108 protein-coding genes, 1 tRNA gene and 1 other RNA gene (1 of these 110 running past the window's edge) are annotated in these 115,343 nt (G+C 40.1%); 50 read left to right on the forward strand and 60 right to left on the reverse strand.

What is annotated here, in order from left to right; all coding sequences use genetic code 11:
• From I6758_RS14940 to I6758_RS10655, 6 genes are all read left to right on the forward strand, one after another.
• On the forward strand, positions 1-187 hold a 187-nt coding region (locus tag I6758_RS14940), incomplete at its 5' end, for a hypothetical protein (RefSeq protein WP_231038647.1).
• Entirely contained in the window at positions 184-2,313 is a 2,130-nt protein-coding gene (locus I6758_RS10635) for a TonB-dependent receptor (RefSeq protein ID WP_196605251.1), read from the forward strand. The genes I6758_RS14940 and I6758_RS10635, both read left to right, overlap by 4 nt.
• 21 nt (positions 2,314-2,334) lie before the next feature.
• The gene (locus I6758_RS10640) at positions 2,335-3,357 is read left to right on the forward strand and encodes a FecCD family ABC transporter permease (protein ID WP_196605252.1); all 1,023 of its coding nucleotides are present in this window, start codon (positions 2,335-2,337) and stop codon (positions 3,355-3,357) included.
• Positions 3,358-3,413: 56 nt separating this feature from the next.
• Positions 3,414-4,139: an ABC transporter ATP-binding protein gene (locus I6758_RS10645; RefSeq protein ID WP_330998058.1), complete on the forward strand. Its 726-nt coding sequence runs from the start codon at positions 3,414-3,416 to the stop codon at positions 4,137-4,139.
• A 3-nt stretch (positions 4,140-4,142) separates the two neighbouring features.
• A complete protein-coding gene (locus I6758_RS10650) occupies positions 4,143-5,201 on the forward strand; it encodes an ABC transporter substrate-binding protein (protein WP_196605254.1) in 1,059 nt (352 codons plus the stop codon).
• Between the two features lie 34 nt (positions 5,202-5,235).
• On the forward strand, positions 5,236-6,018 hold the full coding sequence (locus tag I6758_RS10655; RefSeq protein WP_196605255.1) for an energy transducer TonB: 783 nt from the start codon (positions 5,236-5,238) through the stop codon (positions 6,016-6,018).
• A 214-nt stretch (positions 6,019-6,232) separates the two neighbouring features.
• Here the strand turns inward: I6758_RS10655 and manZ are convergent, their stop codons facing one another.
• The 22 genes from manZ to I6758_RS10765 all read right to left on the reverse strand — a co-directional run bounded on the left by manZ (position 6,233) and on the right by I6758_RS10765 (position 26,337).
• Entirely contained in the window at positions 6,233-7,051 is an 819-nt protein-coding gene (gene manZ, locus I6758_RS10660; protein ID WP_330998049.1) for a PTS mannose transporter subunit IID, read from the reverse strand.
• A gap of 16 nt (positions 7,052-7,067) precedes the next feature.
• Complete coding sequence (locus I6758_RS10665; RefSeq protein WP_196605257.1) at positions 7,068-7,874, reverse strand: PTS mannose/fructose/sorbose transporter subunit IIC; 807 nt, start codon at positions 7,872-7,874, stop codon at positions 7,068-7,070.
• A 90-nt stretch (positions 7,875-7,964) separates the two neighbouring features.
• Positions 7,965-8,444 (reverse strand): mannose/fructose/sorbose PTS transporter subunit IIB, encoded by a 480-nt coding sequence (locus tag I6758_RS10670; RefSeq protein WP_196605258.1) that lies wholly within the window; start codon positions 8,442-8,444, stop codon positions 7,965-7,967.
• Positions 8,444-8,887, reverse strand: coding sequence for a PTS sugar transporter subunit IIA (locus I6758_RS10675; protein ID WP_196605259.1), 444 nt, complete (start codon positions 8,885-8,887; stop codon positions 8,444-8,446). Before I6758_RS10675 ends, I6758_RS10670 begins: the two co-directional genes overlap by 1 nt.
• Positions 8,888-9,186: 299 nt before the next feature.
• Entirely contained in the window at positions 9,187-9,738 is a 552-nt protein-coding gene (locus tag I6758_RS10680; RefSeq protein WP_196605260.1) for a class I SAM-dependent methyltransferase, read from the reverse strand.
• A gap of 34 nt (positions 9,739-9,772) precedes the next feature.
• On the reverse strand, positions 9,773-10,336 hold the full coding sequence (locus I6758_RS10685; RefSeq protein ID WP_196605261.1) for a phosphatase PAP2 family protein: 564 nt from the start codon (positions 10,334-10,336) through the stop codon (positions 9,773-9,775).
• A gap of 123 nt (positions 10,337-10,459) precedes the next feature.
• The gene (locus I6758_RS10690; RefSeq protein WP_196605262.1) at positions 10,460-11,152 is read right to left on the reverse strand and encodes a response regulator transcription factor; all 693 of its coding nucleotides are present in this window, start codon (positions 11,150-11,152) and stop codon (positions 10,460-10,462) included.
• Complete coding sequence (locus I6758_RS10695; protein ID WP_196605263.1) at positions 11,124-12,632, reverse strand: ATP-binding protein; 1,509 nt, start codon at positions 12,630-12,632, stop codon at positions 11,124-11,126. Before I6758_RS10695 ends, I6758_RS10690 begins: the two co-directional genes overlap by 29 nt.
• A 229-nt stretch (positions 12,633-12,861) precedes the next feature.
• On the reverse strand, positions 12,862-13,680 hold the full coding sequence (locus tag I6758_RS10700) for an urease accessory protein UreD (protein WP_196605264.1): 819 nt from the start codon (positions 13,678-13,680) through the stop codon (positions 12,862-12,864).
• A complete protein-coding gene (gene ureG, locus I6758_RS10705) occupies positions 13,673-14,281 on the reverse strand; it encodes an urease accessory protein UreG (RefSeq protein WP_196605265.1) in 609 nt (202 codons plus the stop codon). The genes I6758_RS10700 and ureG overlap by 8 nt, the downstream gene beginning before the upstream one ends.
• Positions 14,282-14,298: 17 nt before the next feature.
• Positions 14,299-14,988 carry an urease accessory protein UreF gene (locus I6758_RS10710; protein WP_196605266.1) on the reverse strand — a complete coding sequence of 230 codons (690 nt, stop codon included), beginning with the start codon at positions 14,986-14,988 and terminating at the stop codon, positions 14,299-14,301.
• On the reverse strand, positions 14,981-15,496 hold the full coding sequence (locus I6758_RS10715) for an urease accessory protein UreE (protein WP_196605267.1): 516 nt from the start codon (positions 15,494-15,496) through the stop codon (positions 14,981-14,983). The genes I6758_RS10710 and I6758_RS10715 overlap by 8 nt, the downstream gene beginning before the upstream one ends.
• Before the next feature lie 20 nt (positions 15,497-15,516).
• On the reverse strand, positions 15,517-17,235 hold the full coding sequence (gene ureB, locus I6758_RS10720; RefSeq protein ID WP_196605268.1) for an urease subunit beta: 1,719 nt from the start codon (positions 17,233-17,235) through the stop codon (positions 15,517-15,519).
• Positions 17,232-17,612, reverse strand: coding sequence for an urease subunit beta (ureB, locus tag I6758_RS10725; RefSeq protein WP_196605269.1), 381 nt, complete (start codon positions 17,610-17,612; stop codon positions 17,232-17,234). The genes ureB (I6758_RS10720) and ureB (I6758_RS10725) overlap by 4 nt, the downstream gene beginning before the upstream one ends.
• A 14-nt stretch (positions 17,613-17,626) precedes the next feature.
• Positions 17,627-17,929: an urease subunit gamma gene (ureA, locus tag I6758_RS10730; RefSeq protein ID WP_196605270.1), complete on the reverse strand. Its 303-nt coding sequence runs from the start codon at positions 17,927-17,929 to the stop codon at positions 17,627-17,629.
• 21 nt (positions 17,930-17,950) lie between these two features.
• Positions 17,951-18,640, reverse strand: coding sequence for an urea ABC transporter ATP-binding subunit UrtE (urtE, locus tag I6758_RS10735; RefSeq protein ID WP_196605271.1), 690 nt, complete (start codon positions 18,638-18,640; stop codon positions 17,951-17,953).
• A complete protein-coding gene (urtD, locus tag I6758_RS10740; protein ID WP_196605272.1) occupies positions 18,633-19,388 on the reverse strand; it encodes an urea ABC transporter ATP-binding protein UrtD in 756 nt (251 codons plus the stop codon). The genes urtE and urtD overlap by 8 nt, the downstream gene beginning before the upstream one ends.
• 8 nt (positions 19,389-19,396) lie before the next feature.
• Complete coding sequence (gene urtC / locus I6758_RS10745; RefSeq protein ID WP_330998059.1) at positions 19,397-20,473, reverse strand: urea ABC transporter permease subunit UrtC; 1,077 nt, start codon at positions 20,471-20,473, stop codon at positions 19,397-19,399.
• A gap of 23 nt (positions 20,474-20,496) precedes the next feature.
• A complete protein-coding gene (gene urtB, locus I6758_RS10750) occupies positions 20,497-21,405 on the reverse strand; it encodes an urea ABC transporter permease subunit UrtB (RefSeq protein ID WP_196605274.1) in 909 nt (302 codons plus the stop codon).
• A gap of 79 nt (positions 21,406-21,484) precedes the next feature.
• A complete protein-coding gene (gene urtA, locus I6758_RS10755) occupies positions 21,485-22,738 on the reverse strand; it encodes an urea ABC transporter substrate-binding protein (RefSeq protein WP_231038648.1) in 1,254 nt (417 codons plus the stop codon).
• A 202-nt stretch (positions 22,739-22,940) separates the two neighbouring features.
• Entirely contained in the window at positions 22,941-23,687 is a 747-nt protein-coding gene (locus I6758_RS10760; protein WP_196605275.1) for a response regulator transcription factor, read from the reverse strand.
• A gap of 1 nt (position 23,688) precedes the next feature.
• Entirely contained in the window at positions 23,689-26,337 is a 2,649-nt protein-coding gene (locus tag I6758_RS10765) for an ATP-binding protein (RefSeq protein ID WP_196605276.1), read from the reverse strand.
• 184 nt (positions 26,338-26,521) lie between these two features.
• On the opposite strand from I6758_RS10765, the gene I6758_RS10770 reads away from it, so the two are divergent.
• Complete coding sequence (locus I6758_RS10770) at positions 26,522-27,616, forward strand: hybrid sensor histidine kinase/response regulator (protein WP_196605277.1); 1,095 nt, start codon at positions 26,522-26,524, stop codon at positions 27,614-27,616.
• Positions 27,617-27,706: 90 nt separating this feature from the next.
• On the opposite strand, the gene pyk is transcribed toward I6758_RS10770, so the two are convergent.
• The 15 genes from pyk to I6758_RS10845 all read right to left on the reverse strand — a co-directional run bounded on the left by pyk (position 27,707) and on the right by I6758_RS10845 (position 43,997).
• Positions 27,707-29,122: a pyruvate kinase gene (gene pyk / locus I6758_RS10775; RefSeq protein ID WP_196605278.1), complete on the reverse strand. Its 1,416-nt coding sequence runs from the start codon at positions 29,120-29,122 to the stop codon at positions 27,707-27,709.
• Positions 29,123-29,280: 158 nt separating this feature from the next.
• Positions 29,281-30,279 (reverse strand): GGGtGRT protein, encoded by a 999-nt coding sequence (locus I6758_RS10780; RefSeq protein WP_196605279.1) that lies wholly within the window; start codon positions 30,277-30,279, stop codon positions 29,281-29,283.
• Positions 30,280-30,308: 29 nt separating this feature from the next.
• On the reverse strand, positions 30,309-31,004 hold the full coding sequence (locus I6758_RS10785; RefSeq protein WP_196605280.1) for an iron-sulfur cluster assembly scaffold protein: 696 nt from the start codon (positions 31,002-31,004) through the stop codon (positions 30,309-30,311).
• An 85-nt stretch (positions 31,005-31,089) separates the two neighbouring features.
• Positions 31,090-32,613, reverse strand: coding sequence for a 2,3-bisphosphoglycerate-independent phosphoglycerate mutase (gene gpmI / locus I6758_RS10790; protein ID WP_196605281.1), 1,524 nt, complete (start codon positions 32,611-32,613; stop codon positions 31,090-31,092).
• Positions 32,614-32,642: 29 nt separating this feature from the next.
• Positions 32,643-33,395, reverse strand: coding sequence for a triose-phosphate isomerase (tpiA, locus tag I6758_RS10795; protein ID WP_196605282.1), 753 nt, complete (start codon positions 33,393-33,395; stop codon positions 32,643-32,645).
• A 147-nt stretch (positions 33,396-33,542) separates the two neighbouring features.
• Positions 33,543-34,727, reverse strand: a complete 1,185-nt coding sequence (locus tag I6758_RS10800; RefSeq protein WP_196605283.1) for a phosphoglycerate kinase — start codon at positions 34,725-34,727, stop codon at positions 33,543-33,545.
• 75 nt (positions 34,728-34,802) lie between these two features.
• Positions 34,803-35,816 (reverse strand): type I glyceraldehyde-3-phosphate dehydrogenase, encoded by a 1,014-nt coding sequence (gene gap, locus I6758_RS10805; protein ID WP_196605284.1) that lies wholly within the window; start codon positions 35,814-35,816, stop codon positions 34,803-34,805.
• Between the two features lie 469 nt (positions 35,817-36,285).
• Entirely contained in the window at positions 36,286-37,647 is a 1,362-nt protein-coding gene (scfB, locus tag I6758_RS10810; protein ID WP_196605285.1) for a thioether cross-link-forming SCIFF peptide maturase, read from the reverse strand.
• A 68-nt stretch (positions 37,648-37,715) separates the two neighbouring features.
• Positions 37,716-37,859 (reverse strand): six-cysteine ranthipeptide SCIFF, encoded by a 144-nt coding sequence (scfA, locus tag I6758_RS10815; RefSeq protein ID WP_196605286.1) that lies wholly within the window; start codon positions 37,857-37,859, stop codon positions 37,716-37,718.
• A 91-nt stretch (positions 37,860-37,950) separates the two neighbouring features.
• Positions 37,951-39,129 carry a copper amine oxidase gene (locus tag I6758_RS10820; RefSeq protein ID WP_196605287.1) on the reverse strand — a complete coding sequence of 393 codons (1,179 nt, stop codon included), beginning with the start codon at positions 39,127-39,129 and terminating at the stop codon, positions 37,951-37,953.
• 16 nt (positions 39,130-39,145) lie between these two features.
• Positions 39,146-39,934, reverse strand: coding sequence for a polysaccharide deacetylase family protein (locus I6758_RS10825; protein WP_196605288.1), 789 nt, complete (start codon positions 39,932-39,934; stop codon positions 39,146-39,148).
• On the reverse strand, positions 39,931-40,878 hold the full coding sequence (whiA, locus tag I6758_RS10830) for a DNA-binding protein WhiA (RefSeq protein ID WP_196605289.1): 948 nt from the start codon (positions 40,876-40,878) through the stop codon (positions 39,931-39,933). The genes I6758_RS10825 and whiA overlap by 4 nt, the downstream gene beginning before the upstream one ends.
• Before the next feature lie 13 nt (positions 40,879-40,891).
• A complete protein-coding gene (locus I6758_RS10835; RefSeq protein ID WP_196605290.1) occupies positions 40,892-42,208 on the reverse strand; it encodes a gluconeogenesis factor YvcK family protein in 1,317 nt (438 codons plus the stop codon).
• Positions 42,209-42,232: 24 nt separating this feature from the next.
• Positions 42,233-43,126: an RNase adapter RapZ gene (gene rapZ, locus I6758_RS10840; RefSeq protein ID WP_196605291.1), complete on the reverse strand. Its 894-nt coding sequence runs from the start codon at positions 43,124-43,126 to the stop codon at positions 42,233-42,235.
• A gap of 43 nt (positions 43,127-43,169) precedes the next feature.
• Positions 43,170-43,997 (reverse strand): Cof-type HAD-IIB family hydrolase, encoded by an 828-nt coding sequence (locus I6758_RS10845; protein ID WP_196605292.1) that lies wholly within the window; start codon positions 43,995-43,997, stop codon positions 43,170-43,172.
• Between the two features lie 400 nt (positions 43,998-44,397).
• Here I6758_RS10845 and groES point away from each other — a divergent pair, with 400 nt between their 5' ends.
• The 18 genes from groES to I6758_RS10940 all read left to right on the forward strand — a co-directional run bounded on the left by groES (position 44,398) and on the right by I6758_RS10940 (position 63,628).
• Positions 44,398-44,679 carry a co-chaperone GroES gene (groES, locus tag I6758_RS10850; RefSeq protein ID WP_196605293.1) on the forward strand — a complete coding sequence of 94 codons (282 nt, stop codon included), beginning with the start codon at positions 44,398-44,400 and terminating at the stop codon, positions 44,677-44,679.
• Between the two features lie 44 nt (positions 44,680-44,723).
• Positions 44,724-46,358: a chaperonin GroEL gene (groL, locus tag I6758_RS10855; protein ID WP_196605294.1), complete on the forward strand. Its 1,635-nt coding sequence runs from the start codon at positions 44,724-44,726 to the stop codon at positions 46,356-46,358.
• 202 nt (positions 46,359-46,560) lie between these two features.
• Positions 46,561-46,800, forward strand: a complete 240-nt coding sequence (locus tag I6758_RS10860; RefSeq protein WP_196605295.1) for a cell division protein ZapA — start codon at positions 46,561-46,563, stop codon at positions 46,798-46,800.
• A 100-nt stretch (positions 46,801-46,900) separates the two neighbouring features.
• Positions 46,901-49,414 carry a DUF3656 domain-containing U32 family peptidase gene (locus I6758_RS10865; protein ID WP_196605296.1) on the forward strand — a complete coding sequence of 838 codons (2,514 nt, stop codon included), beginning with the start codon at positions 46,901-46,903 and terminating at the stop codon, positions 49,412-49,414.
• Positions 49,415-49,424: 10 nt separating this feature from the next.
• Complete coding sequence (locus I6758_RS10870; RefSeq protein ID WP_196605297.1) at positions 49,425-51,797, forward strand: endonuclease MutS2; 2,373 nt, start codon at positions 49,425-49,427, stop codon at positions 51,795-51,797.
• A 137-nt stretch (positions 51,798-51,934) separates the two neighbouring features.
• A complete protein-coding gene (locus I6758_RS10875) occupies positions 51,935-54,049 on the forward strand; it encodes a transglycosylase domain-containing protein (RefSeq protein WP_196605298.1) in 2,115 nt (704 codons plus the stop codon).
• A gap of 16 nt (positions 54,050-54,065) precedes the next feature.
• Positions 54,066-55,289, forward strand: coding sequence for a tyrosine--tRNA ligase (gene tyrS, locus I6758_RS10880; protein WP_196605299.1), 1,224 nt, complete (start codon positions 54,066-54,068; stop codon positions 55,287-55,289).
• Positions 55,290-55,340: 51 nt separating this feature from the next.
• On the forward strand, positions 55,341-56,072 hold the full coding sequence (locus tag I6758_RS10885; RefSeq protein WP_196605300.1) for a YebC/PmpR family DNA-binding transcriptional regulator: 732 nt from the start codon (positions 55,341-55,343) through the stop codon (positions 56,070-56,072).
• 6 nt (positions 56,073-56,078) lie between these two features.
• On the forward strand, positions 56,079-56,570 hold the full coding sequence (gene ruvC, locus I6758_RS10890; protein WP_196605301.1) for a crossover junction endodeoxyribonuclease RuvC: 492 nt from the start codon (positions 56,079-56,081) through the stop codon (positions 56,568-56,570).
• Between the two features lie 15 nt (positions 56,571-56,585).
• Positions 56,586-57,188 (forward strand): Holliday junction branch migration protein RuvA, encoded by a 603-nt coding sequence (gene ruvA / locus I6758_RS10895; RefSeq protein WP_196605302.1) that lies wholly within the window; start codon positions 56,586-56,588, stop codon positions 57,186-57,188.
• 73 nt (positions 57,189-57,261) lie between these two features.
• Complete coding sequence (locus tag I6758_RS10900; protein ID WP_196605303.1) at positions 57,262-58,071, forward strand: TrmH family RNA methyltransferase; 810 nt, start codon at positions 57,262-57,264, stop codon at positions 58,069-58,071.
• Between the two features lie 42 nt (positions 58,072-58,113).
• Positions 58,114-58,466, forward strand: an RNA gene (rnpB, locus tag I6758_RS10905) — RNase P RNA component class A.
• Between the two features lie 142 nt (positions 58,467-58,608).
• On the forward strand, positions 58,609-59,193 hold the full coding sequence (yqeK, locus tag I6758_RS10910) for a bis(5'-nucleosyl)-tetraphosphatase (symmetrical) YqeK (RefSeq protein ID WP_196605304.1): 585 nt from the start codon (positions 58,609-58,611) through the stop codon (positions 59,191-59,193).
• Entirely contained in the window at positions 59,183-60,172 is a 990-nt protein-coding gene (locus I6758_RS10915) for an LCP family protein (RefSeq protein WP_196605305.1), read from the forward strand. Before yqeK ends, I6758_RS10915 begins: the two co-directional genes overlap by 11 nt.
• 57 nt (positions 60,173-60,229) lie before the next feature.
• Entirely contained in the window at positions 60,230-60,574 is a 345-nt protein-coding gene (gene rsfS / locus I6758_RS10920) for a ribosome silencing factor (protein WP_196605941.1), read from the forward strand.
• Positions 60,564-61,457, forward strand: a complete 894-nt coding sequence (locus I6758_RS10925; RefSeq protein WP_196605306.1) for a CvfB family protein — start codon at positions 60,564-60,566, stop codon at positions 61,455-61,457. The genes rsfS and I6758_RS10925 overlap by 11 nt, the downstream gene beginning before the upstream one ends.
• 145 nt (positions 61,458-61,602) lie before the next feature.
• Positions 61,603-62,553, forward strand: a complete 951-nt coding sequence (locus I6758_RS10930; protein WP_196605307.1) for a chemotaxis protein — start codon at positions 61,603-61,605, stop codon at positions 62,551-62,553.
• Positions 62,554-63,016: 463 nt separating this feature from the next.
• A complete protein-coding gene (locus I6758_RS10940; RefSeq protein ID WP_196605309.1) occupies positions 63,017-63,628 on the forward strand; it encodes a hypothetical protein in 612 nt (203 codons plus the stop codon).
• 406 nt (positions 63,629-64,034) lie between these two features.
• Here the strand turns inward: I6758_RS10940 and budA are convergent, their stop codons facing one another.
• Both budA and alsS read right to left on the reverse strand, forming a co-directional pair.
• Positions 64,035-64,754 carry an acetolactate decarboxylase gene (budA, locus tag I6758_RS10945; RefSeq protein WP_196605310.1) on the reverse strand — a complete coding sequence of 240 codons (720 nt, stop codon included), beginning with the start codon at positions 64,752-64,754 and terminating at the stop codon, positions 64,035-64,037.
• A gap of 62 nt (positions 64,755-64,816) precedes the next feature.
• Positions 64,817-66,517 (reverse strand): acetolactate synthase AlsS, encoded by a 1,701-nt coding sequence (gene alsS, locus I6758_RS10950; RefSeq protein WP_231038649.1) that lies wholly within the window; start codon positions 66,515-66,517, stop codon positions 64,817-64,819.
• A gap of 145 nt (positions 66,518-66,662) precedes the next feature.
• On the opposite strand from alsS, the gene I6758_RS10955 reads away from it, so the two are divergent.
• From I6758_RS10955 to rfbD, 9 genes are all read left to right on the forward strand, one after another.
• Positions 66,663-67,574 carry a LysR family transcriptional regulator gene (locus I6758_RS10955; RefSeq protein WP_196605311.1) on the forward strand — a complete coding sequence of 304 codons (912 nt, stop codon included), beginning with the start codon at positions 66,663-66,665 and terminating at the stop codon, positions 67,572-67,574.
• Positions 67,575-67,674: 100 nt separating this feature from the next.
• The gene (locus I6758_RS10960; protein ID WP_196605312.1) at positions 67,675-68,904 is read left to right on the forward strand and encodes an ABC transporter substrate-binding protein; all 1,230 of its coding nucleotides are present in this window, start codon (positions 67,675-67,677) and stop codon (positions 68,902-68,904) included.
• Positions 68,901-69,602 (forward strand): GTP-binding protein, encoded by a 702-nt coding sequence (locus tag I6758_RS10965; RefSeq protein WP_196605313.1) that lies wholly within the window; start codon positions 68,901-68,903, stop codon positions 69,600-69,602. The genes I6758_RS10960 and I6758_RS10965 overlap by 4 nt, the downstream gene beginning before the upstream one ends.
• Complete coding sequence (locus tag I6758_RS10970) at positions 69,599-70,606, forward strand: ATP-binding cassette domain-containing protein (protein WP_196605314.1); 1,008 nt, start codon at positions 69,599-69,601, stop codon at positions 70,604-70,606. The genes I6758_RS10965 and I6758_RS10970 overlap by 4 nt, the downstream gene beginning before the upstream one ends.
• Positions 70,607-70,644: 38 nt before the next feature.
• Positions 70,645-71,319: a Crp/Fnr family transcriptional regulator gene (locus I6758_RS10975; RefSeq protein WP_196605315.1), complete on the forward strand. Its 675-nt coding sequence runs from the start codon at positions 70,645-70,647 to the stop codon at positions 71,317-71,319.
• A gap of 102 nt (positions 71,320-71,421) precedes the next feature.
• The gene (hcp, locus tag I6758_RS10980) at positions 71,422-73,077 is read left to right on the forward strand and encodes a hydroxylamine reductase (protein ID WP_196605316.1); all 1,656 of its coding nucleotides are present in this window, start codon (positions 71,422-71,424) and stop codon (positions 73,075-73,077) included.
• Between the two features lie 641 nt (positions 73,078-73,718).
• Positions 73,719-75,437 carry a diguanylate cyclase gene (locus I6758_RS10985; protein WP_196605317.1) on the forward strand — a complete coding sequence of 573 codons (1,719 nt, stop codon included), beginning with the start codon at positions 73,719-73,721 and terminating at the stop codon, positions 75,435-75,437.
• A gap of 573 nt (positions 75,438-76,010) precedes the next feature.
• Positions 76,011-77,306, forward strand: a complete 1,296-nt coding sequence (locus I6758_RS10990; protein WP_307222597.1) for a dicarboxylate/amino acid:cation symporter — start codon at positions 76,011-76,013, stop codon at positions 77,304-77,306.
• A gap of 184 nt (positions 77,307-77,490) precedes the next feature.
• Positions 77,491-78,342, forward strand: coding sequence for a dTDP-4-dehydrorhamnose reductase (rfbD, locus tag I6758_RS10995; RefSeq protein WP_196605318.1), 852 nt, complete (start codon positions 77,491-77,493; stop codon positions 78,340-78,342).
• 77 nt (positions 78,343-78,419) lie between these two features.
• Here the strand turns inward: rfbD and I6758_RS11000 are convergent, their stop codons facing one another.
• Complete coding sequence (locus I6758_RS11000) at positions 78,420-78,842, reverse strand: hypothetical protein (protein WP_196605319.1); 423 nt, start codon at positions 78,840-78,842, stop codon at positions 78,420-78,422.
• 403 nt (positions 78,843-79,245) lie between these two features.
• On the opposite strand from I6758_RS11000, the gene I6758_RS11005 reads away from it, so the two are divergent.
• Together I6758_RS11005 and I6758_RS11010 are read left to right on the forward strand one after the other, a co-directional pair.
• Complete coding sequence (locus I6758_RS11005) at positions 79,246-79,557, forward strand: hypothetical protein (protein ID WP_196605320.1); 312 nt, start codon at positions 79,246-79,248, stop codon at positions 79,555-79,557.
• A gap of 276 nt (positions 79,558-79,833) precedes the next feature.
• On the forward strand, positions 79,834-80,388 hold the full coding sequence (locus tag I6758_RS11010; protein WP_196605321.1) for a flavoprotein: 555 nt from the start codon (positions 79,834-79,836) through the stop codon (positions 80,386-80,388).
• A 99-nt stretch (positions 80,389-80,487) separates the two neighbouring features.
• On the opposite strand, the gene I6758_RS11015 is transcribed toward I6758_RS11010, so the two are convergent.
• The 5 genes from I6758_RS11015 to I6758_RS11035 form a co-directional block, all read right to left on the reverse strand.
• On the reverse strand, positions 80,488-81,135 hold the full coding sequence (locus I6758_RS11015) for an amino acid ABC transporter permease (protein WP_196605322.1): 648 nt from the start codon (positions 81,133-81,135) through the stop codon (positions 80,488-80,490).
• 3 nt (positions 81,136-81,138) lie between these two features.
• Positions 81,139-81,810 (reverse strand): amino acid ABC transporter permease, encoded by a 672-nt coding sequence (locus I6758_RS11020; protein WP_196605323.1) that lies wholly within the window; start codon positions 81,808-81,810, stop codon positions 81,139-81,141.
• Positions 81,810-82,649, reverse strand: coding sequence for a transporter substrate-binding domain-containing protein (locus tag I6758_RS11025; protein WP_231038650.1), 840 nt, complete (start codon positions 82,647-82,649; stop codon positions 81,810-81,812). The genes I6758_RS11020 and I6758_RS11025 overlap by 1 nt, the downstream gene beginning before the upstream one ends.
• A 105-nt stretch (positions 82,650-82,754) precedes the next feature.
• Positions 82,755-83,477 (reverse strand): amino acid ABC transporter ATP-binding protein, encoded by a 723-nt coding sequence (locus tag I6758_RS11030; RefSeq protein ID WP_196605324.1) that lies wholly within the window; start codon positions 83,475-83,477, stop codon positions 82,755-82,757.
• Between the two features lie 277 nt (positions 83,478-83,754).
• Positions 83,755-83,829 (reverse strand) — tRNA-Cys (locus I6758_RS11035).
• Positions 83,830-83,996: 167 nt separating this feature from the next.
• Between I6758_RS11035 and I6758_RS11040 the strand changes: the two genes are divergently transcribed.
• From I6758_RS11040 to I6758_RS11080, 9 genes are all read left to right on the forward strand, one after another.
• A complete protein-coding gene (locus I6758_RS11040; RefSeq protein ID WP_196605325.1) occupies positions 83,997-84,584 on the forward strand; it encodes a hypothetical protein in 588 nt (195 codons plus the stop codon).
• A 285-nt stretch (positions 84,585-84,869) separates the two neighbouring features.
• Complete coding sequence (gene argC, locus I6758_RS11045; RefSeq protein ID WP_196605326.1) at positions 84,870-85,904, forward strand: N-acetyl-gamma-glutamyl-phosphate reductase; 1,035 nt, start codon at positions 84,870-84,872, stop codon at positions 85,902-85,904.
• Between the two features lie 33 nt (positions 85,905-85,937).
• Positions 85,938-87,143: a bifunctional glutamate N-acetyltransferase/amino-acid acetyltransferase ArgJ gene (argJ, locus tag I6758_RS11050; protein ID WP_196605327.1), complete on the forward strand. Its 1,206-nt coding sequence runs from the start codon at positions 85,938-85,940 to the stop codon at positions 87,141-87,143.
• A gap of 31 nt (positions 87,144-87,174) precedes the next feature.
• On the forward strand, positions 87,175-88,047 hold the full coding sequence (argB, locus tag I6758_RS11055) for an acetylglutamate kinase (RefSeq protein ID WP_370871616.1): 873 nt from the start codon (positions 87,175-87,177) through the stop codon (positions 88,045-88,047).
• 31 nt (positions 88,048-88,078) lie between these two features.
• Positions 88,079-89,269, forward strand: coding sequence for an acetylornithine transaminase (locus I6758_RS11060; RefSeq protein ID WP_196605329.1), 1,191 nt, complete (start codon positions 88,079-88,081; stop codon positions 89,267-89,269).
• Between the two features lie 112 nt (positions 89,270-89,381).
• Positions 89,382-90,326 (forward strand): ornithine carbamoyltransferase, encoded by a 945-nt coding sequence (gene argF / locus I6758_RS11065; RefSeq protein ID WP_196605330.1) that lies wholly within the window; start codon positions 89,382-89,384, stop codon positions 90,324-90,326.
• 29 nt (positions 90,327-90,355) lie between these two features.
• On the forward strand, positions 90,356-91,567 hold the full coding sequence (locus I6758_RS11070) for an argininosuccinate synthase (protein WP_196605331.1): 1,212 nt from the start codon (positions 90,356-90,358) through the stop codon (positions 91,565-91,567).
• Positions 91,568-91,571: 4 nt separating this feature from the next.
• Entirely contained in the window at positions 91,572-92,996 is a 1,425-nt protein-coding gene (argH, locus tag I6758_RS11075) for an argininosuccinate lyase (protein WP_196605332.1), read from the forward strand.
• A gap of 128 nt (positions 92,997-93,124) precedes the next feature.
• Positions 93,125-94,966, forward strand: a complete 1,842-nt coding sequence (locus tag I6758_RS11080) for a sigma 54-interacting transcriptional regulator (protein ID WP_196605333.1) — start codon at positions 93,125-93,127, stop codon at positions 94,964-94,966.
• A gap of 103 nt (positions 94,967-95,069) precedes the next feature.
• On the opposite strand, the gene I6758_RS11085 is transcribed toward I6758_RS11080, so the two are convergent.
• The 13 genes from I6758_RS11085 to I6758_RS11145 form a co-directional block, all read right to left on the reverse strand.
• Positions 95,070-96,776, reverse strand: coding sequence for a proline--tRNA ligase (locus I6758_RS11085; RefSeq protein WP_196605334.1), 1,707 nt, complete (start codon positions 96,774-96,776; stop codon positions 95,070-95,072).
• Positions 96,777-96,847: 71 nt separating this feature from the next.
• The gene (gene ispG, locus I6758_RS11090) at positions 96,848-97,909 is read right to left on the reverse strand and encodes a flavodoxin-dependent (E)-4-hydroxy-3-methylbut-2-enyl-diphosphate synthase (protein ID WP_196605335.1); all 1,062 of its coding nucleotides are present in this window, start codon (positions 97,907-97,909) and stop codon (positions 96,848-96,850) included.
• A 36-nt stretch (positions 97,910-97,945) separates the two neighbouring features.
• Positions 97,946-98,986, reverse strand: a complete 1,041-nt coding sequence (gene rseP / locus I6758_RS11095; RefSeq protein ID WP_231038651.1) for an RIP metalloprotease RseP — start codon at positions 98,984-98,986, stop codon at positions 97,946-97,948.
• Between the two features lie 153 nt (positions 98,987-99,139).
• Complete coding sequence (locus I6758_RS11100) at positions 99,140-100,294, reverse strand: 1-deoxy-D-xylulose-5-phosphate reductoisomerase (protein WP_196605336.1); 1,155 nt, start codon at positions 100,292-100,294, stop codon at positions 99,140-99,142.
• 20 nt (positions 100,295-100,314) lie between these two features.
• Positions 100,315-101,160, reverse strand: a complete 846-nt coding sequence (locus I6758_RS11105) for a phosphatidate cytidylyltransferase (protein ID WP_196605337.1) — start codon at positions 101,158-101,160, stop codon at positions 100,315-100,317.
• Positions 101,161-101,175: 15 nt separating this feature from the next.
• Positions 101,176-101,952, reverse strand: a complete 777-nt coding sequence (locus tag I6758_RS11110) for an isoprenyl transferase (protein WP_196605338.1) — start codon at positions 101,950-101,952, stop codon at positions 101,176-101,178.
• Positions 101,953-102,033: 81 nt separating this feature from the next.
• Complete coding sequence (locus I6758_RS11115; protein ID WP_196605339.1) at positions 102,034-102,204, reverse strand: DUF362 domain-containing protein; 171 nt, start codon at positions 102,202-102,204, stop codon at positions 102,034-102,036.
• Between the two features lie 3 nt (positions 102,205-102,207).
• Positions 102,208-102,411: a hypothetical protein gene (locus tag I6758_RS11120; protein WP_196605340.1), complete on the reverse strand. Its 204-nt coding sequence runs from the start codon at positions 102,409-102,411 to the stop codon at positions 102,208-102,210.
• A 3-nt stretch (positions 102,412-102,414) separates the two neighbouring features.
• A complete protein-coding gene (gene frr, locus I6758_RS11125; RefSeq protein ID WP_196605341.1) occupies positions 102,415-102,972 on the reverse strand; it encodes a ribosome recycling factor in 558 nt (185 codons plus the stop codon).
• 1 nt (position 102,973) lies between these two features.
• Complete coding sequence (gene pyrH, locus I6758_RS11130; protein ID WP_196605342.1) at positions 102,974-103,699, reverse strand: UMP kinase; 726 nt, start codon at positions 103,697-103,699, stop codon at positions 102,974-102,976.
• Between the two features lie 127 nt (positions 103,700-103,826).
• Complete coding sequence (gene tsf / locus I6758_RS11135) at positions 103,827-104,480, reverse strand: translation elongation factor Ts (protein ID WP_196605343.1); 654 nt, start codon at positions 104,478-104,480, stop codon at positions 103,827-103,829.
• A gap of 71 nt (positions 104,481-104,551) precedes the next feature.
• Positions 104,552-105,286 carry a 30S ribosomal protein S2 gene (gene rpsB / locus I6758_RS11140; protein WP_196605344.1) on the reverse strand — a complete coding sequence of 245 codons (735 nt, stop codon included), beginning with the start codon at positions 105,284-105,286 and terminating at the stop codon, positions 104,552-104,554.
• A gap of 316 nt (positions 105,287-105,602) precedes the next feature.
• Complete coding sequence (locus tag I6758_RS11145) at positions 105,603-106,973, reverse strand: S-layer homology domain-containing protein (protein WP_196605345.1); 1,371 nt, start codon at positions 106,971-106,973, stop codon at positions 105,603-105,605.
• A 550-nt stretch (positions 106,974-107,523) separates the two neighbouring features.
• Here I6758_RS11145 and I6758_RS11150 point away from each other — a divergent pair.
• From I6758_RS11150 to I6758_RS11165, 4 genes are all read left to right on the forward strand, one after another.
• Positions 107,524-108,882, forward strand: a complete 1,359-nt coding sequence (locus I6758_RS11150) for a putative porin (protein WP_196605346.1) — start codon at positions 107,524-107,526, stop codon at positions 108,880-108,882.
• 338 nt (positions 108,883-109,220) lie between these two features.
• The gene (locus I6758_RS11155) at positions 109,221-110,003 is read left to right on the forward strand and encodes a transporter substrate-binding domain-containing protein (protein WP_196605347.1); all 783 of its coding nucleotides are present in this window, start codon (positions 109,221-109,223) and stop codon (positions 110,001-110,003) included.
• A gap of 153 nt (positions 110,004-110,156) precedes the next feature.
• Positions 110,157-110,816, forward strand: coding sequence for an amino acid ABC transporter permease (locus I6758_RS11160; RefSeq protein WP_307222552.1), 660 nt, complete (start codon positions 110,157-110,159; stop codon positions 110,814-110,816).
• Complete coding sequence (locus tag I6758_RS11165) at positions 110,813-111,538, forward strand: amino acid ABC transporter ATP-binding protein (RefSeq protein WP_196605349.1); 726 nt, start codon at positions 110,813-110,815, stop codon at positions 111,536-111,538. The genes I6758_RS11160 and I6758_RS11165 overlap by 4 nt, the downstream gene beginning before the upstream one ends.
• Before the next feature lie 250 nt (positions 111,539-111,788).
• Here I6758_RS11165 and I6758_RS11170 read toward each other — a convergent pair whose 3' ends face one another.
• Both I6758_RS11170 and I6758_RS11175 read right to left on the reverse strand, forming a co-directional pair.
• On the reverse strand, positions 111,789-112,682 hold the full coding sequence (locus I6758_RS11170; RefSeq protein ID WP_196605350.1) for a DNA-binding domain-containing protein: 894 nt from the start codon (positions 112,680-112,682) through the stop codon (positions 111,789-111,791).
• A gap of 10 nt (positions 112,683-112,692) precedes the next feature.
• Entirely contained in the window at positions 112,693-114,006 is a 1,314-nt protein-coding gene (locus I6758_RS11175) for a sensor histidine kinase (RefSeq protein WP_196605351.1), read from the reverse strand.
• Positions 114,007-114,323: 317 nt separating this feature from the next.
• Between I6758_RS11175 and I6758_RS11180 the strand changes: the two genes are divergently transcribed.
• Positions 114,324-115,343, forward strand: partial view of a DASS family sodium-coupled anion symporter gene (locus I6758_RS11180; protein ID WP_196605352.1) — the 5' portion only. 405 nt of this gene lie beyond the right edge of the window; the window shows 1,020 of its 1,425 coding nt (coding positions 1-1,020); the start codon lies at positions 114,324-114,326; the stop codon falls past the right edge of the window.

A 115,343-nucleotide genomic window follows, 5' to 3' on the forward strand; every position in this document is an offset into this window, starting at 1 on the left:
TGTTTATTTTTCAAAAATTTATTTTCTTCTTCCAAAAATCATTTTACCTATAATTTATAAGGATTTTGTTGGTATTCATAAATTGACAGAGTTTATCTTGAAATCTATTATTAATAATGAGCAAAGAAGCCTATCGCATATTATAGGTTTCTTTTTTTATTATTTACAGCGGGGGAGAGCAGAATGAATTTTTTCAGGTACAAGATTTTACTGCAATTAACGCTGATATCTTTATCTATCGGGGGTACAGCATATGCAGACAGTCCGGACTCTGTTTCACAGGTGGAGCTTCCTGCACAGACAATTATCGGTGCAAAAGAAAAGAAGGACAATGCGGCATACCATGATGGGAATGATTATAAGGAACCTGCCTATAGCCGCCTTTCCATTCCCGAAAGTTCCAAGGCATCTACGGAAATGATAACACATAAACAGATAGAACGAATGCATCCTCATTCTGTTTTAGAAATCCTGCAGAGAGCCATGGGAATAAACTATACATATCAAGGTGTAAAGGTACGTGAAACACTTCAGGACAGAGGAGGAGACAATTTAGGGCTTATTATCGACGGTTCGTATATAGTCTATTCTCAGCAAGCCAGAGGCATGCTGAGCAATCTTCCCGTATCGATGATCGACTCAATAACGATTGTCAGAGACTCGACGATTCTTACACTGGGGCCGATAGAAGCTTTCAAAAGTCCTACCGGTGCACCTAATCAAGGTTTTGTTGTTATAAAAACATTACAATCTGCTCAAAAGACAAGGCAGCTTTCTCTCAGTACAGGCAATTTTTCCACAAATGGCCAAAGTATACATATCGGCGATAAAACTGATAATGGTCTTTCATATGATTTTGCATTTGCTCATAAAAATTTTGGAGGCAAAAGTAATTGGAATAACGGTTATGATTACAATGCTGTTTTAGCAAAAATAGGCAAAACCACCAAAACAACAAGCAATGAATTATCACTATATTACAATGATGGCTCTTCTGAATCGCAAATGGGCTTTGTCCGCAGCAGTACAAGTATAATTGCCGATCCAAATTATGTAGCAGAATATGATCCGGTAAAAGCAGCCATACTCGGCTATAATTTTTATAAACATTGGAGCAACGGCTCCACCACAGGCTTTTCCCTAAACTACAATAAATTGGACGGCCGTTTTACAGCAAAACATAATGGCATTATGAATAATACCACCGGAAAAATTTTTGCAGACGAATATAACCAGGAAGATGAGAGCGTCTACGAAGGAAGTTTATGGCACACCTGGCAGACAAAAAATTCCGTTACCAAAATTGGTATGCAGGCATTAAAATGGAAGTCACCAAAAGGTGCTATTTATTTTTACGGTTACGGTCCTTTTGATGAACAAATATACAGCGCATATGCCTCATATCAGCAAAAGGCGGGCAGAAAACTAACGTGGGACAGTGCCGTGCGCATAGACAGACATCATGTGACCGACAGTACAGAAAAATACAGCGGCGCCGGTGACAATCCCAAACGCATTCATGATGAATGGCTTGGTTCTGCCAAAAGCATAGCATTGGGTGCCGCTTACCAAGCTGATAATACATATAAATTATTTGCACGCACTTCTTATACAGAAACACCGCCAAACAGCTATATCGTCGGCGATAAGGTGGTTGGCGGAAAGCACAAACCGGATTTCAGCGCAGAATTTGATGATGACAAACGCCTGAAATATGAAATAGGTGTGACCGCAAACTATACACTGGCTTTCAATACTTCACTCACAGGTTTTTATTATGATATCCAAAACGATAAAAGTGCCGTGAAACAGGGCATCGACGTCAACGGCAATTCAGCAGCATCCGCCGTAGATTCATATACCACATATACACAAAGCAATGTAACACGCAAGGGATTAGAATTATCATTTCACGGTATGCTGAATCAATATTTAAGCTACAATACCGCATACACTTATTTCACTGCCGGCAGCGACGCAAGCTCTGCGCTGGTCCCGCATTCGCAATATACTATGTCTCTTATGTACGACAAGGATACATACTCGGGTGCATTGTCCGTGCTGCATGTAGGCACATTCAAAAACGCTCTTACCGATACTACAAATGTAGGAAATTTCACTACAGTGAATGCCAGCATCAGTAAAAGAATAAACTCTAACCTGACAGTTTCTATATTTGGTGATAATATAACCAATCAGCATTACGCTACCAACCATCGTGACGTCGACAGACCGGATTTTACGGGAGCTGTAAAGGGTTACTGGTACGATGTAGGTGCTTTATATGGTGTTCAGCTGGATTACAGCTTCTAAAAAAGTTCAGGAGGTTTTCTATTGTTCAAACACAGACAGCAATCACTGGCTTTTCTAATATTTTTCTCCATACTGCTTTGTTCTTTTCTTGGCTCCTTTCTTATCGGCAGCTACGATTTATCGTTAAAGGATCTTCTGCATATACTATGGAGAAAAATAAGCGGTCTGCCCAATAACTGGAATGAAGCAGCTGAGACTGTTATCTTCGAAGTGCGCATGCCCCGTATTTTTGCGGCAATGGGAATAGGTGCTGCCTTATCAATAGCAGGAACATCCTATCAGAGCATGTTCCGTAATCCAATGGTTTCTCCCGATCTGCTTGGTGCCTCGGCAGGAGCCGGTTTTGGTGCAGCACTGGGTTTTTTATTCAATTTCGATATGCCGGAAATACAGATAATGGCATTTATCATGGGAATGGCTGCCGTCTTAACCACCTATTTGATTTGTTCATTTATCAATCCGCACAGAGAATCCACTGTAGCTTTGATTCTTACGGGCATCATAGTTTCTACGCTGTTTCAGGCTTTTATTTCCATAATTAAATATACTGCCGATCCTGATTCCAGACTGCCGGACATTATTTTTTGGCTGATGGGCGGCCTGGCAAATGTTACTTACAGTGACCTGCACTTTTTCCTCATCATGTTTTGTCTTGGTTCCGTTCCGTTATTCATGATGCGCTGGCGTCTCAATGCATTGATGTTCGGCACCGAAGAAGCATTATCGCTCGGAGTCAATGCCGCTTCTCTTCAAATGATTGTCATAATATGTGCGACTATCCTGACAGCAAGTTCAGTGGCAATAGCTGGCATAATAGGCTGGATCGGCTTGATAATTCCCCACTTGACAAGACTCATCGTCGGTGCCGACAACAAAACGGTGCTTATCAGTTCCTGCCTTCTCGGTGCTTCTTTTTTATTGCTGGCAGATGATGCGGCGCGCTCTCTCATTTCCTCAGAGATCCCTATAAGCATTATAACATCAATTATAGGTGCACCATTTTTCATTTTGATGCTGTACAATTTTAAGGGGCGATTATTATAGAACTGGCAGTAAAAAATCTTTCCTGCGGATACAATCACCATAAATTAGCAGAAGGTATCAACTTCAATGTCACCGATGGAGACATAATAACAGTGCTGGGACCCAATGGCGTAGGTAAAACAACTTTACTCAAAACGATTATGGGTTTTATAAAACCATGCAGCGGATCAGTATTGCTTGACAACAAGGATTTATCCGGCTTACCGCGAAAATACACGGCCCGGCATATTGGTTACGTTCCGCAGGTGACCTGTCATTCTTTCTCTTTTTCTATTGAGGAAGTGGTCATTATGGGACGTTTGCCACACTTGAATGCTTTTTCCCAGCCGGGCAATAAAGATATGCTTATTGTTGAAGATGTACTGAAAAAATTAAATATAGAGCATATGCGAAAAAGATTTTTCAGTAATTTAAGCGGCGGTGAACAGCAGATAGTAATGATCGCCAGAGCATTAGTGCAGGAACCCCGGCTCCTGATAATGGATGAGCCTACATCAAATCTTGATTTCGGCAATCAAATACGCATATTGAAAATAATAAAACAACTGTCCCAAAATGGCATCAGTATACTTTTTACCACCCATTTTCCCGATCAGGCATTTTTATGCGACGCAAAAGTAATACTTTTCTATAAAAATACCAGACCCGATATAGGTGATGCTGCCAATATATTATCTCCAGTCAATCTGAAAAGGGCATATGGTATTGATATTGACATAATAACAAAGAAAAATGCCGACGGAAGCATTACCAAAACGTGTGTACCGCTGTTTGGAGTGTAATTTATGTATAATAAAACCCTTATAAAATTTATATTCTCTGTTTTTGCTCTTTTGTTTCTGACAATAAACATCATCGGCTGCCGAGAAAGCTCTCCTGCCGCTTCAAAAGACATATCACCTCCGATGCGTACCGTAACCGATATGTCAGGACAATCGGTTCAAATACCAATCCACGTGCAAAAATACGCAGCCGGATGGTATGCCCACAATGAAATTCTGGTAATGCTCGATCATGCTGACGGAATGGCTGCCACACATATGCGTCAGCATGATTTTCCATGGCTTTATAAAATAGCTCCTAAAATGACAGATGCATTGTCGACCTTTGGTGATAATTTTAATTTGGAAAAACTGCTGTCCCGTAAACCGGATGTTGTTTTTGATTCTACAGACAAGAACAGAGCAAAATTGGCCTCTGTAAATATTCCTCTTGTAAATTGTTATTTTGATAATTATGACGATATGAAAAGAGCCGTGACTTTGACTGCCGATATTCTCGGCGGCCCTGCTGTCGAACGGGCAAACGACTATAATTCTTACCTCACTGAAAAAATGTCTGAGATAAAAAATATCACCGAAAAAATTGCCGATAGAGACAAACCAAAAGTTTTGCATCTGCAATCAACAGCTCCACTGAAAGCAGACGGCCGCCATACCATCATTGACACATGGATATCTGTTGCCGGCGGCATTAATGCAGCTGCCGAAATTGAAGGTAACATGCAGTCGGTTTCAAATGAACAGATCATAAAATGGGATCCGGATATAATCATTCTTGATGCCAGCTGTAATCCCGACGATATTTTAAATCGTGCTGCTCTGAAGAATATCAAAGCTGTCAAAAACAACAGCGTATATATAAACCCGCGCGGCGGATTCGCTTGGGACAGATACGGTATTGAGGGCGCTCTGCAGATCCAATGGGCAGCCAAACTATTTCACCCGGGCAGATATCAGAATCTGGATCTGCAGCGGGAAGTCAAAGTTTTCTACGAAAAATTTTTATGGACAAAACTTACAAACGATGATGCAGATAAAATCATGCATGGTAAAAATCCTTAATCGAATGTATTTTTACAGAGGTGATATTATAACAATGCATAACTATCGTAAATCAGGCTGGTTAGCCTCCCTGGGAATACATTTTCTCTTTTTTTTCATCATATCGTACAGCGGTTTTTTTGCCATTGCAAAAAATTTCAGTAAAACTCCGGATACAGAAATTTATATGGCAGATGACAAATCATCCGCAGAAAATGAATCTAACAGCGCAGAAAGTTCCGGCTCACAAGCCAGTGCTGCTTCATCAAGCGATATTATAATTGACCGGGACAGTCTGCAAAATACTTATAATGAAAATTCAGACAGTACAACAGAAGTTAAAAAGCTGAAAATCACAAACAGCACAAAAAAATCGCCTGCAGGCAGCAATGCAGAAAAAGGACAATTGTCCTCAGGTAAACAGGGAAACGCTATCGGTACGGGCAGTGAAGGGAATAGTTCCGATACAGGAACTGACTCAACGGCGGGAACCGGCGAAAGCAAGGGCACAAATGGCGGAAACTCAGCTGAAAATAATGAGTCTGCTCTTAAAGCAGCTATTAATCCGATACCGTTAAACGCACCGATTCCGTCTTATCCTTACTCTATGCGTTCGTCGGGCATAGAGGGAATGGTAACTGTCAGTTTTTCAGTCGATGCGCTCGGAAATGTTGAAACAGTTTCTGTACTTTCTTCTTATGGCGGAGCAGCCTTCATTGAAGCTGCTCTGACAGCAGCACGCCAATGGACCTTTTCACCTGCGCAAAATTCATCCGGACAGCCAGTACGCTGCATCATCAGCCAAACATTTAACTTTAAAATGGAAACTGTAAAATGACAGCGCAGCACAAAAATGACCTTGATGAAATTCAAAAATTTCATCAAGGTCATTTTGTATATTCAGGCTGATCTTCACCGCCTATATTATTCGGAGTCGGAGGATCAAATCAAAAATGTTGAATTGATCCTCCTTAGTGGAGTAATTTGGAGTTTTATGCTGATAACAAAAACTGCAGCCGCTTCAGCAATATAGATTGCTGCAGTCAGATAAATTACATTCCCAGAATACCGGACCAATAGCCTAAAATACCAACCGCAAATAAACCAAAAATGATCCATATCGGATTGACTTTATTTTTCATAAGCTTAATACACATGAAAGTAAGCAGCAAAGGTATAAGTCCCGGCATCAACTGATCAAAAATAGTCTGCACAGTTGTCACCGCGGTCGTGCCATCCTGTTTCTGAATAGTGGAAATCACAATAGGCACATGGACGGAAGTCCATTTGTTTACCAAAGCCCCCATAACAAACAACCCCAGAATAGAAGCACCTTCAGTAATTTTCTGCAGGGTGTTGCCCGCTACATCGGCAATGACATCTGTTCCCTTTTCATAACCATATTTAATTCCATACCAACGAACAAGAAGACGAATCAAGTTAAACAAAACAAAGAATAATATTGGTCCGAACAAACTGCCCCCCAGTGCGAAAGAAGCCCCCAGGGATGCTGTTATCGGCCGCACAGTTCCCCAAAAGATAGGGTCACCAACACCTGCTAACGGTCCCATCATTCCTACCTTAAGCCCGTTTATAACACCATCCGGAATGTCCTTGCCATTGGCTTTTTGTTCTTCCATTGCCGATACCACACCAATAATCGGTGCTGTCACAAATGGCTGCGTATTATAAAATTCAAGATGCCTTTTCAAGGCTTGTTTACGTTCATCACCGCTGTACAATCTTTTGATTATGGGAATAACACCGAAACAAAATCCCAGGGCCTGCATACGTTCCATATTCCACGAACCCTGCGCAAAATTTGAACGAACAAACGTCCAGAAAAAGTCACTCTTAGTTAATTTTTTCATTATATTTTCCCCCTTTTCAATCATCTAAATCATCATCAAGATCGTTGTTGCCGCTTCCGGACGGTGCAGCAGCCGCTACCGTTTTATTATATTTGGGATTGAGCTGTATATACACTATCGCCAAGACTAAACCTATGACACCGAAAGCAACAAGATTGAACTGAGTGAAAGCCGCTATAACAAAACCAAGGAAGAAAAAGGGCATCAGATACCCCGCCTGCATCATATTTATAACCATTGCATAACCAACAACAACTATAAATCCGCCTGCTACCTGCAAACCGCCTGTGATGACCGGCGGAATAGCATCAAGCATTGACTGTACTGCTCCCGTGCCTATATACATGGCAACAAGGATAGATGGAATAGCCACACGCAGAGCCTGAATTCCCAGCGCGCCAAGATGGCAGATATCTATTCCCCGCAGACTGCCTTCTCTTGCGAAGCTGTCGGCCTTATGCTGGAAAAAGACTGTCAGCGTACGGCAGAGGATTGTCAGCACTTGTCCGGCAGCCGCAAGCGGCATGGCTATTGCAATCCCTGCTCCTATGCTTTGATGTCCGGCAATAACCAAGATTGTTGAAATAACGGATGCCAGTGCCGCATCAGGCGCCATTGCAGCCCCTATGTTCATCCAGCCCAGAGCTATCATTTCCAATGTGCCGCCGATAATAATACCAGTTGTCATATCACCTAGAATAAACCCGATAAGTGTGCAGGCAATGAGAGGTCTGTGCGTTTGAAATTCATCGAGCACACTGCCCATTCCTGCTATAGCCGAAACAATAAAAATTGCAATAAGTTGAGCACCATTAAGTTCCATTATAAATCCCTCCTATATCATTCTACAAAAACCTTTATTTCAATTGATTTTCATCAACAGAAATTCAAGTATATGATCTATATCAAAATTTTACTTTTTCAACAGATCCATCATATCAGTCTTTTTATCAGTATCCACCTTTCTGCATTCAAGCTCTATTCCCTTTTCATGAAGTTTCTTAAATGCCTCTTCATCTTTTTCATCGACCGATATAGCTCCGCTGATCTGACGTTTCCCTTCTTTGAAACTCATACCGCCGATATTGACACTCTTAATATCTACGCCGGCTTCAACCATATTCAGCACGCTGGTCGGATTAGTAAACAGCAGAAGGCATTTATCGTTTTCGTATTTAGGATTATTATAGACACGAATAGCTTTATCAACATTCACAACACTTGATTTTATACCGGGAGGCGCTACCTGTTTCAACAGCGTCGCCCTGATATTATCCGCGGCCACATCATCATCACAAACAATTATGCGTTCACATTTTGTTACTTTAGCCCAGACTGTAGCTACTTGTCCGTGAATAAGTCTGTCGTCAATACGAGCCAATACTATCTTCATTATAAATCGTCCCCTTCTTCTTCAACATCTACTGTTACCATGCTTTTATGAAATTTCTGGACACCTGCACCGGCTGCTTCCTTCGCCTTTTCCAATATATCTATGATAGAAAATTTCTCATCAACACCAAAACGATAATTTATGATTTCCACCAGCATAGGCAGATTGACACCGGTTACAATGCCGCATCTTTCATCATCGGCAGCAATACGGCAGGCAGCATTATACGGACTTCCACCAAACAGATCATTTAATATTATGATACCATTTTCCATACCGAGTTCTTTTATGGCCTGTCTGTATTTACTGATCAAATCATCGGGCCCTTCTCCGGGAACCAAAGTAACGGTTCGCAAATTATCCGGCTGGCCGCAGATCATTGTACAGGTTTTTACCAGCTCTTCTGCCAGATGTCCATGCGTTCCAACAATAATACCAAGCATTTTTTCAACCTCCCCTGCTTTTTATATTTAAATATACGCAAGAATCATGCCAACTATTGTGTGTCACTTTCAAAGGACTGCTGCTGTTCTATTATTTTCGATGTATTTTATTTTTGACACACTTATTTTTGACACACATATGAGAAATATCATAATATTTGATACACTCATAAATTTATTATGACACACTATTCCATATTGCCTACCGATGTGATCATTCTATTTTTACATATAAAATGACCCGTATAAGTTAGATTTTTGGGTCTGCCTTATGCGGGTCAGTTCAATTTTCAAGCAGGTTATTGCCTGCAATAATATACAAATGCCGGTGGAAAATTGCGTAATTCAAAACTAACTTTGACTTCTGAAAATCGGCGGTGAAACATCGGATACATTTGCAGTGAATACTGAAAAGCAATGAATCGTCCATCCTTTTTAAGCTGTGTCGTGGCAGCATCTAAAATGCTTTCGCGTAAATCGGGAGTGAACATTGCAAATGGCAATCCTGAAATAATGCAATCCGCTTTTGCTAAATTCAATTCATTAAATATGTATGACAGCTTTTCCGCCCGCCTGCCAAAAAGCATATCCGGGAAACGTACTCTCAGCTCCGCCAGCATGACCGGATCTTGCTCAATGATAACGGCCTTGCATGTTTCTTTTTTATACTGCGCAATATATTCCGTAAAAACACCTGTTCCTGCTCCCAATTCAACAATATTGCCCATTTCAGACCAAGGAAGATCTGCCAGCATTTTTCTGGTCAGGAACTTTGAGCTCGGGATAATGCTGCCAATTTTAGCCGGCTCATCAAAAAATTTTTTCAAAAAAACTATACGTGTCGCCAGCATACAAGTCATATTCCTCTCACTAAATTTTTACTTTCTATTTTATAACGGTTGTATTTTTCATACATAATATTAATTTTCCCGACAAGCACCACGCAGCCGCTCCGGCTATGATACCCAAAATACTTCCGGCAAATACATCACTTGGATAATGCAAAAAAAGATATATACGGGAAAAACCTATCGCAGCTGCCAATGAAAGCGCCGCAATTCCCCAGTATCGTTTCATTGCACTGAACATCACTGTCGCTGCTGCAAAGGAACCGAATGTATGCCCTGACGGGAAGGAAAAATTATTTACATTAGGAACATGCACCAGCATAGGCATCCATGGATAATCAATACAGGGCCGCACTCGCATCACAGCGTGTTTCAAAATTCCGTTCCCCATAATAAGACTGAACAGCAATGCCATAAAAACCCCCACACCAGCACGTCGATATTTTTTTATGCCAAGCATAACGATACCGGTTAAAATCCATACTGCACCGAAATTGCCCAATTCAGACAGTCCTATCATAACAGGCGACAATAGTCCTGTCACTAGATGATTCTGCACCCAAAAGATGGTTGCCTGATCCAATGAAACGATCCATTCCATTTCTATTCTTCCCCTTTCATGTACTATTTTAAGTATAAATCGCAGATTTAAACAAAATTTAAATAGACCGAAAAGTTTTTATAAAAAGTTCCGGACCGATCAGCGATCTTTTTTGACTGCATTTTATTTGCGGAATCGATATCCCGCCCCCCACACTGTTTCAATATAAATAGGCTTGGACGGATTTTGTTCGATTTTATCCCGTATGCGATTTACATGTACCATAACCGTTGCCGTATCTCCTGCTGCATCCAGCCCCCAAACACGTTCGAATAATTTTTCTTTACTGAATACTATTCCCGGATTTTCCGCCAAAAATGACAAAAGTTCAAATTCACGGTGAGGAAGTGTGATTTCTTGCTCCGCTAAAAATACACGATGCGTTTCTAATTGAATTTCCAGATCTCCCGACTGCAGGATTTTTTTCTGCTCTTTTCCATCCATGCCTGTCAGTCTTTCATAGCGGGCAATATGGGCCTTCACTCGAGCTACAAGCTCACTCGGACTGAATGGCTTAATCACATAATCGTCAGCCCCCAATCCTAATCCGCGTATTTTATCGATATCTTCGTGTTTTGCTGATACCATGAGAATCGGCGTATTCTTCACCTTGCGCACCTCGCGGCAGATTTGAAACCCATCGATTCCCGGAAGCATAATGTCTAAGAGCAATAAATCATACGTATCTTCTACTGCTCTCTTTAGACCGCATTTTCCGTCATAAGCAATGACGACTGTAAAATTACTTGCTTCCAGATAATCGCGTTCCAATTCAGCTATAGCTCTATCATCTTCCACAATCAATATTTTCTTCATGTTTGTCCCCTCTCACAATTGGCAGGAGCATGCAAATAGTCAGTCCACCGCCGGGTGTCTGCTCCGCCCATATTGTCCCCTTCAATCCCGCAACGATTTGCTTTACAATAGCCAGCCCCAGTCCGCTGCCGTTTGCCACATTGGCTCTGGCCGGATCTGTTCGATAAAAGCTGTCAAATAATCGGGACAGATCCTTACCGGTCACACCAATTCCGTCATCTACAAATGATATCTTTAAATTTTCCGCCTGTCTACTCAAAATGATCTGCACGCTGACAGTATCATTTTTTTTGTATTTCAGGCTATTTTCCAACAGATTCTCCACTACACGCTGAAACTGCAATCGGTCGATCCCAACGATCGTCTGCTCCTCTATTCCCCGAAACTCCAGCTTCAAACCCCGTTCATACATTTGGTCATAACTTTCGGCAATAAAGTCTTTAAAATAAAGACATATATCTACTTTTTCCAACCGGAAAGGTACCCGTCCCAAATCGAGCTTTGAAAAAAGGAACAGGCTTTCCACTAATTTTTCCATGCTGCATGCTGTATGATATATCATTTCTGTATAGTGCTTCTGCTTCTCCGGTGTACGTGCAATACCATCAAGAATACCGCTTGCATAACCCTTTAGAGAAGTCAGCGGCGTAGAAAGATCATGCGAAATTCCGGCGATAAGTTCTTTGCGATTCACTTCATATTTTTCCTTTGTCTCTCTTGCTCTCTTGAGTTCATGCCGCATACGGTCAAAGGCCTGACAAGTCTCTCCCAGCTCATCCTGCGTACTGACATTAAGTTGTACCTCCAAGTTTCCCTCTCTGATTTCTGCCGCCGCATAACGCAGTGTTTCTAGCGGTTCAAGAATCTGCCGGGACAGTATCCTTGACAGATAGCCGCCAAAAAAAATAATGATCGCCATAGATACACCTAATATGGTAAACAACAGCAGCTCCATCATTTCTTTCGCGTTATTTTCTGGAATGCTGCCTTTTGCCAGAAATGGTGCATTTCCAGCTGCCATGATGGTCATACCACTGCGCGGTGAAGTATAAGAAAAGGTAAAACTTTCATCATCCCATAACATTGTTGACTGACTGCTGCCGCATTTCTGCCTGACTGTAGCCTGCAGCCATTCACTGTCTACCTTATCTGTGACATATATTACTTTGCCGTCTTTCATTACCAAGGTATTAATACCTTGTGCCTCCAATATATGGCAGTCCTCCAGCATCTCTTTCAATTTTTGGGCATTTCTTTTTTCGGCCTTAACACGAAGAGAGCTCACCGCAAATTGTATAGAAAGTGCCGGCCCTTTTTCCGGCCACAACATTGCCAGTTCACTTTTTTGCTCCGTTCCGGTAAAACGAAGTCCTACAAAAATTACTGCACCGATAATCCCCAGCAGACACACAGGAACGAAGACCATCATAAAATTTACAATGAGCAGCCTTTTTTTTATAGAAATATCTCGTACTTGCATACCAATTATCCTCTTTTCTGTCATCCTGTTTATCCGTTATACTGGATTATACTGGATAATTCTAAACAATTCCTAACATCCTAAAAATTTCTCATATTTTTATATGGCAAAACAAAAAAGACGCCCAATAATAATTGAGCGGCCATCTTACAAACTCTGCCATAGAAAAATTTTACTACAACATAATTATCAGTATTTATCATTCCTTGATCAATTCTTCAAAATCACTTTATACCTGATCTATTTTTAAAAGTTTTTTTATTGAATCTATAAAGTTTACTAAACTCTGTCCCGAAGACGCAAAAGATTTTATACATAAATATTTATTTTCTGTACAGCTCACACCACCGTCAAGTTCCTTATGCATATCAAGAAGCTGCCGTATTTTTTCTGTCAAACTGCTGTCAGCAGCAGTAAAATTGAAAAGAAGAATTGTGGCCAGATGCGTATATCCCTCATAGCTGCCAAATCCGTTTAAATTCTGTTGTGCCGGCAGATAACGGGAATTTTCAAAATAACATATATCATTACCCTCATAAATTTTTACTGAGGCACTGTATTTTTTATAAAGAAACCGCTCATCATATGCCGTTCTGCCGCTGCTCAATATTTCGCTGAAAAAAAGCTTTGATGTATTATCTGTGAGATGTATTACCGTATCACTGGTAAATGCCGAATCGGCGAAGGGAATAACAGGCTGCGGCACATAAAAAAGAAGTGTATCCTTTTCCAAAGTAATCGTGGTGCTGCGCCTGCCTTCACCATCAATCATTTTGTGAATTTTTTCATAAGACTGTGCTGTCAACTCCACAGTCGTGCCTTTTTTTAGATATATATCTATATCCTGACGATCGCCTGCCATAATTCCTGCCGAAGCGCTGAGGATCATGAAACGTGCAGCTGTATTAGAAAGAAAAGGCTGCATTACTTTAAACGGTGCTGTAAAATAAACATCCTCCAGGATAGTTTTTTTCTGTTGGCGGCAGAATTTCAAATTCAGATGTGATATTTTACCATAAGCACTGCCACTTGGTTTCTGTTCAGGCATCTTCAAGCAGCGCCTCGTGCCTAATCCATGCTATGACTTTATCTATACCCTGGTTTTCGCGTATATTTGTGAAAAAAAAGGGTTTGCTGCCGCGCATTTTTTCTGAGTCACTCTTCATTGTCTCAAGATCGGCTCCAACATATGGCGCCAAATCTACCTTATTGATAATCAGAAGATCTGATCGCATAATACCGGGCCCACCTTTACGGGGAATTTTGTCACCTTCGGCCACATCAATGACAAAGATGGTTTTATCGGCAAGTTCCGGACTAAAGGTAGCAGATAAATTATCACCGCCGCTTTCAATGAAAAAAATTTCAACATCGGGGAATTTCTTTTCCATTTCTTCGATCGCTTCAAGATTCATAGATGCATCCTCACGAATAGCTGTATGCGGACAGCCACCTGTCTCCACACCTATTACCCGTTCTTTTTCCATGACGGAATTTTTAATGAGAAATTCCGCATCTTCCTGTGTATAAATATCATTAGTAATAACACAAATGCTGTATTTATCTGCCAGCTTGCGTGTCAATGCCTCTATCAGTGCTGTTTTACCCGAACCGACAGGACCTGCTACCCCGATTTTCACATAACTCATAAAATCATCTCCCTGCTTCATGACATATACAGACGAGAATATAATGCCTCGTGCTGCATTGATCGAATATCGAATCCCGGCGTTGACAAACAAAAATCATCTATTGACAGCAGTTGAAGCATGCCTAGCAGCCGCGGCCAATGCAGACTGCAGCTCCGCAAGAGCTGCTGACCGGCAGTCTGGCTGAGAGGTACGCTTTTCACACATGTATTTACAAGCCCCGCAGCCTGTGCATACATATAATGAAAAAGACAGTCAGACAAAACTATTCCTGCTGCTGCGCAGAATACGCCGTAAGCTGCCGGATGTATATGCCGGCAGGAACCAGCAGCATATTGCTCAAAAACTTCATTAATTGATGACAACGGCAGTGCGTGTATCGTTTTTATAAACCTCGATCCCAGTTTGACGGCGGCCTGCCGAAGCTCAGAAGGTGCCCTGGCTGCCAAAAAAAGTTTTTCCAGTAAAAAAACCCCTTCCAAATCATGCGCCAATGCCCGTTCATAAGCCAGCCTGACAGCCAGCATGTCACTGTATAGAAAAGACGAAGACATATACTGCATCAGCCATTCCTTCACACTTTTATCATCACATATCAAGCCCCGCTGTATATATGTTTCCAATCCGTAAGAATGAACATAAGCACCGATGGGAAAAAGTGCATCATTTATCTGCAGCAGTAAAAATTGACGATCTGTTTCATTCATGTTCGCTCTCCGTTGCATGTGCATGAGACACCGGCACATGCACATGATTGTGTCCTGCAGCTGCGCAAATACGCTGACGATCATCAAGACGTCTGTTTTCAACAGCAAAATGAATATTCAATTTGTGCAGTAATTCTTCAAACGGATGATCGTAGGGGATAAGAAAATTTTCACTGTCCGGTACATAATAAAACGGAGAGTGGCGGTTTCCCGTTTCATAGCATAATGTGATCATTTCCATTTTCGTGACACGCGATACAATGATGCATTTGCTGGGAATAATATCAACAGTAACAGCCTCACCATCAAATACAGCCAAAACATCTCCCTGGCACAGCCCCCGGCTTTGTTCTTCGGCGGATAGACGCACAGCGATATCGCGTCCTTTATCACTAAGCAAGCGATGAATTTTCTTTTTGCTGTCATACCATTCAATACTGACTTTATCAACAGTCATGTTCTTAAAATATCCATCTCTGATATTTCCCTTTATATGCTCAATAAGCACCTGACATCCTTCTTTCCTCGCTAAAATAGGTTGTACAGCTGTGCCAATGCCAGTTTTTCAGCCGGTTTGCTGACTAAATGAATTCCGTCAACATGCACCGCATAGGTTTCGGGATCAACATCTATATGCGGCGTAGCATTATTAAGCACCATATCTTTTTTACTGATGGTTCTGCAGCCATGCACAGGCAGTATCTTTTTTTCCAAATGCAATTTCTCCTGAATGCCATTTTCCCATGCCGCTTTGGATACAAACGTTATGCAGCCGGTGTATCTTGCTTTTCCGTCCGCACCAAACATGTGGCGATAGAAAACCGGCTGGGGTGTGGGGATAGATGCATTCGGGTCCCCCATTTTAGCTGCTGTGATCATACCGCCCTTTATGATCATTTCCGGCCGTACACCAAAAAAAGCCGGATTCCATATAACCAGATCAGCAAGCTTTCCTTTTGTGACTGAACCCACATATTCAGAAATTCCCTGCATTATCGCAGGATTTATCGTATATTTTGCTATATACCGGCGAATACGAAAATTATCATTTTCACCGGTTTCTTCCGGCAGAGGTCCTCGTTCTTTTTTCATTTTATCAGCTGTCTGCCATGTGCGTGTGATTACCTCTCCGACACGCCCCATTGCCTGCGAATCTGAACTCATCATACTGAAAATACCCATATCATGCAGAACGTCTTCAGCCGCAATTGTTTCCGGACGTATTCTTGAGTCGGCAAAGGCAACATCTTCCGGTATACGGCTGTCAAGATGGTGACATACCATGAGCATATCCAGATGTTCATCAATAGTATTTACAGTAAAAGGCATCGTCGGATTAGTGGAAGAAGGCAGAACATTGCCGGCTCCGGCAGCCTTTATAATATCAGGTGCATGACCGCCGCCAGCCCCTTCCGTGTGATAGGTATGGATTGTTCTGCCCGCTATGGCCTTAAGCGTATCTTCAACGCAGCCTGCTTCATTCAAAGTATCGGTATGTATGGCGGTTTGCACATCATACTTATCCGATACCCGCAGGCAAGCATCGATTACAGCCGGCGTTGCTCCCCAATCTTCATGGATCTTCAATCCCATCGCTCCCGCGAGTATCTGCTCCTCTAAAGGACGAATACCGGAACAGTTTCCTTTTGCCAAAAAACCCAAATTCATAGGATATTCCTCAGCAGCCCGCAGCATCTGCGCGATATTCCAAGGTCCGGGTGTACATGTAGTGGCATTAGTTCCGTCGGCGGGACCGGTGCCTCCTCCTATCATCGTAGTAATGCCACTGTAAAGAGCTGTATCTATCTGCTGGGGACTGATGAAATGAATATGCGAATCTATTCCTCCGGCAGTGACGATCATCCCTTCGGCGGCAATGGCTTCAGTTGAAGCTCCAATTGTCATTCCTGAAGTGACATTGTCCATGATATCGGGATTGCCTGCTTTGCCTATCCCGGCAATTTTCCCGTCCTTAATGCCTATATCGGCTTTAAATATACCATATGCATCAACGATCACTGCATTTGTGAGAACAAGATCCAGATCACCGTCACAGCTGAGAGTATTTACTGATTGCCCCATACCATCGCGCAGCGTTTTACCGCCGCCGAATTTCGCCTCATCACCATAATAAGTGTAATCCTTCTCAACCTCCAGAAAAAGATCTGTATCGGCCAGACGGACTTTATCCCCTGTTGTCGGGCCAAACATCATTGCATATTCTGCTGCGGTCATTTTTCTACTCACAAGTTTTCCTCCTTATGAATAAAACAAAATTTTTCAGCTTTATCCAATGCCAAACGGTAAGTATCTTCATTCACATGACCGCAGGTCAAGGCATTAAAACCAAAAATACGTTTATTTCCGCCTATGCAGACTAATTGTACCGATTTCTTTTCACCGGGTTCAAAACGCACCGATGTGCCCGATGGAATATCAAGACGCATACCAAAAGTCTTCTTTCTATCGAAGGCAAGACAGCGATTAACCTCAAAAAAATGAAAATGGGAGCCAACCTGTACAGGCCGATCCCCTGTATTGCTGACAATAACGGTTTCCGTACGTCTATTTCTGTTTAACTCTATATCTCTGTCAGCAGTTATGATTTCTCCTGGAATTATCATATTCGCAACCCTCTTTATTGTATAGGATTATGTATCGTCACCAATTTTGTACCGTCAGGAAAAGTAGCTTCTATCTGCACTTCATGGATCATCGAAGGCACCTCTTCCATAACATCGCTGCCGGTCAGTACTTTACGGCCTGCCTGCATCAGTTCTGTTACTGTCCTGCCATCCCTGGCCATCTCAAGTAATTCCCTGCTGATATAGGCTATCGACTCCACGTAATTCAGCTTGACACCGCGTTCTTTACGCTCTTTTGCCACAGTGCCGGCATAATGCAGCAATAATTTTTCCATATCTTTTGGTGCTAAATGCATGACATACTTTCCTCCTGATCTTCAAATAGCAATTTTATGCTGAATATCTTCCTTATTCATGGCACTGACAAGTCCCTGCGCAATAATGGCACCTTTATCCATAACATAATAGTCATCAGCAATTCCAAATATAAACTCTAAATATTGTTCTACAATCAAAATCGTATATCCTTCCTTTTTAAGCCGAAGAATTACTCTGCCTATATCCTTGATTATTGACGGCTGGATTCCTTCAGTAGGTTCATCGAGCAGCAAAAGTTTTGGATGAACGGCAAGGGCTCTGGCTATAGCGAGCTGCTGCTGCTGTCCGCCGCTGAGATCGCCCCCTTTACGGGTTAGCATTTCTTTTAAAACAGGGAACAGCTCATAAAGCTCCTGAGGGATGCCGCCTCTCCCTCCTTTTATTTCCAGACCAAGCTGCAAATTTTCCTCAACCGTCATATGGGGAAAAATATCCCGTCCCTGCGGTACATACCCAATCCCTGCCCGTGCACGAAAATAGGTAGGCTTATCAATGATTTCCTCATTATTTAAACAAATACTGCCGCAAGGTGTATGCACCAGACCCATAACACTTTTTAAAAAAGTACTTTTGCCGACACCGTTTCTGCCCAAAAGACACACTATATGTCCTTGCTGCACATTGAGGCAGACATTTTTCAATATAACACTTTCGCCATAATAAGCTTCTAAATTATTTACCTCAAGCACAATTTTCACCGCCTCTTCCCAAATAAACATCAATTACTTTAGGATTTTTCTGCACCTGCTCCACACTGCCTTCATCCAAAATATGTCCTTCATGCATAACTGTTACCTTACTGGCAAATTCACGCACAAACTCCATATCGTGCTCAACAACAATTACTGTGCAGTGCTGAGCAATTTTTCTTAAAAGTTCACCTGTTTTTGTTGTTTCTCTGCGCCCCATACCGGCCACCGGTTCATCAAGAAGAATAAGCTGCAGATCCTGAACCAAAAGCATGGCGATTTCCAGCCATTGTTTCTGCCCGTGTGAAAGATCAGCAGCTTTTTTGCCGGCGCAATTATTTAAATCTACCAAAGTGAGTACTTTATTTATTTTTTCCTGCTGTGCCTCGGTAATTTCACTAAAAAGAGACGCTGCAATACCGCGTTTTTTGACAACTGATACTTCCATATTTTCATATACAGACAAGCTTGTAAAGACCGAGGGAACCTGGAACTTACGTCCAATACCTATATTTACCAGCTTATGTTCAGGATAATGCATAATATTTTTATCGCCGTTGAAAATTATAGAGCCATGCTGCGGATGCACACGTCCGCAGATGGCATCCAATAAAGTCGTTTTACCTGCACCGTTTGGTCCTATAAAAAAACGAACCTCACCTTTTTGCACACTTGTGGTAACACCGTTCACTGCACGAAATCCATCAAAGGATATTATAAGATCCTTTATTTCTAAAACTGTTTCCATAATGCACCTCAATTTACAGACGGCGCTTTTTCTGCCGTTTTATCTTTTTTTTCACGCCGGATCGCAATGCGTCCCGCGTATTTTTTGACTATTCCAACAAGACCTTCCGGCATGAATATAACCACCGCGATGAAAGTCAATCCTAAAAAATAGGACCATACTTCAGGAAAAGATTCACTGATGCCGCTTTTTAGTCCATTTACAAGAATTGCACCGATGACTGCACCTATAAGTGTGCCTCTGCCGCCTATGGCGACCCAGATGACCATTTCAATCGACGGCACTATGCCCATTTCTGCGGGTGAAATGATGCCGACCTGCGGAACAAAAACCGCACCGGCGATCCCGGCGATCACAGCGGACGATATATAAACAAATATTTTGTAAACAGCAGGATCGTATCCGGAAAAACGAACCCGATTTTCACCGTCCCGGATCGCTATCAAAATTTTGCCAAAACGATGACCGATCAAAAAACGACAATAAAGATAGACGATAAATAACAGAAATACAGCTGCATAATATACTAAATATTTAGTATTGTCTGCTGCCAGAGGCAGACCGAACATCGTTCGAAAACTGGTAAGACCGTTTGTTCCTCCGGTATAAGCCTGCTGTCCGATAAAAAGCACCACAAAGATCAACGACAATGCCTGCGACAGGATGGAAAAATATACACCGCGGATACGATTTTTAAATGTAAGATACCCTATAACAGCTGCCAGAAAGGCAGGAATGAGCACAATAAAAATAAGTGACAAAGGATTGGAAAACGGCGCCCAGATAGCGGGAAGTTTTTCCAGTCCGCTCCATGCCATAAAATCGGGCAATTTACCATGGGCAGCCTCCAATTTAAGGTACATACCCATAGCATAAGCCCCAAGGCCAAAAAACACTCCGTGCCCCAGACTTAAAATACCCGTATACCCCCAGATCAAATCAATCCCCATTGCTAAAATAGCATATGAAATAAATTTGCCGAGAAGATTTATTCTAAACACAGATAAAAATAAAGGAGCTGCCAAAAGAAGCAGGACAATTACGAAAAAAACTTTATTAGATGGTGTTTTCAGAAATGTTTTCACAGACAAGTGGATCTCTCCTTTCTCTATTCATCCAATGAACGGCTGTTAATAGTAAATAACCCCTTAGGACGCCACTGCAGAAATAAGATGACCAATGTAAACACCAAAACTTTGCCCAGTGTGGCATTCGTCAGAAATTCTAAGGTAGTATTCCCTGTACCTATCAGAAATCCACCGGCTATCGTTCCCCATAAACTGCCTACCCCGCCGAGAACCACCACCATAAAAGTATCTACTATATAATTGGTGCCCAGTGTGGGCCCTATTGACCCCAGCAGTGTCAACGCGCAGCCCGCTATTCCAGCCAGACCAGAACCGAATGCAAATGTGCAGGCATCTATTTTCCGTGTATTTATACCAAGACTGGCAGCCATAGCACGGTTTTGCATAACTGCACGTATTTTTCTCCCATAATTACTGCGGTACATTAAAAAATATATCGCTGTCATACAAGCTATGACCAGCAGCATGATAAAAAGGCGCTTATACGGCAGCTGCAGCCCCGGAAGAACCAGAAGAGCACCGTTCAGCCAGCTTGGACTTTTCACATCCACATTAGGCGCACCAAAAATACTGCGTGCCAGCTGCTGCAATACGAGGCTCACGCCCCAGGTAGCCAGTATACTATCTAATGCTCTGCCGTATAAATGACGTATAATCAGCTTTTCCAACACCCAGCCGAAAATACCGGCCAGAAAAAACGAAGCAGGGATAGCCACAAAAAAATATAAGTCAAAAATTGAAGCCGGCAGATATCGGCTGAAAATGTTTTGTATTATATAAGCTGCATAAGCACCGATCATTATAAACTCACCATGAGCCATATTGATAATTTTCATAAGACCAAAAGTTACTGCCAATCCCAAGGCTGCCAGCATAAAAATCGAACTGACACTAATGCCGTTGAAAACTTGAAGAAAATAAGTATTCATACCTTCTACTCCTGTATCCGTTTAAGTTAATAAAAATAAAGCGGTATATCCTAAAATACCGCTCTATTTTTTTATTCAATTAGTCAGCCAAATCCTTTGCCCAATCATATGTTTTCAAATATGGATCCGGGCGCACAGGCTCCGGTGTACTCCAAACTTCCTTGATCATTCCGTCAGGCTGAACTTCACCGATACGGACCGTTTTCCAAAGGTGTTGATTTTCCCCTTCAATTTTAACGTTTCCTTCAGGTGCTTTGAATTCTATCCCTTTAGCTGCTTCCTTCACCTTGTCAACATCTGTGGAACCGGCTTTTTCCACGGCAGCGGCCCATAAATATACTGCATCATATGCTGCTTCTATCGGATCGTCTGTTACACGATCCTGTCCATAACGGGATTTATAATTGGCGACAAAAGTCTTGTTTTCCGGTGTATCGGTCGTTTGATAATAATTCCACGAAACAAGCTGTCCTGTCATGTTGTCTGCACCGATGCCGCGGACTTCTTCTTCGGCGATGCTGACAGAGCAGGTAATAAGATCCTTGGAAGTTATCCCCGCATCTTTAAGCTGTTTGAAGAAAGCTACGTTGCTGTCACCATTAAGTGTATTAAAGACTACGTCAGGTTTTTCTTCCTTGATCTTATTGATAATGGTACTATAATCAGTGTGTCCCATCGGTGTATATTCTTCACCGACGACCTGACCGCCCTCGGACTTCAGCTCAGCTTTGATTATCTTATTGGCTGTACGCGGAAATACATAATCAGAACCAATTAAAAAGAACTTTTTGCCCTTGTTTTTCACCAGCCAATCAACTGCCGGTACGATCTGCTGATTAGGCGCTGCACCTGTATAAAAAATATTCGGAGACGATTCCATACCTTCATATTGCACCGGATACCACAAGAGTCCATTATTGCTTTCAAATACCGGTAATACTGCTTTCCGGCTGGCAGATGTCCAACAGCCAAAAACTGTGGCCACCTTGTCCTGCTGCAAAAGCTTCTTTGCCTTTTCAGCAAAAACTGCCGGATCTGATGCTCCGTCTTCTGTTACAACTTCAATTTTTTTACCTAACACACCGCCCTTGGCATTAATTTCATCAATAGCCATCATTTCCGCATCTTTCACGGAAACTTCACTGATTGCCATAGTACCGCTCAACGAATGAAGAACACCTACTTTGATCGTGTCTTTGGAATCACCTGCACTGCCGGAACTGTCTGAGGCTTGAGAGCTGCCGCAGCCACTCAAAAAAGCTGATGAAACAAAAAGAGCTGTCAGAGCAAAAATGACGCTTTTCTTCATTTTTGGCAAAAATTTTATTTTCATATGATTTCTCCTTCTGGTCAGCAATAAAATAAAAAGACACCATGATATGCCCATCCCCAATGCATATCACAGCGTCTTTGCTGCCTGCCGTATTGTTTTTATTACAATATCAGTTTAGCAACTTTTACTGCTGAAAAAAACCACAAAAAAAAGTTATTTTCCAGTAAAAAAACGATAATTACATATTTTGATGTAAAAGTACCTATTTTTTATTATCAATATTTTTTTTATATTCACCCGGTGTCATTTTTGCATATAATTTAAACAGGCGGCAAAAATAATCCGGACTTGCATAACCAAGACGCTCACTGATCTCATAATTTTTATATTTACCGCTGCGCAATAAATATTTTGCATGTTCCATTTTCATTTTTGTCAGATATTCATTAAAATTTTCGCCTAATTTTTGCTTAAAATATTTTCCGGCATAATCGCGGCTGATAGAAAATTCTTGGGCGAGACTTTCTAAAGTGATACTATCTTCAATGTGGTCCAGAACAAAGCGGCAGATTTTTGCAGCTATTCCTTCTGTATTTATTTCATATTTTGCGGCTATTTCCCTTTGAAGATATTTTTCACTTGTTAAATAACTGCACACACGCTGCAATAATAATCTAAGCTCATTATCAGCAGGCGGTTTTGTCATATAATCGAATACCCCCAGCCGTATTCCCTGCTGGGCATATTCAAAATTACTGTAGGTACTTAGAAGAATGACACAGCTGTTGATTTTTTTCTGCCGTAATTCCTGCAAAAAGGACAGTCCGTCCATTCCCGGCATTCGTATATCAGTTATAATAAGCTCGACCTCTTTATGTGTCAAAAACTGCAGCGCCTCCTTTCCGTCGGAGGCCTCTCCGGCCACGCAAAAACCGGATGATTTCCAATCAAAACGTCTTAATATATATCTCTCGGCACTGTCATCATCCACCAGCAATACCCGGTACATATTACAACTCATCCTTCCTATTTTGCATCTCGTTGCTCAACAATACTGCTGCTGCGGGGAAATCATATATATTTACTTCCTGCCATAAGCGCGTATAAAAATTTTTCCCAAAAATACCGCATAAGACCGCCTTCATTCTGCGGCAGGATTCCTTCGCCGTGAAATCACCGCTTTGCAGCATTTGGAGAAGTTTATGCGTATCGGCGGCAGATGCATTTGGCAAGGCGGCTATTGGCGAAACTTCCTCTGCCTGCCTCCGTAAATATTTATCAATCTTTTCCATTGAATTGATAAATATTCCGATAAAATTATTGACTGTCCCCTCTGTTCGCTCTTCTTTCAGCATATCATAAAGATCCGCTGCCGCCTTATAAAGTCCGTTAGCTCCGATATTTCCTGCCGCTCCCTTCAATTCATGCAGACACTCAAAGGCCCTGGAACGATCTCCCCGCAAAATACATTTCTCTATTTCTTCAGCATCATTTTGGTGCTGAAGATAAAACAAAGAAAGTACCTTTTTATATACGGATGTCTTTCCACTAAGCTTTTCAATTACACTCTGAGGATCAAAAAATACGTCAGTTATCGGGACTGATGCCGGTAAAGCAGTTACAGGTATTTTTAAAACAGCTGATAATATTCTTCCCAGTTTATCCAGCTGCAATGGTTTTTCCAAATATCCAGCCATCCCGGACGCAAATACCTTTTTCTGAACATCTCCAAAAACATCCGCAGACAAGGCTATTATTGGTGTATCAATATTTTTTGAGCTTTTCTGTATACATTCTGCCGTTTCATAACCGTCCATTATCGGCATCCTGATGTCCATCAATATGAGATCATATTTGTCCGCCGCAGACAATTCGATCGCTTTTCTTCCACTGTCGGCTATCGTCACCGTGAAGCCGAAATCAACAAGTATTTCCTCTGTCATATACAGATTGACTGTATTATCTTCCACCAATAAAAGTTTAATATTGTAAAATTTTATATCAGGTACTGCTTCCTTTTCCTGTAGTACAGATTTGCCTGCACGCTGCACCGGAAAAGTCAAAATAAATGTCGATCCGGCACCCAATTTGCTTATTACTTTTATATATCCATTCATTAAAAATGCAATCTGCCTGCTTATGGCGAGTCCCAGTCCCGTACCGCCAAAGCGGCGGGAAGTGGATATGTCAGCCTGTGTGAAAGCTTCGAATAAATGTGTTTGAGCATCTTCTGCGATACCGATTCCGCTGTCTGCAATAGACATTTCTACCCATTCTTCCTTTTCCCTGACTATTGAACTGACCTTAAAATGAATAAAGCCGTGTTCTGTAAACTTTACTGCGTTGGCCAAAAGATTCAGTGCAACTCTTTTTAAACGGAAAGCATCACCAAGAACGATTTCCGGTACTGATTCGTCAATCTCTAAAGAAAAATCAATTCCTTTTTTCTCCGTTTCGACATTGATCATATTGTATATATCTATCAATGTTTTTCTAAAATTGAACGGAGTCACTTCTAACTCTATCTTTCCCGATTCTATTTTTGAAAAGTCCAGGATTTCATTGACAATATCCAATAGATTCTGAGCTGCCAGCCCAATATTGCCGGCATAGGCCGAAACTTTTGCTGAAAGTCTTTGTTTTTCCATCATATAATGATAACCGATAATAGTATTCAGAGGAGTTCGTATTTCATGGCTCATATTAGCCAAAAATTCACTTTTGGCTGCATTGGCTTTTTCGGCATCTTCCTTTGCAATGATCATGCGTTTTTCGGTTTCTCTGCGTTTTTTTAATTCTTCTTGAAAAGACAAATACAGTGCATTGAACACATCCGCCAGAATACAGAGTTCTTTTGTTCCTTCTGCCCGCAAAGAAAAATATTGCTGGAAAGAAAATATTTCCAATTTTTTTGTATAGTGCTGTATAGGACGCGTAATATACAATATAAATATGCGCATCAGACCCAGAATTTCGGCGATTATTATACAGGCAAGAACTACCTGCAGAATAAAAGCACGATAAAGATTCTGACGAGCATTCAATAGTTCATTTTCCAGACGGCTGTTCATTGCCTGCTGGAAAGCAGCTATAGGCTTCATGATATGTTCCTTGCTTATATCATATTTATTGTCAAACATTATTTCTACAGCCTTTGCTCTTTTCTCTTTATCCGACAGAAGGACATCACTGCTTTCCAGCTTCTTGCTGGCTACCGATACGGGCATCATATCTTCAGATATATGCTCCGCCTCCAACACCAGCCGCATGGAGCGGCGTTCTGTTTCCACAAGTTCGTCAGAATACTTTTTTGCCTCTTCCAACAGGGCTAATTCATCTTCGGGAGCATTAGCTGAATGCATTTTTTCAATTACATAATCTCTTGTACGTGTCTGTTCTATTTCCCGCCAATAATTTTCCATATGTATTCGATCACCCGTTACGGCATATTTTCGGCCTTCAGCAGTTAAATAATCTGAAGCTTTTGCTAAGGATTCCCCTAATTGCTGGAACATTATCCGATGTTCTTCGGCTGTTTTTTCCGCGTTTATATTCATTTTCATATATATGCTGCTGACAGCAAGCAAGGCTGTGATCATGAAAAAACTAATTACCATAAAACGGCTCAGCCATGCTTGCGTCATAATAAAATTCTTCATGCAAACCTCCGTTTATAAAAATGTGCAAAAAAAAACCCGACCGGGGATGCGGTCAGGCTTCATTGCCAAAATCTATTTTTATATTATAGTCCAATTATTGCAAAATAACAAATATCTTATTTCTCATTTCTTGCAGAAAAGGATTAATATGTTAAAATAATAGCTAAAAAGAAAAGGTGTTTTTATGTCAATACCATATGAAAAACAAATTCTTATAATTGATGATTCTCCCGAAAGCATTGAATTGGCAAGCTGCATTCTCAAACGATCTGATTTCACGATCCGTGTTGCCAAAAGCGCACAGTCAGCTTTAAAATTATTGCAATTCCAAATACCCCATATTATTTTACTTGACGTAACTATGCCGGAAATGAATGGATTTGATTTTTGTCAGCTGTTAAAAAATAATGTTGAATATAAAAAAATCCCTGTTGTTTTCTTAACAGCCAGCGATGACGAAGAAAGTATAAAAAAAGCCTTTGCTATAGGTGCACAGGATTACGTTACTAAACCCTTTAAACCAGCCGAACTGATAGCACGTGTCAATACACAGCTCAAACTCATGCAAAGAACCGAGGATCTGGAGAACGCATATAAAAGTCTCGACAGTTTTTCCTATTCTGTTGCTCATGATCTGAAATCTCCATTGCTTTCCATAAAACGCCTTATAGATTTTCTGCTGCAGGACTGTAATGGAAAATTTTCATCGGATGAAAAAACTCTTGCGGTAAATATACAGGAAAAAACCCGTGAAGTCACTGCTATTATTGATCATTTATTAGAATATTCTCATGCCGGCAGCAAAGAAATAAGCATCAACAAAATAGATACCAATAAAATCTTTTTTGAAACCTATAATGAACTGCATACATTGGAACCATCCAGAAAAATATGTTTTCATCTCGAAAAGCTGCCTTCTATAGCAGCCGATCCAATCCTCTTCAAGCTTTTATGTCAAAATATTTTATCCAACGCTCTGAAATACACAAGAAAAAAAGATCCCGCCATAATACGAGTAACATGCCGCCAGACAGAAAAGTATCTGGTTTTTTCTGTTACAGATAATGGTGCCGGTTTCGATATGCGTTATGTAAAAAAACTATTTCATGTATTTGAACGTCTTCATTCCGCCCGAGAATTTGAAGGCAGCGGCGTCGGTCTGGCCATCTGCCAGCGCATCTTGCAAAGACAAGGCGGCACGGCATGGATCACGGGAAAGCCTGATAAAGGTGCCTCTTTCTTTTTTTCTCTGCCTTGCAAGGCCGCTGACGAATTATAAGCTCTACTTTATCCGCAAAAAAATAAAACGCCGAGATATTTATCTCAGCGTCAGTACACTTCTTTTGATCACATTTATCAGAACTGAAGATCAAATCGTATGAATACGGATTGTGCTTGTATTTCCTTCAGCAAATTTCACACCGGAGGTAATAATAGTTTTATCGCCCTGTTTTACGATTCCCCTTGCAACGGCTGCAGCTGTTGCTGTGACGATCATTTCCTCTACATCATCCCAATCAGAGCCTGCAATAGGCACTACACCCCAACGAAGATTTAAATGACGCGCTACTTTTTCATTTGGTGTATAAGCAATAATAGCTGCTTCCGGACGATATTTTGATACCACTTGTGCTGTATAACCACTTTCGGTAGGAGCAATAATGGCCTTAGCATCAAGTTCATAAGCCATCTGTACCGTTGCATGTGCAATGACATCTGTAGTTGTTGATTGGCGGGAAAAACCCTTATTGATGAAGATATGTTTATATTCAAGCGCTGATTCAACACGTCTAGCAATAGAATCCATAACTTTAACTGCTTCTACAGGATAGTCGCCGTTAGCAGATTCACCGCTGAGCATTATTGCGTCAGTACCATCAAAAATAGCATTAGCAACATCGGAGGCTTCAGCACGAGTTGGGCGCGGGTTTGTAGTCATTGTTTCAAGCATTTGTGTCGCAACAATAACTGGTTTGCCTACTTTGTTGCATTTTTTGATGATTTCTTTCTGAATAAGAGGAACATCTTCAGCAGGAATTTCTACGCCGAGATCTCCGCGAGCCACCATGATACCATCTGAAGCCGCTATTATTGAATCAATATTCTTGACACCTTCGGCACATTCGATTTTTGGAATAATTTCCATATGACCGCTGTGATCTCTGATCAAGCCGCGTATTTCTTCTACATCATCAGCACGTTGTATAAAAGAAGCTGCAACAAAATCCATATCATGCTTAATACCGAAAATTATATCATTTCTATCCTGTTCAGAAATAGCGGGCAGTCCGAGTGATACTCCTGGAGCTGCTGCACGCTTGCGTGTGCTCATAGGCCCATCATTGAGAATCGTCGTAACTATATCTTTACCGGAAATTTCATCTACACGGAGACCTACAAGTCCGTCGGAAAGGAGCAGAATATTACCGGGTTTAACTTCTGCGTAAAGATTTTTGTGGTTGATGGCTACATGAGTTTCATCACCAGGTTCATCACTGTTGGTGATGGTGAATTTATTGCCTTTTTTTAAGAATACCTTACCGCCGGCAAAATCGCCTAAACGCATTTCAGGCCCTTTTGTATCAAGGACTAAAGAAATTGTTTTGCCCAGTTTACGAGCAGTCTGCTTTACTAAATTAATGCGTTTTTCATGTTCTGCATAATCACCATGCGAGAAATTAAAACGGGCAACATTCATTCCATTATTGATCATGTCCTCAAGAAGCATATGATCCTTGTCCACATTAGGACCCATGGTACATACTATTTTTGTTTTTTTCAACATAAAACCCCCACCTAATTAAAATATTTCTTCCCATTTTTATAATACTGCATGTCTATTGTAACATAAATTATCATACATATCAAAGCAGTAATATGCATCCGTAAAAACTTAAAAGAGATGCATAGGAAATATTTCCTGTGCATCTCCGTCATTTTTAATTATTTCGTATGTTCCTCAACAGCAACTGCCACAGCCACACTTGCCCCAACCATAGGATTGTTGCCCATACCGATCAACCCCATCATTTCAACATGTGCGGGAACTGAAGAAGATCCGGCAAACTGTGCATCAGAATGCATGCGGCCCATAGTATCAGTCATGCCATATGAAGCAGGACCTGCACCCATATTATCAGGATGCAGCGTACGGCCTGTACCGCCGCCGGATGCTACAGAAAAAAACTTTTTGCCTTTTTCGATACATTCTTTTTTGTAGCAGCCTGCTACAGGATGCTGGAATCTTGTCGGATTAGTAGAATTTCCCGTAATGGAAATATCTACATCTTCCTTATGCATGACAGCAACACCTTCCTGAACACTGTCAGCTCCATAGCATTTTATCATACTGCGTACACCGTCTGAATAAGCGATTTCTTTAACAACATTAAGTTTACCTGTTGCATAATCATATTGTGTCTGCACATAGGTAAAACCATTGATACGTGAAATAATTTGAGCAGCATCCTTGCCCAGTCCGTTCAGAATAACGCGCAAAGGTTGTTTTCTGACACGATTAGCCTTTCCCGCAATACCGATAGCACCTTCAGCTGCAGCAAATGATTCATGACCTGCCAGAAAAGCAAAACAGCTTGCATCTTCTGATAAAAGCATGGAAGCCAGGTTACCATGTCCCAGACCCACTTTTCTGTGATCAGCGACAGAACCAGGTATACAAAAGGACTGAAGCCCTTCACCAATAGCCTTAGCTGCTTCTGCAGCTTTTGTGCATCCTTTTTTTATAGCAATAGCAGCACCAACAGTATAGGCCCAACATGCATTTTCAAAACAAATAGGCTGAATGCTTTTCACTATTTCAGCAACATTTATACCTTTTTCGTCGCATATTTTCTTAGCTTCTTCTACAGAGGAAATGCCATATCCACTTAAGACCTTATTTATTTTATCAATACGACGTTCATAACTTTCAAATAATGCCATACTCTTTCATTCCTTCCCGTTCCCTTTTATTATTCTTTACGCGGATCCACATATTTTGCGGCTTCTGCAAATCTGCCGTAGGACCCCTTGGCCTTATCCATAGCTTCCTGAGCAGACGTGCCCTTACGAATCATTTCCATCATTTTGCCAAGATGGACAAATTCATAACCGATTATCGCATCGTCTTTATCCAAGGCGATTCTGGTAACATAACCTTCAGCCATTTCCAGATAACGTGATCCCTTTTTAAGAGTACCATACATGGTCCCTATTTGACTTCTGAGGCCTTTTCCCAAATCTTCAAGCCCTGCGCCGATAGGAAGACCACCTTCTGAAAAGGCTGTTTGTGTTCTGCCATAAACAATTTGCAGGAACAGTTCACGCATAGCAGTATTGATAGCATCGCAGACCAAATCCGTATTGAGTGCTTCTAAGATCGTTTTTCCCGGTAAAAGTTCTGAAGCCATTGCCGCTGAATGTGTCATACCTGAACAGCCAATCGTTTCTATCAATGCTTCCTGAATGATGCCGTCTTTCACATTTAATGTTAATTTGCAGGCCCCCTGCTGCGGAGCGCACCAACCAACACCATGTGTCAAACCGCTGATATCTTTTACTTCCTTAGCCTGCACCCATTTACCTTCTTCAGGAATCGGAGCGGGACCATGGTTTTCGATACCTTTGGCAACACATGTCATGTTGCTGACTTCTTCTGAATAAATCATATCTGTATTCCTCTCTTCACTGTAATAATCCACTAAACAATAATATATTTATCCGACTTATATGTCAAGATGAACATACTGACATTTAATCTATAAGCGGTGTGCCCGTCATTTCCTGCGGTATAGAAACATCGGCAAGCTTCAGCAATGTCGGTGCAATATCGCATAATGCTCCGTCACGGACATTTTTTATTTTATCGGAGACAACAATAAACGGAACAGGATTGGTAGTATGTGCCGTGAAAGGTTCATTTGTTTTTGCATCGAACATCTTTTCAGCATTGCCATGGTCAGCAGTTATGCAAACTGTACCTCCCACTGATTTTATGGCATCTACAAAACGGCCGACACAAGTATCAACTGTTTCTACAGCTTTTACAGCGGCAGGCAGAATGCCTGTATGTCCGACCATATCACCGTTAGCATAGTTCAAAATAATAAAATCATATTTTTCCGATTTTATTGCATCGACTACCTTATCAGTAACTTCACCAGCACTCATTTCAGGCTGAAGATCGTATGTTGCAACCTTTGGAGATGGCACCAAGATCCGGTCTTCACCCTCCAGAGGCTGTTCAACTCCGCCATTGAAAAAGAACGTTACATGCGCATATTTTTCTGTTTCAGCAATTCGCAGCTGCTTATAACCATTGCTGCAAATAACTTCCCCTAATGTATTAGTCAGCTTTTCAGGTTTGTAAGCTATTTGGGCATTTATCCCTTTTTCATACTGCGTCATTATTGCAAATGACAATTTCACCTTGCTCCCGCGATCAAATCCATCAAATTTTTCATCTGTAAATGCATGCGTAAGTTCGCGTGCCCTGTCAGGCCGGAAATTGAAGAATACCGCCCCGTCTCCGTCTTTCATGCCTTGATACGTTCCTATGACAGTAGGGATCACAAATTCATCAGTTTTTTCATCCGCATAAGACGCATTTATGGCATCAGCAGCATTTTCTGCCTTATTGCCCTGAGCCTTGGCAACAGCCTTGTACGCCTTTTCAACACGGTCCCATCTTTTATCACGGTCCATGGCATAATAACGCCCGGCGATGGTGGCAATACTGCCTGTGCCAATTTCCTTAAGCTTGTCTTCCAGCTGAGATAAATAGCCTGCAGCGCTTGAAGGAGGCACATCCCGACCATCCAAAAATGCATGCACATATACATTTTCTATGCCGCTTTCTTTTGCCAATTCAATTAGCGCGTATAAATGCTGCTGATGACTGTGCACTCCGCCGTCGGACAAGAGTCCCATCAGATGGAGAGCTCCGCCGGATTTTTTCACCTGTGCCATGACATCTAAAAATACAGGATTGGCAAAAAATGTTTTTTCACGGATAGCCTTGGTAATACGTGTGAGTTCCTGGTATACTACCCTTCCGGCTCCCATATTCATATGCCCTACTTCTGAATTTCCCATCTGTCCGTCAGGAAGACCTACCGCCTCACCTGAACAAGCCAATTGAGCATAAGGGTAATTTTTAAAGAGCTTATCTATAACGGGGGTTTTTCCTTTTGTCACTGCATTATTAGGATCATTAGCAGTCCCTATTCCCCATCCGTCCATTATAATAAGAGCAACCGGATTTTTGAGTTTTGACATATATAAATAACCTCTTGCCTAATCTATTATTAATTAAAATTTGCAATACGCGCAAAGTCGGGAGCTTTTAAGGAAGCCCCGCCCACTAAAGCACCGTCAACATTAGGTTTCTGCATGAGTCCGTCAATTGTAGTCGGTTTTACACTTCCGCCATATTGAATACGTACTTTATCAGCGGTCGTCTGATCAAATTGTGCAGCAATCGTTTCACGAATAACAGCGCATACTTCTTCAGCCTGTTCAAAAGTAGCTGTTTTTCCTGTACCAATAGCCCAGATAGGTTCATATGCTATAACAGCCTTAACAACATCGTCAGCTGTCATTTGATTCAGAGCTGCTTCAATCTGTCCTTTGACAAATGTATTCGTCGTGCCAGCTTCACGTATTTCCAAGGTTTCACCGCAGCAGATAATCGGCACAAGACCTGCCGCTAAAGCTGCTCTGGAGCGTTTATTTACCCCTTCATCTGTTTCGCCGAAATATTCACGGCGTTCTGAATGACCTATAACGACATACTCGACACCGATTTCTTTCAACATATCTGTAGAAATTTCACCGGTGAATGCACCGCTTTTTTCCCAATGTACATTCTGCGCACCTACATGAATATTGGTGCCCTTAGCAGCTTCCACAACAGCTGCAAGTGCTGTATATGTTGGGCACACAACTATATCAACCTTACTGTTTTCCTTCACCAAGGGTGCTAAATCCTTAATTAATTGTTTTCCTGCGGCGATTGTATTGTTCATCTTCCAATTGCCAGCTATTACTGCCTTGCGCATAGTAAAAACCACCTTTTTTCATATTAATAAAAAAATTTCCGATTTGATTATCGAGCTAACAGGATAAGTTTATAAGGCACAACAAATTACTAAAACAGACATAAGCCGCTTTAGTAATTGTTATCCCTAGTATTTCACTGCATTATATCAAAGATCTGCAATTGCTTCAATGCCAGGCATAGGTTTTCCTTCGAGGAATTCTAATGTAGCGCCGCCGCCTGTCGAAATATGGCTGATCTTATCAGAAAGACCTGTTTTTTTCAACGCAGCAATAGAATCACCACCGCCGACAATACTCACGGCACCGGATTCTGCGACTGCCTTAGCAACAGCTTCTGTTCCTTTAGCAAAGGCATCAAATTCAAATACACCCATCGGCCCGTTCCAAACAACAGTTTTTGCATCTTTTAAAACCGCAGCATTCATTTTACAGCTTTCAGGACCGCAATCCAGTCCCATCCATTCAGGATCTATTTTGTCGACAGGCACAATTTTAGTGGCAGCATCCGCAGCAAATTTATCAGCAATTACCACATCTGCAGGCAATAATACTTTTACACCTTTTGAAGCTGCTTTTGCCAAAAGATTTTTTGCAAGATCAATTTTGTCTTCTTCGCAGATGGATTTGCCGATATTATATCCTTGTGATGCAAGAAAAGTGTAAGCCATACCGCCGCCGATAATAATTGTATCGACTTTTTCTATCATATTAGAAATAACACCTATTTTATCAGAAACTTTTGCACCACCAATAATGGCTACAAAAGGTTTTTTAGGCGCAGCAAGTGCCTGCCCAATAAATTTTATTTCTTTTTCTACAAGAAAACCGCTGACGACTTCAACATATTGGGCAATACCAACATTGGATGCATGTGCCCGGTGAGAAACGCCAAAGGCATCATCAACTGCCACATCAGCCAGGGATGCCAGCTGTTTTGCAAATTTCGGATCATTTTTTGTTTCTTCATTATGGTAGCGAAGGTTTTCCAATAAAAGGACCTCGCCGGGTTTTAATGAAGCTGCCGCTTCTTCTGCCGGTTTGCCAACGCAATCTTCAGCGTATTTTACTTCTTTTCCCAAAAGCTCAGAAAGTCTCTTCACTATAGGTTTAACAGAAAGTTCAGGAACGCGCTGACCTTTAGGACGACCAACATGGCATGCCAAAATAAGGGCAGCATTTTTTTCCAGCAGATAATTGAGCGTAGGAAGTGTGGCTCTTATTCTTTTATCATTGGTGATATTTTGATTTTCATCCATAGGAACATTGAAATCCACACGGATAAATACTTTTTTGCCGTTTACATCAATATCTCTGATTGTCTTTTTATTCATTTCAATCCTCCGCTAATCATAAAATAGGTCCGGCCTATTAAGGCCGGACCTTATTAGGCATAAGGCCGAACAATATTACTTCAGTTCAGCAAAGTATTTGATTGTACGAACCATCTGACTTGTGAAACTGTTTTCATTATCATACCATGAAACGACCTGCACCTGTGTATTGCCGTCTTCCATAGGAGCAACCATTGTCTGTGTAGAATCGAATAATGAACCGAATCTCATGCCGATAACATCGCTTGATACGATTTGATCTTCAGTGTAACCGAAAGATTCAGTTTCAGCAGCTTTCATAGCCTTATTGATGTCTTCAACAGATACTTTGCCTTTTACAACAGCTACCAAAATAGTTGTCGAGCCGGTAGGAGTAGGAACACGCTGTGCCGAACCGATCAATTTGCCGTTCAATTCAGGAATGACAAGACCAATAGCTTTTGCGGCACCGGTGCTGTTAGGTACAATATTAATAGCAGCAGCACGCGAACGGCGGAGATCGCCCTTACGCTGAGGACCATCCAAAATCATCTGGTCGCCAGTATAAGCATGAACTGTCGTCATAATACCGCTCTGGATAGGAGCCAATTTGTTCAATGCATCAGCCATAGGGGCCAAGCAGTTTGTGGTGCAGGAAGCTGCGGAAATAACAGTGTCACTTGATTTTAAAGCCTTATGGTTTACGTTGTAAACGATGGTAGGAAGATCACTGCCAGCCGGAGCAGAAATAACAACTTTCTTAGCGCCTGCTTTAATATGTGCTGCAGCCTTGTCTTTCGAAGCGAAAAAGCCTGTACATTCAAGCACTATATCAACATCAAGATCTCCCCAAGGCAATTCTTCAGGATTAGGTTTTTTGTAAATAGTGATTTTCTTACCATTTACAGTAATGGAATCTTCGCCAGCTTCTACAGAATCAGCATATTTATATCTGCCCTGTGTAGAATCGTACTTCAAAAGATGTGCAAGCATTTTAGGACTTGTCAAATCGTTAAGTGCAACAACATCATATCCTTCTGCGTCGAACATCTGTCTGAAAGCGAGACGGCCAATACGACCAAACCCATTAATAGCAACTTTAACTGCCATTGTAAAAATACCCCCTAAAATTTTAAAAAAAGTTTTCTGGAATTTTCCAGAATATGTTGGCTGAATAACCCCGCTGCTAAAAGACGATCAGCAGCCTTATCCAGACAAACGACAAATACCAAACTGCCAGAAACTCCAACAGTTTTATCACCATTTATGATACAATAAAAACCCATTATTTGTCAACGTTTTTACTTGTAAATAGAGCAGTTCGAACCGATCGAAAATTGTGAATAAGCGTTATTATCTGTCATGTAGTTTAGCCGCTGCCCGCCTACAAAATTCTCTTTATGCAGATGCAGCCGCGTATTGCAGAATTTAATAAAAATAAAATCAGCAAATTTCATCCGAAATTTGCTGATCAATACTCCGTAAGTCAATTTCTTATTCTTCACCATTAAAATAGTTGTGTGGCAAATTATACAGAAAAATTAAACAAAATCAACTGCAAATTTTATTCAAGTACAGATTAATGACTGTTTTCCATAGACATTAATGCCTGAACAGCAATCGCACATTCCAATCTTTTCTTCTGCAGTTCGCATCCCAGTTCATAGGGTTTATATATATCATTGTTGAAAAGATCGGCGTTGGCATGACAGCCGCCGCTGCAGAAATATCTTGCCCAGCAGTCACGGCACTTATCTTTATTCAGAACATGGCAATTTCTGAAATGCTGTGGGATTTGTGTGCTGGTGACGCCCTCGAATACATTACCGAGCAAATATTTTTCGCGTCCGACAAATTGATGGCAGGGGTACATATCGCCATTTGCCGCCACAGCATAATATTCATGCCCGGCGCCACAGCCGCTTAGCCTTTTTGCTACACAGGGACCATTATTAAGGTCTATATTGAAATGAAAAAAGAAAAATCCTCTGCCCTCGCGGCGATACTGCAGATATGTATTTACCAGCTTATCATACTCTGCAAATATTTGCGGCAGGTCGCTTTCAAGTATTGCGTAATCTTCATCCTTGGCAATAACGGGCTCAATAGACAGGATGTCAAAACCCTCATCGGCCATTGAAACCACATCGTTGGTAAAATCAAGATTATATTTGGTATAAGTACCTCGCATGTAATAATTTTCATCGTTTCTTGATTTGACTAGCTTTTTAAAATTAGCCACTGCCCTGTTATAAGTATCATGTCCGCCGGCATCCGGGCGCATATGATCATGTACACTTTTTCTTCCGTCCAGACTTATGACTACGCTTATATTATTGTCATTCAGAAATTTTATATTCTCGTCATTCAACAGTATGCCATTTGTCGTCAAAGTCAGCTTGAATATTTTGCCTGCCTCTTTTTCTCTTTTTCTTACATATGCTGTTATATGTTTCACCAAAGGCATGTTTACCAGCGGTTCTCCGCCAAAAAAATCTATTTCACAGTGTTTTCTGCTGCCGCTATGCTCTATTATATATTCAACTGCCGCTTCGCCTACCTGTCTATTCATAAGCTGCCTGTCAGCACCAAAGTCTCCTGTATCGGCAAAGCAATACTTACAGCGCAGATTACAATCATGCGCTACTAAAAGACACATTGATTTAACAATGCCCTTTTCAGAGAATACTGGCGGCACGGTAATATCCGGCGCAAATAATTGTTCGGCTTCTATTAGCTGATGCAGTTCTGACAATGCCTCTTTTATTTCCAAGGGTTTGTAAATATTCATATATTTATTTATTACGTCATCATCATTTTTGCCGTCAAACACATCCATCATATCGGCGATCATTTTATCAACAGCGTGGACAGCTCCGCTGTTCACATCAAGCAGAAAATATACATCTTTATAGTGAAACTTGTGGATATTTTTATTCATTGACAGATAAATCCTTTCTTACATTAAAAAAAGGCTGCATACACAGCCTTTTTTAGACTAAATGAAAATTATTGCTTTTTTTCGCAAACTTGATTGCCTACCGTGCAGGACGTCTTGCACGCAGACTGACATGAAGCCTGGCATTCACCGCAGCCGCCTGTTTTTAAGGTGCTTTGCAGATATGGTTTATTGACTGTCTTAATATGTTTCATGAAAAAGCCTCCTTATTATATCAATAATCAATAACATTATATATTGTATAATTTTTTTACCTTTCAATCAATATCTACGCTGAAAATATATTTATTCCTCGGGCGCCAATATAATATTGACGGGCAAATTGGATGCTCCGGGAGGTGAATATTGAAACAGGACATTATCTCTTATCTTATATATTCCTAAATCAGCATAATATGCCTGACGCTGGTTTTCACCAAAAAATGCACGTTCTGAAGGAGTCGGCAGCACATTGACACTTACATTGTTATTTATTTGCGCCGTCATAGCCCCGGCATAAACACCGCCCAGCGGTTGAAGATAATAATGGACTTTGCCCATTCCTCCTGTCGGCATATTCAAATAATAAAGCACTCCATAATTGCCATAATTTTTGACCGTACTGCCATCCGTTGCATCAATGCCTGTCAGATATGCATCGTCCTTGTCATCGGCAACAGTGAAATATACGGCACCATCTTTTTCAGGATTGTATCTTCGTTCTCCCTGCAGGACACGATCCATATTTTGAAAAGTACCGCGCAGCCTGCTCTCATCTTTGAGCAAAACCGGTGCCGTTTTTATAAAAGCATAGGGATCGGCATCCATCGGCAGCATCATCACCGTTATCTTGACAGGAGCTGCTGTCTCGAAATCATATATGCCGCAAACCAATTCGTCCTTTTTAATTACCATGCGATTTGTTCTGTTTTCTAATATTTGAGAGCTTTTTTTATCAATAAGGACATCTCGCGATGTCTGGTATCCGAAATACCGCAGCTGTGAAGTTTTTCCCACATATAAATAATCTGCGCTCGGTCCTGCCTGAGCAGAGCGTGTAATATGAAAATCCGCAGCATTTGTTCTACTTTCATTTGTCAGCATAACAACTACTTTTTTATCTTCATCGGTACCATTTACATGATAATAATACAACCGACCTTTTCCGCTGACAGTATCTTCATACAGTATACCATCCTGATATACTGTCTCCGGACTGTCAGAAAAAATAAGCGTTCCTTCTTTATCAATACGCTTCACAGGCCAGGCCGTCATTTTATCTATTTGCGATTTAAAACTTGCCGCGGAATATTTTGCCTTTTCATCTGATGTTTGTGAGTTTGCTTTTATGGAATATTCCCTTGTTTTTTCTACCGTATTCTTTGCATCTTCTTTGTGGCGGGCCTGAACTGTACCGCAGAAAAGAACACTGCCAACTGCAATGGCTGCAAAAGTCGATAATATTATTTGTTTAAAAAAATCCATTTTTCCTCATAAATTTCTATATTTTATTTTGTTTTATATTAAATTCAGTATAAAGTTTGCTTTTCAATATCCTTAACTTGAAATCCAGCATGCCCAGTTTTGATCTCGGAATATATGTCCTTTGCAGCCGATAAGCATCCGTAGCAAAAGTATTGATTCCCGGATCGCCTGTAACAGCGCCCAGATAACCGTCTGCACGGAGATCTGTCTGTGCCGTGTCATTATAGCTTCCATTCGGATAAGAGAAAAAATATATTGTTTTCAAACCTTTCCATTCCATTAACAATTTTGAGAGATGAATTTCATCATTTATTTTTTCCGGCTCAAGTGATGCTAATGGTATATGATTAGCGGTATGGCTGCCTATCTCCATATTTACCAGCTGCATTTCTCTCAGCTGATCCCAAGTAAGATAACCTTCCAGCCCTATGCTGTTTGTTATAATAAAAACAGTCCCTGTCATATTATTTTCAGCTAAAATAGGCATAACTTCAGTATAATTATCCTCGTAACCGTCATCAAAGGTTAAAATCACTGACTTATCCGGCAATTTATCACCATATTTCTTAGCTCTTATAAAATTCATAAGACTGATTGTCGAATATCCCTGCTCAGACAGATATTCAATTTGTTTTCTGAATTCTTCCGTGGATATTGTATATTCATCATCATCAACATCATTTACTCTATGATATTCCAGAATGAGGATATTATTTTTATCCTCACCGGAAAAATATATGGCAACCACTCCAAATACAAGCAAAAAAACCAGCCCGGCAATTATAAACCAACGTAGTGACTTCATCCTTTTTCACATTCCTTCAATCGAAGTGCCATTGCCTCCAGTTTGCGCAGACGATGATTGACTCCTGATTTACCTATGCCAAGGATTTGTGCCAATTCACTTAATGAAGCATCAGGATATTCTATCCTCGTCCATGCCGTCTTTTTCAAAGCTTCCGGCAGTATTTTCATTTTTGAATCGCCCAGCAGATTTTTCATATTCTGAACCTGACGTACCGAAGCTTCTATTGTTTTTTGCAGATTTGCCGTTTCGCAATTTACCAGACGATTGACTTGATTGCGTACTTCCTTTAAATTACGCTTGCTTTCAAATTCTTCAAGTACCTGCTCTGCCCCAATCATACGCAAAAAACTTATAATCGCTTCACTTTCCTTAATATATAAAACGTAATAATCCTTTCTTGCAGTTTCCCCTACAGGAAAGTTAAATTGATTCAGTAATATTAAAAGCTGACGTGAAAATTCATAATTACTGGTGGAAAGTTCTAAATGATAACCACCATCCGGTCTGTTTACAGATCCTCCGCCAAGAAAGGCTCCGCGAAGATATGCTTCCTTACAGCAGTACTTGCTGAGGAGGTAGCTGTCCCTGCCCATATTGAATCCGTCGTCATTAATAAATTTCATATTTCTCAGTAATGCGTCTACCGCGGGTGAAGGTATCACTCTAATAATATATCGATTATTTTTTTGCAGACGGCGCGATCGTTTTACTACAAGTTCTGTGTTGATCTCACCCACACACAAACCTTTTATAAAAGCTAATGCCCTCCTGGCCACAGCTGCGTTTTCCGTTGAGAAATTAATACCCAAATGATGTTTCGCGCTGAGAATGAATGTACTGTCCATACGCAAAAGCGAAGCCAGTTCCGCAAACAGACAGCATAGACTGGTTTCATTAAAATGGGACAGTTCGTTTTTTACTTCTGTAGAAAAAGACGGCATGTGTTCACCCCATCTAATACTTTTTTTTGCGTCTTCTGTTATCTGTTTTCAAACCATAGGCCATCTGCATAATATTATGGGCAAGTTTCTCAGAATCATGATGAATGACATTGGTTTCATTTATAAGATCTGCTTTCACAAAGCCAACACCAAGTTCATGTATTTCATCCTCATCGATTATAACTGGATATTGTCCTTTTTGAGCATAAAACTCTTGCAGTGAAGGTGAAATCGGCTTATTATTTGCCAAAACATAGTCTACACTGCCAATGCCCGCATGCTCTAAAATAGCCTTTACATGCATGGAAACCGTATAGCCGTCTGTTTCTCCCGGCTGAGTCATAACATTGCATATGTATATTTTTATTGCTTTGCTTTTTCTGACAGTTTCAGCCACGTTGTTGACGAGCAGATTCGGCATAATACTCGTATACAAGCTGCCTGGGCCTAGGATTATAGCTTCAGCATTTTTTATTGCACTTATCGCAGAGGCAACCGGCTCGACCTGTCTGGGAAAAATATGTACGCGTTTAATTTTTTTGTGGACAAGCGGTATCTGTGATTCTCCCTCTACTACTGTACCGTCCTGCATCGTGGCATCTAGCCTTATTTTAGCCGTGCTTGCAGGAAAAACGCGCCCTTTTACCGCTAAAACCTTACTTGATTCCATCAGTGCTTTTTCCACATCACCCGTTACCTGAGTCATTGCCGCTATAAATAAATTGCCAAAACTGTGCCCGGCAAGCGCACTTTTCCCTTCAAAACGATATTGAAATAATTTCTCCATAAGCGGCTCTGTATCCGCAAGCGCTACAAGGCAATTTCTGAGATCGCCGGGCGGGATTATGCCAAATTCACTGCGCAGTCTGCCTGAAGATCCGCCATCATCGGCAACAGTAACAACAGCGGTTACGTTATTTGTTGCCTCCTTTAAACCACGCAGCAAAACAGAAAGCCCCGTTCCTCCGCCTATAACTGTTATCGCCGGACCCCTGTCTAATTTTCTTTTTTCGTAAATTAAATCGACCAGCTTTTCTGAGCTGTCCGGAAGCAAAACAGTAATTATGGACCTTATCGTCATTCGCATGGCTACAAGCATTATTACAAGCCCTATGAGAGCCACCAAAAAACCAACTACATTCGTTATCGTATAGTTATACGTCCCGGTGGCAGTATAAACTATACGGAAGATAAACTCCTCCACTCCATCAATATATTTGTAATTAAAAATAATAGTAAGGCCTATGCTTATCAAAAGCACGCCTATCGCAAACAAAAACAGCCACCGTTTGAAACGCATACCTGGGTAAAGCCATTTTAAAAGATGCATAAATGCATTGCCTCCATAATAATGCTATTGCAAATGCTCATAAACGTCATTTTTCATTAAATCGCGATGCTCTAAATTGGCCAGGTATCCTCTGTTCTTCAATAAATCAAATAAATGTCTGGCAATGAATACCGATCTGTGCATTCCACCGGTGCAGCCAATGGCTATGACTAACTGGCTCTTCCCTTCCTTTATATATTGCGGTATGAGAAAATTCACCAAGTCATCCAGTTTTTCCATAAATTGCTGAGTTACAGGCCATTTTGCTATATATTGAGCAACCTCCGGCACTGCACCGCTTTTATGGCGCATTTTTTCTATATAAAAAGGATTGGGCAGAAATCTGACATCCAAAACCATATCAGCATCGAGCGGCATACCAAATTTAAAACCGAAAGAAAGAATATTTATATTCATCTGATCAACATAAGCATCACCAAACAATCTGACTATTTTTTGCTTTAGTTCCGTTTTAAGCAGCGCTGATGTATCAATTATATATGTGGCCTTATTACGGACACCAGCCAGACGTTCGCGCTCCATGTTGATTCCTTCACTGATTCTCGAGCTTGGTGCCATGGGATGGCGCCGTCTTGTTTCTTTATATCGTCTTATTATAACCTCATCGGACGCCTCCATAAATAACAGCTCGAACGCCTTGTTTTCTTCATCCATCTGCTTTAAGACATGAACAAATGTATCAAAAAATTCGCGGCTTCTTGTATCAACTACGAGCACCACCCGGCTCACATGTCCCGCCGAGTGCATGCAAAGTTCAGCGAATTTTGGTATAAACACCGGTGGAAGATTGTCCACACAAAAATATCCCAGATCTTCCAGATTACGACAAGCCTGTGTTTTACCACTGCCGGACATCCCTGTGACAATTATAAGGCGAAAGTCTTCTTTCTGCTGCAATATTTTCACTTCCCTTCATTAAGCATAATAAATATACAACAGCCTATTTCAGTATATATTTATATATTGCCTCTGCTACGCCATCATTATCATTTGTTCCGACCAGATAATCACATACTGACTTAATATTATCAGCAGCATTTCCCATCGCTACACTTTTTCCGGCAGCTTCAAGCATTGGCAGATCATTATTGGCGTCGCCTATAGCCATCACTTCATCTATTCCAAAACCAAACTGTTTGGCCAGGATATACAGTGCATTAGCTTTGCTTACCGCAGGATTTATTACTTCAATCAACCCTCTTTTTGACTTGACCAGCATCACTTTTCCCGCAAATTTCTGTGTGAGTTCATAAATCATAGAATTTTCTTCCTGAATTTTTTCCTCCACATCTTGTTTTCCATATTCTGCCGTGACCAACAGCATTTTAGCAACATTTTCATTTTTACGGCCTAACTCCTGCCAGCCCACAGTCTCCCCCTTAATGCCTGTACTTCTTTCATAATCTGCGGAACGTTCCAGATAAACCGGAAAAAATAAAGCATCATTGCTGTTTACCTGCAAATACCATTGCTTATGCTCACAATAAGCCACAAACTCTTGCACTGCCAATGGATTTATATACTGCTCACTGTAAACTTTACCGGACGTAGATTTTATCAGCGCACCATTATAAGTTATGAGCGGCACATCGATCCCTGTCTGCCGCGCGTACTGCACTGCAGATGAATACATTCTGCCTGTAGCAAAAGTAACTATTGTACCCGCATTGACAGCTTCCTTTATAGCCGCGATATTTTTTTGAGAAATTTTATCATTGCTGTCCAACAACGTACCATCTAAATCAGTAGCAAATAATTTTATTTTCATTCTTATCCGTCCCTCACTGATCAATTTGTCTTATATAAAATGCAGAACATAAAACATACCTTTATAAAATCTTCTTCAACAATATGCACTTTAGAAATTATAACAAACCGTTTTTTAAAAATCAAACCTGCATTAATGATTACTGCACACTTCTGCACTAATATAATCTTATAATAGTAAATTATCTATAACACTTTAAATCAATCTATGCATTTGCGGATCAATTTTCGCAAAAAAGATGATATACCTCAGAGGATATGAAAAAATTGTATATTTTTTTGAAAAACACTTGATTTTTTATAGAAATTTATTTATCATAAGAAATGTAGTTAGCACTCGTTCAAAGTGAGTGCTAACAAAAATATAAATGTAATTTAGTTTTTATAAGGAGGAACATACAATGATTAAGCCATTAGGCGACAGAATTGTAATCAAAGTTTCTGAAGGAGATATGAAAACCGCAAGCGGTATCGTATTACCGGATACAGCAAAAGAAAAACCGCAAAAAGGTGAAGTTGTAGCTGTTGGCTGCGGTAAAGTCCTTGATAACGGACAAAAAGTTGCTCCGGAAGTAAAAAAAGGAGATAAGATCATTTTCTCTAAATATGCCGGCACAGAAATCAAGGTTGATGGTGTAGACTATTTAATCGTACGCGAAAGCGATATACTTGCGATAGCTTGATTTTAGGTTATTTTCAATAAAAAACTTCAGGAGGTTTTTTTATAATGGCTAAACAGATTTTATTCGGCGAAGAAGCTCGCCGCGCTCTTGGCAAGGGTGTTGATTCATTGGCAAATGCCGTAAAAGTAACACTTGGTCCAAAAGGTAAAAATGTTGTTCTCGATAAAAAATTTGGTGCACCAACAATTACAAATGATGGTGTTTCCATAGCGCGTGAAATAGAACTCGAAGATCCGTTTGAAAACATGGGTGCTCAGCTCGTAAAAGAAGTTGCGACAAAAACAAATGATGTTGCCGGTGACGGTACTACTACGGCAACTTTACTTGCACAGGCCATGATCCATGAAGGTATGCGCAATGTAGCTGCCGGTGCAAATCCTATGATCATAAAAAAAGGTATTGAAGCAGCTGTTAAGGCATTAGTCGAAGAAATAAAGGCAAAATCTCATAAGGTCGAAGGTAAAGATGCTATCGCTCAGGTTGCTACAATCTCTTCCAGCGACAAAGAAATGGGCGATTTGATTGCCAACGCTATGGAAAAGGTAGGCAAAGATGGTGTCATTACCGTAGAAGAATCAAAAGGAATGGCTACAAACCTTTCTGTTGTTGAAGGCATGCAATTTGATCGTGGTTACATATCCCCATATATGGTAACTGATACCGATAAAATGGAAGCAGTCATGGATGATCCTTATATTCTTATCACTGACCGCAAAATTTCTGCTATCGGTGACATTCTTCCTATCCTTGAAAAAGTTGTAAAGCAGGGAAAAGAAATTGTTATCATTGGGGAAGATCTTGATGGAGAAGCTTTGGCAACCATCGTTGTAAATAAATTGCGCGGCACATTTAAAGCTCTGGCAGTTAAAGCTCCCGGTTTTGGTGACCGCCGCAAGGCTATGCTCGAAGATATTGCTATATTAACAGGCGGCAATGTCATAACGGAAGAACTAGGCAGAAAACTCGACAGTGTAGAATTGGAAGACCTTGGCCGTGCCCGTCAGGTTCGTTCCTCTAAAGAAGAAACAACGATTGTTGATGGTGCTGGTGACAAAAAAGCTATCAGTGCTCGCTGTGAACAAATAAAAAAACAAGTGGCAGAAACAACTTCTGATTTCGATAAGGAAAAATTACAGGAACGTCTGGCTAAATTATCCGGCGGCGTAGCTGTTATTGAAATTGGTGCTGCAACTGAAGTAGAACTTAAAGACAAAAAGCTTCGTATTGAAGATGCGTTGAACGCCACACGTGCAGCTGTTGAAGAAGGTATTGTTGCAGGCGGTGGTACCACTTTCATTGACATCCTGCCTGCTCTGGATAAGATCAAGGCCGAAGGCGATGAAGAAACCGGTATTGCTATAGTAAAGCGCGCTATCGAAGAACCAGTTCGCCAGATTGCAAACAACGCCGGACTTGAAGGTTCCGTTGTGGTAGAAAAGGTCAAAAAAGCTGGAACAGGCAAGGGTTTTAACGCTCTTACCGGCGAATACCTTGACATGGTAGGCGCTGGCATAGTTGATCCTGCAAAAGTTACACGTTCAGCATTGCAGAATGCTGCCAGCATAGCAGCAATGGTTCTGACGACCGAAACATTAATAGCGGATAAGCCTGAAAAGGACGCACCGGCTCCTGGTGGTATGCCCGGTGGCATGGGCGGCGGCATGCCCGGCATGATGTAATACGGATCGTATAATGATTGAAAGCCTCACGGAAATTTATTGAATTTCTGTGAGGCTTTTTACTATAAATTTGGCTGTTAGCTTCTCTATATTTTTACTTCAGCCAGATAATCACACTAATCTTTTGCCGTATCCTTGCATATTTAATTATCTTTTGATAAAATCAATACCAGTAGACCTTATATTTTACAGGTGGCATATTATGGAAAATAAACTTACAATTGATATTTATGGTGAACAATATCCCATAAAGGGCGATGTTGATATTGAATACATGAAGGAATTAGCCGATTTGGTCGATGCAAAGATGCGTGAATTAGTGAAAAAAAATCAATATTTACCTATTCAGCGGATAGGTGTTCTTGCTGCGCTGCATTTGGCTGATGATTATTCCCGTTTAAAAAAAGATTATGATGATTTGATTAAGCTGCTTGATAAATAAGTTTATGGGAAAATGAGGCGGTATGGATTTCCATGCCGTTTATTTTTGTTTGCGTTTGCCAAGCTGTATTCTTAATATTTATTATTTTGGAGGTATTTTTTTGGTTGAATTACTAGCTCCTGCCGGAACATGGGAATCTTTGAAAGCAGCTGTAGAAAGCGGTGCTGATGCCGTCTATTTATCAGGGAAGACTTTTGGCGCACGTGCTTTTGCTGATAATTTTAATAAGAAAGAGTTACAAAAAGCTGTTGATTTTGCGCATATGCGCAATGTAGCAATACATGTGACAGTAAACACGCTGGTAGATAACAGCGAGCTGTCTGATCTTGCCGATTATCTCGTTTTCCTTTATTCCATTGGTGTTGATGCAATTATTGTTCAGGATCTTGGCGTAGCGAAAATAGCCTGCTCCGTTGCTCCAAAACTGACTCTTCACGCCAGTACCCAGATGAGTGTCAATAATCTTGACAGTGTAAAAATGCTGGAAAAAATGAATTTCAGCAGAGTGGTCTTGGCCAGAGAGGTCAGCCTCGAAAATATAAAATTTATATGTCGGCATACGCATATTGAAATAGAAACTTTCATCCACGGCGCTATCTGTGTATGCTATTCAGGACAATGTCTCATGAGCAGTATGATAGGCGGCAGAAGCGGTAACAGAGGCCGCTGCGCACAGCCTTGCAGACTTCCTTATACTCTTGTTGATGAAAAGGGAACGGACCTTTTACAGAACGCGGATGCCGGACAATATCTGCTCAGCCCGCGCGATATGAATACTTTTGATATTATTCCAAAGCTTATTGAAGCCGGCATCTCATCCTTTAAAATAGAGGGACGCATGAAAAAACCGGAATATGTCGCAATAGTAGTGGATGCCTATCGTAAAAAAATAGATTCTTATTATAAGTCTGTTTCTTTTCAAGAAAAAGAGGTAAAAAAAGAACTCAGCCAAATATTTAATCGTGATTTTACAACTGCATATTTATTGGATCGGCCCGGCAGAAAAATGATCAGTGACAGCAAACCCAATAACCGTGGTTTACTCATAGGCCGTGTCCAAAAATACGATAAGCAGACATATATTGCCGACATAAAACTTACCGGAGATTTGAATAAAGGCGACAAAATTGATTTCTGGGTAAAAATCGGCGGACGTGTAAATACTAATGTAACGGAATTAAAAATCAGCGGTAAAAATGTAGAATCTGCACATAATGGCGAAATAGTCAGTATAAAATTACCGGGACACGTTCAAGAACACGATCGTGTGTTTAAAATTCTTGATTCCAAGCTGAACGAAAAAGCAAAGGCTTTTTTCAACAGCAGTGATCCCGTGCGCAAACTGCCGCTTGATATCAAAATCACCGCACATATCGGCGAGGCGGTGAAAATTGATATGACAGACGGCGATGAACTGAATAGCAGTTACACTGCTGATTTTATCGCTGAAAAGGCCTTAAAAAGACCGCTTACTTACGAAACAACCATAAAACAGATGGATCGTCTGGGCAATACTATTTACTACTTACGTAATTTAGATTGCGATATTGATGATTCTGTGATGGTGCCAATGAGTATTTTAAATGACATTCGCCGTCAGGCAGTGAATATTCTTGAACAAAAACGTTTGCAGCGATTTATTCCACAGGAAACAGCCATATCCGATACATGGAAACAATCGCTGCTGCCAGTGAGAAACCGTGAAAAGCATGCGGTAAAATTAGTTGTGGCAGTTGATAATATCAAAAAGCTGAATGCAGCTTTAAAGGGCGGCTGCGACGGGGTGTTATTCGGTGGTGACTCTTATAGTCATCAGAGTATCACTGAGGAAGAATACACAAATGCCGTTTTGCTGTGCAAAAATGCAGATACGCCGATTTATCTCTCCATGCCTCGTATATTGCGGCAGGAACAGTCCGGTGTCGCAGAAATGTTTTTCCGGAATCTTTCTGCTGAAAAGTTTTCCGGAATTTATGTGCACAGTATCGGTCAAATAGAACATATACAAAATTTATGTGCTCAATATGATATAAAACTGCCCATCTGGACAGATTACTCAATGAATATCTTCAACAATGCCGCAATAAAGTTTTTACAGGAACAGAATATATCCGGCTGCATGCTGTCCCCTGAATTGAATATGCAGCAAATAAAAGCTGTGCTAAAATGCTCTTCTTTGCCGCTGGAAGTATTTGTACAAGGCAATATTGAGCTTATGGTTTCCGAGTATTGTTTGCCCGGCAGTTTTCTTGGCAGTCTGGACACAGGAAAATGCAGCGCACCGTGTGCCAGCGGTAAATTTTATATAAAAGATCGAAAAAATGAACACTTTCCCGTTGTCACTGATCAATTTTGCCATATGCATGTGCTTAACGGCAGAGAACTCGTTATGCTGTCACATGTACCTGATTTATGTGAACTTGGTCTGGAGAGATTGCGCATAGACGGCAGATATATGAACAGCACCAAATTACATGAGACCGTAAAGCTTTACAGGGAAGTTATTTCTAAAGGCAAATATCATAAAATATTTCAGAATGATCTCGTTGAAAATATTGAGGGAACTAATTTTACACGTGGTCACTTTTTCCGCGGCATTTTGAGCAACGATTAATGGAGAATATATGGAACAGTCAACTCTGAAAACACTTCAGTACAACAAAATTATTGATAGACTCAGTTCGAAATCCCACACTACACAGGGCAGAGAAATAATAAAAAATCTTCTTCCGTCGGACGACTTTGAAGATGCATGTGGAAATTTGCATTATACAGAAGAAGCCGTTGCCGTATTGCATGAAAGTGAGCCCCCCTTTGGTGGAATAGCTGACATCCGCCCGGCACTGAAAAAGGCATCTATGGGTATTGTCCTGGAAGCGGAGATCTTGGTGGATATATCCGGCACAATGTATGGCATGCGTAATATAAAAAAATTTTTCAAAGAGTGTCCTGTCGAATGCCCGGAACTTAAAAGCTGGGCGGTTTTAATAGAGATTTTGGGCCAGCTTGAAAACGAAATAAATTCTGTTGTTGATGAACATGGCTTTGTGCAGGATACTGCCAGCAACGAACTCTATCGTATCAGAGCTGCCATAAAAACGGCAAAGAACAGAGTAAAATCGACAATCGATAATATTCTTAAAAATACCGATATGCAGAAATTTTTTCAGGAAAATATAGTTACCGTTCGCGACGACAGGTATGTTATACCCATAAAACAGGAATATCGACAATTTTTCCCGGGGATAATCCATGATCAATCGTCAAGCGGTTCAACCCTTTTTATTGAACCCCTGTCTATCGCCGCTTTAAACAACGATATAAAGCAATACACGCTGAACGAAAAAAAAGAAATTGAACGTATTTTGAAAATAATTTCTGTAAAAATTGCCAAAAATGCTGACCTTCTGCAGCAAAATTGCCATTTTATTGCCCAGTTGGATTTTACTTTTGCTAAAGCAAAACTGGCGTTGGAAATGAAAGCCTCGTGCCCTGTTTTAAATGAAAAGCATCAAACAGATCTGCTCAAAGCCCGCCATCCTCTGCTGGAACAGAAATCGATAGTCCCCATTGATATCAAAATAGGTTTTTCTTATAAAACACTGCTGATCACGGGACCAAATACCGGCGGTAAAACCGTCAGCCTAAAGACACTTGGCCTTCTTGCGGCAATGGCACAGTCGGGACTTTTTATACCGGCTGAAGACGGTTCTAAGCTTGCATTTTATCCGCAAATATTTGCCAATATAGGCGATGAACAAAGTATTGAACAAAACCTCAGCACATTCTCAGCACATATAACACACATAATAAATATTTTGGCTAATGCAGGAGCAAACGATCTGGTCTTGCTGGATGAGCTGGGCTCAGGCACTGATCCTGAAGAGGGTGCATCATTGGCCATGGCTGTGTTGGAAAAGTTCATGGAAATGAATGTATCTGTGGTTGCAACGACACATTATAACGAGCTGAAAACATTTGCCTACAGCCATGAAAATATAGAAAATGCCAGTGTCGAATTTGACATAAAGACCTTAAAACCCACATACAGGCTGCTGATTGGTATTCCCGGCGCCAGTAACGCTTTTGCCATAAGCAGCAGGCTTGGCCTTGCCGACTCAATAATCCTGCGGGCTAAACAACTTATCAGGGCTGATCATGCCAATTTTGAAAATGTACTTAACAGACTTGAATCAGAAAAACTCATTTATGAGCAGAAAAATGCTGTTATCCTCGAAAAAGAGCGGCATATATTCAGTTTAGAAAAAAAACTTATAGAACAAAAGGAAGAACTTTCCCGAAAAAAAAATCAGTCTATAAAAAAAGCTCAAAAAGACTGTTTTGCTGTATTGCGTGATACCAGAAGACAGGCCGAAACAATAATTAAAGAACTAAAAGCCCAATTCAATGACTCCGGCATAAAAAAACGTCAGGATACGATACAGGCAGCAAGAGAAAAATTACAGGCAGGGCTTGGAAAATTCAACAGAATTGAGCAGGATATTTCGCCGGTGCAGGGAATAGCTGCTGATCCTCATAAAATAAAACCTGGGGATATTGTATTTTTGAAAAACATCCAAAAACAAGGCACTGTGGGCGAGGTCACTGGCAATGAATTTGTTATTTTACTCGGTGGATTGAAAACCACAGTTAAAGCTAAAAATTGCCTTTTTATTTCTTCCGCTCAAAAAACACCGCAGGAAACCCATCCGGTGGCAAGAAGTAATTTTTCACAAACAGACAAAACAGCCGCAATAAGCCGCCAAATTGATATACGCGGCATGATGGTATCAGATGCGCAGGAAATATTGGACAAATATATTGATGATGCCGTCATGGCCGGATTAAAACAGATCATCATCATTCATGGCAAGGGGACTGGTGCTCTGCGCAAGGGTATACATGAATATTTAAAAAACCACCGCAGTGTTTTTTCCTATTCTTTGGCTGACATAAATGAAGGCGGCAGCGGCGCAACTGTCGTCCAGCTGCAATAACTGCCCCATTCATAAAATACCTTACAGGCAGCTGATTTCCAGAACCTGTAAGTGGTAACATTGTAAAATTTATGGTATTATATCATTTGATATTCAAATTTATTTTATATGTTCATTTTTCACTTAGGAGGGTATGCATGAGCAACCGTACACAAACGCCGGCTCGTCGCTCGGGTAACGGCGGCTGGCAGAAAACAGCATCTATTGCCGTCGTAATTTTGGTTGTCATGGTCATTGGCGTTGGTTGTGGTTTCTTGACTGCAACAATAAATACAAAACCAGACATGCTTCATAATATTGAACCACCAGCTTCATCTCAGATTTATGATATCAATGGTAATTTGATAGAAACAGTACACGCAGTGGAAAATCGCGTTCCTGTGCCTATCGCGAAAATACCGCCTGCCCTGCAGAATGCTTTTATAGCAAACGAGGATGCGCGTTTTTATGATCACTTCGGCATAGATCCTCGCGGCATACTGAGAGCTATCTGGGCAAATCTAACCAATAAAGAAATCGCAGAGGGCGGCAGCACCATCACACAACAGCTGGCAAAGAATGCGTATCTGACACAGGACCGTACATGGACACGAAAAATACAGGAAGTATTTTTAGCACTTCAGCTTGAGCAAAAATATACAAAAAAAGAAATTCTGGAAATGTATCTGAATCAAATTTATTTTGGGCAGGGGGCTTATGGTGCTCAAGCCGCAGCACAAACATATTTCGGCAAAGACGTATCTGAGCTTGATTTATCGGAATGTGCTATGCTTGCAGGAATTCCGCGCAGTCCTAATTACTATTCTCCCCTTAACAATCTGGCTGCTGCCAAGGAACGCAAGACAGTCGTACTTGAACAAATGAAAAAATACGACTATATAACACAGGCTCAACTTGCCCAGGCTGATAAGGAAGAACTAAAGCTCAGCTCCGGAAAAAAACAAACGGAAGAAGATAATACTGCTTCATATTTTATTGATTATGTCACGCAATCCTTGATAGATAAATATGGCGCCGACAAGGTATACAAAGAAGGCTTGCAGATATACACAACCATAGACATGAGTATGCAGCGTGATGCAGAAGCAGCAATGAAAAATCTTCCAAATTCACGTAAAGATCAAAATGGTCTTGAACAGCCGCAGGGTGCTCTTGTTTCAATCGATCCGCACACAGGATATATAAAGGCTATGGTCGGCGGCCGCGGCACCGACAAATTCAACAGAGCGACCATGGCTGTACGCCAGCCCGGCTCGTCTTTTAAGCCGTTTGTTTTTGCCACTGCCTTTGAAAATAACATGACCCCGAATACGCAGGTAGATGACAGTCCTGTAAAAATTGGTTCATGGGAACCGCAGAATGATGACCGGCGTTTCCGTGGCATAGTAAATATAAGGCAGATCGCCACACACTCAATAAATGTGCCTACTGTTAAACTGGCTTATTCCTTAGGAATAGATAATGTATTGGCAACCGCTCAAAATTTGGGAATCTCTACGCTGGTTATGGACGGCAGCAAAAATGACAGAAACCTGGCTACTGTTCTGGGAGGATTGACAAAGGGCGTCACTCCGTTGGAGATGGCAGCTGCCTACAGCGCTTTCGATAATAAAGGGATATACATCAAACCAACAGCCATAATAAAAATAGTAGACCGCAACGGCAAGACCATCGAACAGCATCGTCCTGAAGAGCATAAAGCAATAAGCGAGCATAGTGCGGATGTTTTGACAAGTGTACTGCAAAATGCAATCACCGAAGGTACGGGTACAAGAGCAAATATCGGCCGTCCGGCCGCCGGTAAGACAGGCACTACCGACAATTCGCAGGATGCATGGTTCATAGGTTATACCCCTGAACTGGTAACTGCTGTCTGGATCGGCTGTGATGACAATGCCAAAATGCCCGGAATGTATGGAGGCACAACCCCTGCATTAATTTGGAAAACATTTATGTCTAAGGCTCTGTCAGGAACAAAAGCAACTGAATTTGCACAAAGCGCTCCTTCTGGCACGGGAACCAGTCAGATCCATACCGACTTGGATAAAGAGAAGGTTTTGCCAAAAGATAAAAATGATGCCAAAAATAGCGCGCAGTCAGCTGATAAAAATAAAGATGACGAGAAGAATAATCCAAAGACAGACAGCAGCGCAAAAACCAGCCCAGGAACCAAACCGACTCCGGCCATGCCTCAGGAGGCACCGGCAGTTCAACCCGGACCGGGTGAACAAAGCGGAAAAGGACAAAACTAATTGAGGAGGACTTTGATTGAACGTATATGACGTACTAAAGGAGCGCGGCTATATTGCTCAGGCTACTCACGAAGAGGAAATAAGAGCACTTTTGGCAAATGAAAAGGTGTCTTTTTATATCGGTTTTGATCCTACCGCCGACAGCCTGCATGTGGGACATTTTTTGGGCATGATGGTAATGGCTCACATGCAGCGTGCAGGACATCGTCCTATCTGCCTGATAGGCGGAGGAACGGGCACTGTCGGTGATCCTTCCGGCAGAACAGATATGCGCCAAATGCTCACGGACGACATTATAGAACACAATTGCAATTGCTTTAAAAAACAACTGCAGCGCTTTATTGAATTTGATGAAGGCAAAGCTCTTATGGTAAATAACGGAGACTGGCTGCGCAAACTCAACTATATAGAGATGCTTCGAGACATAGGTCCACATTTTTCTGTCAATCGCATGCTTGCTGCGGAATGTTATAAACAGCGTCTGGAAAAAGGCCTGACTTTTCTGGAATTCAATTATATGATAATGCAGGCATATGATTTTATGGAACTTAACCGTCGGTACAACTGTAAAATGGAGATGGGCGGTGACGATCAATGGTCTAATATAATTGCCGGCGTGGAACTATTGCGCCGCAAATATGAGACACCTGCATATGGGCTGACCTTCACTTTGCTTACAACAAGTGAAGGCAAAAAAATGGGGAAAACAGCAAAAGGTGCTTTATGGCTTGATCCATCTAAAACTTCTCCTTATGAATTTTATCAATACTGGCGCAATGTAAATGATTCGGATGTAAAAAACTGTCTGTCATTGCTTACATTTCTGCCTATGGAAGAGGTAATCAGGCTGAGCAGTCTGGAAAACGAACAGATAAACGAAGCTAAAAAAGTTTTAGCCTACGAGATTACTAAAATAGTGCATGGTGAAGAAGAAGCAGCTAAAGCACAGGAAGCTGCAAAAGCTCTATTCAGCGGCCAGGGTGTTCTTGATAATGCTCCTTCCTTAAAAATATCTGCAGAAATGCTGGGCAGCAGGCTGCTGGATCTGCTGGTAGAGGCAAAAGTATTTGCTTCTAAAGGAGAGGCAAAACGTATTATTCAGCAAAGCGGCCTTTCCCTAAACAATGAAAAAATAAGTGACATTGACAGATTGCTAACATCAGCTGATTTTTCTGATGGATTCTGCATGTTGAAAAAAGGCAAGAAAAAGCATTACCGGCTGACCCTAAGCAATAATTGATCAACAGCTAACATTTGAAGCATAAATACTAATTTATATGAGGTGTAATAAATGTCAGGACATTCAAAATGGGCAAATATAAAAAGGAAAAAAGGAGCAAATGATGCAATTCGCGGAAAAGTGACCACAAAAATAGGCCGTGAAATAACTGTTGCTGTCCGCATGGGCGGCGGTGACCCGATAGGCAATATGCGTTTAAAACTGGCTCTTTCCAAAGCTAAGGCAAACAATATTCCCAAAGACAATATTCAACGCGCCATCCAAAAAGGATTGGGGGCTGCTGACGGCAGCAACTACGAAGAATTTGTCTATGAAGGTTACGGTCCGGGCGGCAGCGCCGTCATGCTTGATATAATGACAGACAATCGCAACCGGACCGCAGCCGATATCCGCCATCTTTTTTCCAAATTCGGCGGAAATCTCGGGGAAACCGGCTGTGTGGGCTGGATGTTCAAACAAAAAGCCGTTTTTCTGATAGACAAGGAAAGTTATGACGATGAAGAAGCGTTGATGACGATCGCTCTTGATGCCGGTGCCGAGGACTTTAAAGCAGAAGAAGATTCTTTTGAAATAACGGCAGAACCCAATGATTTCGATGCCGTCATGCAAGTACTTGAGGACAATAAAATCGACACCGTCCAGGCTGAAATAACTATGGTGCCTGATACTACAGTTGCGCTTACAGGAAAAGATGCTGACAAAATGCTCGCACTCGTTGATGCTCTTGAAGAACACGATGATGTGCAAAATGTATATGGCAATTATGAAATCGAAGAAGAGTAATCAATTATGCTGGCATTAGGAATAGATCCCGGTACCGCAATATGCGGCTACGGATTCGTTGAACTTACGGGAAGCCATCTCAGGGCGATTGAATACGGTGCTATAACGACAAGCTCAAAAGCCAGGCCGCAGGATCGTCTCCTGAAAATTCACGAGGAACTTACTGCACTACTGGAAAAATACACCCCAGACGTTATGGGAGTTGAACAACTGTTCTTCAATCGTAATGTAACAACAGCCATTCCTGTGGGGCAGGCACGCGGCATCATTCTCTTGGCTGCCGCACAAAACAATATTGATTTGGTTGAACGGACCCCGCTGCAAATAAAACAATCGGTAGTCGGCTATGGTAAAGCCACCAAAGAACAGGTAATATATATGGTCAGGAAAATATTGAACCTGCCCCATCCGCCGCATCCCGATGATGTGGCAGATGCTCTTGCCGTAGCTATTTGCACTACACATTGCATCAATAATATACTATGGCGCAATCGCTGATTCTAGGAGAAAAATATGATAGGCTATCTACATGGCACAATAACTGAACTCTTCCCCGATTCCTGTTTTATAGATGTAAAAGGCGTCGGCTATCATACACTCATATCTTCAACTACACGCTCTCGTCTAAAAAAAGGGCAGGAAGCTATGGTATATACGTATCTTAATGTGCGTGAAGATGCTTTGCAGCTCTACGGCTTTTCATCGCATGCGGAGCATGATATATTCCTGCATTTGATATCAGTTTCAGGTATCGGACCAAAAGCAGCACTAAGCATTTTATCAGTGCTCTCTGCCGATAAAATTGTCTGGGCCGTACAGAACAAACAAATATCTTTATTGACTACTGCTCCTGGAATAGGAAAAAAAACTGCGGAACGGATCATTTTAGAATTAAAAGATAAATTAAGCGATACACTCACAGACGGAGAAACTTTCAATGAAAATATTTCTCCGGAGGAAACTACGTCACAGCCTGATATTTGGACGGATGCAAAGCAAGCTCTGGCTTCTTTTGGCTATACGTCCCAGGAAATTTTCAGCACTTTAAAAAAGGCCGGACATCTCAATTCTGTGGAAGAAATTATAAAATTTGCGCTGAAAGATTTAAGCAGATAAATAAAGTTCTTATTTCAAACGGCTTCCCCGCTGAAATAAGAACTTTATTTATCTGGAGAAAAGGAGTTATCCAATGCCTGTCATCACTAGTACAGATAATATACAAATAAAAAAGGCTGCTGCATTAAAACAAAAAAAATATCGCGAAAAGGAAAAACTTTTTTTAATTGAGGGTATTCGTTTGATAGAAGCTGCTCTTTTATCCGCTCAAATCACAGAATGCTTTTTTACCGCAGAAGCCGCCGCCAATAAAAGATGTGCAACTCTGATAAATATTTTGCGCGATAGGGATTGTCTTTTATATGAAGTCAGCAGCAATGTTTTCTTAAAGCTGGCTGATACAGATTCTCCACAGGGAATTGTTGCGACAGCAGTAAAAAAAGATTTTTTACTGGACGATCTTTCTAAGGAGAATAAAAAGTCTCCTATTTATATCATTCTTGATAAGCTTCAGGATCCTGGAAACGCAGGTACTATTATAAGAACGGCTGAAGCATCAGGGATTGACGGCATTATCGCTATGCAGGGAACAGTTGATATTTATTCTTCCAAGGTCGTAAGAGCAACTATGGGTGCCGCCTTCCATCTGCCTATAGTCCAAAAAATCAATGTAAACGATCTGCGCCGCTTTATCACCGAAAATAATATCTGCTTATTCTCAACAGTCCTGTCGTCTGATGCACACCCTTGTTACTCTGTAAATTACAACAAGCCCGCAGCGATAATTTTGGGCAACGAAGGCGACGGCGTTTCAAATGAACTGCTGGCATTATCACATGAACATATATATATTCCTATGTACGGTAAAAGCGAATCGTTAAATGCATCAAGTGCCGCCGCAATGATAATGTATGAAATAATGCGTCAAAGGCAGTTTAATTGACAGCTATTTTAATCAATGTTATAATGCAAATATATGTTGCTATGAGTATGAAAGATAATCGCGGGTGTTTTTAGGCATCTGAGGAAAGTCCGGGCTCCGCAGGGCAATATGCCGGATAACGTCCGGCGAGGGTAACCTTAGGGAAAGTGCTATAGAAATTTAAACCGCCTGCTTGCAGGTAAGGATGGAAAGGTGCGGTAAGAGCGCACCAGCGTGCGGGTAACTGCACGGCTTTGGTAAACCCCATATGGAGCAAGACCGAATAGGGAAGGGATGAAGCTGCCCGCTGAACCTTCCGGGTTGTGTCGCTTGAACCGGCAGGCAACTGCCGGTCTAGATAAATGATTATCACCGCTTAAGGCGGAACAGAACTCGGCTTACTGATTACTCACAGCTGAAATAAACTGCCGTCAGGCAGTTTATTTTTTATCCGCGGTTTTTTCCGATTGCTTTTGATTTAACTGCAGAATGGTGATTTTATTTACGCGAAATTTTTTCAAAAACGATATTATTATCTGATGAAGGAGCCGCCTGACGTTGAATTTTCTAGATATGCAAGAAAAATTGCAACAAAGTCTCAATAATAAGCACCGCTTTATACATTCACTCGGTGTCAGTGAAACTGCTGTGAAATTAGCCGAAAAATTTGGTGCCTCTCCTCAAAAAGCAAAAACAGCCGGTCTTTTGCATGACTGTGCACGTGAATTTCCCGTCCCCAGCCTTATTGGTGAAGCCAGAAAACGTAATATACCGATTGAATTTATAGATAATTATCAGCCCATTTTACTGCACGCTGCTCTGGGTGCTGCTCTGTCCAGTGAAAAGTACGGTATTGATGATATTGAAATTCTGGATGCAATAAAACTCCATACTACTGGTAAAGAAAAGATGAATCTTTTGGATAAGATTATTTATTTGGCTGATATGATTGAACCCAATCGTCAATATGATGGTATTGATGAGTTCCGCAGGGTCGCGGAAACTGGTGATATCGATACTGTTATGATCGCGGCATTTGACAGATCTATTTCTTTTGTAATAAAAAAGGGTCAGATGGTTCATCCTCAGACTATTCTTGCACGTAATTACCTTCTTGCACAGCATATAAATCATGAAAAATAACAGAAGTACACCTTCCCGCGGACAAAGGAGAAAACTCATACGCAGAAGGCGGCGTCCAAAACTCTTAAGGATATTTGTTTTTTTGCTCATACTCGCGGTTATCTGCTTTTGTATTTTTCGTGTTTTTCAGGCTTCATATAGCGGTGCCGTAAATTTTTATGCATATCTGAATGCTGCCTATTCAGACTATAGAGAAAAACAAGCTGCTGAAAAAGAGACAAAAATAAAAATCCCGGCCCAATTCAAAGATTTTGATACTATTTTATTTATTGGTGTAAACAAATCAAATTATACGGTCAATGCTGATGCCGACGCATTGATTCTGCTCAATGTTAATCAATATGACGGTGCTCTTTCTGCATTGCTTATACCACGCAACACTTTAGTAACCATGGGCAATAGCATTTCATCTGTAAGCTCATTTCAAAATTACGGCTCGGAAAAAACTTTAGAAGCTGTTTCTTCTCTTCTCGATAAAAAAATTGACAAATATGTAATTGTAGATGAAAATGCTTTAGCATCACTGGTTGACACATTTGGTGGTATAGATTTATATGCGGGCAGTGATATGAATTATGATGATCCAGAAGGCGGTGTTTCTATACATTTAAATAAAGGCTACCAGCATTTTGACGGAAATAAGGCACTGCAGTATTTAATGTACCGCAGCGATGATCTTGGAGATTTAGGCAGAGTTGAGCGCCAGGAAGCTTTTATAAGATCATTTTATCAACAGATATTCAATTTTAAAGCTGTTTTTTATGCCCCTGATATTGTTAATATAATAAATAATTCATTGTATACCAATGTCGATTTCTTTACTTTCACAAATTTAAAAAACTACATCAGGATTGCTGGTAAAAACTCACTTACAGTGAAGACCTTACCCGGCAGATTTTCACCGGATGGATCATCTTGGCAGCCAGATGCTGTACTGATACATGATTTACTTCAGGAAATGTTTAATTTTTCAAATTAATAAATTTTAACAACGAAAGGTATGATTTTTATAATTAATCTAAAAGATAAAGAAATGATGACTGCATTTGAAAAAAGCTGCGTAATTGCCAAAGCAGCTGATGATAAAAAAGCTGCTCGCATTTTAACAATGGATATGCGGGAGCTGACAACTTCCACAGATTATTTTATCATTTGTAATGGCAGATCCAATATTCAGGCAAAAGCAATAGCTGATAACATTGAAGAACAGCTTGGTTTGTCCGGTGAACATCTGCTGCATCGTGAAGGCTATAAATCAGGTGAATGGATATTATTGGATTACGGTGATTGCGTAGCACATATTTTTACAGAAGAAAGCCGTGAATTCTATGGGTTAGAAAGCCTATGGGGCGATGCAGGAATTAAAGAATATGAAGAATAACGATACTGAATCAGTTAATATATTAAAACCAAGTACAGTAGCCACTTTAAAGGCAGTTCGCGAAAACGAAATGGGTGTTTTCCTGGATGCGCAGACAGGTAATACCTCCAATGATATTCTTCTTCATAAAACACAGCAAACATCCTTGGTAAAAGTCGGTGATATGGTTAAAGTTTTTTTATATAAGGATCCAAAGGGCCGTCTCACTGCCAGTATGCGTGTTCCCCATATGAAAGAAGGACAGATTGCCAGGCTGAAAGTAATAAATCTTTCAGAAGACGGGGCTTTTCTTGACGCCGGTGCTGAGAGGGGTATATTTCTGCCGTTTGCGGGCACACGCGGTGCGTTGAAACTTGGGGACTATGTCTGGGCTAAATTATATACAGATAAATCCGGCCGGCTGGCTGTTACCATGAAAGTAGAAGACGAGATGCGCCGTGCATCAAAGCCTGCCGCTGATACGGTTAAAATCGGCGATACAATAGAAGGCTCTGTTTATAATCTTACAGATCAAGGTGCCTTTATTTTTACTACAGAAAGATATATAGCCTTTATTCAGGAGAAAGAAATGCCGGAACATCCTCATGTAGGCGCTAATGTAACTGCCAGAGTCACATATATACGAGAAGACGGTCGTCTCAATGCTTCACTCCGGCCTATTAAAGAGAAAGCTATATATCTTGATGCAGAAACATTGCTTAAAGAAATTGCTGCCCATAACGGCAAAATTCCATATAGTGATAAAACACCGCCAGAAATAATAAAAGACCGTTTTCATATCAGTAAAGCTGCTTTTAAAAGAGCTGTCGGTCATTTATTGAAAACCAGTGCTGTCGTTGAAAAAGACGGGTGGATCATTTTAGTCGACGATCTGAAAGATTGATTATAATTATTTTTTTAGAGGATTTAGTATAGAATTACCGAATTATCAGGTAATGACTCTTTTATCCGGTACCAATCCAAGTCAAATTTTATGAAAACTGTATTATCGGATAATAATCGTATGATTAAAAATCGGAGGTATAAGCATGCAGAAACTAGAAGCGGAAGTATTGGACAGCAGCGACGACAATAAAAAAGGGATTCTTCTGGAAAGCGGCACAAATGAATTTGAAATAGTTGAATTTAATATAGGTGATGTTTATTATGGCATCAATGTGGCTAAAGTCCGTGAAGTTATTACCAGAGTGCCAGTAACAGCAATGCCATCAGCGCATTCTTTTGTTGACGGCCTTTTCACATTGCGCGGCAGAGCTATTCCGCTGGTAAGCCTGGCTCGCGCTATAAATGTGAAGGAATCCGAGGATCCTAAAAACATTATAGTTACCGAAATAAATAATTATAATATAGGGTTTTTGGTGGACAGTGTGTCCCGTATTCACCGAATTTCGTGGAAAAATATGGAACCATCACCAGAAGTCGGCAATGAAGCAATGATTGTCGGTGTTATAAAGATGACTGATAAAATTGTACTGCTTTTGGATTTTGAACGCATTATAGCGGAAATAAACGCGGAAATAAATCATAAACTTTCTACCGTGGAAAAGGCAGACAGTTCGGTAGAAGCTGGCAGAAGAAAGAAGCATGTGGTTATTGCTGAAGATTCAAAAATGCTGCGCGATCTGCTCGTTAACACGCTTCACGAATCTGGTTATGAATTTGTACGTGATTTCAATAATGGTAAATCTACATATGATTATCTCCAAACGTTGAAGGATGCAAATGGTCCTATCACCGATCATGTTAATATGATCATCTCTGATATTGAAATGCCCCAAATGGATGGACATCGTTTATTAAAGCTTATTCGTGAAGATAATGTACTGGGAGATGTTCCTGTTATCCTCTTTTCCTCACTTATAAATGAAGAAATGCGTTTGAAGGGTGAACGCCTTGGTGCCACCGCTCAAATTTCCAAACCAGAAATAGGCGAATTGATAAGCTTGATGGATGATATAGTTTTTAAAGCTAATAAATAAATACATCTATATATTAAATAAAGAACAGGCATACTTTCACTTGTAAAGATGCTTGTTTTTCTATACACTATTTTATCATTAAATCAATATACTGCTGCGCTTGGTAAGCATCAGTCAAATGTAGATTTTTAAATATATATTCAAGATATTTATAAGCATCTATTTTATCTACTTTGCAGGTTCCCATTATGCTGTATAATGTATATTGTTTTTGCTCTTTTTATGCGGCCTTTTGCTTTCGTCTGATTCATTTTATGTACTGCCAGACCTCGATGGAAATGCAAATTAAGTTGATTTTAAATTGCTTACTGCTTTTTGTTAAGTTAATACGAAAAAAATAGTGTATGGATATAAAAGAAATATTTTTCATTTCGACATAATGAATCGGTATGATTCTTATAGATACAATGTAAAGCTTTTATATTTTATGAATAAGACACTAGAATAAAGGATTGTTTTAGTTATGCTTCATTTTAAAATCAAAAATAAAATATTAATCTTCATTATTGTTATTATAGTAATATGTGGGTGTTTTTACAAAGTTTTTAATAATTTTGCTGCTTTAAAAGAAGGTAAGTTGGTTGATATACAAAATAAACCAGAGGGTGTTTCTCGAAATTCCTTTAGTCAAGAAGCAATGTGTAATCCGTATAATTTGACATGGACGGGTATTACACTTATCAACAATACATTTAAAGTGCTCCATAACCCTAAAACATCAATATCAGATATATTTGATGGCAATATTATGAAACTTCCCAATGATGAATACTATGCAGGTGCATATACGTTACGTGATAATTTACAGTGTCCATTATTTTGGATATCGAATAATGATGAACTTTCTTTAGGATTTCAACTAGAAGGATCAGATAAAAACATTCAATCCATTTTTTCTACACTTTTTGAAAATTTAGGCGAGACTACACAAAAAGAAGAAACGGATTCGCAAAAAAAATATTATTGGCTCAATAAAATTTATAGAGGAAAAAAATATTTTATTGAATGTGATATATCTACCAACAATGATAATAGTTTATTATTAGTAGTATTTCATCCTCAAATTTATCATTAAATATAATAAATAAGGCCTCCTACATGCTCATCGACGTTGATTTAGACATATGTACCCACAAGATGTGAAAAATACTGACCTATTTAAAACCGGTCTGTACGGCGACAGCTGGGTCATTGGCACTGTAAATATTGGAAAGTTCTGAAATTAAACAAAGGCAATAACCACCTTCTGATAGTTAATTTATGGCGGTCCAATTAACCGGAACTATCAACTTTTTTCAAATATCCACCGGAGATTTGAAAGATTATTTGTACAACCAATATGATTAAAAGCTACCACCGGTAGCTTCGAAAAGTGACAAAGAGGATGTGACAAAATGATTTCTCATTTTGTCACATCCTCTTAAAATTGCATATATTCCTTTCAAGCACAAAAAGTTTACAAAATGCGATGCATTTTTATATCAGCCTTCCGTTATTTTGATTTCATTCATGAGATCGTCTCTCGAAAGTTTTGCTTCAAGGAATGACTTCACATCCGGCGTATATAGATTCATGTGTGATTTTTGATCTATAGATATACTTACCGAATCAGTCACATAATCAAACACATGCCCGCCCCTTGACAAAGCATCATCGATAAAATGGAAATGATATCCGGCAACAGCTATCCCCTGTGCGTAGTAGGGTGTCCAAAAACCAACGATTTTTCCTTTTACATTTTCGAATTCTATCGTTTGCTGAGCAGCCACAGCCTGAGTCATCGGAATGTATTTTTCCTGATAGCTGACCGTCCTCGTGCTTACTTTTTTAAAAGTTCCTTCAATGCAAATGGCATAAAAAAGATTTTCACTGGGAACCAGATTCCTTAAAATCTTTTCAAAATCAGCTTTTGTTGTCGGCTGATCAACCAGATGCCTCAACTGAGGCTGAAAATAAGTAACCGTGCAAAAGGGCGTTGTATCCCGATCGGTCATCGGCAGAGCGAGCCCATCACGTAAATGATAAAAATTGCCGTTAAAGCCAATAAGCTCTCCATCCAAATGATCAAAGGTACCTATCCCAAAATTACCGTGCATTGCCAGATGTTCATAATTCAATACACCATCATAAACACCGTCAAGCAGCGCAGTCATTGTTGAAACTTGATATATTTCTCCATATAACCGAGATTTAGCATTCATAGTAACACCTCATTTTTTAATTATATATTAACCGTTCCAACAGATTTCGTTTCACAGCAAAATCAATTCAGCTGATTAGGCAGCATAGTTTTTCCCAATTCAATATTGTCGCTATAATCTATAGGAACATCCACTACCACAGGCCCATCCTGATAAGCCAATGCTTCCTGTATAACGTGCTCCAGATCAGCGGGTTTATTGACACGAAGCCCCTTGGCTCCAAAAGCTTCAGCATACTTTACTATATCAACAGTACCAAAATCAACACCGCTGGTTCTGCCGTATTTCATCATCTGCTGAAATGCCACCATATCATAGGAACCATCTCTCCAAACAAAATGTATGATAGGAAGCTTCAGCCGCACCGCTGTTTCAAGTTCCATAGCAGAAAAAAGAAAGCCGCCGTCGCCTGAGATAGAGATTGTTTTGGCATGATCATTGACAAGTGATGCCGCGATGGCCCACGGTAAAGCTACACCAAGAGTCTGCATGCCATTGCTGAACAGAAGTGTTTTTGGTTCATAAGTACGAAAGTGCCTTGCCATCCAAATATAATGCGAACCCACATCACAGGTAACTGTTGTATTATCAGCTATAGCCCCGCGCAATGCATGGATAAAATGCAAGGGGTGGACAAGACGCTGGCTGCTGTTTTCCGGCATACGGTCATTGCGGGCCAGCTCATCACGCATTTTATTAAGAAAGCTATGCGCTGCTGTCGAGAAATTTATAGGTTCAAGACGTTTTTCCAATTCATTGACAGTTGCCTCAATGTTGCCGATAAGCTCAATATTTGGTTGGTAAAAATTATCTATAGCAGATGATCCTTCATCCAGATGAATAATAACACGGTCCTGATTTTGATTCCAAAATTTAGGATCATATTCCACCGGATCATAGCCAATAGTCAACAATACATCCGCTTTTTCCAGTACCTGATCACCAGGCTGATTACGAAATAATCCGACTCGTCCGAGAAAATTCATTTCCAAATCTCTGGAGATAAGACCTGAAGCTTGAAACGTTTCAACTACCGGTATGCTGCACTTTCTGAGCAAAGAACGAACCGCACGTACAACAGAAAACCGGTTTGCCCTGATACCCGCAAGGATAACAGGCATTTTAGCATATTTTAAAGCTGCGACCGCCTTTTCCATAGCACTGCTGGACGCTGTGCCGAGTTCCAATTTGGCGATATGGCCAAAAGGCCTGGCAGAAGCTGTTTCTGCAAGTACGTCCTGCGGAAAGCTGACCACAGCAGCTCCCTGCTTTGAAGACTCTGCAGCCCGGAAAGCATTCATCATAACTTCCGGCACGGTATTTGCATTTATAACCTCAGCACTGAATTTTGTTATAGGCTTGAATACCGAAACATTATCCAATGCCTGATGCGTTTGTTTTAATTTATCATCACGGCTGACATTGCCCACAAGCGCAACAACCGGATCATTTTCCACATTTGCAGTAACAAGACCTGTTGCCAGATTAGTCGCACCCGGTCCTGAAGTAACCATGCACACTCCCGGTTTACACGTCAGACGCCCAACTGCAGCAGCCATAAAAGCCGCGTTTTGTTCATGGCGGCATACTATAAGTTCAGGTCCGTGATCACGCAATACATCAAATACACGGTCAATTTTCGCTCCGGGTATGCCGAATATATATTTCACACCCTGTTTTTCCAAACTTTCGACAACCAATTCAGCTCCGGTCAGCTGCTGTGTTTTTTTCAGCACTGCCTTTTTCATTTCAAGTTGTTTCATGGACCTATCCTCCCTTTGAACTATATCATAAATTTCATTAATTGATTTTGCTTTCTTCTATAAATATAATATAACATGATAAAAATGATTGTTCAATTAGTATTTTTCGATTATTATAATAGGTATAAACTATGGGAGTGATATTATGGAAATAAGAAGACTGCAATATTTTATTGCCGTATGCAAATATCTGCATTTTACAAAAGCCGCGGAAAGCCTGCATGTTGCCCAGCCGACTCTGAGCCAGCAAATTCAATTGCTTGAACAAGAAACAGGCGCTCAGCTTTTTGACAGACTAGGCAAAAAAGTAATACTAACTCCTGCCGGAAAAATATTATTCCGCCACAGTATGCGTATTTTTGATACGATGGAACAGGCAAGGACAGAAATCAGCCAGCTCAACGGACTGGAACGTGGCAGGATAAAGGTCGCCTGCCTGGGCACATATCTGGCTATGGAAACAGTCATTGCATTTCACAAACAGTATCCCAAAATACATATAGAATTGGAGCAGCTGTCTACCGGTCAGATACGGCATAAGTTACTTCAAAATGAACTCGATTTTGGCGTCGTTTTTCTTCCGCTGGCAGATAAAGAATTAGAAGCCATACCTTTATATCAAGAAAAAATGGTCGTTATGGCAGCAAAAGACCATCCGTTTGCTGCCGAAAAAAAAATCACCTTTGACCAGCTGGGAACTGTACCGTTAGTCATGATGTCAGAAAATTTTATCATCAGAAGAATATTTGATCAAGCCTGTCAGGAAAATGAGCTGGCATTTACTCCTATTCTTGAGCTGAGCCAAATGGAAGACCTGCGGGAAATGGTGGAACAAAACATTGGTGTCAGTGTGCTTCCGTATTTATATGTACGAGATATGTGCAGCCGTTACAATATCTGCATCGTAACATTTGCGGATATATCCATAGAGCGCAGAATAGGCATCGTTTATCGCAAGGGGCGTCATATGTCTGCTGCTTCACTCGAATTGATTGAAAAATTGCGCATCTTTTTTGCTGAGCTTAAATTGGAACATGCTGTACACAAAAATATTTAAATATATTTTTTGTAACATTTGTTACGGTTATTATAAAATCATTCTGTTAAACTAAGCATATCAGATGATCAATCTTGACATTTACAGGAGGATATATTATATGAACCCATACTTTTCTCTTTCAGATAAAGTGTACGATGTGACTGAACGCTATCCGGAGCTGATTGACTGGCTGGCTGAAAATGGCTTTGAAAACCTGCGCAACGATGTTATGCGTAAAACCATAGGCAGAACAATTTCATTGGAAACTGCTTTTCGCAGTAAAGAGCTTTCTCCTGAACTGCTTGAAAAACAGATGGTTGAAATCATACAGAAAAAGTGCCAAAAAGATGATTCTGCTTCTGTTATTCAGCATACTGACAGTGATGTGATAAATGTTGCCGGTGTTCTACCGTGCCCTATTCGTGTGCAGCTTTTAGAAAAACTGGATAACTGGCTGGAAAATCAAAAGGATGATATAAAATACGAATTGCCTGCGGCGAGCATGGGAATTGAATGGCTGCGGGAAAGTATCGAAAAAAGCAAAACCGATGAACTGGCAGATATTTATTTATCAGCAGGATTCAGCTTATTTTTTGATAAACATATTATGGGCAGGCATATGGATGCCGGTATTTTTTCCGATCTTACCGGAGAAAAAAAGCTCAATGCGCATTTTGATAATAATGAAATTGACCTTAAAGATCCTTTAAAGCGTTATTCTATAATCGGAGCCGTTCCCGCTGTCTTTATGGTAAATACTGAGTTATTGGGTGAACGCGCTTTTCCAAAAAGCTGGTCTGATCTGCTGAAGCCGGAATTTGCTGATACTATTGCCCTGCCTATGCAGGATTTAGATTTATTTAATGCCGTACTGTTAAACATTTATAATAACTTTGGTGAAGCAGGCATATCCAGTCTGGGAAAAAATTTATACGCAGGCATGCATCCGTCTGAAATGGTAAAATCTGCCAAGCGGAAAAAATCAGAACAGTCGCCTTTGATAACTATCATGCCATACTTTTTTACCTGCATGATTGATGAAAAAGGACCGATAAAAGCTGTGTGGCCTGAGGAAGGTGCTATAATCAGTCCGATATTTTTATTGACAAAAACTTCTTCCCAGAAAAAGATTCAACCGTTGGTTGATTTTCTCTTTTCTAAGGAACTGGGAGAATTATTCTGCCTGGACGGTAAATTTCCATCTACCCATCCCCAGGTGAACAATGGGCTCTCACCTGAGCAGAAATTCATATGGCCGGGTTGGGATTTTATCCATTCACACGATATAGGTAAGATTTTAGCTAAATCACGTCTGATCTTCAGCAAGGCATCGGGAGGAATAATATGAATTTGATAATTTTTTCAGGGCCGCCCTCATCCGGTAAAACTTCTGTTATACTGAAAGTCATAGAATCTTTCCAGAGAAGGAAAATAAATGTTGGTGCAGTGAAATTTGATTGTCTTTATACCGATGATGACAAACTTTATGAAAAAGCTGGTATTCCAATAAAAAAAGGACTTTCCGGCGCTTTATGCCCAGATCATTTTTTTGCCTCCAATATCGAAGATGTAGTCAAATGGGGGAACAAAAAAAAGCTCGATCTCTTGATAACCGAATCAGCCGGATTGTGCAATCGGTGTTCACCCTATCTTGTAGGTGTAAAGGGTGTCTGTGTTATTGACAATCTTTCAGGAATAAATACGCCGAAAAAAATTGGTCCTATGCTCAAATCCGCTGATCTGGTAGCGATAACCAAAGGGGACATAGTTTCGCAGGCAGAACGGGAAGTTTTTGCCTCCAGAGTCAGTGCAGTGAATCCCAAAGCTGTAGTCATGCATATTAATGGTCTCAGCGGGCAAGGTGCCTATGAACTCAGCACAATGCTTTATGATGAAAAACAACATCTGCATTCGGTGCAGGGGATGAAATTACGCTTTCCCATGCCGTCGGCAATGTGTTCATACTGCCTCGGTGAAACAAGAATAGGTCAAAACTATCAAATGGGCAATACAAAAAAAATGATCTGGGAAGACGGTGAAAAATGAAAAGATTAACTATAGCACAAATCTTGCATCAATATCCCTTCACGGTTGAATTTTTTCAACAGAATCGTTTGGATATAACTGGTTTTGAACAATTATGTTTTGAAGACTACCTGGAGCAACTAGATGAAAGGGAGCTTGAGGAAAAAGCCATAGATCCGAAAAATCTGCCGGAAGAGCTGAATGAGTATATCAGGCAAATGTCCATTTTCCTGGGTTTGGAAAAGAACAATAAAGTTCAGTCCCTGACTATTCTGCCGGGACATGACAAAAAGGCCGTGCCTGAAAATTTTGACGAACTGGTGATTCTGCCTTCACAGATCGTTGCCATAGTGGGCCCAACCGGTTCAGGCAAAAGCAGACTGCTGGCAGACATTGAATGGGCGGCACAGAGGGATACTCCTACAGGACGCAGCATTTTGATCAACAACACACTGCCCGACGCAAAGTGGCGCTATTCTCCCAACAATAAATTGGTAGCGCAATTATCACAAAATATGAATTTTGTAATAGATTTAAGTGTCAAAGAATTTTTACGGCTGCACGCACAAAGCCGCATGGCAGAAAATGAACAAAAACTTTCTGCAGAGATATTGGCAGAAGCTAATAAACTGGCAGGAGAATCTTTTTCGGAGGACACTCCCGTTACCAGCCTGAGCGGTGGACAGTCGCGTGCTCTTATGATAGCTGATACAGCCATTTTGAGTGCCTCGCCTATCGTTTTAATAGACGAAATAGAAAATGCCGGTATAGACAGGCGAAAAGCTCTGGAGCTTTTGATTTCACAAGATAAAATTGTTTTGATGGCAACTCATGATCCCCTGCTGGCTCTAATGGCTGACAGACGGATCGTCATCCGTAACGGCGGAATTGATGCGGTATTGGAAACAACACAAGATGAAAAGAAATTACTGGAAAAAATGAATCGTCTTGACTGTATAATGCAAACGGCAAGACGAGAGCTTCGTGCCGGAAAAACACTTCATCCCGAAAAAATCTTCGTTTAAAAACTACAGCAGTTTTATTGCCAAAGGAGGTGGCTGTTTTGCTGACAGAATTAAAAGACAGCCCGCTGTTTTCCGGTATGACAGAAGCAGAAATAGAAGATTGCCTGACTTACAGCGGTGCTAAAATAGTTGCTTATAAGAAGGATGATATAATATTCCATCAGAAAGAACTGCCCTCGAAGCTGATGATGCTGCTAGACGGAGTTGTGGTCATTGGCAATAATTCAAGTGATGGCAGAAGAAGCGTCGTTGCTACCTTTAACAGCACAGGTGAATTATTCGGAGAAGTCTTTGTTTTCCTGAATAAGAAAAGTTATGATCATTATGCACAGGCAGCCGCAGCGAGTAAAATATTGCAGATCCCCCGAAATTTTATTTACAGCGAAACAAATCAAAAAACTACTTGGCAATCTAAGATAATAGCCAATATTTTATCAATCTTGGCACATAAGGCTTATTTTTTGAATCAACGCCTGCAGGTTATGTCGTGTGCCACGCTCCGCCAAAAAACAGCAAAAGTCTTACTGCAAAATGCAGCTGCTGACGGCAAGGTAACTTTGGGAATGAACCGTGAAGCCTTGGCAGATTTTTTAAATGTAGCCCGCCCGTCATTATCCAGAGAACTGATGAAAATGCAGGAGGATGGCCTACTGCTTATAAAAAAGAAAACGATATATATCAAAAACATTGAAGAATTGAGAAATATTTTATAAATAATAAAAATTTGTAACCAGTGTTACGGATTTTTAGTCTTATGCCTGCTATGATAGATGTATTGAAGGGTTAATAAAATATTTTAGGAGGATATCATTATCATGGAAAAGAAAATGTTTTGTTTTCAGTGTCAGGAAACCGCAGGCTGCACTGGCTGCACCCAAGTAGGTGTATGCGGAAAGAAACCGGAAGTTGCCGCTATGCAGGACCTGCTGGTTTATGTGACTAAAGGTTTATCAGCAACTGCCGAACAATTGCGCAAGGAAAATAAAAAAGTGTCCCGCACTATAAACCACATGGTCACAACAAATCTTTTCACTACTATAACAAATGCCAACTTTGATGAAGCCACTATTATAAAGCGTATTTTCAGTACCTTGGAAGAAAAGGAAAAGCTTTTGTCACAGGTGGAAAATAAAGACGCTCTGCCCGATGCAGCCAGATGGACATCCGCAAGCAAAGATAATTTCCCGGAAAAGGCAGCTGCAGTTGGTGTTCTTTCTACTGAAAACGAGGACATCCGCAGTCTCAGAGAACTTATTACTTACGGTTTAAAAGGACTTGCTGCTTATACTAAACATGCCAATACGCTTTTACAGGATGATGAAAAACTGGATGCCTTTATTCAATCATCTTTAGCTAAAACTCTTGACAATTCGCTTAGCATAAATGATTTGGTGGCGCTTACTCTCGAAACAGGAAAATATGGTGTCGATGGTATGGCACTTTTGGACAAAGCCAATACGTCATCCTACGGTAATCCTGAAATAACAAAAGTTAATATTGGCGTAGGAACTCGTCCGGGAATCTTAATATCCGGGCATGATTTACGAGATATGGAAATGCTGCTTAAACAAACAGAAGGCACCGGCATAGATGTGTATACACATTCTGAAATGCTGCCGGCACATTATTATCCCGCTTTCAAAAAATACTCTCATTTTATAGGCAATTATGGAAATGCATGGTGGAAACAGAAAGAAGAGTTTGAAAGCTTCAACGGCCCTATACTCATGACCACAAATTGCATTGTTCCTCCTAAAGACAGCTACAAAGATCGTCTTTATACCACGGGGGCAGCAGGATTTCCCGGGTGTAAGCATATAGACGGCGAGGTCGGTAAAGAAAAAGATTTTTCGACTATAATTGAGCACGCCAAACGCTGTGCACCTCCTATAGAATTGGAACGCGGCGAAATAGTGGGCGGATTTGCGCATAATCAGGTATTGGCTCTGGCAGATACAGTAGTCGATGCTGTTAAAAGCGGTGCTATTAAAAAATTTGTTGTTATGGCTGGCTGCGACGGTCGTCATAAAACCAGAAACTATTATACTGATTTTGCGAAAGCACTGCCTAAGGACACTGTTATCCTGACTGCCGGCTGTGCAAAGTATAAATACAACAAACTTGATCTTGGTGCTATTGGCGGTGTGCCGCGTGTACTGGATGCGGGGCAATGCAACGACAGTTATTCGCTGGCAGTCATTGCGCTGAAACTGAAGGAAGTGTTCGGCCTTGACGATATCAACGACCTGCCCATTATATATAATATTGCATGGTATGAACAAAAAGCAGTGATTGTTCTGTTGGCGCTTTTATATCTCGGTGTAAAAAATATTCATCTCGGCCCTACTTTGCCTGCTTTTCTTTCACCAAATGTTGCCAAAGTATTGGTAGAAAACTTTGGTATTGCCGGTATTACAACTGTTGAAAACGATATAAATTTATTTTTTGATGAATCTGCCGTACAAGCATAAAAGCATATTGGACCTATGTGCCAGCCCTGCACAAATATAATTACATTATTATAAATGAGCAGCTAAAGTCCATTAAAATCATTGATTTAACCATGGTGTATATTTTAATTTCCAGACGTTTGATATTAACAATATTGAACGTCTATTTTTTATGTATTTTTAAATAAGGCAGGCAGCTTTTTCATAAAAGGGCCCCATAAGTTAGATTTTTTAGTCTAACTTTACGTGGTCACTGCATAAACACGTGCTGTTTTTACGGCTTGCAACAATGTGGAGCAAAAAAATATATCAAAAACCGAACAACATCCCAAAGGGTTGTTAAACATAATATATAAAATATGTAAGATATGCAGCAATTAAACCATAATACACTATTTATACCATTCTTCAAAATCAAAAAAATTTGGCAATTAATTCATAATTTACGTTTATATTATCTCCAATGTATGATATTATTATAAAAATGATAGATATATTCCCCTTCCGAGTGGATTTTTGAATATATTTGAATTTTAGGGATTATCTTTCACAGAATGAAACTGCCTTTTTACTAAACCGATTCTATTAAAAAAGTAAGTGATATAGGAATTTGATCATCGGTTAAATTTTATTTTGCCTTTTATAGAAATACGGAGGAGAAAATGCAATTATTACATCTTGATAGTGATAAGCTTTTTTCAGAAAAGATAAAAAATATTGCTCAAAAAAATGGTTTTACCTATAAAAGGGCAATATCCACAAACGAAGTTTTTGAAAAATTTGATACTGGAAAAACGGGATTGCTGGTCATCGATGAAGATATTGATTGGATGCTAAACAATGAATCTGTTCGTGTCATTATCTCCAGAGATTTTATTTGCCCGCCCATTATTGTTATAACATCCAAAAAAGATCTGCGGATAAAAAAGAAATGTTTCAATATGGGAATAATGGGATATTTCGAAAAAGAATTATTCAACAGCAGCCGCTTTGTAAAATATCTCAAAACTATTCAAAAAGAAACGGGAAATATAGATCTGATACGAAAAATTCATATTGCTGTGCTTGATGACAGTCAATTTACGCTCAGAATCATGCGTGTCTTTTTTGATATGCATGGGATTAATAATGTCGCTTATTATCAAAGTCCGTCAGAATTCTTACAGCAGAAAATGGACTATGAACTTTTTCTTATTGATCTGGTTCTGCCTGAGCATGACGGAGACGATATTATTGAATACATACGAGAAAAAAATCAAGATGCAATGATCATCCTAATGACAGCTTATACTAATGAAAATATCTTGGCACACTGTTTGAGTATTGGTGCCAATGATTTTATATTAAAACCTTTAGAAATGAAAATATTTATGGCCAGGATAAGTTCTTGCATAAATCATTATTATCTCCAAAGAGAAATAAGCATAAAAAATGACCAGCTTTTTGATATGGCTACAAGGGACAGCTTGACAACTCTATATAATCGCGCTTATTTTGCAAAAATATGTGAAAAAAAAGTAAAAGAAAATTTGGCTGCTGATTTACCATTTTCTTTTATATTAATGGATATTGATCATTTCAAAACTGTTAATGATCAATATGGTCACTTAAAAGGTGACTATGTTCTTAGAGAACTTGCCAAGGTTCTAAAAGAAAATCTAAGAAATTCTGATATTATCGGTAGATGGGGCGGCGAGGAATTTACTATTTTGATGGATAATGCAACAGTAGAGTCTTCCACAGAAGTTGCCGAAAAGATAAGAGAGGTCATAGAAAAACATTGCTTCAACGGTATAAGGCAGATAACCGTTAGTATAGGTGTAGCACAATGGCAGAAAGGTGATGACAGAGAAATACTGTTCAGAAGGCTGGATCATTCATTATATCTGGCAAAACTGACAGGACGCAATAAGGTAGTAAGCAACGCTGAACTGCATATGGTACAGGGAGACAAACCTATGACGATCGAGTGGGGCCTTTTTTTCAAAAGCGGCAATGACAAAATCGATGCAGATCACAGTAAATTGATCGGAATGTTAAATAAATTCATTTATCTGTGCTTTGATAAAAATAAGAAAAAAGAAATGGATAATCTTCTTATTGAATTTGCCCAAGAGATAGTTGATCATTTCGACAGAGAAGAAGAAATACTCAAAGATTATAAATATCAGAACTATAAAGACCACAAAAATGTCCATGCCGAACTTGTAACCAAAACTTTAAAACTGCTCAAGAACTATAATGATAATAATCTTGAACCTATAAATGTTGCAAAATATTTAGTGCAGGAGGTCGTCATTGGTCATATTGTCAGACATGATTTTAATTTCTATAATATCTTCACACATCATGAGAATGAAAATATGATAGTCAAGTCATAAATATTTTTCTTGGACATAGGTTATCTTTTACTAACAATTTGACTTTTTATTTAATAAATGATATATTACTAGTATAATATTATTGCTCGAGCCACTCCTCTTTACTGCCGGTTAATACCGGCAGTTTTTTTGTATAGGAATAACAATAATAGTGAATTTATCGCTGTTTTATCAAATGTCTAAAACCTATTCTTCTCTGTAATACTAATAATTTGATAAAATTTTTTTCTTTATCTATTCTTTTCCATAAAATTTTACGCAAATATTTAAAAGTTAATTTGATTCGATGCTTTTTTTATTTACTGATGTTTAAAAAATGCGGAAATAAGACTGCTGTTCCTGCATTTTTCTTCTTTTTAACCAAGTTTTTTTATATTTTGCCGCTCTGTTCAGCTGCCACATATTTTTTTAATTTTGGAACATATTTAAAGGCAGCAGTAAGTAAAACAATAGTATGGTATTTTTCACTATTTTGGAGTATAATAACAAAATGTAATAGCAATCATGATAAAAAGGAATCAGATAAATGAATCCAATAATAGGATTCTGAGTTTTTATATTGGAGAAGGGTGGATGATCATTTTGAGCAGAAGTTTTTTCAAATCTCTTCATTTTCAGGTATTGATTTCAATCATATTAGGTATTTTATTCGGGTATTTATATCCAACGCTTGGTACGGATATGAAACCGCTTGGCGATGCATTTATAAAATTAATAAAAATGATTATTGGACCGATTATATTCTGTACCATTGTTTGTGGCATTGCAGGCATGGGGGATATGAAAAAAGTAGGCAGAGTAGGCGGAAAGGCTCTTCTATACTTCGAAACGGTCACAACATTTTCTCTCTTTTTTGGTATCTTATTAGTTGAAATTTTAAAACCAGGCAAAGGGATGAATATTGATCCGTCTACACTTGATGCTTCTTCTGTATCAATGTATGCACAGGCAGCTCAAGCTCATTCTGTCGGGCAGTTTTTTATGAATATAATCCCGAATACAGTAGTTGATGCTTTCGCTAAAGGCGAAATTTTACAGATATTGCTTTTTTCTGTAATTTTCGGCTGGGCATTATCTAAAATGGGGGAAAAGGGAAAACCTCTTTTGCAAATAATCAGCGATGTTTCCCATACCTTTTTTAAGATTGTAGACATTATTATGAAACTCGCACCGATCGGAACTTTTGGCGCTATGGCTTTTACGATTGGCGCATATGGTATAGAATCGCTGGGCAGCCTGCTCAAGCTTTTAGGGACTTTCTATCTTGCCTGTTTCTTATTTTTGTTATTTGTAATCTGTCCGATAGCCAGATGGGCAGGAATAAATTTTTGGCGATACTTGTGTTATTTTAAAGATGAACTGCTTATAGTATTCGGCACTGCCTCTTCGGAAAGCGCCTTACCGCGCATGATGGAAAAATTAGAAAAGCTTGGCTGTTCAAAATCCATTGTCGGACTTGTTATTCCGACAGGTTATTCTTTCAATCTTGACGGAACATCGATCTATCTTACTATTGCAGCAATATTTTTAGCTCAGGCAACGAATACTGATTTAACATTCATGCAGGAAGCAACTATTATAGCGGTTTTACTGCTGACTTCAAAAGGCGCGTCGGGTGTCACAGGAAGTGGTTTTATAGTTCTTGCCGCAACCTTGACCAGTATGCCTTCCATACCTGTTGGCGCCTTAGCGCTTATCTTCGGAGTTGATCGTTTTATGACCCAGGGACGTGCTCTGACAAACCTTATTGGCAACGGAATTGCTACATTTGTAGTAGCTGAATGGGAAAAAGAGATAGATTACAGTAAAATGCAGGAAGTTGCCTGCGACAGCAAAAAATTTGCAGAACATAAAATGGCAATAAAATGATTTGGGGTTATAAACATATACTTCAGTGCAATATATAAACTGCCGCCTACAATAGACGGTTTATAAACATCACAAAAACCTGCCTGGCAATTCTATGCCTACAGGTTTTTTTCGTTTTCAATGCAAAGGATAAGAAATAAAAACGGCGAATTTAATTATATGTATAATATTTTGAGGTGAAAAAATGAAAGTATTGGTTACAGGCTGTACCGGACAGCTGGGTTTTGATGTCTGCCGGCAGCTCAAAGAAAAAAATATTGAATATTATGGAGCGGTAAGAGATGATTTTGATTTAAGAAATCAAGCAGCTATTGTAAGCTTCATAGAAAAAATTAAACCTGATGCGGTCATTCACTGCGCTGCGTATACTGCTGTGGACAAAGCTGAAGACGAACCGGAGCTTTGCCGTCAGATAAATGTCACGGCAACACGCACGATAGCTGAAATCTGCAAAACAATTAATGCAAAAATGCTGTATATAAGCACTGACTACGTTTTTACCGGTACAGGTGATCATTTTCAAGAGGTAAACGATAAAAAAATTGCTGTGAATGTTTATGGGCAATCAAAATTGGATGGTGAATCAGCTGTGCGCAATACGCTGAAAAATCATTTTATAGTACGTGTGTCTTGGGTTTTTGGCATAAAGGGACATAATTTTATACGTACAATGCTGAATTTGGCTCAAAATCACAGCACACTCAGAGTAGTAAATGACCAGATCGGCTCACCAACTTATACCGCTGATTTAGCCGTCTTATTATGCAATATGGTATTAAGCAATAAATACGGAACCTATCATGCCACTAATGAGGGTATCTGTTCATGGAAAGACTTTGCCGAAGAAATATTTAGGCAAGCAGCCGTTAATACAGCCGTTATCGGTCAGTTGTCAGCAGAATATCCAACCAAGGCCAGACGACCTCTGAATTCAAGATTGAGTAAAAAATCTCTGGACGATGCCGGATTTCGCAGATTACCTGATTGGCATGATGCACTGCAAAGATATTTAAAAGAAATAAACTTAGAAAAATAAAAAAACTTATCAAATTATACCAAAAAAACACTGTACTAAAATCAATGATTTTAGTACAGTGTTTTTTGGTCAGACAGTCATTCTTTACCGTCTGACGATGTGCTATCATCGGAAGATGATGATTCGGCTGATTTTTCGGCGTTTGATACACCGGAAGCAGGCACGGAAGATGAACTTGTATCAGAAGAAGTCTGTTCAGAAGATATTTTCTGAATTATATTTTGGATCTTGGCATCTTGTCCATAAGTCAGGACACTATAAAGATCCGAGCTGGTAGTGTCATTATCCGATAAATAATTTGCCAAAGAAGCATTCTGCATTTGTAATGAGGAAACATATTCATCCAGCTCTTGTGTTGCTGAAGATGTATCATTTGATGAAGTCTTCGTATCGGTCCCACCAGCCGCCGCAGAATTTTTGTTGGTGGTTTCAGATGACGATGCACTGTCTGAAAACAATGTTGATAGCAAACTATTTGATACATTGCTAATAATAGACATCCCTTACCTTCTTTCACTATGTATAACATTCATTGAAACCCTATAAATACTATCGTCAATTTGCAAAAAAATTTAAGAGATATTTACATATTTATTTAATTTGACCGCTAGGATATTATTGACATAATATTATTCTCATTTTTGCGGTAAATATCAATTTATATTGTTTTATCCTTGTCATCAAAAATCATATAAATTACATATCACATCTATATTAATAAATAATCTAAAACATTTAAAAAAAAACATCCCTTGTTAAATCTTTAATAGTATCTATTTTATATATAATAATATAAAAATAACTACTTTACTTTTATATCGTAAGATAGTATTATAATGTCATAGATAAAAAGTTACCTGATAATAAAAAATAATTAATAAGTACTAGAAAGGGTTGTTTATAATGAAAAAAAACATATTTGCTTTATCAGCTATTCTTCTTGGAGTTGCTTTTACAGGAGTAACTCATGCTAACCCCGTTGATGCACCGTTTGCGATAACCAATATGAGCAGCAGCGAAAAGGGTATTTACAGGACAGTTGACAATAATCCTACTTCCTACAGCAAGAAAGAAATTAATGGTCATATTTATGAAAGCTGGGTTGATAATAATACAGCATATACAAAAGTTGACGGTAATGTGGTTAAAGCTTATAAGATTGATAATGATTTAGAAAGAGATCCGTTCATAAATATGAGCAGTAATTTAAGATAATAATACTCTCCTTGCTTTTATAACAAGATTTGGATAATAAAATCCGAATCTTGTTATTTTTTTATTGAGAATTTTCATTAACAAAGATTAAATAATACCGAAATTATGCAAAAATCCTGAATCTAATTATTGATGTCCTATAAAACACAGCAATAATATAAGGCTGATACAAGCTTTACCTGACATGCGTTGTCTTTGTCTTTAAATTATAAAAGCGCTATAATTAATATTAATATTTTAAGAGATATTAATATGTAAATTTTGAGGGGGATTTTCATGCTAAAACAGGAAAGCTCACTTACAGGGAAACATATACTTTTTGCTGTAAGTGGGGGCAACGCCGTATGGCAAAGTGTAGAGACAGTGACAAGATTGAAGCAGGCAGGTGCGGATGTTCATGTAGTAATGACAGCAAGTGCCTTAAAGTTTTTATCACCCGTAAGTTTTCAAAGAGCTTCCGGCAATAAAGTAGAAACTGATATGTGGGAAAAATTGACCGAGATGAGTTCATCTCATATACCACTATCCAAGCTGGCCGATATTGCCATAATTGCTCCGGCAACAGGCAATATTATAAGCAAACTTTCCTGTGCTATCGCGGATGATACACTCACGACCATGCTGCTGGCCTGTGAGTCCCCTATTTTTATAGCACCATGCATGAATCCTGTCATGTATAAAAATCCTATAATGCAGGAAAATATTCTCCGTTTGAAAAAATATGACACTCATTATAAATTTATAGAACCTGATGAAGATAAAAAGAAGGGAAAAATTCTGCCGCCTCAGGACATAATAGATGAAATCGAAAAATACTGTCTAACTATCTAATATGTAGAATGTTATTATCTGATATCAGCAAAAAAAGATTTTCTATCTCTTTTTAGGAGAAGGAAAATCTTTTTTATATCAGATATGTTTTGCAGAAAATCAATAACTTTTTGCAGCTAAACGCTTATGCTCCCATCTGGCAAGCAAAGATAAACTGTAATTCAAGATAAAGTATATTAATGCAACGCAGCCCATGATCGCAAACAAGTGGCTGGTATCGCTATACCGGCCTATCAAAATCATGCTTCGTCCTGTAAGCTCTTCCGTTCCCACTGCCCACACAAAAGAAGAATCTTTTATCACCGTGGTAAACTGAGAAACCATAGGAGGGATTACATTACGATATGCCTGCGGCAAAATGATATGATATACTATTTGCCATCTGCTGAACCCTTGAGAAAGAGCCGCCTCAAACTGCCCCTTCGACACGGAATTTATACCGCCGCGCACGATTTCCGCCATGATGGCCCCTGTGAATACAGACATAGCCAGTATGCCCGACATGGTCGGCGGCAGCGGTGTCATGAACCGCGCAATCAACACACATAAAAGACAAGGTATGTTTCGTACGACATCCACATAAATACCCGCTATATGTGCTAATACGGGTATTTTCAAGTATCTGGCTATACCGATCATCGTGCCGAGCAAAACACTGAATATTATGGAAAAGAAGCCAATTTCCAAGGTGACTTTAAACCCACCCATTAAAAATAAAAAATTATTCGCTTCAAATAACTCTGCCATTCATCACACCTCAGCTTTCTTTTCCAGCTTATTGATGTATTTGCTCAGAAGAAAACATATAATCCAGTATGATACTCCTGCTGTAAAATATGCAGGTCCATAGTACATATTGCTTCCCGACCATGAGTCTGCCTGATACATCAGATCACCACCTGCTATCATAGCCAGCACCGATGTATTCTTTACAAGATTGATTGCCTGATTGGCCATAGCCGGCAGCATTACCTTCTTTGTCTGCGGCAGGATTATATACCACATAGCCTGCCAGTAATTGAATCCCTGTGACATAGCTGCTTCAAGCTGCCCTTTGGAAACAGACATGATGCCGCCGCGTACAGCTTCCGCCATATATGCTCCCGTATAAACGCCAACGCCAATGATTCCGATCAGCAAAACCGGCATCACTATGTGAATATGCGGTAAAGCATTATAAATAAAGATAACTTGTATGACCAGTGGCGTGTTCTGAAAAAATTCGACATATACACGATTCAGTGCCCGAATAACCCTATTGGGAAAAACGCCGGCGATACCAAAAACTATCCCCAATAATATTGACAGGACAAGTGCCCCCACTGTCACTTCCAGAGTTGTAGTAAGTCCGTCAATAAAAAGCTCCCGTGCATCGAATAATGCCTGCCACTTATATAGTGCAAAAGGATTGTTGACATCCATTATTTATTAAGTTTCCATTTCACAAGAAGTTGATCCAATTCGCCGGAATCTTTCATTTCTTTTACTGTATCATTAATAATTTTAGCTAATGCTTCATTTCCTTTTTTAGTTGCCGCGCCGTATTCCTGCGGTGCAAATTTATCCGGAAGAATTTTTGTTTGATCATCAATATAACCGGCGAGATTTGACGTATCCATAGCATAAGCCGAAGCACGTCCAGACATCAAAGCAGCCTTACATTCCGGATAGGTTGGAAATTCAGCAAATTTGACCTCTATACCGGCAGCCTTCGCCGCATCTTCTACTGCTTTTTTTGTCGTTGCTCCCTGAGGAACAGCAATAGTTTTACCGTTGAGATCTTTAATAGAGCTGATATTATCTGACTGTTTTACCAATAGTCCCACAGGATCGGTATAATATGGCATACTAAAATCATATTGCTTTTTGCGTTCATCATTTATTGTATAGGTAGCAATAACAGTATCCAATTCACCGCTATCCAGTAATGGCCCGCGTGTCTTTGCTACAACAGGCGTAAATTCAATTTTTGAAGGATCATTGAATATTTTTTTGGCAATAGCTTTTGCCAAATCAATTTCAAAACCTTCCAATTCACCACTATCGGGATTTTTATACCCGAACAAAGGAACATCTACTTTGCTGCCTACTTTAATATAGCCTCTGTCTTTAATTGTTTTCATAATATCACCCGATGCTGCTGACGAAGAAGCTGATGAAGAGGAGGCCGAGTCTTCACTTCCACAGCCCGTGGCCAGTAAAGACAATCCTGTAATTGCAGTCAGAGCTAAAACCATTAATTTTTTCTTTGATAAAAACATAACTATTACCCTCCCAAATTAAAATTATTATCCTTCATATTTTTAAGATAAGTTTCTTAGCCAAATCTACTCGATAATCGAAACAACAAACTCAAAATAATGACCCTACAAAATTTTGCTGAGAAACTGCTGAGCTCTTTCATTCTGAGGATTATCAAAAAAAGCTGACGGCGTTCCCGTTTCGAGGATCTGTCCGTCGGCCATAAAAATTACATGATCAGCCACTTCACGTGCAAATCCCATTTCATGTGTTACGCACACCATAGTAATACCACTGTGTGCCAAACCGACCATAACATCAAGAACCTCTTTTATCATTTCAGGATCAAGTGCTGATGTCGGTTCATCAAAAAGCATTATTTTAGGATGCATATTAAGGGCCCGTGCAATGGCCACACGTTGTTGCTGCCCACCGGAAAGCTGTGAAGGATAAGCACTTGCTTTATCTTTCAAACCCACTCTGGCGAGAAAATCCAGCCCGGACTGTTCAGCCTCATCTCTATTTTTTCCCTGAACCAGAATAGGTGCTATGGTTAAATTTTCCAAGACAGTTTTATGCGGATACAGGTTAAACTGCTGGAAAACCATTGCCGCTTCCTGCCGTATTTTTTTTAACTGGGCTTTCGATTTCATAAGATTAATGCCGTCAACTGTTACTTCTCCACTATCGGGTTTTTCCAGTTGATTGATACAGCGTATCATTGTACTTTTTCCTGACCCGCTTGGGCCGATAACTACTACTTTTTCTGCCGGTTTCACGTGCAGATTTATATCTTTAAGAACATGATTATTGCCAAAATACTTATTAACGCCTGATAAATGTATCATTTTTTATCCTCCTTTTCTATAAAAGTATAAAAAAAAACGCCGCGGTCGAATACAGACCATAGCGCCATTGCTTAAGTATGGAATAAGTATAAATCATTAAATATATTTTGTCAACACATTCATATATGTTAAATATATTAATAAATATCACTGTTTTTTATTAAAAAATGCATACTGTTCAAATATAAAGTTTATATATTATTAATAAAGAAAAATGAAAATCCGTAAAGATAATACAAAAGAGAGAAGACTGCTCTTCTCTCTTATATATACTGTATGGAGGCGACACCCAGACTTGAACTGGGGAATAAAGGTTTTGCAGACCTCTGCCTTACCACTTGGCTATGTCGCCACTAGAACGTGTATCATTATATATAATTTTTCTCGTATTGTCAATCTTTTTTTTCTTTCATTTCAATTTGCCTATTCTCTTCATAATTAATTGACGCCATATAATTTAATAGTTATACTTAATTATAGCAAATGAACTCAATAAAAACTATACTAGGAGGTATTTTTTTGAAGTATACAATAAGAATGTTGACTTTAACAGTGCTGTCTCTCTTTGTTTCACTCTCTGCAGTATTTGCTATGCCTGCAACCAAGGCCTCATTAATGGATGAATCCTTTGATTTATCTTCTATTCATTCCATTGCTGTTGCTGCACCGAATTACATTCAGACAAAAACTGGACCTGCTCCGGACGCTGTGACAGCATTAATTGCCCAGACCGGCTTTGATTCCAGAGATTTGAAGAATATTACCATAATACCCTATTCAGTAATTGCTGAAAATATGAAAAACGAATCCGGTATTGATTTACAAACTAGTGATAGAAATACGGCGAAAAAGCTGTTCAAAGAAAATGCGGCCAAATATGCCGATGCATATCTTGTAGTTACTATTGCCAACGACAGCCGTGTCGTGCTGTTTTACGATCTTTACTCTTCTAAGACGAGCTCATATCTGTACTCTTACAGAGTCATAGGCGGCGGTCAAGGTGACAACAATATAAATTCATATAAATCCTTTAATGAACTTTTCTATAAAGGATTATCTGATTCTATAAAAGAGCAGCATAAAGACGATTCTAAAACTAAAAAATAACAGGCAGGTAGCTTGGGTAAAAATTTTTCACACTAAAATTTAAAATTCATCATATTTTGATAGCTGTACATCAGCTTAAAATTGTCTGTAATAGACGAAAGATTGTCATATATGGACTCTCCTATGAGTGTTGTCATATAAAAAGGCCGTTGCATAGATGATAATTTATGCAACGGCCCTTTTTATAGAAGTTTTTAAAAGATTTATCAATAACCATGTTGCACTTTTATGCATAAAAGATGTATAATTATAAGGTAATTAGCAAATAAGGAGATGATTTATCGTATGAAGGTCAGTATAATAGGCGCTACCGGTTATGCAGGAGTTGAATTGCTGCGCATACTTCACAATCATCCAGAAGCTGATATAGCATATCTGACATCAGAGAGCAGCGCAGGTAAAAAAATATCTGACATATATGAGCATCTGCGCGGTATCTATGATCAGGTTCTTATAAGCATGGATAATATCAAACAAATCGCCGCCGAAAGTGATTTCCTTTTTATCTGTCTGCCGCATGGTCATGCCATGCAAGTCGGTAAAACAATTGAAAATCAAAATACGCGTATCATAGATTTGGGTGCCGATTATCGTTTCACGGACACAGCTGTTTATGAGGAATGGTACAGAGTAAAACATACACACAAAAATGCTGCCCGTGTTTACGGGCTTGCCGAGCTGCACAGACAAGAAATCAAAACAGCAAAAATAATAGGCAATGCCGGTTGTTATACTACAGCCAGTATATTGGCTCTTGCACCGTTGGTAAGGGAAGGTTTGATAGACCCGTCCACAATTATTATCGATGCCAAATCAGGTGTGTCCGGGGCAGGGCGTTCAGCAAAACTTGCGAATCATTTTCCTGAGCTATATGATAGTTTTAAAGCATATGCGGTCTCTTCACACAGACACACACCGGAAATAGAACAGGAACTTTCTTCTCTGGCGGGAGAACATATCATTCTCAATTTTACGCCGCACCTGCTCCCAATGTCACGCGGTATTTTAAGCACCTGTTATGCAAATTTAACTGCCGGTACAGCTTATGAAAAAATCGACGATGCTTTTATTAAAGCGTACGGTTCAGAGTTTTTTATTCGTCTTCTTGGCCGAGGTACATACCCTACCACAAAAAATGTTCGCGGCTCCAATTTTTGTGATATAGGCTGGCATATTGATGAAAGGACCGGCCGCGTAATCGTGCTGTCAGCTATTGATAATCTGGTCAAAGGTGCAGCAGGACAAGCCGTGCAAAATTTCAACATTGCCTGTGGTTTTGAAGAAAATACTGGATTGCTGATGACACCGATATACCCTTAATTGATATAAACAACATATTTAGGAGGTTTTTTAATGTTAAAAGAAGACAAGGCAGGTATAACATATGCGAAGGGATTTAAAGCCGCTGGAATAAAAGCAGGTATAAAAAAAAGCGGCAACCCTGATCTGGCTCTTATCGTAAGCGATAACGACGCAGCTGTAGCCGGCACATTTACCCAGAATAAGGTTGCCGCCGCACCTGTTTATGTTTCAAAAAAAGTAGTCAGCTCCGGCAGTGCACGAGCAATTATTGCCAATTCCGGTTGTGCTAATGCCTGCACGGGTCAGCAGGGAATGGATGATGCAAAAAAAACTGCAGAATTAACAGCATCTCAGCTTGGCATAGAACCGGATGACGTTGTAGTCGCATCTACCGGCGTAATAGGCGTCACGCTGCCCATGGATAAAATCCAAACAGGCATAAAAACTGCTGCTGCTGTACTCAAGGCTGACGGAAGTGAAGCTGCAGCAAGTGCCATTATAACTACCGATACTTATATAAAGTCGTTGACTACCAGCATGATCATAGACGGTAAGGAAGTCCGCATCGGTGCTATTGCCAAGGGTGCCGGAATGATCCAGCCCAATATGGCAACAATGCTGTGCTTTATTACCACCGATGCCAATATAGATCAGGTTCGCCTCCAGCTCGCTCTTTCTGAGATAGTAGAAAAATCATTTAATATGATCTCGGTAGACGGGGATATGAGCACAAATGACATGGCAGTGATTTTTGCCAACGGACAGGCCGGAAACAAGAAAATTGTTAAAAATGATGCAGATTTTAAGATCTTTTATGATGCATTATCCGAACTTTGCTGTGAAATGGCTCAAAAAATCGCCGCTGATGGAGAAGGCGCCACTAAGTTTCTGACAATTAATATTCATAATGCTGAAAATTTTGCAGACGCAAAAAAAATTGGCATGTCCATAGCAAACTCTCCTTTGGTAAAAACAGCCTTCTTCGGTCAGGATCCAAATTGGGGACGTGTTCTTTGCGCTGCAGGTTATGCCGATGCTAATATGATACCGGAAAAAACCGTGGTAAAATTCGGTAATATAACAGTTTATGAAAACGGTACAGGAGCTTCTTTTGATAAAAAAGCCCTGCAGAAAATCATGGCAGAACATGACATTATCATCGATATAGACCTCAGCCTCGGTTCTACCGATGCCACTGTATGGACCTGCGATCTTTCCTATGAATATGTTAAGATAAATGGTGAATATCATACCTGAGGAGTTGGCTGTTGTGGAATTTTCTGCCGAAATGAAGGCATCTATTCTGGTGGATGCCTTACCGTATATACAGAATTTTTACGGAAAAACCATTGTTATAAAATATGGCGGCAACGCTATGGTCAATGATGATCTGAAAAACAAAGTAATGCATGATATTGTGCTGATGAAATATGTGGGGATCCGCCCTATAATAGTTCACGGAGGCGGCCCTGATATAACAGGTTTTCTGAAAAAATTTGGCAAAGAATCTCGGTTTGTCAGCGGATTGCGTGTTACAGACAAGGAAACTGTCCAAATTGCTGAAATGGTACTTGTCGGTAAAATAAATTCAGAAATCGTCAGCCGCCTGAATAAACTCAGCGTAAATGCCGTCGGGCTCAGCGGCAAAGATGCAAAGCTTATTATAGCAAAGAAAAAAATGGCTGTCATACATAACATGGACGGCAGCTCAGAAAAAATTGATATAGGCTTCGTAGGTGAAGTAGAAACGATTAATACAGAGCTTTTAAACGATCTTCTTGATCAAAACTATGTTCCTGTAATAGCACCGATCGGAACAGGCAGCGATGATTCCAGCTATAATATCAATGCTGATTATGTAGCGGCAGAAATTGCAGGGGCAATGCATGCTGAAAAACTGCTTCTTTTAACAGATATTGAAGGTATCTATCATGATTATAATGATAAAAACACTTTTCTTTCTACATTGACCCAAAAACAAGTAAAAGATATGATTGCCAAAGGCGAAATCAGCGGCGGCATGATTCCAAAAGTGGAAGCGTGCCTCTGTGCCCTTGAAAAAGGCACCGGCAAAACCAGTATTATTGACGGACGCCAAGCGCATTCTCTTATCTTGGAACTTTTTACTTCACAGGGAATCGGCACACAGGTAATACGCTGAGTATCGGTCTTAATATTAGGAGGTTATATAAATGAAGGCTGAAGAAATATACAGTGAAGATGCCGCACATTATCTTCCTGTTTTTGCACGTTACAAAATAATTCTTGACCACGGCGAAGGACCTTACGTATATGATATACGCGGAGAAAAATATCTCGATTATTTGGGCGGGATAGCTGTAAATGTTTTGGGCCATAATTATCCTGCTCTTGTGCAGGCAATAAGTCAGCAGGCCGCAAAAATGATCCACTGTTCCAATCTTTATTATACAGAAGCTCAGGCAACAGCTGCTGCTAAGCTGAGTGAAATAAGCGGCATGGACAGAGTGTTCTTCGGCAATTCCGGTGCAGAAGCAAACGAAGGTGCAATAAAGCTGGCCCGGAAATATGCTCACATATCCGATCCTGACAAATCACTCATAATAGCCGCAAATCATAGTTTTCACGGACGCACACTCGCCACGCTCACTGCCACAGGACAGCCCAAATACCATGAAGGCTTCGGACCTCTGCCTGAAGGCTTTACTCATGTGGACTACAATGATATAAAACAACTGGAAGAAAAGATGGATGAAAAAACATGTGCAGTCATACTGGAAGCAATTCAGGGCGAAGGCGGTGTGCATGTTCCCGACGAAGATTATCTGCAAAAAGTACGTGCGCTTTGCGATAAATACAATGCCTTATTGATATTCGATGAAATACAATGTGGGATGGGACGCACCGGCACCTTTTTTGCCTATCAGCAATTTGGGGTCAAGGCAGACATTGTAACTCTAGCTAAAGGATTGGCAGGTGGTGTCCCCATAGGAGCTTTTATGACAAGCAATAAAATTGCGGCAGCTTTTCATGCCGGTGACCACGGTACGACCTTTGGCGGCAATCCGCTTGCCTGTGCGGCAGCAAATGTTGTTTTGGATGCCATTTCCCATGACGGACTTATGGAAAATGTAAAAAAAGTAGGCGCATATTTGACAGATCAGCTGAAGATGCTGCAGAGCAAATATCCGGCTCTTATCAAAGAAGTGCGCGGACGAGGTTTAATGATAGGCATGGAAATAACCAAGCCGGGCAGAGATATAGTAGATGACTGCCTCAAAGAGGGTATGATAATTAACTGCACTGCGGGCAATGTACTGCGTTTTGTCCCTCCTTTGATAATAACCAATCGCCATGTTGATGAGTTGATCCCTGTTCTTGACGAAGTTTTCGCAAAATATTGATTTGGTTCGGCTGTCCATATTTTATCAGCGCATTATAAAATCATGATATATATTTTCCAAAGCAAATATTTTTAATTAAAATATAGCAATACATTATCAAGGAGGTTTTTTTATGCTTTCATGTAAAGATTTATTATCAATACATGATCTGACAGTTGAAGAGGTAGAAGAAATCCTGACCTTTGCACAAGAACTTAAGGCTATGCAGAGGGCCGGTATTGAACACCATCTGCTGGAAGGTAAAACACTCGGAATGATTTTTGAAAAATCATCAACACGAACACGTGTTTCTTTTGAAACAGGCATGTACCAGCTCGGCGGACAGGCTCTTTTCCTTTCAAATCGTGATCTGCAGATTGGCCGCGGAGAACCGATAAAAGATACAGCCCGGGTTCTGTCCCGCTATCTTGATGGAATAATGATCCGTACCTTTGAACATGAAAAGGTTGAAGAATTTGCCCATTATGCCGACATCCCTGTTATAAATGCTCTGACCGATCTGCTTCACCCCTGTCAGGCACTTACTGATCTGCTGACCATCAGAGAACATAAAGGACAGAATCTGAAGGGTTTAAAGATGGCTTATATCGGTGATGGCAATAATATGTCACATTCACTGATGTTCGCCTGCGCCAAAACCGGCATCGATTTCGTTGCCGCGACACCGAAAGGCTATGAACCCAATACTGATATACTGGTAAATGCCAAAGCTGACGCAGCTGAAACATGTGCGACGATCACTGTTACAAATGATGTAACTGAGGCTGCCAAAAATGCCGATATTTTATATACAGATGTATGGGCCAGTATGGGACAGGAATCTGAGCATGATAAACGAATGAAAATATTCCGAGAATATCAGATAAATGCAGATATCCTAAAACTTGCAGACAAGCGCGCTATGGTTCTGCATTGTCTTCCGGCACATCGCGGTGAGGAAATAACAGATGATGTCCTAGAAGCCCATGCTGATGAAATTTTTGATGAGGCAGAAAATCGTCTTCATACGCAAAAAGCGATCATGGCTCTTTTGATGGGCGATCACCATCATCACTGATAATAAAATAATTTAAGGAGTGTTTATCAATGGAACAAATAAAAAAAGTTGTACTTGCATATTCAGGCGGTCTCGATACATCTGTTATCATTCCCTGGCTCAAGGAAAATTACGGCGGCTGTGAAGTTATAGCCGTATGCGCCGATATCGGTCAGGGTGATGAATTGAACGTTGTTCATGACAAGGCATTGAAATCAGGAGCGTCAAAAGTTTATATTGAACACCTTACACAGGATTTTCTGGAAAATTATGTATGGCCTACATTACAGGCAGGCGCAGTATATGAAGGAAAATATCTTCTCGGTACGTCATTTGCACGTCCTTTAATTGCAAAACGCCTTGTAGAAATAGCTCAAAAAGAAAATGCCGACGCAATTGCCCACGGCGCCACCGGCAAGGGTAATGATCAGGTCCGCTTTGAATTGACTGTTAAAGCATTGGCCCCCAATATCAAAATAATCGCGCCATGGCGTGAATGGACACTCAAATCCCGTGAGGAAGAAATAGCTTATGCCAACAAACATGGCATTCCTGTCGCCTCAGAAAATAAAACATACAGCATGGACAGAAATATCTGGCATCTGAGTCATGAAGGTTCTGATCTTGAAGATCCTTGGAATGCACCTAAAAACAGCATGTATCTTGTTTCCAAGGCTCCCGAAGATGCATCAGATAAACCTGAATACATATCCATTGATTTTGAGAAAGGTATCCCTGCAGCTGTAAACGGTGAAAAAATGACAGCTGTGGCTTTATTGGAAAAATTAAATGAAATAGGCGCAAAAAACGGTATTGGCATAACCGATATAGTTGAAAACCGTCTTGTCGGTATGAAATCACGCGGCGTTTATGAAAATCCGGGCGGAGCACTTCTGTATTACGCCCATAGAGAACTTGAATATCTGTGTCTGGACCGTCAGACCTTCCATTATAAAGAAACAGTTGCCATACGTTACGGTGAGCTGGTTTATGATGGAATGTGGTTTAGTCAGCTGCGCGAAGCCTTGGCAGCTTTTGTTGACAGTACACAGCAAACCGTCACAGGTACTGTTAACTTAAAACTTTATAAGGGTAATATTATGTCTGCCGGCGCAAAATCTCCTTATTCTTTATACAGCCATGATTTTGTTACTTTTGAAGCAGATGATGTATATGACCAGACCGATGCCACCGGCTTTATCAACCTTTTTGGTCTGCCTCTCAAGGTCCGTGCAATGATGCAGGAAAAAGCAGGTAAATAATCATATGGGCGAACAATTATGGGGCGGCAGATTTTCTAAATCGACAGACGAAATGATAAATGAGTTTCAGGCTTCCATCCAGTTTGACAAACGTATGTATCACGAAGATATCGCGGGCAGCATCGCTCATGCCCGCATGCTGGCAAAATGCGGTATAATTTCTGATGATGACTGCCTAAAAATTACAGACGGCCTAAAAGCTATATTGACCGATATAGAAACAGGAACTTTTGATTTTTCTGTTGATCTCGAAGATATCCATATGAATATTGAAAAAAGACTTACCGATAAAATCGGCGAAGCTGGCGGCCGGCTGCACACTGCCCGCAGCCGGAACGATCAGGTCGCGCTTGATACACATATCTATGTCCGCAGAGAAACAGCTGCCGTATCCCGGCTTATCCTTGAACTGCAAAAAGCTTTCGCAGAAACTGCACGTAAATACAGCGATGTTATCATGCCTGGTTATACTCATTTACAGCGGGCTCAGCCCATTTTATTTTCACATCATATGCTCGCTTATTTTTCAATGCTTTGCCGTGATTTTTCACGTTTTGAGGGAGTATATGACCGCTGTGATATAATGCCGCTCGGTGCCGGTGCTCTCGCAGGCACTACCTTCCCAATCGACAGACAGCTGGTAGCTGATCAGCTCAACTTTTCATCAGTTTATGCGAACAGTCTCGACGCTGTCAGTGATAGGGATTATATAATGGAATTTCTTTCATCCGCATCAATCCTGATGATTCATCTGAGCCGTATAAGCGAAGAAATAATTCTATGGTGCTCCCGCGAATTCGCCTTTATAGAACTGGATGATGCCCACTGTACCGGTTCAAGCATGATGCCGCAGAAAAAAAATCCGGATGTTTCGGAACTTGTCCGCGGTAAAACGGGACGCGTGATAGGGCATCTTATGGCTATGCTCACCACGGTGAAAGGACTTCCTCTTGCTTATAATAAAGATTTGCAGGAAGATAAGGAAGGACTTTTCGACACCATAGATACCATAAAATTCAGTCTCGCAGTTTATGCCCAGCTCATTCGCGGAATGAAGGTAAACAGAGAAATAATGCTGAAAGCTGTCCGGGAAGATTTTTCCAATGCCACCGATCTTGCCGACTATCTGGTCAAAAAAGGTCTGCCGTTCAGACAGGCTCATGCCGTTTCAGGCAAAGCGGTCCATTATTGCATTGAACAGCACAAATGGCTGGAGGATATGACTATGGAAGAATTTAAAAAACTCTCTGACTTATTCGAGCCTGATATAAAAGAAGCAATAAAGCCGGAAACCTGCGTGAAAAATCGCGATTCTTACGGAGGTACGTCTTACAATCAGACTCAAATACAACTGGCTTCAGCAGAAGAGATCCTTTTGAAGCAGCAAAAGAAGCTTGATTTTTATCATTCCCGGAAAATAGAAATTTGATTGTTTTTCCAACCTGTAAAAAAACAGCTGTGTAGTTCTTTTTATCTTGAGTTTCAGTGATCAATGTTTTTAATTAATGCACGCTGTTCATAAAAGCGTGCATTTTTAGTATAGCAAAGGATTATTTTATGAATTCGATCTTATTTATCGCACCTCATCAGGAAATAGCCGACAAAGCCCAAAATATATTAGAATACATGGGCATATCCATTCCCGTAATCACAGCGTCCAATCAAGATGCCGTACAGGCAGCCATATCATATCGGCAAGCCTCAATAGTGATAAGCCGTGGTGGTACTGCCCGTGACATACGCACAAGCACAGATAAAATGGTAGTCGACATACACACTGCATTTATAGATATAAGTACTGCTGTCCAAAAATTAGCTGCCCAAGGCAGTAAAGACATAGCCATCGTCTCTGCAAACAATATAATAGAAAATGCCCGTATCAAATTCGATTTTGGACAGACTTCAGTCAGATTATGCCCCTGCGTTGATGATGATGATATCATCAGAGAAGTAAAAGAACTCTATAGTACCGGCATAGACGGCATTGCCGGTGATATAAAAGCTATACGAACTGCCGCCGCATTAAATATACAAAACCGTGCTTACATCAAATCAGGTGATATTTCTATTACTAAGGCAATTGAAGAGGCACTGGCCCTTGCCAACTATGAACAAGTAAAACAGCTGCGCTTGAAAACAATGCAGTCTATCATTGACAATATCGACGAAGGCATAATAGTATATGATCAGAATCACCATATCATTTTTTCTAATAAAGAAGGCCAATCCATCATAAAAAATGGTTCTATATTTTCTTTATCAGACCGGCAGAAAAATTTTTCTGAACTGCTTCATGGATATAAAGGCAAAATAATGGAGATAAATTCAGAAAAAGTGTTATTGGATATCATTCAGCTTAATGTAACTAAGGATTATCAAAATGATATATTAATTTTTCAGAAAGTCAGTAATATTGAAAATTCAGCCAGAAAAATTAGATCAGCACTCCATCAGAAAGGTTTATATGCTAAAAAAAATTTTGACGATATAATTTATTCCTCCGAAAAGATGAAGATTATTCTAATGACTGCCAATAAGTTTGCCGAATCAAATTCTACAGTGCTGATTTACGGAGAAACAGGAACGGGAAAAGAAGGACTGGCTCAAAGCATCCACAATGCCAGCTCTCGCCGTGATAAACCTTTTGTGTCGGTAAACTGTGCTTCACTGCCCCCAACGCTCATAGAATCAGAACTATTCGGCTATGTAGACGGAGCTTTCACCGGTGCCCGGCGCTCCGGCAAAAAGGGCCTGTTTGAAATGGCACATACTGGGACAATCTTTCTTGATGAGATAGGCGATCTGCCGCTTGATATGCAAAGCCGCCTTCTGCGTGTTCTGCAAGAGCGGGAAATTATGCGTATAGGCGATGATAAAATATTACCTATTGATATACGGCTTATCTGTGCCACCAATAAAAATCTCAAAAACCTTATCAGAGATGGTCTTTTTCGTCAGGATTTATATTACCGCATAAATGTTCTGAGAATTACTCTGCCCCCGCTGCGTGAGCGCCGGGAAGACATAATGCCGCTGTTTTATTTTTATCTTGATCACTATATACCTGATCGGAACGATACATCAATATCCTTACCGGTAAAAATAACTGATTATCTGCAAAATTATCCATGGTATGGGAATGTGCGTGAACTAAAAAATGCGGCAGAAGTCATGGCCTTTAGTTATAATAAAAACATATCCCTGCCGCAGGTAAAAAATATTTTAGACGATGATCTTAATGAAACAAGTGAAGACTGTATATTGAATATCAACGCCGGCGGCAATTTAAAAACAATAGAGAAAGATATAATCTATCAGCTGCTTAAAAAATATTCCGCGGACGAAGTATGCCATATGCTGAATATAAGCAGAGTCACACTGTGGAGAAAATGCAAATAAAAACAAGCAGCAGACTGTTTCAAAAACAGTCTGCTGCTTGTTTTTTTATCTTCATATTTATATCACTCATCAGGAAATTACCTTTGACTCTTTTAACTATAGGTCAAAGCTCTTCCAGTAAAGATTTTATATTTTTTACATAACCATCTTTTGTATCATAAATCGTCTTACCGTTTTTACGCACTTTTATTTCTATCTTATCTTCTTCAACAGCCTTCGGACCTATCGTCACACGCAAAGGATAGCCAATAAGATCAGCATCTTTGAATTTTACACCGGGACGTTCTTTTCTGTCATCCAGAAGCACATCTATCCCTTCTTTTTTCAGTTCAGTATAAATTTCTTCTGCCAGTTTCATCTGTGCTTCATTTTTGGCATTTACAGGAACAAGAACAACTTCATACGGTGCGATAGCTCTTGGCCAAATTATACCATTTTCGTCATGATACTGCTCTATGGCCGCTGCCATTGTGCGGCTTACACCGATACCATAACATCCCATTACCAATGGTTTTTCCTTGCCATTTTCATCCAGAAAAGTTGCCCTCAATGCGCTAGAATACTTTATTCCCAGTTTAAATACCTGCCCTATTTCTATGCCGCGTGTTATATCCACCGAAGCGCCGCAATGCGGGCAGGCATCATTTTTTTGAATAAGGCGGACGTCTTTTACCATCACCTCACCAAAATCACGTTTCGGATTGGCATTTACATAATGCATATCAGTTTCATTTGCACCGCAGCAGGCATTTTTCATTTCCATAACGGTTTCATCAACAACGACTATCGTTCCCTTTTTCAAACCTATAGGACTCATGAATCCCGGGATTCCTCCAGCAGCCAAAATCACATTTTCATCTGCCATTCGGAGATTTACCGCCTCTACAGCGTTTTGCAATTTGATTTCGTTTACTTCATGGTCTCCTCTGACAAAAACGCAGATCAGCCTGTCCTTTTCATCCTGAAAGGCCACCGCCTTAATACTTTTTTCAATGGGCAGCTTCAAATACTCAATAACAGCTTCAATAGTTTTGGCATTTGGTGTAGCTGTTTTTTGCAAAGGCAGCTCATCTTCATTTTTGGAATATAAAACTACAGATTCAGCCTTTTCTATATTGGCAGCATAATCACATTTTGTGCAGACAGCAATCTCGGATTCACCGTTTTTAGCCAGAGCTGTAAATTCATGGGTATTGCTGCCGCCGATAGCACCGCTGTCAGCCTCTACCGGACGAAAAACAAGACCGCATCTGGAAAAAATTTTAGTATATGCATCATACATTTTCTTATATGATACATCCAATCCGTCCTCATCCTTATCAAAAGAATATAAGTCCTTCATAATAAATTCACGTCCACGCATCAGACCAAAACGAGGCCGAATTTCATCACGATATTTATTTTGAATTTGATAAAGAAGCAGCGGCAGCTGCTTATATGACCGAACCTCGTTGCGCACTAAATCTGTTATTATTTCCTCATGTGTCGGCCCAAGACAAAATTCCCTGCCGTGCCTGTCATTAAGTTTGAACATTTCCTCACCGAAAACATCCCAACGGCCTGATTCACGCCAAAGTTCCGACGGCTGCATGATAGGCATAGCGATTTCCTGTCCGTCTGCCCCATCCATTTCCTCACGTACAATCTTTTCTATTTTACGCAATGTTCTCCACGCCAGCGGCAGATATGTATAGACTCCCCCCGCGGCTTTCCTTATAAAACCAGCCCGAAGCATCAGTTGATGACTGGGAATTTCAGCTTCTGCCGGTACTTCTCTCAATGTAGGTGCATAAAGCTTAGACGCGCGCAATTACAAAACTCCTCTTATCCGTTATTTAATAGCAATTATTATATATAAACCCCGCTTGAAAATAAATGCCTTTACAGCTGCGATATTTTATCTATTTCTTTAAATAACTGTGAAACCAAATCATTTTCCGGAACTTTCCTTATTATTTTTCCCTTACGGAACAGCAATCCTTCTCCCTTACCGCCAGCAATACCAATATCAGCATCTCTTGCTTCACCCGGACCATTTACTACACATCCCATTACAGCAACCTTTATAGGTACAGAAATATCTGCCAGCTTTCTTTCGATCTGATCGGCAATACCTGCCAGATTTATATTGCAGCGTCCGCAGGTGGGACATGAAACAAGTGTAGGTCCATATTCTCTCAGACCGAGTGTCTTCAATATCTCGTTAGCGGCCTTTACCTCGTTCACAGGATCTCCTGTCAGCGATATGCGGAAAGTATCACCAATTCCCTCAGACAACAATATTCCTATCCCCACAGCAGACTTGATAACACCTGTATTTGCCGTACCAGCCTCGGTTATCCCCAGATGCAGCGGATAGTCAGCCGTCTGACTCATTAGCCTATATGCTTCTATTGTCAATGGAACATCGTGTGACTTGAGGGATATTTTTATATCGTGAAAATCCATATCTTCCAAAATACGCACATGTTCCATAGCACTGTCTACCATTGCCTGCGCAGTAACATGTCCATATTTCAGCAGAATCTTCTTGTCAAGCGAACCTGCATTGACGCCTATGCGTATAGGTATATTTTTTTTCTTAGCAGCGCTGACAACCTTCTGAACCCGTTCTCTGTCGCCTATATTGCCCGGATTTATACGCAGAGCATCGATTCCCTGTTCTATTGCGGTCAGCGCCAGTCGATAGTCAAAATGTATATCAGCAACAAGGGGCATGTCCGTTAGATTTTTTATATTACCTATATTTTGTGCAGATTCCATATCGGGTACAGCCATGCGGACAATATCGCAGCCTGCCCTCGCCAGTGCACTTATCTGTCCAACAGTGGCTGCTGTGTCATCAGTCTTCGTATTAGTCATAGATTGAACGGAGACAGCTGCGCCTCCGCCAATCTTTATCTTTCCTATATGAATTTGTCTGGTATACTTTCTTTCTATCATTTTTTAAATAATCTCCCAAAATTTTTTGCTGTCAGATCAACCGAACCAGCGGGAAAAATCCTGGGCGGTGGCAAAAAACATCAGCATCAGAAGCAGTGCCATACCTATAAACTGAGACCTGCGCATCAGTTCAGGGCTAAGAGGTTTTCCTCTCACCGCTTCTATCAGCAATGTAAAAAAATGCCCTCCGTCAAGCGCCGGTATAGGCAGCAGATTGATTATTCCCAAATTAATACTAAGCAGGATCATTATATTCAATACTGACTGTATCCCTACCTGTGCAGCCTCTCCGATAATAGCCGCAACCCCAATCGGGCCTGCCAAATCAGCATGAACGGTACCCATAATCATACCTGCAAGAGAAGCAACCATCGTATAAATAATAAACCATACCTGTCTGGCAGCCAAAAGCAATGACTGTGGCAGACTCACAGACGTGTTTTCTGTGGCAGCGACAACTCCCACCATGGCTTGTTTTGCGCTCTTATCATACTCCGGTATAATATTTGCCGTTCGAGTATCGCCATTGCGCAAATACTCAATATGCAAAACCTTGCCATCAGCAGATTTTACTTTGAGAGCAAATTCGTTCCACGTGTTTATTTTCTCACCATCTATCGAAGTTATAATATCTCCCTTTTCAAGACCGGCTTGTGCCGCCGGACGCTGCGCCACTACATTACCAAGCTGAGCTTCCTTCACAGGCGTCTGTATGCCCGATGTAAAAAGTACAGCCGCTATCAAAACATAAGCCAGAACAATATTCATCAGCGCACCGGCAATAATAACGATCATTCTCTGCCAGACAGGTTTTGCCCAGTATGCACGTTCGCCGGCATCCTTATCATCTTGTTCCATTCCTGCGATTTTATTGAAACCGCCAAGCGGTATTCCCCTTATAGAATACAAAGTTTCCCCATATTTAAAGCTGACCAATTTGGGCCCGAAACCTATAGCAAATTCATCTACGCGCATTCCTGTAAGCTTTGCCGTAACGAAATGTCCCAATTCGTGCACCAAAACCAATATGCCGAATACAACAACCACGGCAACGAGCATAGTTATACTAAAGCCCATACTAATCCTCCATTATTTAGCAAAATAACATCCCTGCAAAGATGGCAGTTTTAATTTACTGATTCGAACAGGCCGCTGCCTATTTTCTCTATACAGCATATAGTATATCATTTTAAACCTGCTAAAGTAAAATATATTGATAAAATCGTATATCTATCCCATTTTTGACAATAAATCACAGGCAAACTTACGCACTGCCGCATCTGTAGAAAAAAGCACTTCTGCGGTTATATCATAAACAGTTTTATGTGCCTGCATAGAAGTCTCGACTATAGAATAGATATCCAGAAATTTTATCTGTCCTGCTAAAAAAGCCTCAACGGCTATTTCATTGGCGGCATTCATCGCACAAGGCATAGTCCCGCCTGTTCTGCCAGCTTCATATGCCAAATCTATTCCACGAAAAGTTTCTGTATCAGGCTTTTCAAAATCAAGCCGGGACAAATTCCAAAAATCAAGTTTTTCAGCTGCAAGCTTTGTTCTTCCGGGATAGGTAAGTGCATATTGAATAGGCAGCCGCATATCCGCAGTTCCCAATTGGGCCATCACTGTCCCATCGACATATTCTACCATGGAATGAACTATACTTTGCGGATGCACCACTACTTGAATTTTATCATAAGGTATATCATAAAGCCAGTGGGCTTCTATTATTTCCAATCCTTTATTGAGTAAAGTAGCACTATCAATCGTAATTTTTTTCCCCATTGACCATGTCGGGTGGGCAAGACATTCCCTAGCCGTAACATACTTCAGTTCCTCCGTTTTTTTACCGCGGAACGGTCCGCCGGAAGCTGTAAGCAGAAGTTTATTAACATCTTTTTTTTCATTGCCCTGCAAACATTGAAAGATAGCGCAGTGTTCACTGTCAACCGGCAATATATGAACTTTTTTTTGTTTTGCCATCGACATTACCAGTTCACCGGCAACCACCAATGTCTCTTTATTTGCCAAGGCTATATTCTTACCGGCTTCTATCGCCGCCAAAGTCGGTTTCAACCCCGCAAACCCCATCAAAGAGGTAACGACCGTATCGCTATTCTCGTAAGCGGCAGCGGCAATTAATCCATCTTCACCGGAAAATATCATAGTTTTGCCCGAATATCTCGATTTTAATTTTTCAGCAGCATTTTCATCACATAAAACTGCTATATCGGGTGCAAATTCTTCTATCTGTTCCTCCAACAGCTTATCATTTTTATTGGCTGCCAAAGCTTTTATTGCAAAGAGATCACGGTGCTGCCTAATGACTGATAAAGTCTGAGTGCCTACAGAACCGGTTGATCCCAGTACCGAAATATTTTTCATCAAAAAATCCTTCCGCAATTTTACTGTATCTGATGTAATAAGTATTTGTAAAAGAAAATATAAAAATAGTACACAAGCGGTGCTGTAAAAATCAAACTGTCGAAACGATCAAGAACACCACCATGCCCCGGTATAAGATTACCCGAATCCTTAATACCTGTATACCTCTTAAATATTGACTCGACCAGATCACCCAGCGTAGCAACAATTGCCACAAGTACTCCCAAAAAGCACATCGACCACAAAGGAAACCCCGCATACCAGCCTGCCAGTGATACAGAGGCTACAGTACCGATAAGTCCGCCGACAAAACCTTCTATGGTTTTTTTAGGACTGATAAGCGGACACAGTTTATGTTTGCCCAGAAAAAAACCTATAAAATAGGCGAAAGTATCACTCGCCCATGTACCGATAAGCGTCAGCCAAATCAAATATAACCCAATATCAATTCCGCCAGCTGCCAATAGATGCCCGGTAAAACCAAGCCGCAGCTGCATTATGTAATAAAAACCACTGCCAATATAAAAAACCCCGGTAAAACCTATACACGAAGCCAACGGCGAAAATTTTTCATAACAAAACACCATTCTAAACAAAAATACAGTCATCACAAGTGCCGCTGCCGGCATGAAAAGGCTTATATGTTTATTTATACCGCCAGATCCGCTCAGCACCAGGAAAATAACAGCTGCCGTTCCTAGCCAAAGAGGAAGCATGATATTTTTTTCGGCAAAAGCACGTACATATTCCTGCCAAGCCAAAACAGCCAATGCGGTAACACAAAGCATGTATATAAATCCGCCATACATTATGATCATGAATGCTGCCGCAATACCAATTATTCCAGATATAATTCTTGTACCCAAAAACAATCCCCCATATTACTTATCATCCAGACCGCCAAAACGCCTGTCCCTTTTTTGATAATCATTAATTGCCCGCAAAAAATCCTCAGGCATAAATTCAGGCCAATTTTTTTCAGTAAACCAAAGTTCTGCATATGCGCACTGCCACAAAAGAAAATTACTTATACGCATATCACCGCTTGTCCTGATCAATAAATCAACGGGTGGCTGCTGTGCGGTATAAAGACTGTCATCCAAAAGCTGCTCATTTATATCTTTTATTTCTATATCTCTGCTCAAAACCCTTTGCGCTATATTCCTTGCAGCCATTACTATCTCATCACGCGCCCCGTAGTTTACGGCTATATTTAAACCCAGCCCCGTGTTATCAGCTGTCTTTTTTTCTCCCTTTTTTATCTGGCTTTGCAATTCACCGGACAGCTCTGTTAAACAACCGACAAATTTAAGTCGTACGTTGTTCTTGTCCATTTCTTCAACTTCTGAATCCAGATAAACAGAAAACAGTTTCATAAGAAAGTCAACTTCAGCAGTCGGCCTTTTCCAGTTTTCTGTTGAAAATGCGTAAACCGTAAGAAATTTTATGTTAATGGAGCAGGCAGCTTTTACTATTTCCCGCAGTGAATCGACTCCTTTTTTATGTCCAGCCTTGCGGGGAAGTCCTCGTTTTTGTGCCCAGCGACCGTTCCCGTCCATTATAATGGCTATGTGTGACGGTAATAGGTCCGCGCTTATTTCATTGAGTTTTGCTGTCTCTCTCTTATTTTCAGTTTTGCAAAAAAAATTTTTCCACATAATACTGCAACCTCTTTGTTCTTGGTAATACAAAACAAGTCCCTCTCCTTAAAAGTACAAAGAAGAAGAGGGACCCTTTCATCAGGGAGCTTCAATCGCTGATACAGGACAGCCTGCCTGACATGCACCGCATTCTACGCAGGAAGCATCATCAATTTCATAATGCTTGTCTCCTTCGGAAATTGCGCCGACAGGGCAGGTGGATGCACACGCACCGCAAGAAATGCATTCATCGTTAATTTTATATGCCATAGTTTACACCTCCTTTCTCATCTTGGCCGCGGCAATCAACTGTAAAATGCCTTTTTCAATACATCTTTCTCTTACGACATATAAAATATCGGCATCAACTTTAAAATAACCATTGTCAGGGGGAATAGTGTAATCTACAACAAATTTGATTTTTTGCTTTTGCAGATCAAAAACAGCATCTGCCAAGAGCCACCCTGCATATTTCATAACTTAAACTTCCATGATTTCTTTTTCTTTAACAGTTCTTATATTATTTACTTCATTGACATATTTGTCAACAAGTTTCTGCATATCTTCCTGTGCTTTTTTAGCTTCGTCTTCCGCAATTTCTTTTGTTTTTTCCAATTTTTTGATAGCATCGTTGGCATCACGGCGGATATTTCTCAAAGCAATCTTAGCATCTTCAGCTTTTTTATTTACTATCTTTACTAATTCAGTACGTCTTTCCTGTGTAAGCTGCGGTATAGCCAACCGTACAACAGTGCCATCAGAGTTAGGATTAAGCTCCAATTCTGATTTCATAATGGCTTTTTCGATAGCATGCAGCATGGACTTTTCCCATGGTGCGATAATAAGCATCCTTGCTTCGGGGACCGATATATTAGCTACCTGATTGATTGGTGTTGGTGTTCCATAATAATCCACCATTACTTTTTCAAGCAGGGCAGGTGTAGCTCTCCCCGCACGCAAAGACCCATATTCCCGTTTCAATGCTTCTATAGCTTTTTTCATGCGGTCCTCATTTGAAGTGAATACATCCTTTATCATTTTATTTTATCCCCCCAACCACTGTACCTATGCATTCTCCAAGCGCAGCTTTCATTATATTACCCGGTTCATCGATATTAAATACAATAAGAGGAATCTTATTATCCATGCATAAACTTGTCGCCGTGGCATCCATGACAGCCAACCCGCGTTGCAGCACTTCAATATATTCCAGACTGTTAAACTTATGAGCATTAGGGTTATTATTCGGATCACTGTCATATACACCGTCAGTATTCTTTTTCGCCATCAAAATCACATCGGCTTCTATTTCTGCCGCTCTCAATGCAGCCGTGGTATCAGTAGAAAAATACGGATTCCCCGTTCCTGCAGCAAAAATCACTACCCTGCCTTTTTCCAGATGGCGTACTGCGCGTCTTCTGATGTATGGTTCAGCTACCTGGCGCATTTCAATAGCTGATTGGACACGCGTATTCACGTCTATTTTTTCTAAAGCATCCTGCATAGCAAGTGAATTCATCACAGTTGCCAGCATTCCCATATAATCAGCTGTGGTCCGATCCATACCTTTTGCACTGCCGGCCAGTCCCCGCCAGATATTGCCGCCGCCCACTACGATACACACTTCAATACCACGCTTATATACATCTTTGATTTGATGGGCAATAGATTCAACAACCTTAGGATTTATACCAAACCCCTGATCTCCCGCTAAAGCCTCTCCGCTCAATTTCAATACTACACGTTTATACTGTCTTATCGTCACTGATATATCCCCCGTCCAATATTAAATTGTGAATTCAGCACAATTTTCTTTATACCTATATGATATATCATATCTTCAAAAAAGAGAACACAAAATAGTGTTCTCTTTAAATTTTCTATAATATATCTCAGCCTTTAACTGCCGCCATTACTTCCGCAGCAAAATCATCTGTTTTCTTTTCAATGCCTTCACCAAGCTGATAACGCACAAAACGGCGGATAGAAATATTTTCACCGATTTTAGCAATTTTAGCCGTCACAAGATCTGCGATACTCTGATCCTGATCTTTAATATAAGGCTGATCCATAAGACAAATTTCCCTATAATATTTTTCAATGCGCCCGTCTACCATTTTTTCAACAATCTTTTCAGGTTTACCTTCGGCAAAAGCCTGCTCACGCAAAACCTTACGTTCATGTTCCAGATCAGCCTCATTCACTTCTTCTCTGCGAATACATTTAGGATTGGCCGCCGCTATCTGCATAGCTATATCACGTGCGAACTCCTTAAAATCAGGTGTACCTGCAACAAAATCAGTTTCACAGTTTACTTCAACTAATACACCTATACGTCCATTCCCATGAATATAAGATGTGACAACACCTTCGGCAGCAACTCGATCTGCCTTTTTAGCTGCAGAGGATAAACCCTTTTCGCGCAGAAAATCTATAGCCTTAGCTTTATCACCGTCACATGCGGCCAAAGCTTTTTTGCAATCCATCATACCCGCGCCTGTTTGTTCTCGCAGTTCTTTTACCATTGCTGCTGTAACATTTGCCATTAATAAACTCCTCCTGTAAAAAGGGGGTAAAGGGCAACCTACCCCTTACCCCCTTTTTATTCTAATTTATTTTAGTTATCTTTTTCTTCTTCGCTGTTTTCCTGAGCAGCTTCTTCGTCTTCACCGCCCTGACGGCCTTCGAGTACGGCATCTGCCATACAGCCGGTCAGTAATTTTACGGCGCGGATAGCATCGTCGTTACCGGGGATAACATAATCGATCTCATCCGGATCACAGTTTGTATCAACAATAGCTACGATAGGAATATCAAGCTTTCTTGCTTCAGCAACGGCAATACGTTCCTTGCGCGGATCTATAACGAACAACGCACCCGGCAGTTTGTCCATTTCTTTGATACCGCCGAGAGCTCTTTCCAGTTTTTCTTTTTCACGGCGCAGCATCTGAACTTCCTTCTTTGTAAGAACCTCAAACGTTCCGTCTTCTTCCATGGCTTCAAGTTCTTTTAAACGATTGATGCTTTTTCTGATTGTGCCAAAATTGGTCATCATTCCGCCGAGCCATCTTTCATTTACATAATACATATCGGCTTTTTTAGCCTGTTCTTTGACAGATTCCTGCGCCTGTTTTTTAGTACCAACAAACAGGACCGATTTGCCTTCTTCAGCAACCGAGCGGATAAAGTTATAAGCTTCATCGACTTTTCTAACTGTTTTCTGCAAATCAATGATATAAATACCATTTCTTTCTGTGAAAATGTATTTTGACATTTTCGGATTCCAGCGTCTGGTCTGATGACCGAAATGAACGCCTGCTTCTAATAATTGTTTCATGGAAATAACTGCCATGATGGTGCACCTCCTGTTTTTTTATTCCTCCACGTATTCTTCCTGCTGCGCAAACCTTATATCAGGCACAGTAACAGCATAGACACGTGTGCGTTTTTTACACCGTCAAATATTATATCATAATTTTTTTTTTCTAGCAACTATTAAAACCATGTAAAGAAAATCATCAATGTGATCTGAACCATATGTTTTCTTGTTTTTCTGCGATAAAAAATCCTCGGATAATAAAAAACAGCCCTCGTTTATTAACGAAGGCTGTCAAATCACGATCCATCAGACCATGACCAATATTTTTTTAAAGCTGTAAAACTCAAGATCAGAAGAAGAATTCAACGGAGCCATATATTCTGTTGAAATCAGCATCTTGTCCGGAAACATCTTCGCCCAAATTCTTACCTTTGAAATAGCGTAAGGAAGCTAAGATATTCTGAGCAACGGTCCACTGACCGCCAACTTCCCAGCCTTTATAACCACGCTGTGCAGCATCATAGGTAGGTGCAAAAGTTGCAAATTCACCAAGGTAACGATATGCTGTGTAAAGACCCCAGCTGCCTGCTTTAGAAGCATCAGCGCCTTTATAGGATAAGGTTATATCATAAGCTTTATCCTGATCGTCGCCTTCATAACCGCTGTAAGCATCAAGATTGCTCTTTGCATATACACCATATATATTGAAATCTTTATTAAATTTATAGCCTAAACCAGCTGACCAAATATTGGTGTTTTCACCGCTTGCCTTTTGATAATCAGAGAATAATGCTTTTCCACCATCATTATCTCGGTTAATATTTCTCAAAGAATAATAACCTGCTACATATCCAAGACCTCTATCACCTGTTACTGCATGGCCTACTTCAAATGATGCATAATCGCCTGTTCCATCATAAGCAGTTGTTCTGCCAATATTGGCATCGGAATCAAAATCATAACGTCCGATAACAGCCTTCACATAAGTATCCTTATTTTTGCCAAGCTTCCAATTGAACTGAGCACCGCTGACATTATCATCCATGATCATGCCTGATCCAAAAGCATCATCACTGTAGGTGTCAAGCTTACCTAATTTAGTATCAGCACCGAACAAAGGACCTTCTACATAAATACGATCAACTACAGTATCGCTTTTATCACTGGTACCATTATTTGTGCTACCGCCGTTATTAGCAGAAGCAGAATTGGAATAGTATCTGATACGTGCATTGGCAGTCCAGCCGGAATCACCAATGAAAGCTTTTGGTTCAAGACGGAATTCATATTGGCTGTCATTTGTTCTGTCACCGCTCTGAGCTTTATCACCAGCATAATAATACTTTAATTCTCCGCCCCATTTAACGTTGTCGGATTTTTTTTCGAGATCGGCAACACGTACACCGAGGTTGTCGAGTTCTTCGGAGAATTCTGCAGCAAGTTTATCGACAAGAGCTTTATCAGCTTTGTCGATATCGGTCTTGGTCATAGCTTTTGCTATGATCTGAGCCATTTCATAACGGGTCATGGTCTGCTGGCCTTTGTAAGTGCCGTCTGGGAAGCCGTTAACAACACCGTCAGAAGCAAGTTTTGATACAGCGTCATATGCCCAGCTGTCAGCCGGTACATCACTGAAAGGATTAGCTGCAGCGAAAGTAGTGCTGGCAGCACCGATTACCAGCGCACCGGTAATCATTGATACGAGAGTTCTTTTTTTCATTAGAAATTCCTCCTAAAATTTTATGGCCTGAAATTTCAGTAAGGAAAGCCGTATGAGTATCCACGTTTCCTCAACTTTTTCATTACCTTATCTCAAGTCTGTAATCATATTAACATATTGTTAATATATTGGCAAGCATTTTTTATAATAACTCGCCTTCCTCAGATGCCCGCAGTTATAGCCTATTTTGCGTATAGCTATTAGTTATAGTCAATATTTATTTACTTTAAAAAGGATCTATATTTTTTGAAAATGTACAATAGAAGGCTGTTCTTTTTACGTCAATTGCATTTTTCTTATTTTTTTATTCATATTTGATTTTCAGCTGACCAAAATTATGTATTACAGAAATATGCCAATTATTTTTATGTAAAAAATATATTAATTATGTATTATTTTTTATAAACAAAGTTGCGTATGTCAATAAATAATGATAATATGAAAAAGTATTTGAAATGACAGGTGTGAATTCTTGAGGAAACAAGGCTGCTCACTAATTTCCCTTTCATTTTAAGTACAAGAAATATTAAAGATTTCAGGGGGAAATCCAATGAAAAAAAGAACTCTCGTATCAATGATTACCGGTGCGCTGGTAATCGGTGCTGCCAGCACTACTTTCGCTGCAGCTAATCCTTTCAGTGATGTACCGGCTGACAGCTGGGCATATGACGCTGTATCAAAGCTTGCTTCTGACGGTGTTGTAAACGGCTTCCCAGACGGCACTTACAAAGGCCAGCAGACCATGACCCGTTATGAAATGGCTCAGATCATAGCAAAAGCTATGACCAAGACCGATATTGACAAAGCTGATAAAGCTCTTGTCGATAAACTTGCTGCAGAATTCTCCGAAGAACTCGACAACCTCGGTGTACGTGTTGCCGATCTCGAAAAAAAATCCGACAACGTTAAATGGGGCGGCAGACTCAGATATTACTACCGCGGTGTAAAAGATGATTCTGCTGCTAATAAAGACAGAACAAACGACACCCAGTATGAACTGCGCCTTGAACCAAAAGCCTTTATCGGTGATTCTGGCTGGACTGCCAATGCACGTATCAGATATTATTCCAATGCAGCCTCTGCTAATAATGGCGGCAGCACAAATAATGGTACCAGTGACAAGAGTGATACAAAGATAGACCGCATCTTTGTCGAAGGACCTTTGTTTGGTTCGGATGCAAAACTTGGTAAAGTCGGCACTTACAGTGATAATGTATTCAATACCGGTATGATTATTGATGACAGCATCAGCGGTGCTGAATTCAATTGGACGTTCGGCAAAGATAAATCCAATTACGCAAAAGCTACCATAGGCCGCTATGATTATAATTCCGGTGCTAATGTGGGCGTTTCCAACTATGCTTATGACGGCACAGGTGATTATACATCTTTTGAATTTGGACATAAAGCTAAAGACAAAGGTATCAGTGCTCTTGCCGGATATTATTCTTTAAGAAACATGGATTCCACTTTCTCCAAGTATGCTAAAGCAGATTCTGATAAAACCAATTTCTGGGTTGGCGGCTTAGGTTATAAATTTGACAAAAATATTCAGTTATTTGGACTTTACGCCAAGAGTGATATGGATGAAGCTTCTAATTATTTAGGAGACGATCAAAGCAAAGCTTATGATATTACTTTGAAATACAAAAACGCCGATATCGCTAAAGCAGGTTCATGGGATATCTATGCTGCATACCGTTATCTCGGTCAGTTTGCAACTATTGCTCCTACCTACGATATCAGTGCCCGTGATACTAAAGGCTGGCAGATAGGTACAGATTTTGTATTATCTAAAAATATACTTGCTATGGTTGAATATTACAAGGGCAAGAGATTATCTGCTGACTACAGCGGCAATGATGCTGATTATAATGCTATCTATGGCCGTGTTGACTTCTTCTTCTGATTTTTCTTTCATTCTTATTTAAAGTCAAAGCAGTTGTTTGTTGGTTCTTATCCACTTAATAATGGAAAACCCTGAGCGTGGAGATTTATCTTCACGTTCAGGGTTTTATTTTAGTCTATCAGCATAATTGATCGTTGGTAAATAATTCAGCAAAGAATATAAACAGGAAAATACAAATATCCGTTGAATTTTAATAAAGATAATTTTTTTGTGAAGTATATTTATTGTCTGCTTTAAAACAGTGCATGCAAAATATATTTTAAAAACAAAAAGGCGTCAATGATGCGCAAAGAGAACGTATTATTGATGCTTTTTATATTTATGAGGAGGATCTATTTATGAAGCAAAATTGGAAACGATTAATTGCATGTTTATTTTCATTATTACTTGCCGCTGTGGCATTTACAGGCTGCGGTAATCAATCATCTCAGGATGACAGTTCTCTGAAAGGAAAAAAACTGACAATAGGGATAGGCACTTATGCACCTTTTTCATACCAGGACCAGGATGGCAAACAAATAGGTTATGATGTGGACTTGCTGGATGCACTGAGTAAGAAACTTGAATTTACTTATGATCTGAAAGTCATGGAATATGATCCTATGCTTATCTCCATCCAAAATAAAGAAATAGATATGGCGGCAGGACAGATCAGCATAACAGATGAACGCAAACAGAAAATAGGATTCAGCGATCCGTATTATTATGCTGGGCTGCATGCTGCCGTAAAAAAGGATTCATCTATAAACAGCATGGATGATCTGCATGGGAAAAAAATTGCTGTGGAAAAAGGCACAGCTGCCCATATATACGTAACAAAGAATTATTCAGATTCTGATATTATTGTGTTTCCGCAACAATCAGCCGCATATTTGGAAGTAGAAAAAGGTGCGGCTGATGCAACACTTTATGATATACCAAATGTCTTATATTATTTGCAGACTCATGCGGACAGTACTCTGCGCATAGCAGGAGAAGAAGTCCAAAAAGTGCCATGCGGTCTTGCCTTCCCAAAAGACAGCAAATATATCAGCCAGATAAATCAAGCATTGAAAGAATTGAAAGATGATGGTACTATAGATAAGATACAGGAAAAATGGCTTAGCACAAAATCTTCTTAAACTATCGCAAGAACAGGTGCAGGCTTTTGAATATCTTTCAAGAGTCTGCATTTTCTGAGTCCGCTGTTAATTTTGAGAACGATTTGCTGCCGGCAAAATCGACAAATACTGCTGCAGCCAGGGAATGAACATCGAAAAAAGGAGGGGATGCCTGTGTTTGATTGGAGCAGTGCAATAATTGTTTTTCCCCGCATTGCCGAGGGAATGAAAATCACCATATACATAGCCGTATCAGGTATCGTCATAGGATTTATAATTGGGTTAGTGACCGGTTACATACGTACTACAGAGTACAAACTTTTAAAGAAAATAATGGGGTTTTATGTATGGCTGGTGCGAAGCACACCAATAATCGTGCAGGCTTTATATATATATTTTGTACTGCCGCGATTGCTGGATATTCCTTTTGACCGCAATTTGGCAGGGATTATATGCATCTCCATAAATGCCGGTGCCTACATCTCAGAAATAGTTCGCGGAGCTATACTGAGCGTACCTGTCGGTCAATGGGAAGCGGGCTTCTCCCTGGGCATGAATAGACTGCAAGTAATAACCCATTTGATATTTCCTTTGGCATTTAAAAATATGCTGCCCGCTCTCGGCAACCAATTTATCATAACGGTCAAGGATACTTCCATACTGACAGTTATAGGTGTCGCTGAGATGACATATCAGGCGGGACAATATGCCGCTACATCATTTAATCTTGTAGAGAGCTATACAATATTGGCTTTATTTTATCTGTTCTTGATTTCAGTATTATCCGTTATTTTAAATCTCTTAGAAAAGAAAATGGGAGTTGGGACAAAATGATGGAAGTACGGCACTTAAAAAAGAAGTTTCAGGAAAATACTGTACTTGAAGATATCAATCTTTCATTTAAAAATGAGGATGTGACTTGTATACTTGGTCCTTCCGGAGCCGGAAAAAGCACATTTCTCCGCTGCCTGAATCTATTGGAAAAACCTACTGAAGGGGAGATACTATATGAAGGCAGAAATTTATTGGACAACCAATTTGACATACGACAGCTCCGGGAAGAAGTCGGCATGGTATTCCAACATTTTAATTTATTTCCATTAAAAACAGCAGCCGAAAATATTATGCTTGCTCCCCGTCTTGTCAAAAAGATGGGAAAGAAAGAAGCCCGCAAGTGTGCTGAAACGATGCTCGCTAAAGTTGGTCTGGCTGACAAGGCTGATGCAATGCCTTCGTCACTTTCTGGTGGACAGCAGCAGCGTATAGCAATCGCGCGCGCATTGGCCATGCAGCCTAAAATGATCCTTTTCGATGAACCGACATCCGCACTTGATCCCGAATTAGTCGGTGATGTCCTCTCCGTAATGCGCAACTTGGCAGATGAAGGAATGTCAATGATAATTGTTACACATGAAATGAATTTTGCCAAAGAAGTTGCTGATAGAATTGTTTTCATGGCCGACGGCAGAATTATAGAAGATTCAGCGCCTGGACAATTTTTTTCAGCGCCCAAGACAGAACGGGCAAAAACTTTTCTTTCACGCTTCCTTATTTAATTTGCACCACACAGCTATAGTTTCTTAACGAGAATTTTTTTATTGATCAGAAAAATAGATATAAATTAACCAAACAACCGCTTACCGTAATCTCGAAGCATTTATTTATTGACGCTTCACCAATAGATCTAACATTTTTAAGACTTCTCCCCCATTAAACTGAAACCAATGCCCGGCATACAATTATAAAAAAACACCCATGATATGAAGGAAATTATGCTAAAGTACTTTCATATCATGGGTATTTTTTTTATTTGCTGCATTCAATATACAATGTGCGTAAAAATTTTTTACTATTTACATGTGTCTGTACTATCTGGGGTTTTTCTTCATTTTCCATCTTGCGCATAAGTGTATATATTTCAGCCATTTCAAAGTAGCGCGATGCATAATCATCAAACTTAGGATTTGTACAATCGACAATTCCCAATGAGGCAATATTGACCATTGCCTGAAAAACAGTACGTCGCATTCTCTGCTCGGCAGCCTTTATTTCTTTTTGCGCATCTTTACCATTTTTTTCTTTTACCAATAGAGCAAATATACTTTTCAGAGACGGAAAAGCTTTAGCAGTATCAACCATTTTCTCTTGCAGACACTGAAGCAGCAACAATATTTCATGGCTGCCACTCCCGCTGTCGATCCCAAGATCCTTCATCACCGCACTGCCATGTTCAATTACGGAAAAAGATTTATCCTTCAGCTTCTTGCTTTCATCAGTATCCGGATCATAAACAGTATGAAGACTTGTCCTTATATTATCAACAAAACTTTTCAGGCAGGCATGTTCACTGACAGCGCGTATCACACCGATGATCTCGTTGCGATTTATGGGCTTTGTTATATAGTAATCCACACCAAATGCGTAGGCATCACCCACCATCTCCTTGTTTTCTACCTGAGAAAGCATGATTATTTTCCCATCGAAACCATCTTTTATGTCCTTTACGGTTTGTATACCATCCCGCACCGGCATCAGCATATCTATTATTAATATATCTATTTTTTTCATTTGCAGAAAGTTATTGTCCAGTGCCACGGCAGTATCTGCTATTTCTTCTACTTCTCCCAGCTTATAATCCTCTATAATATCCTGCAACATGGTACAAACTGCCATATCATCATCTATTATCATGAATCTCATAAACTAACGTTCATCCCTCTTCCACTTTTTCCAATGGAATATACAGTATACATTCCACATTGTCAATTCCGTTAGAATTCATTTTTACTATCCCACCAAGATATTCAACATGATTTTTTACATATGATAAACCGACACCCGTCGAAGCATTACCATCGCTGTCATATTTTGTCGTATATCCAGGCTGGAATACAAGATTCAGCCTGTTTGCAGGTATAAAGCTTCCTGTATTTACAATGGAAATACGAAGTCTGTCCTCATCTTTTTTCAAAAAAAGACTGATATTTCCTCTTTTATCAATGGCCTCTACGGCATTTGTCATCATATTGTTTATCATCGAAAGCAGAGTATAAGCATGCAGTTTAGGAATCTCTTTATCCAGATGCATGCAAAACACAATTTCTTTTTCAAGTGTTCGTGCGTATTTTTTATGTAAATTCATTGCCAGTTCCATTATTCTACTTGCCGGCAAGTATTCATCAAGCTTTTTATCCTTATTGTCAGTTATTTGCATCAATCCTGAATAAACTCTCTGATTATCTTTTTTTATATTATGCAAAGTACCCGCCATATTGAGTACTTTTTGCGCTAAAAATTTTTCCTGATCGGTTTTTGCTTTTATTTTCAATTCTTCATAAATTTTATAACATTCGCGAGTAGCATTTTCGGCATTTTTCTGTGATCTGCTTAATTGTATTACTTCATTATAGACATTTGTCACTACCATCAGAATTTTTTCTTTTTCTCTTCGCTCCTGTTTCATACGAATTTCCATGGTATAAATTTGCGCTAAAAAGAAAAAACTTAAAATAAAAAAACATCGCAGTATTGCAATAATAGTTATTTTAAAAATCATGATCAGAGTAGGAAAAGACCACAATACTCCCGATAAAATACAAGTAGCCGAAAGCTCTGCAATACTAGCCGCGACCTCTGCAAAAATTGACCAACGGGCTATTTGCAGTGCTTTATCATACACGCATGCGCGGTCAAATTTGGGAATCAAAAAAAATCCTGCATACACAAAATAATAGAAAAAGGTAGACGCATGAAACCAAACAGCCTGTCCAAAGTATATGCCACCAAGATAAACATCAAGTACCGCCCTGAAAACAACTACAAACGCTCCCATACATATCCCTGTAAGAAGAAGAGACACATTGCGCATGGAAAGAATAAATAAAAGAAATACAGGCGACCCTAGGCTGATCTGGAATTTGGAAAAGATACCAGCAAAAGGATGTATTTTCAATTCCCCCGCAAGCGAAACACAGCCCAGCATAAATAAAAACATGCCCACATCCCGCTTACTGCTTGGATACATAGCAATTCCTCCATATTAATTTCATCGCACTCCCACTATGTATTGTTTATTTTAACATAAAAATTATTTATTTCATATAAGAAAAAAGTTATTAAAATAAATTTTTTCAATAATATAAATTTTTTGTAGATTACTGTCGGATTTTGTAGACCAAATTGTATATATATTATGACGTCATAAATCAATATAAATATTCATTCAAATTTCCTTGATTTTTTCTAAATATCAAGAAAATACCTATCACTTTCAAGCAAAGTGTGTCATCTGCGGCAGATTTCATTATTATCTAGTGTTTATCTGGAAAGGGATTCACAAAAATGGAAAAAGAAAATTCTTTACAAACTACATTCAAAAAAAGCCTTATCTGCGTTATCATAGGCTTGATAATTTGGTTTATCCCCATACCAAATGGTGTCAATCCGCAAGCATGGCATCTTCTGGCAATTTTTGTCGCCACCATTGCTGGTTTTATTCTTCAACCTTTGTCTATTGGTGCTGTCTCCATTATTGCTTGTACCGCTCTTGTTATATTTCATGTATTAAAAGCAGGTGAGGCTCTGGCTGGATTCAGTAATACTATTATATGGCTTATTGTTTCGGCCTTCATGTTTGCCGAAGGTTTTGTCAAAACAGGACTTGGCAACCGCATAGCTTACCAACTTCTCGCCAAGTTTGGTTCCAGTTCGCTACGCGTTGCCTATGTAATGAGCGTTGCTGATTTTATGATTGCGCCCTTCACTCCTTCAAACACGGCTAGAGGCGGCGGTATAATTTTTCCGATAGTAAACAGTATCTGTTCAGCCATCGGCGCCGCCCCGAACAAAGATACAAATCATCGTACAGCGGCATTTTTCATGTTCAGTTCCTACTGCGCGGTTATAACTTCCGCCTGCATATTTCTCACCGGTGCCTCTAACAACGCGCTTGCCGCAACTTTATCAAATACATTATTCGGTGTAACTATCACATGGACAGACTGGTTCATAGCCTGCATCGTTCCCGGTATTATACTGTCAGTACTCACTCCATGGCTGCTATACAAAATAATAAATCCGGAATTGAAATATACACCTGAAACCAAAGAAATGGCTAAAGAAAAATTGACCAAAATGGGCGCTATGTCCAGCGCAGAAAAAACACTCTGCTTGATCTTTATTTCTGCTCTATTTTTATGGGCCACCGGACCGATACATGGCATTGATTCTGCTTTTATAGCCTTGCTTGGTCTAAGTGCTATGTTGGCAGCCCATATTATTGACTGGAACGATGTGCTGAACCAAAAAGGTGCTTGGGATGTTTTGATTTGGATGGGAATATTGGTCAACATGGCAGCATAC

It is taken from the genome of Pectinatus haikarae (assembly GCF_015732185.1).
In the GTDB taxonomy this organism is placed as follows: domain Bacteria; phylum Bacillota; class Negativicutes; order Selenomonadales; family Selenomonadaceae; genus Pectinatus; species Pectinatus haikarae.

Bases quoted from the DNA above. Each gene is read 5' to 3' on its own strand.
- pyk (WP_196605278.1), bottom strand. From the start codon at position 29,122: ATGTTGAAAAAAACAAAAATAGTATGTACCATGGGTCCTAATGTGGAC.
- I6758_RS11155 (WP_196605347.1), top strand. From the start codon at position 109,221: ATGAAGCAAAATTGGAAACGATTAATTGCATGTTTATTTTCATTATTA.
- argJ (WP_196605327.1), top strand. From the start codon at position 85,938: ATGTTAAAAGAAGACAAGGCAGGTATAACATATGCGAAGGGATTTAAA.
- rfbD (WP_196605318.1), top strand. From the start codon at position 77,491: ATGAAAGTATTGGTTACAGGCTGTACCGGACAGCTGGGTTTTGATGTC.
- alsS (WP_231038649.1), bottom strand. From the start codon at position 66,517: ATGAAACAACTTGAAATGAAAAAGGCAGTGCTGAAAAAAACACAGCAG.
- I6758_RS11015 (WP_196605322.1), bottom strand. From the start codon at position 81,135: ATGGCAGAGTTATTTGAAGCGAATAATTTTTTATTTTTAATGGGTGGG.
- scfA (WP_196605286.1), bottom strand. From the start codon at position 37,859: ATGAAACATATTAAGACAGTCAATAAACCATATCTGCAAAGCACCTTA.
- ureG (WP_196605265.1), bottom strand. From the start codon at position 14,281: ATGAGTTATGTGAAAATCGGGGTAGCAGGTCCTGTCGGTTCGGGTAAA.
- I6758_RS11120 (WP_196605340.1), bottom strand. From the start codon at position 102,411: ATGAAATATGCAGGGTGGCTCTTGGCAGATGCTGTTTTTGATCTGCAA.
- I6758_RS11000 (WP_196605319.1), bottom strand. From the start codon at position 78,842: ATGTCTATTATTAGCAATGTATCAAATAGTTTGCTATCAACATTGTTT.
- budA (WP_196605310.1), bottom strand. From the start codon at position 64,754: ATGAATGCTAAATCTCGGTTATATGGAGAAATATATCAAGTTTCAACA.
- I6758_RS10825 (WP_196605288.1), bottom strand. From the start codon at position 39,934: ATGAAGTCACTACGTTGGTTTATAATTGCCGGGCTGGTTTTTTTGCTT.
- I6758_RS10955 (WP_196605311.1), top strand. From the start codon at position 66,663: ATGGAAATAAGAAGACTGCAATATTTTATTGCCGTATGCAAATATCTG.
- I6758_RS10710 (WP_196605266.1), bottom strand. From the start codon at position 14,988: ATGAATGAAACAGATCGTCAATTTTTACTGCTGCAGATAAATGATGCA.
- I6758_RS10820 (WP_196605287.1), bottom strand. From the start codon at position 39,129: ATGGATTTTTTTAAACAAATAATATTATCGACTTTTGCAGCCATTGCA.
- I6758_RS10680 (WP_196605260.1), bottom strand. From the start codon at position 9,738: ATGCTGGCGACACGTATAGTTTTTTTGAAAAAATTTTTTGATGAGCCG.
- I6758_RS11010 (WP_196605321.1), top strand. From the start codon at position 79,834: ATGCTAAAACAGGAAAGCTCACTTACAGGGAAACATATACTTTTTGCT.
- I6758_RS10665 (WP_196605257.1), bottom strand. From the start codon at position 7,874: ATGGAACTTAATGGTGCTCAACTTATTGCAATTTTTATTGTTTCGGCT.
- I6758_RS11080 (WP_196605333.1), top strand. From the start codon at position 93,125: ATGAATTCGATCTTATTTATCGCACCTCATCAGGAAATAGCCGACAAA.
- I6758_RS10655 (WP_196605255.1), top strand. From the start codon at position 5,236: ATGCATAACTATCGTAAATCAGGCTGGTTAGCCTCCCTGGGAATACAT.
- I6758_RS10925 (WP_196605306.1), top strand. From the start codon at position 60,564: ATGAAGAATAACGATACTGAATCAGTTAATATATTAAAACCAAGTACA.
- I6758_RS10670 (WP_196605258.1), bottom strand. From the start codon at position 8,444: ATGAAGATAGTATTGGCTCGTATTGACGACAGACTTATTCACGGACAA.
- I6758_RS11170 (WP_196605350.1), bottom strand. From the start codon at position 112,682: ATGAGATTCATGATAATAGATGATGATATGGCAGTTTGTACCATGTTG.
- I6758_RS10900 (WP_196605303.1), top strand. From the start codon at position 57,262: ATGCCTGTCATCACTAGTACAGATAATATACAAATAAAAAAGGCTGCT.
- urtB (WP_196605274.1), bottom strand. From the start codon at position 21,405: ATGAATACTTATTTTCTTCAAGTTTTCAACGGCATTAGTGTCAGTTCG.
- I6758_RS11145 (WP_196605345.1), bottom strand. From the start codon at position 106,973: ATGAAAAAAAGAACTCTCGTATCAATGATTACCGGTGCGCTGGTAATC.
- I6758_RS10970 (WP_196605314.1), top strand. From the start codon at position 69,599: ATGAAAAGATTAACTATAGCACAAATCTTGCATCAATATCCCTTCACG.
- I6758_RS11060 (WP_196605329.1), top strand. From the start codon at position 88,079: ATGAAGGCTGAAGAAATATACAGTGAAGATGCCGCACATTATCTTCCT.
- I6758_RS10915 (WP_196605305.1), top strand. From the start codon at position 59,183: ATGAAAAATAACAGAAGTACACCTTCCCGCGGACAAAGGAGAAAACTC.
- gap (WP_196605284.1), bottom strand. From the start codon at position 35,816: ATGGCAGTTAAAGTTGCTATTAATGGGTTTGGTCGTATTGGCCGTCTC.
- I6758_RS11100 (WP_196605336.1), bottom strand. From the start codon at position 100,294: ATGAAAAATATTTCGGTACTGGGATCAACCGGTTCTGTAGGCACTCAG.
- I6758_RS10695 (WP_196605263.1), bottom strand. From the start codon at position 12,632: ATGCAAGTACGAGATATTTCTATAAAAAAAAGGCTGCTCATTGTAAAT.
- I6758_RS10860 (WP_196605295.1), top strand. From the start codon at position 46,561: ATGGAAAATAAACTTACAATTGATATTTATGGTGAACAATATCCCATA.
- I6758_RS10930 (WP_196605307.1), top strand. From the start codon at position 61,603: ATGCAGAAACTAGAAGCGGAAGTATTGGACAGCAGCGACGACAATAAA.
- I6758_RS10690 (WP_196605262.1), bottom strand. From the start codon at position 11,152: ATGAAGAAAATATTGATTGTGGAAGATGATAGAGCTATAGCTGAATTG.
- I6758_RS11070 (WP_196605331.1), top strand. From the start codon at position 90,356: ATGGAACAAATAAAAAAAGTTGTACTTGCATATTCAGGCGGTCTCGAT.
- argB (WP_370871616.1), top strand. From the start codon at position 87,175: ATGAAGGCATCTATTCTGGTGGATGCCTTACCGTATATACAGAATTTT.
- I6758_RS10780 (WP_196605279.1), bottom strand. From the start codon at position 30,279: ATGGCATTATTTGAAAGTTATGAACGTCGTATTGATAAAATAAATAAG.
- I6758_RS11175 (WP_196605351.1), bottom strand. From the start codon at position 114,006: ATGTATCCAAGCAGTAAGCGGGATGTGGGCATGTTTTTATTTATGCTG.
- tsf (WP_196605343.1), bottom strand. From the start codon at position 104,480: ATGGCAAATGTTACAGCAGCAATGGTAAAAGAACTGCGAGAACAAACA.
- ureA (WP_196605270.1), bottom strand. From the start codon at position 17,929: ATGCATTTAGCACCAAAAGATATGGAAAAATTATTGCTGCATTATGCC.
- I6758_RS10770 (WP_196605277.1), top strand. From the start codon at position 26,522: ATGTCAATACCATATGAAAAACAAATTCTTATAATTGATGATTCTCCC.
- I6758_RS10650 (WP_196605254.1), top strand. From the start codon at position 4,143: ATGTATAATAAAACCCTTATAAAATTTATATTCTCTGTTTTTGCTCTT.
- I6758_RS11030 (WP_196605324.1), bottom strand. From the start codon at position 83,477: ATGATACATTTATCAGGCGTTAATAAGTATTTTGGCAATAATCATGTT.
- I6758_RS10800 (WP_196605283.1), bottom strand. From the start codon at position 34,727: ATGAATAAAAAGACAATCAGAGATATTGATGTAAACGGCAAAAAAGTA.
- gpmI (WP_196605281.1), bottom strand. From the start codon at position 32,613: ATGTCAAAACTCAAAAATCCGGTTGCTCTTATTATAATGGACGGATGG.
- groL (WP_196605294.1), top strand. From the start codon at position 44,724: ATGGCTAAACAGATTTTATTCGGCGAAGAAGCTCGCCGCGCTCTTGGC.
- rseP (WP_231038651.1), bottom strand. From the start codon at position 98,986: ATGGGCTTTAGTATAACTATGCTCGTTGCCGTGGTTGTTGTATTCGGC.
- I6758_RS10885 (WP_196605300.1), top strand. From the start codon at position 55,341: ATGTCAGGACATTCAAAATGGGCAAATATAAAAAGGAAAAAAGGAGCA.
- I6758_RS10685 (WP_196605261.1), bottom strand. From the start codon at position 10,336: ATGGAATGGATCGTTTCATTGGATCAGGCAACCATCTTTTGGGTGCAG.
- ruvC (WP_196605301.1), top strand. From the start codon at position 56,079: ATGCTGGCATTAGGAATAGATCCCGGTACCGCAATATGCGGCTACGGA.
- rsfS (WP_196605941.1), top strand. From the start codon at position 60,230: ATGACTGCATTTGAAAAAAGCTGCGTAATTGCCAAAGCAGCTGATGAT.
- I6758_RS10990 (WP_307222597.1), top strand. From the start codon at position 76,011: ATGATCATTTTGAGCAGAAGTTTTTTCAAATCTCTTCATTTTCAGGTA.
- I6758_RS11025 (WP_231038650.1), bottom strand. From the start codon at position 82,649: ATGTTTTTATCAAAGAAAAAATTAATGGTTTTAGCTCTGACTGCAATT.
- urtD (WP_196605272.1), bottom strand. From the start codon at position 19,388: ATGGAAACAGTTTTAGAAATAAAGGATCTTATAATATCCTTTGATGGA.
- I6758_RS10675 (WP_196605259.1), bottom strand. From the start codon at position 8,887: ATGCTTGGTATTATTGTTGGAACGCATGGACATCTGGCAGAAGAGCTG.
- I6758_RS10960 (WP_196605312.1), top strand. From the start codon at position 67,675: ATGAACCCATACTTTTCTCTTTCAGATAAAGTGTACGATGTGACTGAA.
- I6758_RS10835 (WP_196605290.1), bottom strand. From the start codon at position 42,208: ATGCATCTTTTAAAATGGCTTTACCCAGGTATGCGTTTCAAACGGTGG.
- ureB (WP_196605269.1), bottom strand. From the start codon at position 17,612: ATGATAATTCCAGGAGAAATCATAACTGCTGACAGAGATATAGAGTTA.
- I6758_RS10870 (WP_196605297.1), top strand. From the start codon at position 49,425: ATGGAACAGTCAACTCTGAAAACACTTCAGTACAACAAAATTATTGAT.
- I6758_RS11110 (WP_196605338.1), bottom strand. From the start codon at position 101,952: ATGTGGAAAAATTTTTTTTGCAAAACTGAAAATAAGAGAGAGACAGCA.
- groES (WP_196605293.1), top strand. From the start codon at position 44,398: ATGATTAAGCCATTAGGCGACAGAATTGTAATCAAAGTTTCTGAAGGA.
- urtA (WP_231038648.1), bottom strand. From the start codon at position 22,738: ATGAAAATAAAATTTTTGCCAAAAATGAAGAAAAGCGTCATTTTTGCT.
- I6758_RS11115 (WP_196605339.1), bottom strand. From the start codon at position 102,204: ATGGCATATAAAATTAACGATGAATGCATTTCTTGCGGTGCGTGTGCA.
- argF (WP_196605330.1), top strand. From the start codon at position 89,382: ATGCTTTCATGTAAAGATTTATTATCAATACATGATCTGACAGTTGAA.
- I6758_RS11165 (WP_196605349.1), top strand. From the start codon at position 110,813: ATGATGGAAGTACGGCACTTAAAAAAGAAGTTTCAGGAAAATACTGTA.
- I6758_RS10940 (WP_196605309.1), top strand. From the start codon at position 63,017: ATGCTTCATTTTAAAATCAAAAATAAAATATTAATCTTCATTATTGTT.
- I6758_RS10965 (WP_196605313.1), top strand. From the start codon at position 68,901: ATGAATTTGATAATTTTTTCAGGGCCGCCCTCATCCGGTAAAACTTCT.
- I6758_RS10765 (WP_196605276.1), bottom strand. From the start codon at position 26,337: ATGAAGAATTTTATTATGACGCAAGCATGGCTGAGCCGTTTTATGGTA.
- I6758_RS11005 (WP_196605320.1), top strand. From the start codon at position 79,246: ATGAAAAAAAACATATTTGCTTTATCAGCTATTCTTCTTGGAGTTGCT.
- manZ (WP_330998049.1), bottom strand. From the start codon at position 7,051: ATGAAAAAATTAACTAAGAGTGACTTTTTCTGGACGTTTGTTCGTTCA.
- I6758_RS11150 (WP_196605346.1), top strand. From the start codon at position 107,524: ATGAAAAAAAGAACTCTCGTATCAATGATTACCGGTGCGCTGGTAATC.
- ispG (WP_196605335.1), bottom strand. From the start codon at position 97,909: ATGATAGAAAGAAAGTATACCAGACAAATTCATATAGGAAAGATAAAG.
- ruvA (WP_196605302.1), top strand. From the start codon at position 56,586: ATGATAGGCTATCTACATGGCACAATAACTGAACTCTTCCCCGATTCC.
- I6758_RS10985 (WP_196605317.1), top strand. From the start codon at position 73,719: ATGCAATTATTACATCTTGATAGTGATAAGCTTTTTTCAGAAAAGATA.
- rpsB (WP_196605344.1), bottom strand. From the start codon at position 105,286: ATGGCAGTTATTTCCATGAAACAATTATTAGAAGCAGGCGTTCATTTC.
- whiA (WP_196605289.1), bottom strand. From the start codon at position 40,878: ATGCCGTCTTTTTCTACAGAAGTAAAAAACGAACTGTCCCATTTTAAT.
- scfB (WP_196605285.1), bottom strand. From the start codon at position 37,647: ATGAATAAAAATATCCACAAGTTTCACTATAAAGATGTATATTTTCTG.
- argC (WP_196605326.1), top strand. From the start codon at position 84,870: ATGAAGGTCAGTATAATAGGCGCTACCGGTTATGCAGGAGTTGAATTG.
- tpiA (WP_196605282.1), bottom strand. From the start codon at position 33,395: ATGCGCAAGGCAGTAATAGCTGGCAATTGGAAGATGAACAATACAATC.
- I6758_RS10845 (WP_196605292.1), bottom strand. From the start codon at position 43,997: ATGAAAATAAAATTATTTGCTACTGATTTAGATGGTACGTTGTTGGAC.
- I6758_RS11020 (WP_196605323.1), bottom strand. From the start codon at position 81,810: ATGGATGTCAACAATCCTTTTGCACTATATAAGTGGCAGGCATTATTC.
- I6758_RS10760 (WP_196605275.1), bottom strand. From the start codon at position 23,687: ATGTACCGGGTATTGCTGGTGGATGATGACAGTGCCGAGAGATATATA.
- I6758_RS10635 (WP_196605251.1), top strand. From the start codon at position 184: ATGAATTTTTTCAGGTACAAGATTTTACTGCAATTAACGCTGATATCT.
- argH (WP_196605332.1), top strand. From the start codon at position 91,572: ATGGGCGAACAATTATGGGGCGGCAGATTTTCTAAATCGACAGACGAA.
- I6758_RS10785 (WP_196605280.1), bottom strand. From the start codon at position 31,004: ATGATTTATTCAGAAGAAGTCAGCAACATGACATGTGTTGCCAAAGGT.
- frr (WP_196605341.1), bottom strand. From the start codon at position 102,972: ATGATAAAGGATGTATTCACTTCAAATGAGGACCGCATGAAAAAAGCT.
- hcp (WP_196605316.1), top strand. From the start codon at position 71,422: ATGGAAAAGAAAATGTTTTGTTTTCAGTGTCAGGAAACCGCAGGCTGC.
- I6758_RS10875 (WP_196605298.1), top strand. From the start codon at position 51,935: ATGAGCAACCGTACACAAACGCCGGCTCGTCGCTCGGGTAACGGCGGC.
- I6758_RS10700 (WP_196605264.1), bottom strand. From the start codon at position 13,680: ATGCCTGAACAGAAACCAAGTGGCAGTGCTTATGGTAAAATATCACAT.